At 67.1% G+C, this 107,499-nt stretch carries 120 protein-coding genes, 2 tRNA genes, 2 pseudogenes and 2 riboswitches (2 of these 126 running past the window's edge); of the genes and pseudogenes, 80 read left to right on the top strand and 44 right to left on the bottom strand.

The genetic code is table 11. The annotated features are described in order from the left end of the window. The 3 genes from AC10V3_RS19395 to AC10V3_RS19405 all read left to right on the top strand — a co-directional run. Positions 1 to 57, top strand: the final stretch of a protein-coding gene (locus AC10V3_RS19395; RefSeq protein ID WP_374063629.1) for an RNA-guided endonuclease InsQ/TnpB family protein. It extends 1,167 nt beyond the left edge of the window; only the last 57 of its 1,224 coding nucleotides appear in the window; its start codon lies off the left edge, out of view; it ends in the stop codon at positions 55 to 57. Further along, positions 45 to 1,385, top strand: a complete 1,341-nt coding sequence (locus AC10V3_RS19400) for an MFS transporter (RefSeq protein WP_022536910.1) — start codon at positions 45 to 47, stop codon at positions 1,383 to 1,385. The genes AC10V3_RS19395 and AC10V3_RS19400 overlap by 13 nt, the downstream gene beginning before the upstream one ends. A 100-nt stretch (positions 1,386 to 1,485) precedes the next feature. After that, complete coding sequence (locus AC10V3_RS19405; protein WP_349604454.1) at positions 1,486 to 2,685, top strand: MFS transporter; 1,200 nt, start codon at positions 1,486 to 1,488, stop codon at positions 2,683 to 2,685. 19 nt (positions 2,686 to 2,704) lie between these two features. On the opposite strand, the gene AC10V3_RS19410 is transcribed toward AC10V3_RS19405, so the two are convergent. After that, positions 2,705 to 3,592 carry a dioxygenase family protein gene (locus AC10V3_RS19410; RefSeq protein WP_349604453.1) on the bottom strand — a complete coding sequence of 296 codons (888 nt, stop codon included), beginning with the start codon at positions 3,590 to 3,592 and terminating at the stop codon, positions 2,705 to 2,707. A gap of 222 nt (positions 3,593 to 3,814) precedes the next feature. Between AC10V3_RS19410 and AC10V3_RS19415 the strand changes: the two genes are divergently transcribed. Both AC10V3_RS19415 and AC10V3_RS19420 read left to right on the top strand, forming a co-directional pair. Continuing rightward, the gene (locus tag AC10V3_RS19415) at positions 3,815 to 4,243 is read left to right on the top strand and encodes a hypothetical protein (RefSeq protein ID WP_374063630.1); all 429 of its coding nucleotides are present in this window, start codon (positions 3,815 to 3,817) and stop codon (positions 4,241 to 4,243) included. Between the two features lie 180 nt (positions 4,244 to 4,423). Next, positions 4,424 to 5,428 (top strand): hypothetical protein, encoded by a 1,005-nt coding sequence (locus AC10V3_RS19420; RefSeq protein WP_022536914.1) that lies wholly within the window; start codon positions 4,424 to 4,426, stop codon positions 5,426 to 5,428. 45 nt (positions 5,429 to 5,473) lie between these two features. Here AC10V3_RS19420 and AC10V3_RS19425 read toward each other — a convergent pair whose 3' ends face one another. Then, positions 5,474 to 5,830, bottom strand: coding sequence for a DUF2314 domain-containing protein (locus tag AC10V3_RS19425; RefSeq protein ID WP_022536915.1), 357 nt, complete (start codon positions 5,828 to 5,830; stop codon positions 5,474 to 5,476). Positions 5,831 to 5,934: 104 nt separating this feature from the next. On the opposite strand from AC10V3_RS19425, the gene AC10V3_RS19430 reads away from it, so the two are divergent. Further along, complete coding sequence (locus AC10V3_RS19430) at positions 5,935 to 6,561, top strand: DNA-3-methyladenine glycosylase I (RefSeq protein WP_454752508.1); 627 nt, start codon at positions 5,935 to 5,937, stop codon at positions 6,559 to 6,561. A 402-nt stretch (positions 6,562 to 6,963) separates the two neighbouring features. On the opposite strand, the gene AC10V3_RS19435 is transcribed toward AC10V3_RS19430, so the two are convergent. Beyond that, a complete protein-coding gene (locus AC10V3_RS19435) occupies positions 6,964 to 7,914 on the bottom strand; it encodes a cation diffusion facilitator family transporter (RefSeq protein WP_022536917.1) in 951 nt (316 codons plus the stop codon). A gap of 310 nt (positions 7,915 to 8,224) precedes the next feature. Here AC10V3_RS19435 and AC10V3_RS19440 point away from each other — a divergent pair, with 310 nt between their 5' ends. Then, complete coding sequence (locus tag AC10V3_RS19440; protein ID WP_022536918.1) at positions 8,225 to 8,476, top strand: hypothetical protein; 252 nt, start codon at positions 8,225 to 8,227, stop codon at positions 8,474 to 8,476. A gap of 97 nt (positions 8,477 to 8,573) precedes the next feature. On the opposite strand, the gene AC10V3_RS19445 is transcribed toward AC10V3_RS19440, so the two are convergent. The 18 genes and pseudogenes from AC10V3_RS19445 to AC10V3_RS19530 all read right to left on the bottom strand — a co-directional run bounded on the left by AC10V3_RS19445 (position 8,574) and on the right by AC10V3_RS19530 (position 22,413). After that, positions 8,574 to 8,649, bottom strand: a tRNA-Ala gene (locus tag AC10V3_RS19445). Positions 8,650 to 8,722: 73 nt separating this feature from the next. Further along, entirely contained in the window at positions 8,723 to 10,444 is a 1,722-nt protein-coding gene (soxB, locus tag AC10V3_RS19450; protein WP_022536919.1) for a thiosulfohydrolase SoxB, read from the bottom strand. A 56-nt stretch (positions 10,445 to 10,500) separates the two neighbouring features. Further along, entirely contained in the window at positions 10,501 to 10,995 is a 495-nt protein-coding gene (locus AC10V3_RS19455) for a TlpA disulfide reductase family protein (RefSeq protein ID WP_490922757.1), read from the bottom strand. A 5-nt stretch (positions 10,996 to 11,000) separates the two neighbouring features. Continuing rightward, a complete protein-coding gene (gene soxX / locus AC10V3_RS19460; RefSeq protein ID WP_022536921.1) occupies positions 11,001 to 11,666 on the bottom strand; it encodes a sulfur oxidation c-type cytochrome SoxX in 666 nt (221 codons plus the stop codon). 19 nt (positions 11,667 to 11,685) lie between these two features. After that, positions 11,686 to 12,513 carry a sulfur oxidation c-type cytochrome SoxA gene (soxA, locus tag AC10V3_RS19465; protein ID WP_022536922.1) on the bottom strand — a complete coding sequence of 276 codons (828 nt, stop codon included), beginning with the start codon at positions 12,511 to 12,513 and terminating at the stop codon, positions 11,686 to 11,688. A gap of 72 nt (positions 12,514 to 12,585) precedes the next feature. Continuing rightward, complete coding sequence (locus AC10V3_RS19470; protein ID WP_022536923.1) at positions 12,586 to 13,038, bottom strand: DsrE family protein; 453 nt, start codon at positions 13,036 to 13,038, stop codon at positions 12,586 to 12,588. Positions 13,039 to 13,171: 133 nt separating this feature from the next. Continuing rightward, a complete protein-coding gene (gene soxZ / locus AC10V3_RS19475) occupies positions 13,172 to 13,483 on the bottom strand; it encodes a thiosulfate oxidation carrier complex protein SoxZ (protein ID WP_022536924.1) in 312 nt (103 codons plus the stop codon). 58 nt (positions 13,484 to 13,541) lie between these two features. Then, complete coding sequence (gene soxY / locus AC10V3_RS19480; protein WP_013958319.1) at positions 13,542 to 13,997, bottom strand: thiosulfate oxidation carrier protein SoxY; 456 nt, start codon at positions 13,995 to 13,997, stop codon at positions 13,542 to 13,544. Between the two features lie 180 nt (positions 13,998 to 14,177). Beyond that, complete coding sequence (locus AC10V3_RS19485; protein ID WP_022536925.1) at positions 14,178 to 14,504, bottom strand: c-type cytochrome; 327 nt, start codon at positions 14,502 to 14,504, stop codon at positions 14,178 to 14,180. A gap of 122 nt (positions 14,505 to 14,626) precedes the next feature. Beyond that, positions 14,627 to 15,664, bottom strand: coding sequence for a c-type cytochrome (locus AC10V3_RS19490; RefSeq protein ID WP_022536926.1), 1,038 nt, complete (start codon positions 15,662 to 15,664; stop codon positions 14,627 to 14,629). Beyond that, the gene (gene soxC / locus AC10V3_RS19495; RefSeq protein WP_022536927.1) at positions 15,648 to 16,997 is read right to left on the bottom strand and encodes a sulfite dehydrogenase; all 1,350 of its coding nucleotides are present in this window, start codon (positions 16,995 to 16,997) and stop codon (positions 15,648 to 15,650) included. Before soxC ends, AC10V3_RS19490 begins: the two co-directional genes overlap by 17 nt. A gap of 112 nt (positions 16,998 to 17,109) precedes the next feature. Continuing rightward, positions 17,110 to 17,529 carry an ArsR/SmtB family transcription factor gene (locus tag AC10V3_RS19500; RefSeq protein ID WP_490922759.1) on the bottom strand — a complete coding sequence of 140 codons (420 nt, stop codon included), beginning with the start codon at positions 17,527 to 17,529 and terminating at the stop codon, positions 17,110 to 17,112. Positions 17,530 to 17,630: 101 nt separating this feature from the next. Then, a pseudogene (locus tag AC10V3_RS19505) lies at positions 17,631 to 18,512 on the bottom strand (EamA family transporter); the annotation flags it as partial. Positions 18,513 to 18,643: 131 nt separating this feature from the next. Continuing rightward, positions 18,644 to 19,918 carry an NAD(P)/FAD-dependent oxidoreductase gene (locus AC10V3_RS19510; RefSeq protein WP_022536930.1) on the bottom strand — a complete coding sequence of 425 codons (1,275 nt, stop codon included), beginning with the start codon at positions 19,916 to 19,918 and terminating at the stop codon, positions 18,644 to 18,646. A gap of 13 nt (positions 19,919 to 19,931) precedes the next feature. Then, a complete protein-coding gene (locus tag AC10V3_RS19515; RefSeq protein ID WP_022536931.1) occupies positions 19,932 to 20,288 on the bottom strand; it encodes a c-type cytochrome in 357 nt (118 codons plus the stop codon). A gap of 165 nt (positions 20,289 to 20,453) precedes the next feature. Then, a complete protein-coding gene (locus tag AC10V3_RS19520; protein ID WP_022536932.1) occupies positions 20,454 to 21,317 on the bottom strand; it encodes a BON domain-containing protein in 864 nt (287 codons plus the stop codon). Between the two features lie 55 nt (positions 21,318 to 21,372). Beyond that, on the bottom strand, positions 21,373 to 21,960 hold the full coding sequence (locus tag AC10V3_RS19525) for a phosphoheptose isomerase (protein WP_022536933.1): 588 nt from the start codon (positions 21,958 to 21,960) through the stop codon (positions 21,373 to 21,375). A gap of 72 nt (positions 21,961 to 22,032) precedes the next feature. Beyond that, positions 22,033 to 22,413: a YraN family protein gene (locus AC10V3_RS19530; RefSeq protein WP_041681172.1), complete on the bottom strand. Its 381-nt coding sequence runs from the start codon at positions 22,411 to 22,413 to the stop codon at positions 22,033 to 22,035. 15 nt (positions 22,414 to 22,428) lie between these two features. Between AC10V3_RS19530 and rsmI the strand changes: the two genes are divergently transcribed. After that, the gene (gene rsmI, locus AC10V3_RS19535) at positions 22,429 to 23,337 is read left to right on the top strand and encodes a 16S rRNA (cytidine(1402)-2'-O)-methyltransferase (protein WP_022536935.1); all 909 of its coding nucleotides are present in this window, start codon (positions 22,429 to 22,431) and stop codon (positions 23,335 to 23,337) included. A gap of 87 nt (positions 23,338 to 23,424) precedes the next feature. Here rsmI and AC10V3_RS19540 read toward each other — a convergent pair whose 3' ends face one another. Further along, a complete protein-coding gene (locus tag AC10V3_RS19540) occupies positions 23,425 to 24,183 on the bottom strand; it encodes a septal ring lytic transglycosylase RlpA family protein (protein ID WP_490922762.1) in 759 nt (252 codons plus the stop codon). Between the two features lie 282 nt (positions 24,184 to 24,465). Between AC10V3_RS19540 and AC10V3_RS19545 the strand changes: the two genes are divergently transcribed. From AC10V3_RS19545 to AC10V3_RS19555, 3 genes are all read left to right on the top strand, one after another. After that, complete coding sequence (locus AC10V3_RS19545) at positions 24,466 to 25,116, top strand: MBL fold metallo-hydrolase (RefSeq protein WP_022536937.1); 651 nt, start codon at positions 24,466 to 24,468, stop codon at positions 25,114 to 25,116. 5 nt (positions 25,117 to 25,121) lie between these two features. Then, entirely contained in the window at positions 25,122 to 25,772 is a 651-nt protein-coding gene (locus tag AC10V3_RS19550) for a 3'-5' exonuclease family protein (protein WP_022536938.1), read from the top strand. A gap of 214 nt (positions 25,773 to 25,986) precedes the next feature. Continuing rightward, positions 25,987 to 26,214: a hypothetical protein gene (locus AC10V3_RS19555; RefSeq protein WP_022536939.1), complete on the top strand. Its 228-nt coding sequence runs from the start codon at positions 25,987 to 25,989 to the stop codon at positions 26,212 to 26,214. 91 nt (positions 26,215 to 26,305) lie between these two features. Here the strand turns inward: AC10V3_RS19555 and arsC are convergent, their stop codons facing one another. Next, the gene (gene arsC, locus AC10V3_RS19560) at positions 26,306 to 26,665 is read right to left on the bottom strand and encodes an arsenate reductase (glutaredoxin) (RefSeq protein ID WP_022536940.1); all 360 of its coding nucleotides are present in this window, start codon (positions 26,663 to 26,665) and stop codon (positions 26,306 to 26,308) included. 194 nt (positions 26,666 to 26,859) lie between these two features. Between arsC and AC10V3_RS19565 the strand changes: the two genes are divergently transcribed. Further along, positions 26,860 to 27,444 (top strand): GNAT family N-acetyltransferase, encoded by a 585-nt coding sequence (locus AC10V3_RS19565; RefSeq protein ID WP_022536941.1) that lies wholly within the window; start codon positions 26,860 to 26,862, stop codon positions 27,442 to 27,444. Between the two features lie 289 nt (positions 27,445 to 27,733). On the opposite strand, the gene AC10V3_RS19570 is transcribed toward AC10V3_RS19565, so the two are convergent. Further along, positions 27,734 to 29,002 carry a M20/M25/M40 family metallo-hydrolase gene (locus AC10V3_RS19570; RefSeq protein ID WP_022536942.1) on the bottom strand — a complete coding sequence of 423 codons (1,269 nt, stop codon included), beginning with the start codon at positions 29,000 to 29,002 and terminating at the stop codon, positions 27,734 to 27,736. 55 nt (positions 29,003 to 29,057) lie between these two features. Further along, positions 29,058 to 30,317 (bottom strand): allantoate amidohydrolase, encoded by a 1,260-nt coding sequence (locus AC10V3_RS19575; RefSeq protein ID WP_454752511.1) that lies wholly within the window; start codon positions 30,315 to 30,317, stop codon positions 29,058 to 29,060. A 427-nt stretch (positions 30,318 to 30,744) separates the two neighbouring features. Here AC10V3_RS19575 and AC10V3_RS19580 point away from each other — a divergent pair, with 427 nt between their 5' ends. The 6 genes from AC10V3_RS19580 (at position 30,745) to AC10V3_RS19605 (ending at position 37,753) form a co-directional block, all read left to right on the top strand. Beyond that, complete coding sequence (locus AC10V3_RS19580) at positions 30,745 to 32,151, top strand: C4-dicarboxylate transporter DctA (protein WP_022536944.1); 1,407 nt, start codon at positions 30,745 to 30,747, stop codon at positions 32,149 to 32,151. 48 nt (positions 32,152 to 32,199) lie between these two features. After that, positions 32,200 to 32,892 (top strand): GntR family transcriptional regulator, encoded by a 693-nt coding sequence (locus tag AC10V3_RS19585; protein WP_022536945.1) that lies wholly within the window; start codon positions 32,200 to 32,202, stop codon positions 32,890 to 32,892. 607 nt (positions 32,893 to 33,499) lie between these two features. After that, positions 33,500 to 34,303: an SDR family oxidoreductase gene (locus AC10V3_RS19590; protein ID WP_022536946.1), complete on the top strand. Its 804-nt coding sequence runs from the start codon at positions 33,500 to 33,502 to the stop codon at positions 34,301 to 34,303. A 47-nt stretch (positions 34,304 to 34,350) separates the two neighbouring features. Beyond that, positions 34,351 to 35,136, top strand: a complete 786-nt coding sequence (locus AC10V3_RS19595) for an enoyl-CoA hydratase-related protein (RefSeq protein WP_022536947.1) — start codon at positions 34,351 to 34,353, stop codon at positions 35,134 to 35,136. An 80-nt stretch (positions 35,137 to 35,216) separates the two neighbouring features. Further along, positions 35,217 to 36,878, top strand: a complete 1,662-nt coding sequence (locus AC10V3_RS19600; protein WP_490922764.1) for a long-chain-fatty-acid--CoA ligase — start codon at positions 35,217 to 35,219, stop codon at positions 36,876 to 36,878. A 29-nt stretch (positions 36,879 to 36,907) separates the two neighbouring features. Next, a complete protein-coding gene (locus AC10V3_RS19605; protein WP_022536949.1) occupies positions 36,908 to 37,753 on the top strand; it encodes a crotonase/enoyl-CoA hydratase family protein in 846 nt (281 codons plus the stop codon). Between the two features lie 10 nt (positions 37,754 to 37,763). Here AC10V3_RS19605 and AC10V3_RS19610 read toward each other — a convergent pair whose 3' ends face one another. After that, the gene (locus AC10V3_RS19610; RefSeq protein ID WP_022536950.1) at positions 37,764 to 38,141 is read right to left on the bottom strand and encodes a DUF2784 domain-containing protein; all 378 of its coding nucleotides are present in this window, start codon (positions 38,139 to 38,141) and stop codon (positions 37,764 to 37,766) included. A 10-nt stretch (positions 38,142 to 38,151) separates the two neighbouring features. Continuing rightward, positions 38,152 to 39,072, bottom strand: coding sequence for a LysR family transcriptional regulator (locus tag AC10V3_RS19615; RefSeq protein WP_022536951.1), 921 nt, complete (start codon positions 39,070 to 39,072; stop codon positions 38,152 to 38,154). A gap of 197 nt (positions 39,073 to 39,269) precedes the next feature. Here AC10V3_RS19615 and AC10V3_RS19620 point away from each other — a divergent pair. After that, a pseudogene (locus AC10V3_RS19620) lies at positions 39,270 to 39,392 on the top strand (amidohydrolase); the annotation flags it as partial. On the opposite strand, the gene AC10V3_RS19625 reads toward AC10V3_RS19620, so the two are convergent. After that, on the bottom strand, positions 39,393 to 40,109 hold the full coding sequence (locus AC10V3_RS19625; protein WP_490922765.1) for a hypothetical protein: 717 nt from the start codon (positions 40,107 to 40,109) through the stop codon (positions 39,393 to 39,395). Positions 40,110 to 40,403: 294 nt separating this feature from the next. On the opposite strand from AC10V3_RS19625, the gene gcl reads away from it, so the two are divergent. From gcl to AC10V3_RS19665, 8 genes are all read left to right on the top strand, one after another. After that, the gene (gene gcl, locus AC10V3_RS19630; RefSeq protein ID WP_349604420.1) at positions 40,404 to 42,188 is read left to right on the top strand and encodes a glyoxylate carboligase; all 1,785 of its coding nucleotides are present in this window, start codon (positions 40,404 to 40,406) and stop codon (positions 42,186 to 42,188) included. Positions 42,189 to 42,299: 111 nt separating this feature from the next. Further along, positions 42,300 to 43,082: a hydroxypyruvate isomerase gene (gene hyi, locus AC10V3_RS19635; RefSeq protein ID WP_490922767.1), complete on the top strand. Its 783-nt coding sequence runs from the start codon at positions 42,300 to 42,302 to the stop codon at positions 43,080 to 43,082. Positions 43,083 to 43,163: 81 nt separating this feature from the next. Further along, a complete protein-coding gene (gene glxR / locus AC10V3_RS19640; protein WP_022536956.1) occupies positions 43,164 to 44,078 on the top strand; it encodes a 2-hydroxy-3-oxopropionate reductase in 915 nt (304 codons plus the stop codon). A gap of 66 nt (positions 44,079 to 44,144) precedes the next feature. Beyond that, a complete protein-coding gene (locus tag AC10V3_RS19645) occupies positions 44,145 to 45,467 on the top strand; it encodes a glycerate kinase type-2 family protein (protein ID WP_454752517.1) in 1,323 nt (440 codons plus the stop codon). Positions 45,468 to 45,574: 107 nt separating this feature from the next. After that, complete coding sequence (gene pyk / locus AC10V3_RS19650; RefSeq protein ID WP_490922769.1) at positions 45,575 to 47,038, top strand: pyruvate kinase; 1,464 nt, start codon at positions 45,575 to 45,577, stop codon at positions 47,036 to 47,038. Positions 47,039 to 47,329: 291 nt separating this feature from the next. Continuing rightward, complete coding sequence (ypfJ, locus tag AC10V3_RS19655; RefSeq protein WP_041681174.1) at positions 47,330 to 48,196, top strand: KPN_02809 family neutral zinc metallopeptidase; 867 nt, start codon at positions 47,330 to 47,332, stop codon at positions 48,194 to 48,196. Between the two features lie 75 nt (positions 48,197 to 48,271). Then, entirely contained in the window at positions 48,272 to 48,535 is a 264-nt protein-coding gene (locus tag AC10V3_RS19660) for an efflux RND transporter permease subunit (RefSeq protein WP_490922771.1), read from the top strand. Then, positions 48,505 to 49,107 carry an efflux RND transporter permease subunit gene (locus tag AC10V3_RS19665; protein WP_490922773.1) on the top strand — a complete coding sequence of 201 codons (603 nt, stop codon included), beginning with the start codon at positions 48,505 to 48,507 and terminating at the stop codon, positions 49,105 to 49,107. Before AC10V3_RS19660 ends, AC10V3_RS19665 begins: the two co-directional genes overlap by 31 nt. Here AC10V3_RS19665 and AC10V3_RS19670 read toward each other — a convergent pair. The 3 genes from AC10V3_RS19670 to AC10V3_RS19680 form a co-directional block, all read right to left on the bottom strand. Further along, a complete protein-coding gene (locus AC10V3_RS19670) occupies positions 49,031 to 49,444 on the bottom strand; it encodes a hypothetical protein (RefSeq protein WP_349604414.1) in 414 nt (137 codons plus the stop codon). The genes AC10V3_RS19665 and AC10V3_RS19670 overlap by 77 nt on opposite strands. Positions 49,445 to 49,704: 260 nt before the next feature. After that, entirely contained in the window at positions 49,705 to 50,130 is a 426-nt protein-coding gene (gene rnk, locus AC10V3_RS19675) for a nucleoside diphosphate kinase regulator (RefSeq protein ID WP_022536963.1), read from the bottom strand. 534 nt (positions 50,131 to 50,664) lie between these two features. Beyond that, positions 50,665 to 51,126 carry a Cd(II)/Pb(II)-responsive transcriptional regulator gene (locus AC10V3_RS19680; protein ID WP_022536964.1) on the bottom strand — a complete coding sequence of 154 codons (462 nt, stop codon included), beginning with the start codon at positions 51,124 to 51,126 and terminating at the stop codon, positions 50,665 to 50,667. Between the two features lie 237 nt (positions 51,127 to 51,363). Between AC10V3_RS19680 and AC10V3_RS19685 the strand changes: the two genes are divergently transcribed. The 3 genes from AC10V3_RS19685 to AC10V3_RS19695 all read left to right on the top strand — a co-directional run bounded on the left by AC10V3_RS19685 (position 51,364) and on the right by AC10V3_RS19695 (position 53,885). Further along, positions 51,364 to 51,720: a hypothetical protein gene (locus AC10V3_RS19685; protein WP_022536965.1), complete on the top strand. Its 357-nt coding sequence runs from the start codon at positions 51,364 to 51,366 to the stop codon at positions 51,718 to 51,720. A gap of 108 nt (positions 51,721 to 51,828) precedes the next feature. Next, positions 51,829 to 52,707 carry a protease HtpX gene (htpX, locus tag AC10V3_RS19690; protein WP_041681178.1) on the top strand — a complete coding sequence of 293 codons (879 nt, stop codon included), beginning with the start codon at positions 51,829 to 51,831 and terminating at the stop codon, positions 52,705 to 52,707. 71 nt (positions 52,708 to 52,778) lie between these two features. After that, positions 52,779 to 53,885, top strand: a complete 1,107-nt coding sequence (locus tag AC10V3_RS19695; RefSeq protein ID WP_490922776.1) for a GNAT family N-acetyltransferase — start codon at positions 52,779 to 52,781, stop codon at positions 53,883 to 53,885. Positions 53,886 to 53,927: 42 nt separating this feature from the next. On the opposite strand, the gene arfB is transcribed toward AC10V3_RS19695, so the two are convergent. Next, on the bottom strand, positions 53,928 to 54,332 hold the full coding sequence (gene arfB / locus AC10V3_RS19700; RefSeq protein ID WP_022536968.1) for an alternative ribosome rescue aminoacyl-tRNA hydrolase ArfB: 405 nt from the start codon (positions 54,330 to 54,332) through the stop codon (positions 53,928 to 53,930). 84 nt (positions 54,333 to 54,416) lie between these two features. Between arfB and AC10V3_RS19705 the strand changes: the two genes are divergently transcribed. Beyond that, entirely contained in the window at positions 54,417 to 54,992 is a 576-nt protein-coding gene (locus tag AC10V3_RS19705; protein WP_490922777.1) for a DUF1294 domain-containing protein, read from the top strand. A 294-nt stretch (positions 54,993 to 55,286) separates the two neighbouring features. On the opposite strand, the gene AC10V3_RS19710 is transcribed toward AC10V3_RS19705, so the two are convergent. Continuing rightward, positions 55,287 to 56,066: a hypothetical protein gene (locus AC10V3_RS19710; RefSeq protein ID WP_490922778.1), complete on the bottom strand. Its 780-nt coding sequence runs from the start codon at positions 56,064 to 56,066 to the stop codon at positions 55,287 to 55,289. 444 nt (positions 56,067 to 56,510) lie between these two features. Next, positions 56,511 to 56,798: a hypothetical protein gene (locus AC10V3_RS19715; RefSeq protein ID WP_490922779.1), complete on the bottom strand. Its 288-nt coding sequence runs from the start codon at positions 56,796 to 56,798 to the stop codon at positions 56,511 to 56,513. A gap of 851 nt (positions 56,799 to 57,649) precedes the next feature. Between AC10V3_RS19715 and AC10V3_RS19720 the strand changes: the two genes are divergently transcribed. From AC10V3_RS19720 to AC10V3_RS19730, 3 genes are read left to right on the top strand one after another with little or no spacing between them, the layout of a single operon-like run. Continuing rightward, positions 57,650 to 58,501: a DNA adenine methylase gene (locus tag AC10V3_RS19720; RefSeq protein ID WP_490922781.1), complete on the top strand. Its 852-nt coding sequence runs from the start codon at positions 57,650 to 57,652 to the stop codon at positions 58,499 to 58,501. Continuing rightward, positions 58,502 to 59,131, top strand: coding sequence for a hypothetical protein (locus tag AC10V3_RS19725; RefSeq protein WP_490922782.1), 630 nt, complete (start codon positions 58,502 to 58,504; stop codon positions 59,129 to 59,131). Beyond that, a complete protein-coding gene (locus tag AC10V3_RS19730; protein ID WP_490922783.1) occupies positions 59,118 to 60,278 on the top strand; it encodes a DGQHR domain-containing protein in 1,161 nt (386 codons plus the stop codon). The genes AC10V3_RS19725 and AC10V3_RS19730 overlap by 14 nt, the downstream gene beginning before the upstream one ends. Positions 60,279 to 60,320: 42 nt before the next feature. Here AC10V3_RS19730 and AC10V3_RS19735 read toward each other — a convergent pair whose 3' ends face one another. Then, the gene (locus tag AC10V3_RS19735; protein WP_490922784.1) at positions 60,321 to 61,358 is read right to left on the bottom strand and encodes a phage portal protein; all 1,038 of its coding nucleotides are present in this window, start codon (positions 61,356 to 61,358) and stop codon (positions 60,321 to 60,323) included. Beyond that, entirely contained in the window at positions 61,355 to 63,136 is a 1,782-nt protein-coding gene (locus AC10V3_RS19740; protein ID WP_490922785.1) for a terminase ATPase subunit family protein, read from the bottom strand. The genes AC10V3_RS19735 and AC10V3_RS19740 overlap by 4 nt, the downstream gene beginning before the upstream one ends. 144 nt (positions 63,137 to 63,280) lie before the next feature. Between AC10V3_RS19740 and AC10V3_RS19745 the strand changes: the two genes are divergently transcribed. The 25 genes from AC10V3_RS19745 (at position 63,281) to AC10V3_RS19865 (ending at position 83,164) form a co-directional block, all read left to right on the top strand. After that, a complete protein-coding gene (locus AC10V3_RS19745) occupies positions 63,281 to 64,114 on the top strand; it encodes a GPO family capsid scaffolding protein (RefSeq protein ID WP_490922786.1) in 834 nt (277 codons plus the stop codon). Between the two features lie 46 nt (positions 64,115 to 64,160). Further along, positions 64,161 to 65,186: a phage major capsid protein, P2 family gene (locus AC10V3_RS19750; RefSeq protein WP_490922788.1), complete on the top strand. Its 1,026-nt coding sequence runs from the start codon at positions 64,161 to 64,163 to the stop codon at positions 65,184 to 65,186. After that, entirely contained in the window at positions 65,183 to 65,905 is a 723-nt protein-coding gene (locus AC10V3_RS19755) for a phage terminase small subunit (RefSeq protein WP_490922790.1), read from the top strand. Before AC10V3_RS19750 ends, AC10V3_RS19755 begins: the two co-directional genes overlap by 4 nt. Before the next feature lie 114 nt (positions 65,906 to 66,019). Further along, a complete protein-coding gene (locus tag AC10V3_RS19760) occupies positions 66,020 to 66,487 on the top strand; it encodes a head completion/stabilization protein (protein WP_490922791.1) in 468 nt (155 codons plus the stop codon). Further along, complete coding sequence (locus AC10V3_RS19765) at positions 66,487 to 66,690, top strand: tail protein X (protein ID WP_115662681.1); 204 nt, start codon at positions 66,487 to 66,489, stop codon at positions 66,688 to 66,690. The genes AC10V3_RS19760 and AC10V3_RS19765 overlap by 1 nt, the downstream gene beginning before the upstream one ends. Before the next feature lie 14 nt (positions 66,691 to 66,704). Then, complete coding sequence (locus AC10V3_RS19770) at positions 66,705 to 67,094, top strand: putative holin (protein ID WP_490922793.1); 390 nt, start codon at positions 66,705 to 66,707, stop codon at positions 67,092 to 67,094. Then, positions 67,091 to 67,432: a phage holin family protein gene (locus AC10V3_RS19775; RefSeq protein ID WP_490922794.1), complete on the top strand. Its 342-nt coding sequence runs from the start codon at positions 67,091 to 67,093 to the stop codon at positions 67,430 to 67,432. Before AC10V3_RS19770 ends, AC10V3_RS19775 begins: the two co-directional genes overlap by 4 nt. Then, positions 67,410 to 68,216 carry an N-acetylmuramidase domain-containing protein gene (locus tag AC10V3_RS19780; RefSeq protein WP_490922796.1) on the top strand — a complete coding sequence of 269 codons (807 nt, stop codon included), beginning with the start codon at positions 67,410 to 67,412 and terminating at the stop codon, positions 68,214 to 68,216. Before AC10V3_RS19775 ends, AC10V3_RS19780 begins: the two co-directional genes overlap by 23 nt. Beyond that, the gene (locus AC10V3_RS19785) at positions 68,213 to 68,725 is read left to right on the top strand and encodes a hypothetical protein (RefSeq protein ID WP_490922797.1); all 513 of its coding nucleotides are present in this window, start codon (positions 68,213 to 68,215) and stop codon (positions 68,723 to 68,725) included. The genes AC10V3_RS19780 and AC10V3_RS19785 overlap by 4 nt, the downstream gene beginning before the upstream one ends. Continuing rightward, positions 68,722 to 69,162: a phage tail protein gene (locus AC10V3_RS19790; RefSeq protein ID WP_490922798.1), complete on the top strand. Its 441-nt coding sequence runs from the start codon at positions 68,722 to 68,724 to the stop codon at positions 69,160 to 69,162. The genes AC10V3_RS19785 and AC10V3_RS19790 overlap by 4 nt, the downstream gene beginning before the upstream one ends. Continuing rightward, positions 69,159 to 69,605 carry a phage virion morphogenesis protein gene (locus AC10V3_RS19795; protein ID WP_490922799.1) on the top strand — a complete coding sequence of 149 codons (447 nt, stop codon included), beginning with the start codon at positions 69,159 to 69,161 and terminating at the stop codon, positions 69,603 to 69,605. Before AC10V3_RS19790 ends, AC10V3_RS19795 begins: the two co-directional genes overlap by 4 nt. Before the next feature lie 74 nt (positions 69,606 to 69,679). After that, on the top strand, positions 69,680 to 70,300 hold the full coding sequence (locus tag AC10V3_RS19800; RefSeq protein ID WP_490922800.1) for a phage baseplate assembly protein V: 621 nt from the start codon (positions 69,680 to 69,682) through the stop codon (positions 70,298 to 70,300). A gap of 11 nt (positions 70,301 to 70,311) precedes the next feature. Next, positions 70,312 to 70,656 (top strand): GPW/gp25 family protein, encoded by a 345-nt coding sequence (locus AC10V3_RS19805; RefSeq protein ID WP_490922801.1) that lies wholly within the window; start codon positions 70,312 to 70,314, stop codon positions 70,654 to 70,656. After that, complete coding sequence (locus AC10V3_RS19810; protein ID WP_490922802.1) at positions 70,653 to 71,561, top strand: baseplate assembly protein; 909 nt, start codon at positions 70,653 to 70,655, stop codon at positions 71,559 to 71,561. Before AC10V3_RS19805 ends, AC10V3_RS19810 begins: the two co-directional genes overlap by 4 nt. Then, entirely contained in the window at positions 71,554 to 72,096 is a 543-nt protein-coding gene (locus AC10V3_RS19815; protein ID WP_490922803.1) for a phage tail protein I, read from the top strand. Before AC10V3_RS19810 ends, AC10V3_RS19815 begins: the two co-directional genes overlap by 8 nt. 1 nt (position 72,097) lies before the next feature. Then, entirely contained in the window at positions 72,098 to 74,848 is a 2,751-nt protein-coding gene (locus tag AC10V3_RS19820) for a hypothetical protein (RefSeq protein ID WP_490922804.1), read from the top strand. Positions 74,849 to 74,861: 13 nt separating this feature from the next. Beyond that, positions 74,862 to 75,419, top strand: a complete 558-nt coding sequence (locus AC10V3_RS19825; RefSeq protein ID WP_490922805.1) for a DUF4376 domain-containing protein — start codon at positions 74,862 to 74,864, stop codon at positions 75,417 to 75,419. Continuing rightward, complete coding sequence (locus tag AC10V3_RS19830; RefSeq protein WP_490922806.1) at positions 75,416 to 75,877, top strand: hypothetical protein; 462 nt, start codon at positions 75,416 to 75,418, stop codon at positions 75,875 to 75,877. The genes AC10V3_RS19825 and AC10V3_RS19830 overlap by 4 nt, the downstream gene beginning before the upstream one ends. A gap of 115 nt (positions 75,878 to 75,992) precedes the next feature. Then, positions 75,993 to 77,165, top strand: coding sequence for a phage tail sheath protein (locus AC10V3_RS19835; RefSeq protein ID WP_490922808.1), 1,173 nt, complete (start codon positions 75,993 to 75,995; stop codon positions 77,163 to 77,165). Positions 77,166 to 77,196: 31 nt separating this feature from the next. Further along, entirely contained in the window at positions 77,197 to 77,706 is a 510-nt protein-coding gene (locus AC10V3_RS19840; RefSeq protein ID WP_490922809.1) for a phage major tail tube protein, read from the top strand. A 60-nt stretch (positions 77,707 to 77,766) separates the two neighbouring features. Next, positions 77,767 to 78,087, top strand: coding sequence for a phage tail assembly protein (locus tag AC10V3_RS19845; RefSeq protein WP_490922810.1), 321 nt, complete (start codon positions 77,767 to 77,769; stop codon positions 78,085 to 78,087). Next, entirely contained in the window at positions 78,069 to 78,185 is a 117-nt protein-coding gene (locus tag AC10V3_RS19850) for a GpE family phage tail protein (RefSeq protein WP_490923687.1), read from the top strand. The genes AC10V3_RS19845 and AC10V3_RS19850 overlap by 19 nt, the downstream gene beginning before the upstream one ends. Beyond that, positions 78,182 to 81,589, top strand: a complete 3,408-nt coding sequence (locus tag AC10V3_RS19855) for a phage tail tape measure protein (RefSeq protein WP_490922812.1) — start codon at positions 78,182 to 78,184, stop codon at positions 81,587 to 81,589. The genes AC10V3_RS19850 and AC10V3_RS19855 overlap by 4 nt, the downstream gene beginning before the upstream one ends. A gap of 4 nt (positions 81,590 to 81,593) precedes the next feature. Next, complete coding sequence (locus AC10V3_RS19860; protein WP_116382335.1) at positions 81,594 to 82,019, top strand: phage tail protein; 426 nt, start codon at positions 81,594 to 81,596, stop codon at positions 82,017 to 82,019. After that, entirely contained in the window at positions 82,016 to 83,164 is a 1,149-nt protein-coding gene (locus tag AC10V3_RS19865; RefSeq protein ID WP_490922813.1) for a phage late control D family protein, read from the top strand. The genes AC10V3_RS19860 and AC10V3_RS19865 overlap by 4 nt, the downstream gene beginning before the upstream one ends. On the opposite strand, the gene AC10V3_RS19870 is transcribed toward AC10V3_RS19865, so the two are convergent. From AC10V3_RS19870 to AC10V3_RS19880, 3 genes are all read right to left on the bottom strand, one after another. Beyond that, complete coding sequence (locus tag AC10V3_RS19870; protein WP_490922815.1) at positions 83,151 to 83,594, bottom strand: hypothetical protein; 444 nt, start codon at positions 83,592 to 83,594, stop codon at positions 83,151 to 83,153. The two genes, AC10V3_RS19865 and AC10V3_RS19870, sit on opposite strands and share 14 nt — an antisense overlap. Before the next feature lie 34 nt (positions 83,595 to 83,628). Next, on the bottom strand, positions 83,629 to 84,315 hold the full coding sequence (locus AC10V3_RS19875) for a hypothetical protein (RefSeq protein WP_490922817.1): 687 nt from the start codon (positions 84,313 to 84,315) through the stop codon (positions 83,629 to 83,631). A 95-nt stretch (positions 84,316 to 84,410) separates the two neighbouring features. Beyond that, positions 84,411 to 84,833, bottom strand: coding sequence for a helix-turn-helix domain-containing protein (locus AC10V3_RS19880; RefSeq protein ID WP_490922818.1), 423 nt, complete (start codon positions 84,831 to 84,833; stop codon positions 84,411 to 84,413). Positions 84,834 to 84,907: 74 nt separating this feature from the next. Between AC10V3_RS19880 and AC10V3_RS19885 the strand changes: the two genes are divergently transcribed. The 14 genes from AC10V3_RS19885 (at position 84,908) to AC10V3_RS19950 (ending at position 93,832) form a co-directional block, all read left to right on the top strand. After that, positions 84,908 to 85,102, top strand: coding sequence for a hypothetical protein (locus tag AC10V3_RS19885; RefSeq protein WP_490922819.1), 195 nt, complete (start codon positions 84,908 to 84,910; stop codon positions 85,100 to 85,102). Positions 85,103 to 85,137: 35 nt separating this feature from the next. Then, positions 85,138 to 85,329, top strand: a complete 192-nt coding sequence (locus AC10V3_RS19890; protein ID WP_454711118.1) for a hypothetical protein — start codon at positions 85,138 to 85,140, stop codon at positions 85,327 to 85,329. Between the two features lie 28 nt (positions 85,330 to 85,357). Beyond that, complete coding sequence (locus AC10V3_RS19895; RefSeq protein ID WP_490922821.1) at positions 85,358 to 85,552, top strand: hypothetical protein; 195 nt, start codon at positions 85,358 to 85,360, stop codon at positions 85,550 to 85,552. Then, positions 85,549 to 85,797: an Ogr/Delta-like zinc finger protein gene (locus AC10V3_RS19900; RefSeq protein ID WP_029046559.1), complete on the top strand. Its 249-nt coding sequence runs from the start codon at positions 85,549 to 85,551 to the stop codon at positions 85,795 to 85,797. The genes AC10V3_RS19895 and AC10V3_RS19900 overlap by 4 nt, the downstream gene beginning before the upstream one ends. Positions 85,798 to 85,882: 85 nt before the next feature. Further along, complete coding sequence (locus AC10V3_RS19905) at positions 85,883 to 88,594, top strand: toprim domain-containing protein (protein ID WP_490922824.1); 2,712 nt, start codon at positions 85,883 to 85,885, stop codon at positions 88,592 to 88,594. A 2-nt stretch (positions 88,595 to 88,596) separates the two neighbouring features. After that, positions 88,597 to 88,899 carry a hypothetical protein gene (locus tag AC10V3_RS19910; RefSeq protein WP_490922825.1) on the top strand — a complete coding sequence of 101 codons (303 nt, stop codon included), beginning with the start codon at positions 88,597 to 88,599 and terminating at the stop codon, positions 88,897 to 88,899. After that, entirely contained in the window at positions 88,899 to 89,141 is a 243-nt protein-coding gene (locus AC10V3_RS19915; RefSeq protein WP_490922826.1) for a hypothetical protein, read from the top strand. The genes AC10V3_RS19910 and AC10V3_RS19915 overlap by 1 nt, the downstream gene beginning before the upstream one ends. After that, positions 89,134 to 89,349, top strand: coding sequence for a hypothetical protein (locus AC10V3_RS19920; protein WP_490922828.1), 216 nt, complete (start codon positions 89,134 to 89,136; stop codon positions 89,347 to 89,349). The genes AC10V3_RS19915 and AC10V3_RS19920 overlap by 8 nt, the downstream gene beginning before the upstream one ends. A gap of 18 nt (positions 89,350 to 89,367) precedes the next feature. Beyond that, the gene (locus AC10V3_RS19925; protein ID WP_490922829.1) at positions 89,368 to 89,853 is read left to right on the top strand and encodes a hypothetical protein; all 486 of its coding nucleotides are present in this window, start codon (positions 89,368 to 89,370) and stop codon (positions 89,851 to 89,853) included. Further along, complete coding sequence (locus tag AC10V3_RS19930; protein ID WP_490922831.1) at positions 89,850 to 90,371, top strand: hypothetical protein; 522 nt, start codon at positions 89,850 to 89,852, stop codon at positions 90,369 to 90,371. Before AC10V3_RS19925 ends, AC10V3_RS19930 begins: the two co-directional genes overlap by 4 nt. Further along, complete coding sequence (locus AC10V3_RS19935) at positions 90,368 to 92,176, top strand: DNA cytosine methyltransferase (protein ID WP_490922833.1); 1,809 nt, start codon at positions 90,368 to 90,370, stop codon at positions 92,174 to 92,176. The genes AC10V3_RS19930 and AC10V3_RS19935 overlap by 4 nt, the downstream gene beginning before the upstream one ends. A gap of 197 nt (positions 92,177 to 92,373) precedes the next feature. Next, entirely contained in the window at positions 92,374 to 92,544 is a 171-nt protein-coding gene (locus tag AC10V3_RS19940; RefSeq protein ID WP_490922834.1) for a hypothetical protein, read from the top strand. Positions 92,545 to 92,546: 2 nt separating this feature from the next. Next, positions 92,547 to 92,888 carry a helix-turn-helix domain-containing protein gene (locus AC10V3_RS19945; protein ID WP_490923688.1) on the top strand — a complete coding sequence of 114 codons (342 nt, stop codon included), beginning with the start codon at positions 92,547 to 92,549 and terminating at the stop codon, positions 92,886 to 92,888. Beyond that, positions 92,801 to 93,832, top strand: a complete 1,032-nt coding sequence (locus tag AC10V3_RS19950) for a tyrosine-type recombinase/integrase (protein ID WP_490923690.1) — start codon at positions 92,801 to 92,803, stop codon at positions 93,830 to 93,832. The genes AC10V3_RS19945 and AC10V3_RS19950 overlap by 88 nt, the downstream gene beginning before the upstream one ends. 54 nt (positions 93,833 to 93,886) lie before the next feature. On the opposite strand, the gene AC10V3_RS19955 is transcribed toward AC10V3_RS19950, so the two are convergent. After that, positions 93,887 to 93,962: transfer RNA gene (locus AC10V3_RS19955), tRNA-Arg, on the bottom strand. A gap of 465 nt (positions 93,963 to 94,427) precedes the next feature. On the opposite strand from AC10V3_RS19955, the gene AC10V3_RS19960 reads away from it, so the two are divergent. Then, entirely contained in the window at positions 94,428 to 95,312 is an 885-nt protein-coding gene (locus tag AC10V3_RS19960; RefSeq protein WP_454752518.1) for a c-type cytochrome, read from the top strand. Positions 95,313 to 95,383: 71 nt separating this feature from the next. Here AC10V3_RS19960 and hemN read toward each other — a convergent pair whose 3' ends face one another. After that, positions 95,384 to 96,862, bottom strand: a complete 1,479-nt coding sequence (hemN, locus tag AC10V3_RS19965) for an oxygen-independent coproporphyrinogen III oxidase (RefSeq protein WP_349604408.1) — start codon at positions 96,860 to 96,862, stop codon at positions 95,384 to 95,386. A 207-nt stretch (positions 96,863 to 97,069) separates the two neighbouring features. On the opposite strand from hemN, the gene AC10V3_RS19970 reads away from it, so the two are divergent. Then, complete coding sequence (locus tag AC10V3_RS19970; protein WP_022536972.1) at positions 97,070 to 98,203, top strand: ABC transporter substrate-binding protein; 1,134 nt, start codon at positions 97,070 to 97,072, stop codon at positions 98,201 to 98,203. On the opposite strand, the gene AC10V3_RS19975 is transcribed toward AC10V3_RS19970, so the two are convergent. Both AC10V3_RS19975 and AC10V3_RS19980 read right to left on the bottom strand, forming a co-directional pair. Continuing rightward, positions 98,189 to 99,346, bottom strand: a complete 1,158-nt coding sequence (locus AC10V3_RS19975) for a sensor histidine kinase (protein WP_349604405.1) — start codon at positions 99,344 to 99,346, stop codon at positions 98,189 to 98,191. The two genes, AC10V3_RS19970 and AC10V3_RS19975, sit on opposite strands and share 15 nt — an antisense overlap. After that, positions 99,343 to 100,080, bottom strand: coding sequence for a response regulator (locus tag AC10V3_RS19980; protein WP_022536974.1), 738 nt, complete (start codon positions 100,078 to 100,080; stop codon positions 99,343 to 99,345). The genes AC10V3_RS19975 and AC10V3_RS19980 overlap by 4 nt, the downstream gene beginning before the upstream one ends. A gap of 246 nt (positions 100,081 to 100,326) precedes the next feature. On the opposite strand from AC10V3_RS19980, the gene AC10V3_RS19985 reads away from it, so the two are divergent. After that, entirely contained in the window at positions 100,327 to 100,824 is a 498-nt protein-coding gene (locus AC10V3_RS19985; protein ID WP_490922837.1) for a Spy/CpxP family protein refolding chaperone, read from the top strand. 231 nt (positions 100,825 to 101,055) lie between these two features. Here AC10V3_RS19985 and AC10V3_RS19990 read toward each other — a convergent pair whose 3' ends face one another. After that, entirely contained in the window at positions 101,056 to 103,152 is a 2,097-nt protein-coding gene (locus AC10V3_RS19990; RefSeq protein WP_022536976.1) for a UvrD-helicase domain-containing protein, read from the bottom strand. Between the two features lie 271 nt (positions 103,153 to 103,423). Here AC10V3_RS19990 and AC10V3_RS19995 point away from each other — a divergent pair, with 271 nt between their 5' ends. The 4 genes from AC10V3_RS19995 to gcvP form a co-directional block, all read left to right on the top strand. Then, positions 103,424 to 103,651 carry a YMGG-like glycine zipper-containing protein gene (locus AC10V3_RS19995; RefSeq protein WP_013958366.1) on the top strand — a complete coding sequence of 76 codons (228 nt, stop codon included), beginning with the start codon at positions 103,424 to 103,426 and terminating at the stop codon, positions 103,649 to 103,651. A gap of 97 nt (positions 103,652 to 103,748) precedes the next feature. After that, positions 103,749 to 103,835: riboswitch (glycine riboswitch) on the top strand. Between the two features lie 21 nt (positions 103,836 to 103,856). Beyond that, a riboswitch (glycine riboswitch) is annotated at positions 103,857 to 103,980 on the top strand. A 100-nt stretch (positions 103,981 to 104,080) separates the two neighbouring features. After that, complete coding sequence (gcvT, locus tag AC10V3_RS20000; RefSeq protein WP_349604400.1) at positions 104,081 to 105,208, top strand: glycine cleavage system aminomethyltransferase GcvT; 1,128 nt, start codon at positions 104,081 to 104,083, stop codon at positions 105,206 to 105,208. Positions 105,209 to 105,307: 99 nt separating this feature from the next. Continuing rightward, entirely contained in the window at positions 105,308 to 105,688 is a 381-nt protein-coding gene (gcvH, locus tag AC10V3_RS20005) for a glycine cleavage system protein GcvH (protein ID WP_011299457.1), read from the top strand. Between the two features lie 98 nt (positions 105,689 to 105,786). Continuing rightward, positions 105,787 to 107,499, top strand: partial view of an aminomethyl-transferring glycine dehydrogenase gene (gene gcvP / locus AC10V3_RS20010; RefSeq protein WP_349604397.1) — the 5' portion only. It continues 1,218 nt past the right edge of the window; the window shows 1,713 of its 2,931 coding nt (coding positions 1–1,713); the start codon lies at positions 105,787 to 105,789; its stop codon lies off the right edge, out of view.

Genomic DNA, 107,499 nt, shown 5'->3' on the forward strand with positions numbered 1-107,499 from the left:
GCGTCAGCAGCAGGAACCCACCGAAGCGACTCAGGGGCGGCTCAATGCCGCGTCTGAGCGCCGTAGGAATCTCCGGCCTTCAGGTCGGGGAGGATGTCAAAACACTAGAAGCCAGCTCCGACGCGGACGCCGCCAACGCCAAAACTGACGCCAGCCCGGCACGCTCCGGACCCGCGCACCCCGCCACGCCGCCGCGCCGGCTGGTCTGGATCCTCGGCCTGACCGAGACCATCTCCTGGGGCACGCTGTTCTTCGCCTTCACCGTCTTTATCGACCCGATGATCCGCAGCCTGGGCTGGTCCAAGCCCTTCCTGGCGGGCGGCTATTCGCTCGGGCTGCTGGTGTGGGCGATGTGCTCGTTCGCGGTCGGACGGCTGCTGGACCGTGCGCCGGCGCGCAGGGTGATGGGCGCGGGCTCGGTGCTGGCGGGGCTGGGCCTGCTGCTGTGGGCGTGGACGCCCTCGCAAGCCATGTTCCTGCTGATGTGGGTGCCGATCGGGCTGGCCATGGCCACCACGCTGTACGAACCCGCCTTCGTGGTGCTGCGCCAGGCCTATGGCGACCAGTACCAGAAGCCCATCATGGTGGTCACGCTGATGGCCGGCTTCGCCAGCACGATCTTCGTGCCGCTGGCGCAATGGCTGGTGATTCATCTCGGCTGGCGCCCGACGCTGGTCGGCTTTGCCATGCTGAACCTGCTGGTCTGCGCGCCGCTGCACGCACGCATGCGCTACGCGCTGCACCCGACCTACACCGGCATGACCCCGTCCGACGGCGAGCCCAGCAGCGATGGCATCGCGCGCACCACGCTGCGCCAGCCGGTGTTCTGGGCGGTGGTGCTGGCCTTCACCGCCACCGCGGTGGTCGCTTCGCTGCTGGGCGCGCACCTGATCCCGATGCTGACCGAGAAGGGCCTGCCGGTGGCGCAGCAGCTGGTGGTGGCGGCGCTGATCGGCCCCGCGCAGGTGGTGGGCCGCATGCTGATGATGCGCGCTGCGGTGCGGCACCCGGTGCGGCTGTCGCTACCGGTCTATGTGCTGATGGTCGCCGGGCTGCTGTGCTTTGCCCTGGGGCAAGGTGCCTGGCTGATGGTGGCCGCGGTGCTCTACGGCTGCGCCAACGGCGTCAACACCATGCTGCGCGCGATGGCCATGCCCGAGCTGATCTCGCGCCATCACTACGCCACGCTCAATGGGCTGATGATGACGCCGGTGCTGCTGATGCAGGCGGCCGCGCCTTGGCTGGGCGCGCTGCTGTGGCGCGCCGCGAGCGGCTACTGGCTGATGCTGTGGGTGATGGTGGCGCTGGCGCTGGGCGCGCTGCTGGCCTTCGGCTATGCGCTGCACCGGCGCGGGCTGCTGCGAATGGATCGCGCCGCACGCTAGCGCCCCCGGGGCACGGTTACACCCGTTTCGCGCCGATGCGGGACAATGACGGCTTTTGCAGGCCCGGCGCGGCAGCGCCCGCCTGCCGCCGTGCCCCGCTATGGCTGATTTCCCTTCTCCTTCCGCCACCGCCGCCCTGGCCTCGCCAGGCACGGTGGCGCGCGCCACGCGCGGCACCATGGCGCTGTTCTTCGCCAACGGCGCCACCTTTGCCACCTGGGGCGTGCATATCCCGACCATCAAGGCGCGCTTCGGCCTGTCCGATGCCTGGCTGTCGCTGGCGATGCTGGCCGTGGCCGGCGGCGCCATCCTGGCGATGGGGCCGGTCGGGCGCTGGGTCGCACGCGCCGGCAGCGGGCGCGCGTCGATGGCCGGCGGGCTGTTGTTCGCGCTGTGCACCGTGGCGATCCTGGCGATGCCTACGTTCTGGCTGCTGCTGCCCGCGCTGGTTGCGTTCGGCATGGCCAATGCAGCCTTCGACGTCGCCATGAACGCGCAGGCCGCCACGGTCGAGGCCAGTCGCACGCGGCCCGTGATGTCGGCGCTGCACGGCATGTTCAGCCTCGGCGGGATGGCGGGGGCCGGGTTCGGCGGGCTGATGCTGTCGCTGGGGGTGGCGCCGCTGGCGCATGCGTCATTGATGGCGGGCGTGACGGCGCTGGTGGCGCTGCTCACCCTGCCCGGGTTGCTGCCCGACCATCCGGTGATGCCGTCGGCGGGCCACCATCGCGACCACGCCGTGCGCGCGCTGTGGCTGCTGGGGCTGCTGGCCTTCCTCGGGTTGATCGGTGAAGGGGCGATGTACGACTGGACCAGCGTCTATATGCGCGACGTGACGCAGGCGCCCGATGGCTGGATCAGCCTGGGCTATGCCGCGTTCTCGGGCGGCATGGCGTGCGGGCGCTTCGGCGGCGACCGCCTGCGTGCACGCCTGGGCGATGGCACGACGCTGACCGGCAGTGCCTGGCTGGGCTTCGCCGGCATCGCATTGGCGCTGCTGGTACCGCTGCCAGTAGCGGCGCTGGCCGGCTTCACGCTGATGGGACTGGGTGCGGCCAATATGGTGCCGATCTTCTTTGTCGCCGCCTCGCGGCTGCCGGGCGTGGCGCCGGCCGAGGCGATCTCGCGCGTGGCGCGCTTTGCCTACCTGGGCCTGCTGCTGGGGCCGGTGCTGATCGGCGGCGTGGCGCACCTGGCCAATTTGCGCATCGGGCTGGCGGTAGTGGCGCTGACGATGGGCTGGATCGCACTGGCGGGCGCCCGCGCGGCGCGGCGCTATCTGCCGCCGCGCGACCGGTAATCCACCCGGGCGCCGAGCCTCAGACAACGGCCTTCAGCGGCGCGCCCGCGCCCATCCCTTCAAACACGAAGCTGTCCATGGCGAGCACGCCATAGGTCACTTCATCGGCCACGCGCGCCACGCTGACTGGAGCGGGCGTACCCGCGCCTGCGCCCTGCGGCCCCAGCGCAGCGCCCAGCGCCACGTAGAACGGCAGCAGGTGCTCGTCGGTCGGGTGCGCGCGGCGCGCATACGGCGCCTGCTCACGGTAGTCGGCAATGCGGCTGGTATCGCCGGTGTCAAGCGCTTCGTCGAGCGCCTCGGTCATCCAGCTGCGGAAGGCTTCCACATACGGCTCGGCCTGCGGCCCATGCTGGTCGCGCCGGCTGCCGCTGCCGAACACCTCCTGCAGGTTGTGCGTGAAGCTGCCCGAGGCCAGCAGCAGGACGCCCTCCTCGCGCAGCGGCGCCAGCGCGCGGCCGATCGCGATCTGCGTGGCGGGCGGCAGGTAGGGATTGAACGCCAGTTGCACCACCGGCACGTCGGCATCCGGGAAGAAGTGCCGCATCGGCATCCAGGCGCCGTGGTCCAGCGGCCGTTCCTCGTCCTGGCAGACAAAGCCGGCGCCGGGGATGGCGGCAGCCTCGATCAGGGCCTTGGCCCGCAACGCCAGCGCCGGCGAGCCTGGGGCATCGTAGCGCAGCGCGTACAGCTCGCGCGGGAAGCCGCCGAAGTCATGCCAGGCTTCCTGCCGCTCGCGGTTGCTCACCACCAGCGTGCTGTAGATCCAGTGAGCCGAGACCACCAGCACCGCGCGCGGGCGCTGCGCGCGCAGCCGCTCGCCGAGCGCATCGAAGGCGGCGCCGGTCGGACCGGGATCGATCGCAAGCATCGGGGAGCCGTGTGAGATATAGAGTGCGGGTAGCATGGTAGTGACCACCTTCAAACGGTTTTATGTACTGCATCGAGTGTGGCAAAGAACCGTGGCCGGCACGGCAGCCATTTGCGGACACCTCATGCAAAAAAGTTGAAGGCCGCCACCTGGCGTGGCGCGCCCGCCGCCCTGCGTTGGGCGGCGCACACACCGCATTGCGCAACCGCGGCCGCGGTCGGGGCAATCGGCCTATGATGCAGACAGGAGCCGACTTGCATGCCGCGCCACTTCCGGCGCGCCTGCCGCCGGGCCAGCCCGCAACGCATGACGCCACCGGCACGCCCTCCCGCGTGCCGCGCGTGGCCGGAGACTTCGGTGGTACCGCGCATCCTGCGCCGCCCCGGGCGGCACGTTCCCTTCCTCTCCCACTGGTGGCAGCCCGGTGTCTACGGCAGTGTGCCCGCCGTCGCGCTGTGGATCCTCGCCAGGCTGCCCGACGGCCTGCTGGTGTCGCTGACCGGCACCGCGCAGGCATCGGCCTGGCTGAACCATGCAGGCGATACCGTGTTCGTCACCGGCTGGGCCGCCAGCGCCTTGCTGCTCTGGCTTGCGCGCCGGCGCCCGCCGCCTGAGCGCAGCGAGAGCCACGCCGTGCCGGCTGAAGCGGCGCCACGCCCGGCGCCCCGGCGCCGCCCTGCCGCCTGAAGCTGGCATCGAAGGATCGCGGCCGGCATCTCGCCATGGCAGCGATCCGATATAAAACACCAGCAAGCCGATCTGAAAACTTTCATGCAGCGCTCGCGCACCGGTCCGTCTCGCTAGAATTCGCGGGACGGTTGCCGCGTGCCGCAGCGCACCGCGGCACTGACAGCAAAGGGATCGCCCATGTCCGCTTGCCAGCCATCGCGCCGCGCCCGCTGCGCCCAGCTTGTGCGCACGCCCGCCGCTTTGTGCGGCCTTGCAGCGGGCCTGCTGCTGACGGCCGGCGCCGCCCAGGCGCAGGGAGCGCCGGGGCTCGGCCTGGTCGGTGTCAATGTGCAGAAGCACGCCAATGCCGTGCTGTCGCTGATGTCGTATTCAGTGGTGCCGGACCTGACCTCCAGCTCGGTATCGATCGACAGCGCCAGCACCGACAACCCCGGCATCGTCATGTCGCAGCTTGGCGGCGGCTTCACGATCAGCAAGTCGTTCCCGCTCTACCTGGAGGGCGCGATCGCCTACAGTCGCTATGACCCGACCTTCGTCGCCACCAACGGGGCCGAATCCCGTTCCATCCCGACGCGCTGGAACACCTTCTCGGGCACCATCGGCATCGGCTGGGACTTTCCGCTCACCGCCAACAAGGAGCTGGTGTTCCGGCCCATCTTCAACGCTTCGCTGGGCAATGTCTCCAGCGACCTGTCGATCGGCAAGTTCGCGCTCGAGCAGGTCACCGACCGCCAGATCGATTTCCTCGACGGCGGCAGCCTGAACGCCTATGGCCTGGGCGGCTCGGTGATGCTGGACTGGGAGCACTACCGCGAGAACTATGAAGTCGACGTCGAACTGCGCTACACCAATATCCACCTGCAGAGCTTCGGCGGCACGACCAGCTCGGTCACCGGCACGGCCACGGCCCAGACCGCCAACCTGTGGGCGCGCTGGCGTGCGCCGACGGGGCTGCGCGCGCTCGATCGGCCGGTTAGGTACGTGCTTGAATTGTCACATTCGCAATATCTCGGCAGCCAGGCTGGCATCCTTGGCTTCAACCACCTGACCACGCTCGGGACCGGGCTGGAACTGGATACCAGCGCCCATGAAGTGTTCGTCACGCGGATACGGGCGGTGGTGCGCTATGTGTTCGGCAACAATGTGTCCGGGGTATCGCTGGGCCTGGCGGCGAGCTTCTGAGCGCGTAGCAGCCAGTCTTTTTGTAGCGCGCCGGCGAACAGCTGCCTACGCCTCGTCCTCGCCTTCCCGAAAGATATTGATCACATGCCGCGCCTCGAAGCACAGCGGCATGCCAGGACTAATCTCGTCGGTGCAGTAGGGCTGGTTGTCGAGTTCGCCCGCATAGAGGCTACCCTCGCGCCCGATGACGTTCACCCACATCCGCTCGACATGAACCTCCTCGCGGCCCGTCTCGTCCGCGACCAGGATGCGGAAGATCAGCTTGGCCTGCTGGCCGGGGACCAACGCGTCGCGCTCCTCGCGGGGCGGCATCCAGAAGGTGTCGGGATGGGCGGCGGCAATGGGCTCGGCGTCGTCCAGTTCCCAGCCGTCTTCGTCCAGTGTTGCCAGTTGCATGTCCATTTTCAGCCTTCCGCAATCTCTCAGGTGCGGGCATGATCGCAGCAAATGCGCTGGTCCGCGAGAGGCTGGCCGGCGCTCGAAGTTCTCAACGGGGAAAGTAACGCATGACGAGCAAGAAGGAAGCGCCGGCCGCGCCAGTACGCTGCGGCTGGTGCGGCACGCTGGAAGACTACTGCCACTACCACGACCACGAGTGGGGCTTCCCGGTCGCTGACGACCGCCGGCTGTTCGAGAAGCTGTGCCTGGAGGGCTTCCAGGCGGGGCTGAGCTGGCTGACCATCCTGCGCAAGCGCGAGGCGTTCCGCAAGGCGTTCGCCAATTTCGATATCGACAAGGTCGCCCGCTTCGGCGAGCGCGATATCCAGCGCCTGCTGGGCGACGCCGGCATCGTGCGCCATCGCGGCAAGATCGAGGCGGCCATCAGCAATGCCCAGCGGGCGCGCGAACTGCTGGAAACGGAATCGTCGCTGGCCGCCTACTTCTGGCGCTTCGAGCCGGATCCCGCCAGCCGGCCGAAGGTGCTGACACCCGAGGTGCTGCGCACCATGGCGACCTCGCCGGAATCCGTGGCGCTGTCCAAGGACCTGAAGAAGCGCGGCTGGCGCTTTGTCGGCCCGACCACCATGTATGCGCTGATGCAGGCGATGGGGCTCGTCAACGACCACCAGGACGGCTGCACGACACGCGCGGAGGCGCTGCGGGCGCGGCAGGCGTTCAAGGTGCCGCGCTAGGCCGGTATACGCGGTGGCGCCGACGTATACCTTCGCTGCCTTAACGGAGGGAGCCGCCGGTATACGTCCTGAGGAAGATGGACCGTTGCTTGCAAACCCCGCGCGGAGCAACGGTCCTGGTTATGTCTTTTATATTGTTTACGTATGTATACATAGTAGTAGTAGGTAAACCGGGCCGCGGGCCGTGGATAAGTCACCTTTTCCCTTTTGGCTCAGGGACTTGCGAACAAGATAACCACCCCGTGATAACCCTGATTCGCCGGGATAGCTCGCGGGTGACGTATACCTGACCCGTGCGGGCCCCGGAGTTGTTCGTATACGTCCCACAACGTGCCCCCAGGCGGGGCACAGGTTGTCCGGACAGTTATCCCCAGCCGCGGGCGAAGATGTCCACAGGCGGGCTCAGGCCGCCGTGGGCTGGCCGCTGACGTATACGGGATCGACGTGAGTCATCACGTTGAGCACGTGATGGTGGTCGAGCGTGCGGCGCCGGGTTTCCACCGCGATCGCGTGACCCTGCGCCACCGTCAGCGTGGCGTCGATCTCCAGGTGCACGTCGACCAGGACCTGGTCGCCCATCTTGCGTGTGCGCAGGTCATGCAAACCCAGCACGCCGGGCGTGCCGAGCATGGTCTGGCGGATGGCCTCGACGGTTTCTTCATCGGCTGCGCGGTCCATCAGGTCGTTGAGCGCACCCCAGCCGAAGCGCAGGCCCATGCGCGCCACCATCAGCCCCACCACGATGGCCGCCACCGGGTCCAGCATGTGGTACCCAAGCAAATTGCCGCCGATGCCCATCGCCACCACCAGCGACGAGGCCGCGTCCGAGCGCGCATGCCAGGCATTGGCCACCAGCATGCCGGAACGCACGCGCTGCGCCACGGCCAGCATGTAGCGGAACAGCAGTTCCTTGGATACCAACGCGGCCAGCGCGACCCACAGCGCCAGCGGCTGCACCGGCTGCGCGCCCGCGGGATGCTGCAGCTTGCCCACCGCCGCCCACAGCATGCCCGCCCCGACCGCCAGCAGCAGCCCGCCCAGCGCCAGCGAGGCGGCGGTCTCGAAGCGCAGATGGCCGTACTGGTGGTCGGCGTCGGCATCCTTGCGGCCCTGCCAGGCGGCCAGCAGCACGACGAAGTCCGACAGCAGGTCTGACAGGGAATGGGCCGCATCGGCGATCAGTGCCTGCGAGCCGGAGATGACGCCCGCCACCGCCTGGGTGGCGGTCAGCCCGAGATTGACCGCCACGCTGACCAGCGTGCTGCGGCGGCCGGCGCGATGGCGTGCGTCGACATCGGCCGCGCTGCCGGCGGTGGTGGCATCGTCGGGCAAATCGGCGGGTTCAGGACGCATGGCGTGGTATTCCGATTCCATCGGCCGACTATAGCCCAGGACGGGGCGTGAGGATCACGCTGGGCCACACCCGGTGAGAGGTCCGGTTTGCAAGCTTTACCACCGAAAGCGTTTCTGCGATGCGACTTTTGCCAATCCGCGCGGCCGTCGCATGCCTCCGGCTGTGGAGGGCGACGGCCGAACTTCTGGCGGCAAACGCAAGCCATCCGGGGCGTCGTGGAGATTTCGTAACAGCGCTGGCGAAGTTCTTGCGACGCCTTTACCGTAGACGGGACGGGCACACCCGGTCACTGCAAGGAGGTCCCCAACGATGGCGATCCGGTCAATAGCCTCGCACAGCACATCCCAATTGCGCCGCCTGGTCGGACAGATGCAGGCGGAAGTCGACGCACTCGAACACCTCTCCACCCCCGACGCCGATGCGCAAAGCCGGCTGGGCTATGCCACCGCGCGCCTGCGCGACGGGATCGAGGCGGTAGAAGACGCGCTGCAGTCGCTGCGAGCGCTGCAACAGGTACGGCCCTCGGCGATGAAGGCCAGGCGGCCTACGCGGGTAGCTTAGCAGGGCAACCGCGGCGCACTCCGCTGACAAGACACAGCCCGGAAAGCACAAAAGCCTCGGAAGATTTCTCTTTCCGAGGCTTTTGCGACAGCGATTCTGGTGGACCGAAGGAGGATCGAACTCCCGACCTCTGCATTGCGAACGCAGCGCTCTCCCAGCTGAGCTATCGGCCCGTAGCGGACGATTGTAACGACTTCGCCGTCTGCCTTCAATCCTTCGCGGCCGGCATGAGGACGCTGCGCAACATCAGGCGGCGATGCCCGGATTGCCGTCCATGCCGCGCACCCGGGGCTGGTTCAGCGGCCGGGCGCTGACTTCCTTTGTGCTGCGCAGCCATTGCGCCATCACGTCCCAGATCGGGGCGCCGCCGGCCTGGCGGGCTTCCTCGGCCACCGGGGCCCAGCCGGCGACCTTGTAGGACTTGCCGGCCTCCAGGGGCTTGCCGGCCAGGCGCATGTCGGTGATGCGCTTGCCCATGCCCGCCTTGGGATCGACGGTGTACTGCAGCCCCCCCACGCGCACCATGTCGCCGCCCTGCTGGTAGTACGGGTCGGGGTTGAACAGGTTGTCGGCCACGTCCTCCAGGATGGTCTTGATGGTTTCGCCGCTCATCTGCGTCACCGTGGTGTACGGATAGGTGATCGCGGTCTGGTCCATCAGGTGTTCCATGGTGATGGCCTGGCCCGGCAGCAGCGTGGTGCCCCAGCGGAAGCCAGGCGAGAAGGCGATCTGGGCGCCCTGCACCTGCATCAGGCCGTCCAGGATCAGCTGGTCGAAGGTGCCATTGAAGTTGCCGCGGCGGTAGAGCAGGCCGCGGTTGACCGCCAGCACCTCGCCCAGCTTCTGTTCGTACGGGGCGCGGACCTTGCTGATCAACGCCTCCATGGCCGGGTCGGCCGGCAGGTAGTTGGCGAACACCGGCAGCAGCCGGTAGCGAAAGTCTGCGACCTTGCCGCCCTTCACATCGAAATCGAGCACGCCCAGGAACTTGCCGTTGGAGCCGGCATTGGTCACCAGCGTGGTGCCGCCGGCGTTCTTCACCGGCACCGGCGCCGGCACGCCGTCGTGGGTATGGCCGCCCAGGATGGCGTCGAGGCCGCGCACGCGCGAGGCCAGCTTCAGGTCGACGTCCATGCCGTTGTGCGAAAGAAGTACCACCGCCTGCGCGCCCTTGCCGCGGGCCTCGTCGATGACCTGCTGCAGGTTCTCTTCCTGGATGCCGAAGGTCCAGTCCGGCACGAAGTAGCGCGGGTTGGCGATCGGCGTGTACGGAAAAGCCTGGCCGATGATGGCAACCGGCACGCCATTGATCTCGCGGATCACGTAGGGCTCGAACACCGGGTCGCCGAAATCGTTGGTCTTGATGTTCTGCGCGAGGAAGGCGACCTTGCCCTTGAAGTCCTTGTCGACGATCTCCTTGACGCGGTCCGCGCCGAGGGTCATTTCCCAGTGCGGTGTCATCACATCGACGCCAAGCGCCAGCGCCGCATCGACCATGTCCTGGCCCTTGGTCCACAGCGCGGTGGCCGAGCCCTGCCAGGTGTCGCCGCCATCGAGCAGCAGCGCGCCTGGACGGTCGGCCTTCAGGCGTTTGACCAGCGTGGCCAGGTGCGCAAATCCGCCGACCTTGCCGTAGCGGCGCGCGGCGTCGTTGAAATCGAGGTAGGTGAACGCGTGCGCCTGTGGCGTGCCGGGGCGGATGCCGTAGTGGCGCAACAACGCGTCGCCGACCAGGTGCGGCGCCTTGCCGGCATAGTCGCCGATGCCAAGGTTGACGTTGGGTTCGCGGAAATACACCGGCCGCAGCTGCGCATGGCAGTCGGTGAAATGCAGCAGGTGGACATTGCCGAAGCGCGGCAGGTCGTACATCGCGTCGGCGGCCTGCGCGGCGTGCGCGTCTTGAAGGGGGAACGTCATGCCGCCGGCACTGGCGATGGCCAGCACCTGCAGGAACTCGCGTCGGTCCATGTCTCTTCCTGTGGATTGTGCGTACCGGTCGGCCCGTGGCGTCCGGCACCGCCTGGCTATGGCTTGGCGTACCGCTCCAGCGCCGCCACCTCGTCTTCAAGCATCTCGCCCACTTCCTTCTGCACCACGCGCCCGCGTGCATCGATCACGTACAGTTCGGGCAGCCGCTTGCGCTCGCCGAACACGGCCTGCAGCGCGGCGGAGTCCATCGTCGCCGGGAAGGTGTAGCCGCGCTTCTTCATGTACCCGGCGGCTTCACGCGGGTCTTTGTCGATGCTGATGGCGAGCACCTGCAGCGGTGTGCCGCGCGTGCGTTCATGGAGCTTCTGCAGGCGCGGGTTCTGCATCGCGCAGAACGGGCACCAGGAGGCCCAGTACTCGACCACCAGCGGCTTGCCGGCCAAAGCCGCGGCGCTGAGCGTGCGGCCGTCGAGCGTCCGCACGTCGGGCAGTCGCACGGTGTCGCCCACTTCCAGCGCGGCCGCACCGCCGGCCGCGCCGGCCAGGCTGAAGGCCAGCAGCCAGCGCAGCAGCAGGGCAGGCGCGCGCATCGGGCTTATTGGTTGACCGGCGAGGCCGGGTCCAGCAGCAGTGCCATCACGTCGCGGATCTGGGCTTCGGTCAGGATGCCCTTGTGGCCGAAGCGCGGCATGTTGGAGCAGGCGGCGTAGGCGCTGGAATCCCAGATCTTGCCCCAGGTGTACTTGATGACTTCCTGCGAGTTGCCGCGCAGCTTGCCGTACTGGTACAGCGACGGGCCGATATTGCCGAACGAGATCTCGGCCTTGGTCATCTGGTGGCAGGCGTAGCAGTTGCCGCCGTTGGTGCCACCGACCTGGTCGGTGAACTGCATGCCGCGACCGTTCTGGGCGATCTTCTCGCCCTCCTTCCAGTCGCCCAGCCAGTTGCTGTCGCCCGGGTATTTCACCTGCCTGAGCTCGGCGGCCTCGATCTTCTTGGCAACCTTCTCGGGCACCTTGGTGCGGTCCGGGTACTCGCTGCAAGCCTGCTGCATGCCGTCCTGGTTGAGCACGCCTTCGACCGTGACCGGCCCCCTGGACGAGAACGAGTCCTCGATCAGGTGCTTCATGTCGGCGCCGCTGACTGCGGCGGGCTTGCCCTTGGCAGGGCGCGCCTTGGTGGTGGTGTCCTGCGCATGGGCGCCCGTTGCCAGCAGGGTGGCCAGGGCCGCGATGGCCAGCGCCTTGTTCTGTCGTTGCATGTTGTCTCTCCCGTACCGGTCAGCGCTTCATTGCCGGGCCATCGTAGGTCCCGCCGTTGGCGTTCTTCGCCAGGAACATGGTCAGCGCGGTGATCACGTCCGAGCCATAGGCGGGTTCGGGAAAGCGCTGCTGGCGCAGGCAGTCGTACAGGCGATGCTGCATCGAGCGGACCTCGCCCTGCGAAACGCGGTAGGCGGGCCAGGTGGTGTAGGCCGCCTGCGCCCCCTTCTCAGTCAGCAGGTTGGGCAGGTCCTGCAGGCGGATGCGCTGGCCGTCCACCGCGTGGCAGGTGGCGCAGGCAAAGTCATAGGCGCCGCCGCGGTAGAAGAACATCTTCTGCCCGAGCGCGTAGGTGCGCTTCTCTTCCGGATGGTTGAGCTGCACGTTCATCTTCACGCCGCGCGACTCGCCGGTCAGGTAGGCCACCAGCCGCTCGATCTCGGACGGCTTGCCCGAGGCCGAAAACGGGTTCTTTGTCGCCTCTTCCTTAGTGAGCCCTTGCAGCGTCACGCGGCAGTACGCCAGCCGCTGCTCCAGGTCCATCACCTTGTTGGCATCCTTGAAGTAGCGCGGCAGCTCGGCATAGGCGCCCTTGGTCACGCCCGGACCCTTGCCCAGGTCGCACTGTTCGAGCGAGACGTTCTTCGGGCCGGCGGGCTTTTTCCACAGCTCTTCGCCGGCCGCTTCCCACAGCTCGGCGGGATTGCCTTCGGCCAGCATCTGGCGGTACTTGGCGATTTCGTCGGCGGTGCTGCCCTGCGCATGCACGGCGGCAGCACCGGCCACAGCGGCGGTGGCGGCCGCGGCCAGCGCGGCGCGCCGGCCCAGGCTTCGGATGGTGTTCATGGGGCTTCTCCTCGCGGCCTCGCCGTGGCGGGCCGTTTTCTCTTGTGTTGAGGTCAGCTGCGCCTGCCCGGCTCAGGGCTTGATATAGGCGTAGCCTTCCTCGGCCTGCAGGCGGGCGATTTCCACCACGCCGGCCTGTACCACCTTTGCTTCCATCAACAGGCTCGATTCAGCGATCTTGCGTGCGGTCAGCGTGTTGCGGCACACGCGGAACTCCACGCCGGCCGATGCCAGCGCGCCCACCGGGGCGTCAAACGTATTGCCGCGCGCATCCTTGGCGCCTTCGACCAGGAAATCGACGCCGTAGCCGAACGCGACCACCACGATCTTCGTCCCCGGCGCACCGTTCAGGTGGTTGCGCAGGTTGCCCATGGCGCGCACCGCCTGGTCGACGCCTTCCGACAGCTGGTACACCACCTTGATGCGCCCGCCCTTGCCTGCAGCCGGCGCAGCCTGGGCCGCGGCCTTAGCCGACAGGCCGATGGCGGCCAGCGCCGCCGATGCTCGAATAAATGCTCGCCGCATAGTGTTCCTTCCGGCCGGGTCCGTCCTGGCCGCAGCGCCCGTCGCGCGGCCCGTCCCGGCATCCGACCCGAACCTTAGCAGAGGACGGCGGGCGCTGCCGGGGCCGGCGCGATCGGCGCCTGGCCCGCGACGATCAGGCGATGGTCGCTTCGTCGGTACGCTTGTCGCCGCGGTTGTCGATCCAGGTCACGGTAACCTTGTCACCCTTGGCGCCGCCCTTGAACTTGAAGTTCAGGAACGGGTCCTTCGACACCGCCGGGCCGAACTGGGCGCGGAACACTTCCTTGCCCTTGCACTGGGCGGTCACGGTCTGGATATGCCAGGCCGGCACGAGCTTGCCGGACGCGTCCTTGCGCTGGCCGGTTTCCATGTCGTGCTTCATGAGGATCTTGACGTCTACCACGCCGCCGTTTTCGGTGGCGCGTACGCGCATCGGGTCTGCCATATGGTTCTCCTGTTGCAGTGTTGGCGGGAAATCTCGGGTCGGGATGGGTTCAGCGGCGTCAGCCGCCGCAGCCGCCCAGCGTGACCTTGATTTCCTTCGATGCCACGTACCACTTGCCGCCGGCCTTGACCGCGGCGTGCACGACCGAGGTCTGGCCCATCTTCACGCGCGTGGAGACGAACGGCTCGGTGCCGGCCGGGATGACGAAGTCGGCGGCCAGCGTGTTGGGGTTCTTCTCGACCAGGATCGCGATCTGCTCGGTATCCGGGATGGTGCTGGTCACGGCCACCGGCACCACGGCGCCGTTCTCGGCGATATCGGGGGCGGTGAAGGTGATGGCGGTGCTTTTCTCGGTGCCGCTGCCGCCGAGTGCCTTGATCACGTCGGCAACGCTCTTGCCGTCAAAGGCGTTCTTGTTCCACTCGGCCGCCTGCGCTTCGCTGATCAGGCCGGTGGCGGCCATCAGCGACAGGACAGCGGTGACCCGCAGCACTTCTCGTCGTTTTGAATTCATTGCATGCTCTCCGGCTACTCCGTTCCAGTCCGTCAATGACCGCTTCGGCTGTACTTCTGGTGTTCTTTCTGGTGTTCTTGCTTGCGGCCGGTACATTGCCGGCCGCTGGTCTGTACAGGTCGTGCGGCATTCACCGTCCGGCCTGCTGCATCGGCGGAACACCCGCCAGGGCGGTAAGGCTTACTTGGCGGGGGCGCCTGCCAGCACCCATTCGACCACCGTCTTCAGGTCGCCGTCGCTGATGGCGGCATTAGCCGGCATCGGCACCGGACCCCAGACGCCCGAGCCACCGCTCTTGACCTTCTTGGTCAGGGTCGCCAGGGCATTCTTGTCGCCCTTGTACTTGGTCGCCACTTCCTTGTAGGAAGGACCGACCAGCTTCTTGTCGACCTGGTGGCAACCCATGCAGGCGTTCTTGTTGGCGATCTCCTGTGCCTTGGCGGCATCGACCGCGTGGGCCGATGCGGCGGCGCCGAGCATCAGCGCTGCGATGACAAACTGCTTCATTGTTAAGCTCTCCAAGCTCTGTAAAGCCGTGGGGACGGCAAAGGCCGCCAGGCAAACACTGCAAAAAACTGCCTCGCGGCACACACTGGCCGCCGCCTGGGGGCACTGCGGCGGCCAGCCCGCTATTTTGCCTCAAGAATCCAGCCCACCATGGCCTGTACGTCCGAATCGGGGATCTGCGGCTGCGGCGGCATCGGCACGCTGCCCCAGGCGCCCTGCCCGCCCGCCTTGACCTTGCGCGCCAGCGCGGCATGGGCGTCCTGGCCCTTGTACTTGCCGGCGATGTCGGCGAATGACGGTCCCACCAGCTTCTTGTCCATCGCATGGCAGGCAACGCACTGGTATTGGCTGGCCAGGCGCGCGCCGGGCGCTGCCGGCGCCGATGCGTCGGACGCGCCACTTGCCGGCACCGCGACCCGCGCCGCCACGCCGCGCACCGGTCCGAAGATGCGCTGCTGCCGCGCCAGGTCGCCATGGGCATCGCGGGCGTAGTCCGGCATCGACGAGGCGATCGCCACCCGGTCCGCACAATGCTTCATGCAGGCGACGTTGCGCGTGTCCGGCCGCCCGCGCCCCGGCCACAGGCCGTGGTCGGTGGTCATGCCGTCGCGGTTGGGCATGCGCCGCTGAACCGCGGCGATATTGGCGTCCGACAGCGTGAAGTCCGCCGGCACGATCTCTCCCAGGTGCAGCAGGTAGGCGGTAACCGCGTAGACCTCGTCGGCGCCCAGGCTCTTGGGGGCGTTCCACGGCATGGCGCGGTGGATGTAGTCCCACAGCGTGCTGACGGTGCTGACCTTCATCAGCGTGGTGCGGTAGGGCTGGTTGCCGGTCATGGCCGCCACCCGGCCGCGCTTGATGTCCTCCGCGGTGGTGCCGCCCACCAGGGGCGTGAACACCTCGTTGGATTCGCCGAAGTCGCCGTGGCACGACGCGCACTTGCCGTCCCAGATCGTCTGCCCTTGTGCCACCGTGCCGCTACCCTTGGGCAGTCCCTTGAAATCCGGGCGCACGTCGATATCCCATGCGGTCACTTCGGCGGTGGTGGCAGTGCGGCCGAGTGCCGCACGGGCGTCAGCCGTTCCCGCCCACGCCGGGGCGGCAAGGGCAGCCGACAGCATCAGCGCGGCAAGGGTCCGGCGCTCAGCCCACATGGACATTGGACACCTCGCCGCCTGCCGCCACCTGCCAGCTCTGGATGGCATTGTTGTGATAGATCGAGCGGGTGCCGCGCACCGCGCGCAGTTGCGCCAGCCTGGGCTGCACGTAGCCGGTCTCGTCGATGGCACGGCTTTGCAGGATGGCCGGGGCGCCGTCCCAGACCCAGTCGAGGTTGAAGCGCGTCAGGCATTTGGACAACACCGGCGACTCCAGCCGCGCGGTGCGCCAGTTGCGCCCGCCGTCGGTCGAGACATCGACCCGCTTGATACTCCCGCGCCCGGACCACGCCAGCCCGCTGATGTTGTAGAAGCCCTTGCCTACCAGCTGCTGCCCCCCGGAGGGCGTGGTGATGACCGATTTGCACTCCTGGATCGAGGTGTACTGGCGCAGCCTGCCGTCCGGCATCATGTCCACGTAGTGGATGGTCTCGTCCTTGGCGTTCCACGGCTGGTCGCCCAGCTCCAGCCGACGCAGCCACTTGACCCACGACACGCCCTGCACGCCCGGCACCACCAGCCGCAGCGGGTAGCCGTTCTCGGGACGCAGCATCTCGCCGTTCATACCCCAGGCGACGATGATCTCGTCGGCCAGCGCCATCGGGATGGTGCGCGTCATCGACGAGCCATCGCCGCCTTCGGCCAGCAGGTAGCGCCCACGGCGCAAGTCGGCGCCGGCATCGTCCAACAGTACCCGCAGCGGCACGCCAGTGAACTCGCAGCACGACAGCATGCCGTGGGTGTACTGCACCGTCGGCACGGCCACGTTACCCCACTCCATGCCGGTATTGGCGCCGCATTCGATGAAATGCATCCGCGACACTGCCGGAAGGCGCATCAGGTCGTCCATGGTGTAGACGCGCGGCGCGCGCACCAGGCCGTTGATCATCAGGCGGTGGCGGGCGGGGTCGATATCGTGCCAGCCCTGGTGGTGGCGCTCGAAGTGCAGGCCGTTGGGGGTGATGATGCCGAAGAAGCCCTGCAGCGGCGCAAAGGCGACGGAGGCAGCGGAAACGCGTGTCAGGCCCGGCGACTCGCGCCGCACCAGGTTCTGCTCATGCACGGACGGCTGACCGTACGGCCGTGCCGCGACCGGCTGGCCGAGCGAGGTGGCCCACGGCTGCGGCTGCAGGATGGCGGGATCGCCATCGGCGGCCAGCGCGCGCCGTCCCGCGGCGGCGGCGGCAACACCGGCCGCCGCGCCGAGGAAGCTCTTGCGCAGGAAATCGCGCCGCGGCGCGTCCAGGCCGTGCCGGCCGATATCCTGCGCCAGCGATGCGCTGACGAAGTGCTGGGGCGCGGGCACGATGCGCCCGGGCCGGTTCCGTTCCTGCAATGCCGTCTCCTCCGGCTGGCTCGCCCTGGACCGTCGGCGGCCGCCTGTTATCGGTCAGCCGTGCCGTGGCGCAGCTGCCAGCGATTGGCCGGAAGAGCCGGAATGCGCGCGTTCAGCTTGCGGTGCGACGCCGGCGCGGCGACGGTTCGGGCGCGGGCTGCGCCATGAAACGGTCGACCGCGTTGGAGGGCAAGGCGTTGTCCTCCAGCCGGCTCGCCACCTGCACGCACACCGTGCGGCACAGCTCGATCACGCTTTCGTCCGCAATGGCGTAGAACACCAGGTTCGCCTCCTTGCGGCGCGACAGCACGCCCGAGCGGTACATCGCGTTGAGATGCCGCGACACGTTGGTCTGCGACGAACCCACCGTCTCGACCACCGTGCTGACCGGCTTCTCGCCATCGCACAAGGCGTGCAGGATCTTCAGCCGCGTCGGCTCCGCCAACAGGCTGAAGTAGCCCGATACCTTCTCGAATACGCGATCCAGCTCTTCCATGCCGTCCAATATATTCGTATATGCGCGAATGCGCATATAGTGTTTACCCAATGATGCAGAACAGCATGAGTGTGCCGGCGGCGGATCTTGCGCACCAACCATGGTTTGCCAGCGTTGCTGGTCCGGCTCAGCCGCACCAGCGCCCTGCCCGCCCACAGACGCTGGCCGAACACGTTGAGCAGCAGCCCCACCATGACCACCGCCGCCCCCGCCCATTGCGCACCGGACAGGTCCTCGCCCAGCAGCACGTGGGCCGACACCAGCCCCACCACCGGCACCAGCAGCGTCAGCGGCGCCACCTGGCTGGCCGGGTAGCGCGTCAGCAGCCGGCCCCACATGGTGTAGCCGAACACGGTCGCGGCAAAGGCCAGGTACAGCACCGCGAACACACCCATGCCGGACACATGGGTGACGCTCTGCACGATGCGCGCCGGCCCTTCCACCCACAGCGACAGCAGCGCGAACGGCACGATCGGGATCAGCGCGCCCCAGATCACCAGCCCCAGCAGGTCCACCGGCCCGATCTTCTTGCTGACGATATTGCCACTGGCCCAGCAGAACGCCGCGCACAGCGTCAGCACGAAGCCGGCCACGCTCATGCCGCCGGCACTGGCGGCGGCGCCGGAGCCGATCAGTGCCAGCCCGGCCGCCGCGACCGCCATGCCGGCGATGTTGTGCCAGCGCACCGGCTCGCCCAGCCACAGCGCGGCGATCGCCAGCGTGAAGAAGGCCTGCGATTGCAGCACGAGCGAGGCCAGCCCGGCCGGCATGCCAACCGCCATCGCGTAGAACAGGAAGGCGAACTGGCCCAGGCTGATGGTCACGCCGTAAGCGAGCAGGAGGCGCCAGGGCACGCGCGGACGCGGCACGAAGAAGATCGCGGGAAAGGCCACCAGAAGGAAGCGCAGCGCGCCCAGCAGCATCGGCGGCACGCCCGCCAGCCCGACCTTGATCACGACGAAGTTGACGCCCCAGACGCAGACGATGGCGAGGGCGAGGAGGCGGTCTCTGGCTTGCATGGGGGCGGCGCGGGGCTGGTCGCGGAATCGAACGAAGCCCGTAGGGTAGCAGCCGGGCGCGCCAGGCGCCTGGCAAGTTTTTGCGATCCTCCCGGCACGACTGGCGCTGCCGGACCGCCCCGACGGCGCCGCTAGCCCAGCATCTCCGCCCAGATGCTCCTGGCCCAGGCGAGCGCGTAGTCGCCTTCCAGGATGTTCGGCGCCTCCGACAGCCCGCCCGAGCCCGGCACCGTCAGCATGGTCTTCTGCGCGGCGTCGTAGCGGTGCACGCTGGCCACATGCACGGCCTCGCGATCCGAGGTGAAGCTGTAGCAGGTGTTGTTATAGAGCGGCTGCGGGTCCGGTGCGCGGCCTGACAGCAGTGCCACCATGGCGGCGGCGGCCACCTTGCCGTGCTGGTTGGCCATATGGCCGGACTTGGGCATCAGCGGCGCAATCTGGATGGCATCGCCGATCACGTGGATATTCGGCGCCGCGCGCGACTCGAAGCTGACGAAGTCCACCTCGCACCACTTGCCGTTGGCCGTCGCCAGCCCGGCCGACACTGCGATCGCGCCGGCGCGCTGCGGGGGCAGCACGTTGAGCACATCCGCCCGCTCGTCGTCCTGCACCTCGAACTTGAGCGTGCGCGTGGCGGGATCGACATCGACCGTGTTGTACTGCGGCCGGTATTCGACCATGCCCTTGTACTGTGAGGCCCAAACCTGCCGGAACAACCCCGCCTTGGAGGTGATGTCCGGGTTCGCGTCGAGGATCAGCACCTTGCTGCGCGGCTTGTGCTGCCTGAAATAATGCGCCACCTGGCAGGCGCGCTCGTACGGGCCCGGCGGGCAGCGGTACGGCGCCAGCGGGATGGTGATGGCGTAGGTGCCGCCGTCGGGCATGGCCTCGAGCTGGCGGCGCAGCGCCACGGTCTGCGGGCCGGCCTTCCAGGCGTGCAGCACCTGGTCGCCACCGGGCTGCTTCAGCCCGGGCAGCGCGTCGCTCATCATGTCGACGCCGGGCGACAGCAGCAGGCGGTCATACGGCAGCGTGGTGCCGCCCGCGAGCCGCACGGTACGCTTTGCCGGATCGATGGCGACGGCGGTGTCGCGCACCAGCTTCACGCCATGGCGGCGCACCAGCGCGTCGTACGGCAGCGTGAGGTCGGCCAGTTGGCGGCTGCCGCCGATCACCAGGTTCGACAGCGGGCAGGAAATAAAGGCCGGATTGGGTTCGACCAGCGTCACCTCGATGGCTTGGCCGCTCCACTCCCGCAGGTAGCGCGCCGCGGTCGCGCCGCCATAGCCGCCGCCGACCACGACCACCTTTGCCGGCGCCGCAGCCCGGGCCGCCTGGGCCGCCCCAATGCCGACCGAACCCAGTACTGCGGCGCCCGCGGCGCCCAGGAAGCTTCGTCTTTGCATTGCCGGTCCCCTTTCAGCGCACCGCGGCGAACCACGCCGCGATGGTGGCGATCTGCTCGTCGTCGTAACCCTTGGCGATCTGGTGCATCACCGTGGCCGGCCGCGTGCCGGCCCTGAACGCCTGCATCTGTGTCACCAGTTCGGCCGCCGGGCGGCCCGCCAGCGACGGGATCGGGCTGCCGGCCGGCGCGCGCCCGGCGGGGCCATGGCAGCTGGTGCAGGCGGCGGCCTGGTTGCGGGCGCGCAGCGCGGCTTCGGTGGATGGGACAGCTGCCGCAGCATCTGCGGCCAGCGCCGGCTGGGCGCCGCACAGCGCCGATGCCAGCAGCGCCAGCCGCACGAACACAGCGGGCCGGGGAATTGTTGTCATTGGTCTCGCTCCGTGTGGGGCCGGCGCGGGGATCCGCTTGGGGGCGGCCGGCGTGGCAACCGTATCACAACGGGCGGGAATGGTGTGCGGCGAAAACCGCAGAAGGACGAGCGGCGCCCGCATGAGCGGGCGCCGTCGAGACCGGGCCGGAACTGGCCCTGGTGCTCAGGGCAGGTTGCGCCCCGGGGGCAGCGTCACCGGCGAGGCCACCGGCGCGGTGACCGGGCTGGCCGTGGCCGCCGCGTCGGTGCCCGCCGGCGCGTCGATCGGACCGCCGACGCCCGGCACCGACTGCACTGGCGCCGGCGTGCCGATATTGCCGGCACTGCTGTCAGGCGACGGGTTCTGCGCGGTCGAGGCCGCGTCCAGGCGCGCGCGCTCAGTATCGTTGACGTAGTCGAAGGCCTTGACCACCTTGGTCACGCCCGAAGCGTTGCGCGCCACGTCGGTGGCACGATCGCCCTCGGCGGTGGTGACCACGCCCAGCAGGTAGACCACGCTCTTCTCGGTGGTGATCTTGATCGAGTTCGACGGCACGCCTTCCGCGGTCATCAGCAGCGTCTTGACCTTGCTGGTCAGGTAGGCGTCCTGGCTCTGGGTCATGAAGCCCGGCGAGCTGACGACCTCCAGCTCGTTGATCACCACGCGCGCATTGGGCAGGCCGCGCACATACTGCTCGACCTGCTGCCTGACGTTGTCGTTGCTGGCTTCGCCAGTCAGCAGCACTTTGCGGTTGAACACGGTCACGTTGACGCGTGCCTGGCCGCTGTAGCGCGAGTTGATGGTGTTCTCGGCCTCGAGCTGCAGGCCGCGGTCCACGGTCTGGGTGGCGGTGGGCCGGCGGTCGGTGGCCATGGCCACGCCGGTCCCCATGGCGCCGGCGATCACCGGGAAGCAGCCGGCGAGCTGCGTGGCCGAGACCAGTACGGCGGCCGCGGCCAGCGCGGCGCGCGCCAGGCGCGGGGTGCGGGCAGGATGGCGCGCGCCGGCGCCGTTCCGGGAGTCATGCGTAGTGGGCAGAGTCGTCATGCGGTCCTTGCTATGGCTGGATGTTGGGAATGGGCGGATGTGCGGATCAGCGGGATCAGGCTTCCCCGAGCAATGCCGCGTCGATGCCGTCGCACAGGCAGTGCAGGGTCAGCAGGTGCACTTCCTGGATGCGCGCGGTGCGCTCGCTGGGCACGCACAGGTGGATATCGAACTCGTCGAGCAGGCCGCCAATGACGCCGCCACCCTTGCCGGTCAGCGCGATGACGGCCATCTCGCGCTGGCGTGCGGCCTCGATGGCGGCGATCACGTTGGCCGAGTTGCCCGAGGTGGAGATCGCCAGCAGGATGTCGCCGGGCAGGCCGAGCGCCTCGACCTGCTTGGAAAACACCTTGCTGAAGTCATAGTCGTTGCCGATCGCGGTCAGGATCGAGCTGTCGGTGGTCAGCGCAAGCGCCGCCAGGCCCGGCCGTTCGCGTTCGAAGCGCCCGACCAGCTCGGCCGCGAAGTGCTGCGCGTCGGCCGCCGAGCCGCCGTTGCCGCAGGCCAGGATCTTGTTGCCGCTGGTCAGCGCGCCGACCATGCGTTCCACGGCGGCGTCGATATAGGGGGCCATCACCGCCGCGGCCTGTCGCTTGGTCTCGGCACTGTCTAGGAATTGTTGCTGGATACTGTCGATACTCATGGCTCTGTGGCCTTTTTCATTGCCGATGCGGCGCGGGGGCGCCCGCCTATCGTGCGGTCGCGATAGCGCGCATTATGAACCAGCCCCGGCGGCATCCAGGTCAAAGGCGTGCTGCAGCCAGTCCAGCCGGCCCGGTTCCAGCGCCACCACGTCGAAGCGGCACGGCGGCGCCTGCGCCAGCGTCGCCAGGTAGTGCGCCGCCGCCAGCAGCACGCGGCGCTGCTTGGCGGGCGTCACGCTGGCGGCCGCCCCGCCAAAGCCCCTGCCGCTGCGCTGGCGCACCTCCACGAACACCAGCGTGCCGTCCGGCGCGCGCATCACCAGGTCGATCTCGCCGCCTTTGCAGCGATAATTGCGAACCACGGGCTCCAGGCCCTGGCGCCGCAGGTGTGCCAGCGCCCGGTCTTCGGCCCGCGCCCCGCGCGCCTGCGTGGTGGATTTGAATGGTTGCATCAACGGAAGTTCTCAATGAGTGACTGGATCTCGCTGGCGGCCAGCCAGTCGTACCCGGGCGGCACGCTGTATGTCGTGGCCACGCCCATCGGCAACGTCGCGGACCTGTCGCTGCGGGCCCTGCACGTGCTCGGCCTGGCCGATGCCGTGGCCTGCGAAGACACCCGCAATACCGGCCAGCTGCTGTCGCGCGTCGGCCTGCAGCGGCCGCTGGTGGCCGTGCACGAGCACAACGAGCGCGAAGCCGCCGGCCGCATCGTGGCGCGGCTGGCCGCGGGCGAGCGCATCGCCTACGTCTCCGATGCGGGCACGCCCGGCATCTCCGATCCCGGCGCACGCCTGGTCGAGGCGGTGCGCGCCGCCGGCCACCTGGTGGTGCCCCTGCCCGGCCCCAGCGCCGCGGTCGCCGCGTTGTCGGTGGCCGGCGAGATGCTCGACGCCGGCGAGGGCCGCTTCACCTTCGTCGGCTTCCTGCCGAGCAAGCCCAAGGCACGCGCCGAAACCATCGCCCGGCTGGCGGCGCTGGACCACGCCTGGGTCTGCTACGAGGCACCGCACCGGATCGCCGACACACTGGCCGCGTTGGCCGCCGGCCTGCCGGGCGAGCGCCGCCTGCTGGTCGGGCGCGAGCTGACCAAGCTGTTCGAGGACATTGCCGTGCTGCCCGTGGCGCAGGCGCCGGCCTGGTTGGCGGCGGACCCGAACCGGGCCAAGGGGGAGTTCGTGCTGGTCGTGGAAGGCGCGGGCGCCGCCGCTGCCGCGGATGGACAGCCGGATGCCGAAGCGCAACGTGTGCTGGGGCTGCTGCTGGCTGAGTTGCCGGCCAAGCGCGCCGCCAAGCTGGCAGCGGCGATCACGGGCGCGGGCACCGATGCGCTCTACCAGCTGGCGCTGGCGCAACGCGCCGGCGACGCCGAGGATTGAAGCGGCCCGGGCATGATCCCGGGCTGGCAGAGAGGAAAGTAACGGAGAGGTGTCAGCGCGCGGTGGCATGCATCGGCGCTGGAGTCGTCAGCGGCGCTTGCGCTTGACCGTCTTGCCGCTGGCCTTGGTCGACTTGCTCGCCTTGGCGGGCGCCAGCGAGTTGGCCAGTTCCGGCACGGACACGTCGTCGTCGCCGCTGCCATCGCCGGATTCAGTGCCGCCGGCATCCACCTGCGGGCCCAGCGCGGCCACTTCGGTGCGCGTCAGGCGGCGGATTTCCACCTGGGTGGCGCCGCGCTCGACAAAGCCCAGCCGGCGCGCGGCGCCCATGGACACGTCCAGCACGCGGTTGCCGTGGTACGGCCCGCGGTCATTGATCCGCAGCACCGCCACCTTGTTGTTGCGCAGGTTGCGCACCAGCACCCAGCTGTCGAGCGGCAGCGACGGGTGGGCGGCGGTCATGGCGCGCATGTTGAAGCGCTCGCCGTTGGCGGTCTTGCGGCCGTGGAAGCCCTTGCCATACCACGACGCGACGCCGCGCTGCTCGAAGGTGCCGATGTCGGCACGCAGGCCGTCCAGCGAACTGCCGCTGCGGCTGTCGTCCGGGTCATAGCCGAACAGGTTCCAGCTGCCGTTGTCATTATTACGCGCAGACTTGCCGCCGTCGGGCTTGGCGGCGTTCTTTGCTGCCGCGCGCGTGGGCACCGCGCCGGAGGTGCCGGCGCTGGCCACGTCGTCGCCCTCGGGGGGCGTGGCACAAGCGGCCAGCACCAGGGCACATGCGGTGCATGTCCCGAGCTTGGCCAGCCGTTGCCAGCGCTTGGTGAGGGCGGAGATCCTTAGCATGGGCGCGAGTCTAACATCGACTATTGCGGACTATGGCTTTCATTTTGTTACGAAATCTGTACGATTTCGCACCAACGGGTGCTATCTGCCCGGAATCCCGCGTGTGGCAAGGGATTGCGGCCGATCACCTGTTCCGGCAGACGCGAAACTAATAAGTCACATTGGTGATAGCGCGGCGGTGTCTCGGCCGCCCGGCGCTACAATGCATGGCACTGGTCCGCCGTGCGCTCGGGCCAATCCGGCGCGCCCCTCAGAAGGCGCCAGGATCACAAAAACACATCCATGAAAGTCCTGCTTATCCCCGTCACGCCCTTCCAGCAAAACTGCTCGCTGCTAATTGATGAAAGCACCAATCGTGCCGCCGTCTGTGATCCCGGCGGCGACCTGGAACGCATCCGCGAGGCGGTCAGGGAACAAGGCGTCACGCTGGAAAAGATCTTCCTGACGCACGGGCATGTCGACCACTGCGCGGGCGCCGCGGCACTGTCGCGCGAGTTCGGCATCCCGATCGAAGGCCCGCAGCAGGACGAACGCTTCTGGATCGAGCAGCTGCCCGAGCAGACGCGTCGCTTCGGATTCGGCCAGGCCGAGGCCTTCGAGCCCGACCGCTGGCTGGAGAACGGCGACACCGTGCAGTTCGGCAACGAAACCCTGGAGGTCTACCACTGCCCCGGCCACACGCCCGGCCACGTGGTGTTCTTCTCGCGCGGCAACCGGCTGGCGGTGGTGGGCGACGTGCTGTTCGCCGGCTCGATCGGCCGCACCGACTTCCCGCGCGGCAACCACGCCGACCTGATCCGCTCGATCCGCACGCGGCTGTGGCCGCTGGGCGAGGACGTGACCTTCATCCCCGGCCACGGACCCGTCTCAACCTTTGGCGAAGAGCGCCGCAACAACCCGTTCGTAGCCGACCACCTGATCGACGTGGGCTGAGCGCCATGGCCAAGCGACAGGCGCCCGACACCCGCCCGGAGATCTACGTCAGCACCGACGTGGAGGCCGACGGCCCGATCCCGGGCCCGCATTCGATGCTGTCGTTCGCCTCGGCGGCGATGCTGGCGGACAAGACCGTGGTCGGCACCTTCTCGGCCAACCTGGAAACGCTGCCCGGCGCCGCCGGCCACCCGGTGCAGATGCAGTGGTGGCAAACCCAGCCCGAAGCCTGGAGCGCCTGCCGGCGCGACCTGCAGCGCCCCGAGGACGCCATGGTGCGCTACGTGGAATGGGTCGAGAGCCTGCCCGGCAAGCCGGTCTTCGTGGCCTTTCCGGCCGGTTTCGATTTCACCTGGATGTTCTGGTACATGATGCGTTTTGCCGGGCGTTCGCCCTTTGGCTGGGCGGCGCTGGATATCAAGACGCTGGGCTTCGCGCTGACCGGGCGGCCCTACCGCAGGACGGTCAAGGCAGCCTTCCCGGCCGGATGGCTGGACCCGCTGCCGCATACCCACGTGGCGCTGGACGATGCGCTGGAGCAAGGCGCGCTGTTCTGCAACATGCTGGCGACATTGCGCGAACGCGAGGCCGCGCTGGCGGCCCCGGGGCCCGGCAGTGCCGACGAGGCAAGCGAGCCGTCACCCCCGCCAGCGTAGTCCTGAACCTGCCGCTGCGCCGCAGCATGCATGGCGGCACGTCCTTTGCAGACTGCGCCTCGCATCCGACCTCATCCCGCCTATATTAGAAGTGGATATGGCGCACCGGGCGAAACGAGCCAACAGACTTTCCGGCGCAATCGCGCAACCCCGCCATATACCGTCTGACCCATGTTGCCCGGTCCGCGCGGCGCCTGCCGAGGAGGTGTCGATCATGCGTTTTCCTACCGACCTGCACTTGAGAGACCTGGCCGGCCGGATCCACTGGCCGCATGCCACGCGCGGCGCCACGCCCATTACCCATCGACACACCTCGGATGAGGACGCCGAAGTCGCCAAGGCAACGTTGTACGTCAGCACGGTGACGCTAGTGGTGCTGCTGGTCGTGCTGGCGGCCATCGCTTTCGGTCAGGAGGCCATGCACTGGCTGGGTGTTCATTAGACGACCCGCCTGAAGCAGTTTGTCTCGCAGACCGGCCGGCCCCCACAGTCCGTGGGGGCCGGTTCTATTCCGGGGCCGCGCTTGACAAGGGTCAGGCCAGCAGTTGGGTCACGTTCTCGGGCGGCCGGCCGATCGCGGCGCGGCGGTTGCGCACCACAACCGGGCGCTGCAGCAGGATCGGGTTGTCGGCCACGGCGGCCAGCAGTTCGGCGTCGGTCAGGCCGGGGTCGTCCAGGCCCAGTTCAGCGTACGGCGCCTCGTTGTCGCGCAGCATCTCGCGCACCGGCACGCCCAGCATGGTGTGGAGCTGGCGCAGCGTGGACAGCGACGGCGGGTGCTTCAGGTACTCCACGATTTCCACCGGTTCGCCCAGCCTTTCGGCGGCGGCTTCGACCAGGGCCAGCGTCTCGCGCGACTTGGAGCAGCGGGGGTTGTGGTAGATCGTGATCATGGCAGGTCCTTTCTTGTCCTTTCTGGTCATTATCGTGCCCCGGGCTGGGGCGTCGGCACTAATGCGGTGCAAATCAAACCGCACTATATACAAGACACCGGCGATCGCGCAGGGGTAGGTACGATCATGTGTCCGGCACGCATCCTGCGTTGCCCCAATTCCTTGCTTCCGGCCAGCCGAGCCTGCCTTTTCCGATGACCTCCGCCACCGCTTCCACCAGTCCCGCAGACCGCACCACCGCGCCCAAACCGTTCTCGCTGCGCGACGCTACCCCCGCCGACGTTCCTGCCATCCACGCCATCTACGCGCACCACGTACTGCACGGCCGCGCCTCGTTCGAAGAGGTGCCGCCCACGCTCGACGACATGCAGCGGCGCTTTGCCGAGGTGCAGTGCAAGGGACTGCCCTATCTGGTCGCCGAACGCGAGGGCGAGGTGCTGGGCTACGCCTATGCCTCGTCGTACCGCACTCGCAGCGCCTACCGTTTTGCCATCGAGGACTCGATCTATATTGACCACCGCCGCGTCGGCGAAGGCCTGGGCCAGGCGCTGCTCGCTGAACTGATCGCGCGGTGCGAGACCGGGCCGTGGCGCCAGATGGTCGCCGTGATCGCCTGCACCGCCGGCGGCGAGGGTGCCGGCTCGCTGGCCGTGCATGAACGGCTGGGTTTTCGCACCGTAGGCCGGCTGGAGGCGGCGGGTTTCAAGCATGGCCAGTGGATCGATACGGTGCTGATGCAGCGGGTGCTGGGGGCGGGGGCGAATACCCTGCCGGAGTAGGCAGAATCGGCCTCCGCGACTTCAGACGCATCTTATTGGCCCCGGGTGTCCTGGTATCGACAATGTCCATTCTTCGTCAATATCAGGACAACGGAACATGTGCTTTGGCAGAAGGCTGTACGGCCTCGCAGATCATTGCGGTGCTGATGCGCGAGTACCCGTCGGGCGCGAGGCGAGCGGAGCAGCATCACTGTCTGATCGACCATCCAACAAAAAGACGCCACGGACCCTCCGTGGCGTCTTTTCTTGCTTTTGCGCAACCGCCTGCCGGCGGCGCTCATCGAACTGCTTACTTCATCAAATCCGACAACGCCAGCGCCACCACCTTGGTCGCCCGGTTCAGGTCGTTCAACCGCAGGTTCTCATCCGAGTTGTGGCCGCGCGCCTCCATCAGCGTGCGCGGACCAGCGCCATACAGCACAGTCGGGATGCCGCGCTTGGTGTAGTGGCGTGCGTCCGTGTACAGCGGCACGCCTTGCACCGGGATCTCCACGCCGAACACCGACTCGGCACGGCTCTTCAGCGCGCCGATCAGCTTTTCCACGCCCGGCAGTTCCGACAGCGGCTCGGCCAGGATGATGCGCTCGACCTTGACTTCGATGCCCGGACGGTCCTTGGCGGCGTTCTCCACCACGGCGCGGATCTCGCCTTCGGCGTCGAAGCCGATTTCCTCGGGGATCATGCGGCGGTCGACGCGGAAGGTCACCAGGTCCGGCACCACGTTGGTGTTGATGCCGCCCTTGATCAGGCCGACGTTCAGCGTGGCGGTGTCGATGCCCGGCACCTTGGACTTGCGCGTGGCCAGCTCGGCACGCAGTCCGTAGATGGCCTGCAGGATGTGGGTCGCGGCTTCGATTGCATCCACGCCGGTGTGCGGCATGGCGGCGTGGCCCTGCTTGCCCTTGACGGTCACTTCCACGTGCAGGCAGCCGTTGTGCGACGAGGTGATGCCGTACGAGAAGCCGGCCGAGATCGCGTAGTCGGCCTTGCTCAGGTTGTTGTCGAGCAGGAACTTGGGACCGATATCGCCGCCGGTTTCCTCGTCATAGGTGAACTGCAACTCGACCGCGCCGTTGATCTTCGCGCCCTGCTTCTCGGCTTCCATCAGCGCCAGCACGGCATAGGTGTAGGTGGCGAAATCCGACTTGGACACCGCCACGCCGCGGCCGTACATGACCGGACCATGCTCGCTGTCGGCAACCTCGCCGCCGTAGGGGTCCTTGGTCCAGCCCAGGCCCGGGGGCACCACGTCGCCGTGGGCGTTCATGGCGATGGTCGGGCCGCCCGTGCCGAACTGCTTGCGCACGATCAGGTTGGTGGCGCTGATCATGCCGGCCGCCTTCACCTGCGCGTCGGGCACCTTGTGCGCTTCCACCGCAAAGCCCAGGCCCTCCAGCAGTTCCTTGGCGCGCTTGCCATGGGCGTCGCAGTCACCGGCCGGGTTGTCCGAGGGCACCTTGACCAGCTCCGCCAGGAAGGCTTCCTGCTCCGGGCGGTGCTGGTCGATGAACTGGGTCAGCGTGGTTTCGATGGGGTTCATATTGTCTCGTGCGGTCATGACTTGTTCTCGTAACTACTCAGGAGGGTTCGGGTGGGGTTCGGGGCGTGCGCGCTTACTGGGGCAGCCGGAAGCTTTCGACGAAATCGCTGAACACGCGCGCGGACACGGCTGCATCTTCGGCGGTCATGGTTTCGGTGGGATGGTGGCTGATGCCGCCGTTGCCGCAGCGCACGAACAGCATGGCGACGTCGGCGATGGCGGCAATAGCCATGGCGTCGTGGCCGGCGCCCGACGGCAGGTGGCGCACCGGCACGCCCTGGCGGGCAATGGCAGCGGCCCATTGCTCTTGCAGCCACGGGGCGCACGGCACGCTCTTCGCCTCGTGGGTCTTGCGCACTTGTGCGCGCACGTTGCGGCGCGCGCATACGCGCTCGATCTCGGCCAGCACGTCGTTGACGGCGGCCTCGCGCTCGGCGTCGATGCCCGAGCGGATGTCGATGGAGAACACCGCGTGGCCGGGCACCACGTTGGTGGCGCCGTTGGGCACGCTGAACTGGCCCACCGTGCCGACCAGGCCCGGCTTGCCGCCGCAGCGCTTCTCGATAAAGAGGCCGATCTCGGCACCGGCCATGGCCGCGTCGCGGCGCATGTCCATCGGCACCGTGCCGGCGTGGCCGGCCAGGCCTTCGAGCTCGACGATAAAGCGGGTGGCGCCGGAAATGGCCGTCACCACGCCTACCGGCAGGTTTTCGTTGAGCAGCACCGGGCCCTGCTCGATATGGACTTCGACGAAGGCCAGCACCTTGCTGGGATCGTGTTTCGCGGCCGGCAGCGCGGCGGCGTCGAAACCGGCCTCGTGCATCACTTCACGCATGGTCTTGCCGGAATCGTCGACGTTGTCGAGCACGTTGTTGTCGAAGGTGCCGGCGATGGCGCGGCTGCCGAGCAGCGTGGCCTTGAAGCGCACGCCCTCTTCCTCGGCAAAGCCCACCACCTCGATCGCGAACGGGAAGCGTTTGCCCTGGCGGTTCCATTCCGCCACGCAGGCGGTCGGCAGGATCACGCCGAGGTTGCCGTCATAGCGGCCGCCGTCGCGCACGGTGTCGAAGTGCGAACCGGTCAAGAGTGCGGGTGCGTCCGGCGAGGTGCCCTCGTAGCGGCCGATCACGTTGCCGGCAGCATCGCGCCGCACGGTCATGCCGGCCTGCTGCATCCATTCGGTCAGCTGCGCGGCGGCGCCGTGGTGGGCCTCGGTCAGGTAGGTACGGGTGAGCATGCCGGGCTGCTCGGTGTGGACGGCCAGGGCGTCGGCCCAGCCCATGATGCGCGTGCCTACCTCTGCGGGTGTGGACGGCGACGGATTTGCTGCCATGCGTTGTCTCCTGCTGGAAGTGCGTGATTGCCGCGGCGGGATGATCCGGCCGAACCTTCCGGCGTCTGCCGGGGCTAGCCGGCGCGGGCATGGCGCCCGTGCCGAAGCTCTATTCTGTGCGATTCATGTTAGCACAGTGAATTCAAAAATTGCATACAAAAATGATATGCACTATATTCGGTTCCACGTTCAGACAATTCGCTGCGGACAATCCGGTCCGGACAGTGGATTGCGTGGATACCGTCCCAACAGGGGGGCTGTCCGCGAGGTGGCGAGCTTCCGACCTGGAGGCCCCGCCCGGAACGTAAGGCCGGCAGCCCACCAGCCAGTAGAGCAGTACGGGGGCAGCCGGTGATTCCTGGATCAGATGGGCCAGCCTGCACAAGCCAATGGACAAGTGCAGGACCGGCCCGGCACGGAGACAACCATGCAGCATGCAGTTCCCTCGCAGCCCCGCCCGGGCACCCCTCGCCTGCACACCCGCTTTACCCGCTCGCTGTTCGGCCAGGTACTGATCGCACTTGTGATCGGCACCGCACTCGGCCTGGTTTTTCCTGAGTTCGCCGCCAAGCTCAAGCCGCTTGGCGACGCCTTTATCAAGCTGATCAAGATGCTGATCGGGCCCATCGTGTTCTGCGTGGTGGTGGCCGGTATCTGCGGCGCCGGCGAGCTGAAGAAGGTCGGCCGTGTCGGCATCAAGGCTGTGGTGTATTTCGAGATCGTCACCACCATTGCGCTGGCGCTGGGCATCTTGCTGGCCTATGTGTTCCAGCCCGGCGTCGGCATGAATGTCGACCCGCGTTCGCTCGATGCGTCGGCCATCGCCGGCTTCATCGACAACGCCACCAAGGTCAAGGACCAGGGCACGGTCGACTTCCTGCTCAAACTGATCCCCAATACCGTGTTCGGCGCGTTTGCCAATGGCGACGTGCTGCAGGTGCTGCTGGTATCGATCCTGTTCGGCTGCGCGCTGTCGCTGGTCGGTGAGCCGGGCCGGCCGCTGGTCAAGCTGATCGACACCTTCTCGCACACGCTGTTCAAGATGATGGGTTTCATCATCAAGCTGGCGCCGCTGGGCGTGCTGGGCGCGGTGGCCTTTACCGTGGGCAAGTACGGCATCGGCTCGCTCAAGCAGCTCGGTTTCCTGGTGTTCCTGTTCTACGGCGCGGTGATCATCTTCGTGCTGGTGGTGCTGGGCACCATCATGCGCGTGTGTGGCTTCTCGGTGATCAAGCTGATCCGCTACCTGCGCGCCGAGCTGCTGGTGGTGCTGGGCACCGCCTCGTCCGACAGCGTGCTGCCGCAGGTGATGAAGAAGCTGGAATTCATGGGCATCAAGAAGTCGGTGGTGGGCCTGGTGATTCCTACCGGCTACTCCTTCAACCTGGATGCGTTCTCGATCTACCTGACGCTGGCCGCGGTGTTTATCGCCCAGGCCACCAACACGCCGCTGGCAATGGCAGACCTGCTCGGCATCCTGGCGGTGGCGCTGGTCACCTCCAAGGGCGCGCACGGCATCCCGGGCTCGGCCATCGTGATCCTGGCGGCGACGCTGTCGGCACATCCGGCGATTCCGGCGATCGGGCTGGTGCTGGTGCTGTCGGTGGACTGGTTTATCGGCATCGCGCGCGCCCTCGGCAACCTGATCGGCAACTGCGTGGCAACCGTGGTGGTGGCGGCCTGGGAGAAGGATATCGACCGCGAACGGGCGCATGGGGTGCTCAACGGCACCATCGAGGCGACCGACCTGGATGCGGGCCTTGCCGCGATGGCGCAAGACGGCGCCGGTGCGGGTTCGCCCGCCGCCGTGCCCGGGACCGTCGTGGGGCGCTAGAATCACGGCATCTCCCCTACCGCGCAGCCTCTGCGCAAGTGCGCTGCCATGCCCGAGCATATCGATCCTGACATGACCGCCGAAGCGATCGCCGAAGACATTGTCGCGGCGATCGTCTCGCACCGCCTGCCGCCCGGCACCAAGCTGCGCGAGGAGGCCCTGGCCAGCGTCTATCGCGTCAGCCGCACCAAGGTGCGCGCGGCGCTGCTGATGCTGTCCAAGGACAAGGTCATCCAGATGGTGCCGGACAAGGGCGCCTTCGTCGCCAAGCCCAGTGCGGAAGAAGCGCGCGAAGTCTTCGCGGTGCGCCGTATCCTGGAAGCGGCGCTGGCGCGCGAGTTCGTCGCCAAGGCGACGCCTGCCGACTACAAGCGCATCGACAAGCACCTGGCGTCCGAACGCAAGGCGCTGGCTGGCAACGATGCGCAGGTGCGCACCCGGCTGCTGGGCGACTTCCATATCGTGCTGGCCGAGGTGGTCGGCAACGGCGTGCTGACCGAGATGATGCGCGAACTGTCGACGCGCAGCGCGGTGATCACCATGCTGTACCAGTCGCGCCGCGACGCGGCGTGCTCGTCGGACGAGCATCGCGAGTTCATCGAGGCCGCCCGTGCCGGCGATGTCGAGCGGGCCGTCGCGCTGATGGTGGAGCACCTCGGCCATGTCGAGGGCGCCCTGCATTTCGAGGAAACCCCGCCGGTGGCGCGGGGCAAGGACCTGGTGGCGGCACTGCTGGCCTGATCACTTCCGAGGCGCCTGACCCGCGCTTGACGTGAGTCAAAGCAGCAAGCGCCGCCCGCGCGCACACTTGCCCTCGCCATGAAGACGCGGGGGCGCACTTCATGAGCACTCCGCCTTCCGCGCCTTATCGCCGGAAGGCTGCCCGCACGCTGCAATGGTGTGCGGGCTTTCTTTTTTCTGAGGACTGGCTTTCGTGCCGCTGAACGGCGCACCGCCGGGGCCAGTGTTCTTCCCCTCCGGGGCATGCCGTTTTCCCTTTCCAGCCAGCGCTTTGCGGCGACTGCAGCCGCGTTGACGGTGCCGTCGCCGCGCTCGCACTATTGCGCCGGCGGCGGTCCGGCATTGCCGACGGCGCGCGTGAACGAACCCCGGCTTCGGGTTAGGATGCCGGAGGCCCGAGCCAGAGGCCAGCGCCGCCGGAGCATCCGCGCGGACGTAAATCAGAACGCAGAAATGGAGACCAGTCATGCGCTACTGCGCCACGCCCGCCCGGCGGCCACGCCGCCGGCGCTAGCACCCTCACTCGCTTCCCCGCCCCACCCCGCCACGATCTGCCCTGCCGGATCGCGGCAAGCATCGCCCTGACCATCGATCGAGAGGACTTTCCATGCCCAGTGCCTTCCGCGCAGACGCCTTCGCCGGCAAGACCGTATTCATCGCCGGCGCTTCTTCCGGCATCAACCTCGGCATCGCGCACGGCTTCGCGCGCGCCGGCGCGAAGCTCGCGCTGATCAGCCGCACCGCCGAACGCATCCAGGCCGCGGCCGATACCATCACCGCGGCCGGCGGCACCGCCATCGGCATGGCCGCCGACGTGCGCGACTACGCCGCCGTGGAAGCGGCCTTCGCCCGCACCCAGGACGAGCTGGGCCCGATCGACGTGGTGATCTCCGGCGCAGCGGGCAACTTCCTCGCGCCGGTGGTCGGCATGTCGGCCAATGCCTTCAAGACCGTGGTCGATATCGACCTGCTCGGCACCTTCAACGTATTCCGCGCCAGCTTCGACCACCTCAACAAGCCAGGCTCGTCGCTGATCGCCATCACCGCGCCGCAGGCGGTCAACGCGATGATGTTCCAGGCCCACGCCTGCGCGGCCAAGGCCGGCATCAACATGCTGATCAAGTGCCTGGCGATGGAATGGGGCCCGGCCGGCGTACGCGTGAACGGCATCTCGCCCGGCCCGATCGCCGATACCGAAGGCATGGCGCGGCTCGCGCCGACGCCCGAGGTCGAGGCCCGCTACAAGGCGCGCCTGGCACTGCGCGACTACGGCACCAAGGACGATATCGCCGACGCGGCGATGTACCTGAGCAGCGACAACGCGCGCTACGTGACCGGCACCATCCTCGACTGCGACGGCGGCAGCAAGCTGGGCGACGCCTCCGCCGACGCGCTGAAGAAGCCGCAGTAAGGCCATCGCCTTCTGAACAAATAACTATCTACATGGAGAACCGACCTATGACCGCTGCCGTGCTCTACCAATCCAGCGAAGGCGTGGCCACGCTCACGCTGAACCGCCCCGACGTGCTCAACGCGATGAACGCCGAGCTGATGGGCGCACTGCGCGAAGGCGTGGAACGTGCCGCCGCCGATGCCGAGGTGCGTGCCGTGCTGCTGACCGGCGCCGGCCGCGGCTTCTGCGCCGGCGCCGACCTGGCCGCGCGCCAGGGCGGCGGCAACGGCCTGTCCGATTCGGGCGCGCTGCTGCGCGAGCGCTACCACCCAATCATCATGGCGCTGCGCCAGATGCCCAAGCCGGTGATCACCGCGGTCAATGGCGTGGCCGCTGGCGCCGGCATGAGCCTGGCGCTGGCCGGCGACGTGGTGCTGGCGGGCCGCTCGGCCAGCTTCCTGCAGGCGTTCTCCAAGATCGGCCTGATTCCCGATGCCGGCAGCACCTATTTCCTGCCGCGCTACGCTGGCGAGATGCGCGCCCGCGCGCTGGCGATCCTGGCCGAGAAGATCGACGCAGAGCAAGCGCATCGCATCGGACTGGTGTGGAAGCTTCATGACGACGAAGCGCTGCAGGACGAGGCCAGCAAGCTGGCGCGCCACCTGGCCACCATGCCGACGATGGCCTACGGGCTGATCAAGGAAGCGCTCAACCAGAGCTTCGACAACGACCTGGCCGCGCAACTGGAGGTGGAAGCCACGCTGCAGTCGCGTGCCAGCCGCAGCGAAGACTGCCGCGAGGGCGTGGCCGCCTTCGTCGAGAAGCGCAAGCCCCAGTTCAAGGGCCGCTGAGCGCCAGCGCATTCGCCGTTTGCAGCACCCTCGGGGACAGCCGTCCCCGAGGCAAGGGAAACAGCATCTGGAGACGCATCATGCTTGGCCTCATGCAAGACCGTCCGTTGTTGATTTCTTCGCTGATCGAATACGCCGCGGCGTACCACCCGAGACAGGAGATCGTCTCGCGCACGGTGGAAGGCGACACCGTGCGCAGCAACTACGAGACCGTGCACCGGCGCGCGAAACGCGTTGCCAATGCACTGGCCGCGCTCGGCGTGCAGCCGGGCGACCGCGTCGGCACGCTGGCGTGGAACACGCACCGGCACCTGGAGCTGTACTTCGGCGTATCCGGTTCGGGCGCGGTACTGCACACCGTGAACCCGCGGCTGTTCCCGGAGCAGATTGCCTACATCATCAACCACGCGGAAGACCGCGTGCTGTGCTTCGATACTACCTTCTCGCCGCTGGTGGCGCAGCTTGCGCCGCATCTCACCAGCGTGCAGCACTATGTCGCGCTGACCGGCCGTGCACAGATGCCGGCGGTGGTGGCGGCCGGCATGCCCGATGCGCTGTGCTACGAAGACCTGCTCGATGCTGAGAGCGATACCTACGACTGGCCGCAGTTCGACGAACGCACCGCGTCCTCGCTTTGCTACACCTCAGGCACCACGGGCAATCCCAAGGGCGTGCTGTACTCGCACCGCTCCACCGTGCTGCACAGCCTGAAGGCGAGCGCGGCGGATACCTTCGGCGTCGGCCCCGACAGCAGCGTCCTGATGATCGTGCCGCTGTTCCACGCCAACGCCTGGGGGCTGCCCTACGCGTGCGCGATGAACGGCGCCAAGATGGTCCTGCCGGCGCAGCACCTCGACGGTGAAAGTGTTTACCGGCTGCTGCGCGACGAGCGTGTGACCTATTCCACCGCCGTGCCGACAGTATGGCTGATGCTGTTCCAGTACCTCGATGCGCATCCCGAGATCGATCCTTCGCAGCTCCCGCTCAAGGTTGCGGGCGTCGGCGGCTCGGCCGCGCCCGCGGCAATGATCGAGCGCTTTGACAGGCAATTCGGCGCACGGCTGATGCAAGGCTGGGGCATGACCGAGACCAGCCCGATCGGTGTCATCAACACCCTGCTGCCGCAGCACGCCGGACTGGACGATGCTGCGCGCCTGAAGGTGCAGCTCAAGCAGGGCCGCGCGCTATGGGGCGTGGACCTGCGCATCGAGGACGATGCCGGCAACGTGCTGCCGCACGACGGCAAGGCCTTCGGCCGGCTCAAGGTGCGCTGGCCGTGGATCGCGTCGGGCTATTTCAAGGCCGGACCGAGTGCGCTCGATGACAATGGCTGGTTCGACACCGGCGACGTTGCCAACATCGACCCTGACGGCTACGTGCAGCTGGTGGACCGCGCCAAGGACGTGATCAAGTCCGGTGGCGAATGGATTTCGTCGATCGACGTCGAGAACGCCACCATGGGCCACCCCGCCGTGGCCGAAGCGGCGGTGATCGGCGTGCCGCATCCCAAATGGCAGGAACGCCCGCTGCTGGTGGCAGTAAAGCGCGCCGGCGAGGACGTCAGCGCGGCCGAGCTGCTGGACTACCTCGCCGGCAAGATGGTGCGCTGGTGGGTGCCCGACGACGTGGTGTTCGTCGAGGCGCTGCCCCATACCGCCACCGGCAAGCTGCTGAAGGTGAAGCTGCGCGAGACCTATCGCGACTATGTACTGCCGACCGCCGACACTGCGCGCACGGCATAACCCCAAACCCGTATCCAAGGAGCCCGCGCATGAGCGCCAGCAGCAACGAACGAATTCTCGTGACGATCGACGATGGCGTCGCCGATGTCCGCCTGAATCGGCCCGACAAGATGAACGCGCTCGACCAGGCGATGTTCGATGCCCTGATCGAAACCGGCGAGCAGCTGGCCCGCATGCCGGACCTGCGTGCGGTGGTGCTGTCGGGCGAAGGCCGCGCCTTCTGCGCCGGTCTCGACATGGGCCGCATGGCGGGGATGCTGTCGGACGACGGCACGGGCGATGGCCAGGCGCACAACGACAGCATTGGCGCCGGCCGCCTTGGCAAGCGCACTCACGGCATTTCCAATCGCCCGCAATACGCCTGCATGGTGTGGCGCGAGTTGCCGGTCCCGGTGTTCGCCGCGGTGCACGGCGTTGCCTTCGGCGGCGGCTTGCAGGTGGCGCTGGGCGCGGATGTGCGCTACGTCGCGCCGGACACCAGGCTGTCGGTGATGGAGATGAAGTGGGGCCTGGTGCCCGACATGGCCGGCATGGTGCTGACGCGCGGCCTGGTCCGCCCCGACGTGCTGCGCGAGCTGATCTACAGTGCGCGGGTGCTGAGCGGCACCGAAGCGTGCGAGCTGGGCCTCGCCACCTACGTTGCGGACGACCCGCGCGCCGCCGCGCTGGAAGCCGCGCGCCAGGTCGCGCTGAAGAGCCCCGACGCGATCCGCGCCGCCAAGCGGCTGATGGCGGTGGTGGAGCGCGGGGGCGACGCTGAAATCCTGCAGGCCGAGTCCGATGAACAGGACAAACTGGTCGGCTCGCCCAACCAGCGCGAGGCGGTGCTGGCCAATATGGAAAAACGCGCGCCGCGCTTCGATCCGGCACGCTGAAGCGCAACGTTCAGTGGTGACGCCGCACGGCCCGCCGGCGGCGCCACCACAGCGCGTAGATCGCCACGTTGACCACCAGCACCACCACGCCCAGCCACAACTGCACCGCCGGCGTAAGCCCTGCCGGATAGATCAGCGGCAACAGGTAGCGCTCGATAAACCCGCCGCTGTAGCCAGCCTGCCCTGCGGCATGCCGCAGCGTATTTTCCAGCGGCGTCAGCGGGCAGATCCAGCCGAGCCATTCGATCAGCACGCCCCACACCGCCGCGGGCAGGTGCAGCCACGCCACGCGCGGCCAGCGCAACACCAGCAAGCCGCCCGCCACCACGAACAGGATAAACAGCCCGTGCGCCACGACGACGAGGTCGGCGAGCCAGGCTGTCATCATCGTCAGCCCCTCAGTCTCCGTTCCCGGCCGCCATCCAGTAGCCGGGCCGCGCGAACTGCGCCTTCAGGTGCTCGATAAAGAAACGGATCTTGGCCGGCACCGGACGCTGCTGCGGGTACACGGCCAGGATGTCGTAAGCGGGCAGTGCGTATTCGTCGAGCACGGTAATCAGTTCACCGCTCTCGAGCTGCGGCAGGATCTCCCAGGTCGAACGCCAGCCCAGCCCCAGGCCCTCGCCGGTCCAGCGGTGCAGCAGCTCACCATCGTTGCAGTCGAGGTTGCCGTTGACGCGCACCGTCACGGTCTTGCCGTTCTGGCTGAAGTACCAGCCGCGCTGCTGGCCGCCCTGCAGGTTGAACGCCAGGCAGTTGTGCTGCTCCAGGTCATCCAGCGTCTGCGGCACGCCGTACTTGGCGAAGTAGGCCGGCGTGCCGCACACCACGCGCTTGTTGGACGCGAGCTTGATCGCGACAAAGTTCGGATCGATCGCGCCGCCGATGCGGATGCCCACGTCATAGCCTTCGCGCACCAGGTCGACCACGCGGTCGGTCAGGTTGAAGGAGATCTGCACTTCCGGGTTCGCGGCGAGGAAGGCCGGCGCGTGCGGCGCCACGTGCTTGCGGCCGAACGCGGCCGGCGCCGACACGATCAGGTGGCCGGTGGCCTTGTGTCTGCCTTCGGCGATCAGCATCTCGGCGCGGTCCAGGTCGGCCAGCGCCTTCTTGCACTGCTCCATGAACACCGCGCCCTGCTCGGTCACGGCGATGCGGCGCGTGGACCGGTGCAGCAGCTTGACGCCGATGCGCGCTTCCAGCGCGTTGATGCGGCGGCCGATCATCACCGGCGTGACGTTCTGCGTCAGCGCGGCGGCCGCCATGCTGCCGTGCTCCACCACGGCGATAAAGGCTTCGATTTGCTTGAGTTTGTCCATCTGGTATTTGTCTCCCGGGCGCCATTGTGCGGCATCGGCGCCGCCGTGGCACCCCGGCGGCGCTTATGAAGCGGATCGGGCGCGGCGCATGGCGGGCAGTTTTTCAGGGCACTGGCGGGCACAATGCCGCACGTCGAGCCGCTGGTGGTGGTGGCCTCGCTGGTACTCAGCGTGCTGGCGGTGTACCCGATCGCCGCGGCAACGGCGAAGGCGAGTTCGGCAGCTGCATGGACAACCCCGGCTACGACTTCAACGACGCGGTGCTGCCGCTGGGTGCGGCGGCCTGGGTGCGACTGGTGCAGACCTATCTTGCGGCCTGATCACGTCTGCCGCGGCGTCGCGCCGGCGCGTTGCGCCCGGCGCGCGTCCAGCTCGGCATTCATCTGCGCAGCCTCGCCCAGCACGTAAGCCAGCCGCCGCAACGGCCGGCTGCATTGCACGTGCAGGTACAGGTAGCTGGCGCCGCCGGCGACCAGCATCACTCCATAGCCCCATAGCAGCATCGGCACCGTCTGCTCCGGACACGGCAGCGTGCGCCAGGCGCTGGCCAGCACCACGGCGGCAGGCGCCAGTGCCAGCAGCAGCCCCAAGGTGCGCGCCGCCCCCTCCCAGAGCCGCAGCTGCAAGGCCACGCGCCGCTGCCGCGCTTCCAGCTGCGCCGGCGGTACGCGCGCGAGCTGCCGCAGCAGCACGTCTTCGGCCGCGCGCTGGCGGTCCATCTCGGCCGCCTGCCAGCGCAGCGGGTTGCGCAGCCTGGCCAGCACCGTGCCGGTACGCGCCAGCCCCGTACCCACGTAGCAGGCGGCGGCCAGCGCCAGCAGCGCCTCGAAGGTGCGCAGCGACCACAGTGGCACCGGGTGCTTCAGCCACAGCCGCCAGACTGCAAGCGCACCGCCGCAGACCAGGGTCGCCACCAGCGCGGCGATAAAGCCGAACCACAGCGCGCGCGCGAAGCCGCCGGCCGGCGCGGGCGCCGCAGTGGTGCGCGCCTCAAGGGCTTCAAGCAGTTCGTACGACGGCGGGAGCCTGGAATACATGGTCGGGCCTGGCGAGGGAATACCGCCATTTTCGCCGCTTGCGCACGTGCCGGATAGACACCACGCCGCGCGGGACCGGGGCGTACCCACCGCTGCGCTGCGTGGCCGGCTCATCACACCACATATCCAATTGCATACGCCGGCGTGCCATCGGCGACCGTCTCATCGGGCTTCCATGGCCATATTCCATACACAGGGTATCGAATCAACTGATCGTCCTTCTGTTTATCCCGCCCCCGTTGCGGGACTAGGATCGACTCCAATGCGAATCCCACCACCATTGGAGACAAGATCATGGCAAAGATGAGAGCAATCGACGCGGCCATCGCGGTTCTGGAGAAGGAAGGCGTGACCACGGCGTTCGGCGTCCCGGGCGCGGCAATCAACCCGTTCTACTCGGCGATGCGCAAGTCGGGCAACATCAGCCACGTGCTGGCCCGCCACGTCGAAGGCGCCTCGCACATGGCCGAGGGCTACACCCGTGCCGAGCCGGGCAATATCGGCGTCTGCGTCGGTACCTCGGGCCCCGCCGGCACCGACATGATCACCGGCCTGTACTCGGCCTGGGCGGATTCGATCCCCATCCTCTGCATCACCGGCCAGGCCCCGCGCGCCCGCCTGTACAAGGAAGACTTCCAGGCCGTCGATATTGAATCGATCGCCAAGCCCGTGACCAAGTGGGCCGTGACCGTGCGCGAGCCGGCGCTGGTGCCGCAGGTGTTCCAGCAGGCCTTCCACCTCATGCGTTCGGGCCGTCCGGGCCCGGTGCTGATCGACCTGCCGTTCGACGTGCAGGTTGCCGAGATCGAATTCGATCCGGAGACCTACCAGCCGCTGCAGCCGTACAAGCCGGCCGCCTCGCGCGCCCAGATCGAGAAGGCCATCGCCATGCTCAATGCGGCCGAGCGCCCGCTGATCGTGTGTGGCGGCGGCGTGATCAACGCTGACGCGTCGGAACTGCTGGTCGAGTTTGCCGAACTGGTCAACGTGCCCGTGGTGCCGACGCTGATGGGCTGGGGCGTGCTGGCCGACGACCACCCGCTGCAAGCCGGCATGGTCGGCCTGCAGACCTCACACCGCTACGGCAATGCCACGCTGCTGGCCTCGGACTTCGTGATGGGCATCGGCAACCGCTGGGCCAACCGCCACACCGGCAGCGTCGATGTCTACACCAAGGGCCGCAAGTTCGTGCACGTCGACATCGAGCCGACCCAGATTGGCCGTGTGTTCGGTCCGGACTTGGGCATCGTGTCGGACGCCAGGGCCGCGCTTGAACTGTTCGTCGAAGTTGCCCGCGAAATGAAGATGGCCGGCCGCCTGCCGTGCCGCAAGTCGTGGGTCGCCGACGTGCAGAAGCGCCGCCGCACCCTGCAGCGCAAGAGCGACTTCGACAACGTGCCGGTCAAGCCGCAGCGCGTGTACCGCGAGATGAACCAGTACTTCCCGCGCGACGTGCGCTACGTCAGCACCATCGGCCTGTCGCAGATCGCCGCGGCGCAGTTTCTGTCGGTCAACCAGCCGCGCCACTGGATCAACTGCGGCCAGGCCGGCCCGCTGGGCTGGACCATCCCGGCCGCGATCGGCGTGAAGACCGCTTCGCCGGATTCGGATGTGGTGGCGATCTCGGGCGACTACGACTTCCAGTTCATGATCGAGGAACTGGCCGTGGCCGCGCAGTTCAAGGTGCCGTACATCCACGTGGTGGTGAACAACTCCTACCTCGGCCTGATTCGCCAGGCGCAGCGCAACTTCGAGATGGACTACTGCGTGCAGCTCGCCTTCGACAACGTCAATTCCCCTGAGCTGAACGGCTACGGCGTGGACCACGTCAAGGTGGTCGAAGGCCTGGGCTGCAAGGCGATCCGCGTGTTCAAGCCGGAAGACATCGCCCCGGCCTTTGCCGAAGCGCGCGACCTGATGGCCGAGTTCTCGGTGCCGGTGGTGGTCGAGGTGATCCTGGAGCGCGTGACCAATATCGCGATGGGCACCGAGATCGACAACATCAACGAGTTCGAGCCGATCGAGGATATCGAGGACGCTGACGAGGCGATCCTGACCGAAGAAGTGGAAACGGCGTAAGCAGCACGATTCCAACATGGAAGCGCGGGCTATGGCCCGCGCAAATCCAGCGCCCCTGCATCACCGGTTCTGCACCGGCAGAACGACAACACAACTAAACCGGAGAGACGTATGACCAAACTTGCGGCCAACCTGACCATGCTGTTCAACGAAGTGGGCTTTCTCGACCGCTTCGAAGCCGCCGCGCGCGCGGGCTTCCGCGGCGTGGAATTCCTGTTTCCGTATGCGTTCCACGCGGACCAGATCGCTGACCGCCTGAACCGCTTCCAGCTGGATCTGGTGCTGCACAACCTGCCCGCCGGCAAGTGGGAAGCGGGCGAGCGCGGCATTGCCTGCCATCCGGACCGCGTGGGCGAGTTCCAGGACGGCGTGGGCGAGGCCATCAAGTACGCCAAAGTGCTGGGCGTGCGCCAGTTGAACTGCCTGGTCGGCATCCTGCCGCAGAACGTCAAGCGCGAACAGGCGCAGGAAACGCTGGTGGAAAACCTGCGCTTCGCTGCCAGCGCCCTGGCCGCCGAGCATATCGACCTGCTGGTCGAGCCGATCAACACCTTCGACATCCCCGGCTTCTTCCTGTCGCGCACGCAGCAGGCTGTCGACCTGATCAACCAGGTCAACGCGCCCAACCTGTACGTGCAGTACGACATCTATCACATGCAGCGCATGGAAGGCGAAATTGCCAACACCATCAAGGCCAACCTGCCGAAGATCAAGCATGTGCAACTGGCCGACAACCCGGGCCGCAACGAGCCGGGCACGGGTGAGCTGAACTACCAGTACCTTTTCAAGTTCCTGGACGAGATTGGATACACCGGCTGGATCGGCTGCGAGTACAAGCCGAAGACCACCACCGAGGCCGGGCTGGGCTGGCGCGCCGCGCACGGCGTGCAGTGACCGCTGCGGTAACCCCTGCTGTAACCCGTTACCACCTACGCCAACCAAGACAGACTTAATCTCATACAAGGAGACATCAACATGGCAAACCAACGCAACGTCGGCTTCATCGGCCTGGGCATCATGGGCGCACCGATGGCGGGCCACCTGCGCGCCGCCGGCCACACGCTGTTCGTGCATGACGTCAACCCGGCCCCGCAAGCGCTGGTCGATGCAGGCGTGACCGTCTGCACCAGCGCCGAGGAAGTCGCCAAGCGTGCCGACATCATCGTCATCATGGTGCCGGATACCCCGCACGTGGAAGCCGTGCTGTTTGCCGACAAGGGCGTTGCCGCCGCGCTGAAGGCCGCCGGCAAGGAAGCCAGCTACAGCAAGATCGTGGTCGACATGAGCTCGATCTCGCCGATCGCGACCAAGGACTTCGCCGCACGCATCAACAAGCTGGGGGCCTCGTACCTGGACGCACCGGTGTCCGGTGGTGAGGTGGGCGCAAGGGCCGCTTCGCTGACCATCATGGTCGGGGGGCCGCAGGAAGCCTTCGACCAGGTCAAGCCGTTGTTCGACCTGATGGGCAAGAACGTCACGCTGGTGGGCGGCAACGGCGACGGCCAGACTACCAAGGTGGCAAACCAGATCATCGTCGCGCTGAACATCCAGGCTGTGTCTGAAGCGCTGCTGTTCGCCTCCAAGGCGGGTGCCGATCCGGCCAAGGTGCGCCAGGCGCTGATGGGCGGCTTCGCGGCCTCTCGCATCCTGGAAGTGCACGGCGAGCGCATGGTCAAGCGCACCTTCGACCCGGGCTTCCGCATCGAGTTGCACCAGAAGGACCTGAACCTGGCGCTGCAAGGTGCCAAGGCGCTGGGCGTGGCACTGCCCAACACCGCCACCGCGCAGGAGCTCTTCAACACGTGCTCGGCCAACGGCCTGGGCAAGCAAGACCACTCGGCACTGTGCCGCGCGATCGAAATCATGTCGAACCACCAGATCGCGAAGTAAGCAGCAACCACGTCGTCCCCGCCCTGCGGGGACGACACGCTTTTCCCGTCAGCACCAGGATTCTTCATGCTCGTCACCGAACCCCAAGCCGCCCTGCTGTCGCCCCAGCGCACGGCAGCCAATCCCGGACAGCTCAATCCCCGCGCGCTGTTGCGCGACCTGTTCGATACCGCGGTCGCCTCCGTCAGCGCCAGCCACTGCCTGCCCCCGCACCTGCCCGTGCCGCCCAAGGGCCGCACCGTGGTGATCGGCGCCGGCAAGGCCGCCGCCGCGATGGCGCAGGCGGTGGAGGCGAACTGGCAAGGCGAACTGTCGGGCCTGGTGGTGACGCGCTACGGCCATGGTGCCGACTGCAAGCGCATCGAAGTCGTGGAAGCCGCCCACCCCGTTCCCGACGAAGCCGGCGCGCGTGCCGCGCAACGGATGGTAGAACTGGTGCAGGGCCTGACGGCCGACGACCTGGTGCTGTGCCTGATCTCAGGTGGTGGCTCGGCGCTGCTGGCCGCGCCCGCCCCCGGCCTGACGCTGGCCGACAAGCAGGCCGTCAACAAGGCACTGCTCAGGAGCGGCGCGAGCATCGGCGAGATGAACTGCGTGCGCAAGCACCTGTCCGCGCTCAAGGGCGGCCGCCTGGCGCTGCACTGCGCGCCGGCACGCGTCGAGACGCTGCTGATTTCCGATATCCCCGGCGATGATCCCACGCTGATCGCGAGCGGCCCGACGCTGCCCGACGCGACCACCTGCGCCGATGCGCTGGCCGTCATCGCCAAGTACGGCATCGAAGTGCCGGCCAATGTGCACGCGCACCTGGAAAGCGGCGCGGGCGAAACGCCCAAGCCCGGCGACGCGCGTTTCGAAGGTCACCGCAGCGCGACGCTGGCCACCGCGCAGCAATCGCTCGAAGCCGCCGCCGCGCGTGCGCGCGAACTCGGCTACGAAGCCCACATCCTGTCCGACTGCATCGAAGGCGAAGCGCGTGAGGTGGCCGAAGTGCATGCCGCCATCGCGCGCCAGATCGCACAGCGCGGCCAACCCTTCAGCAAGCCGTGCGTGCTGCTGTCCGGCGGCGAGACCACGGTGACCGTGCGCGGCAAGGGCCGCGGCGGGCGCAACGCGGAGTTCCTGCTGTCGCTTGCCGTCGCACTCGATGGCCTGGCCGGCGTGCATGCGATCGCCTGCGATACCGATGGCATCGACGGCTCCGAGGACAACGCCGGCGCGCTGCTGTCGCCCGACACGCTGACCCGCGCCACCGCGCGCGGCCTGTCGGCGCGCGCACACCTGGACAACAACGACGGCTACGGCTTCTTTGCCGGCGTGGACGACCTGATCGTCACCGGCCCGACCCGTACCAACGTGAACGACTTCCGCGCCATCCTGATCGTGTAAGCCGTCCGCAGCATCGCAGCAAAGCCGTACCGAACCAGTAGTTCACCTGAACAGCATCATCCGGCGCGCCATGTGGCGCGCCACTCGAGAATGGAAGAGGAGACATCATGAGACGCCAGCGCAAAGCGAAGATCGTGGCCACGCTCGGCCCCGCCAGCACCGACATCGCGGTGATCCGCGCGCTGTTCGAGGCTGGCGCGGACGTGTTCCGGCTCAACTTCAGCCACGGCACGCACGAGGACCACCGCGCGCGCTACGACGCCGTGCGCCAGGTCGAGGCCGAGACCGGCCGCCCCATCGGCGTGCTGGCCGACCTGCAGGGCCCCAAGCTGCGCATCGGCACCTTCGCCGCCGGCAAGGTCGCGGTGCGCGCGGGCGATGTGTTCGTGCTCGACAGCGATCCCACGCCGGGCGACGGCACCCGCGTCTACCTGCCGCATCCCGAGTTGTTCGAGGCCGCGCAACCCGGCCAGTCGCTGCTGATCGACGACGGCAAGGTGCGCCTGTCGGTCGAGTCTGTGTCCACCGGCAGCATCACCACGCGCGTGGTCAACAATGGCACGCTGTCCGACCGCAAGGGCGTGAACGTGCCCGACGCCGTGATCCCCATCCCCGCGCTGACCGAGAAGGACCGCAAGGACCTGGACTTCGCGCTGTCGCTGGGCGCGGACTGGATCGGGCTGTCGTTCGTGCAGCGCCCGTCCGATATCGTCGAAGCGCGCGAGATCGTCGGCACCCGTGCCGGCATCCTGTCCAAGATCGAGAAGCCGGCCGCGCTGCAGCAACTCGAAGAGATCGTGCGCGTGTCCGATTCCGTGATGGTGGCCCGCGGCGACCTTGGCGTGGAGCTGCCGCCGGAGCGCGTGCCGGGCGTGCAGAAGCGCATCCTGCGTGTGTGCCGCCAGCTCGGCAAACCCGTGGTGATCGCCACGCAGATGCTGGAATCGATGATCGAGTCGCCGGTGCCCACGCGCGCCGAGGCGTCAGACGTGGCCAGCGCCATCTATGAAGGCGCCGACGCGGTGATGCTGTCGGCCGAGTCGGCCAACGGCCGCTACCCGGTGCCGGCGGTGTCGATGATGAACCGCATCGTCACCGAGGTGGAACGCGACCCGCTGTACCGCAACCTGCTCGACGCCCAGCACGAGACCCCGCTGAACACGCGCCAGGATGCGATCTGCGCGGCGCTGCGCGAAGTCACGCAGATCATCGGCGCGGCCGCGACGGTGACCTACACCTCGTCTGGCGCCACGGCGCTGCGTGCGGCGCGCGAGCGGCCGTGCGCGCCCATCGTCAGCATTACGCCGAACCTGGAGATCGCGCGCCGCCTGGCGATTGCCTGGGGCATCCACTCGACCGTGAGCCCGGACGTGCAGAGCGTCGATGAAATGGTCGACGCCGCCACGCGCGCGGCGCTGGTGGAAGGCTACGCCGCGCCGGGTGACCAGATCACCATCGCCGCGGGCATGCCGTTCGGGCAGGGCGGGACCACCAACCTGCTGCGCGTGGCGGAGGTCGGCGCCAGCGCCGCAGCCACCACGCCTGCCACGCGCGAGGCTGCCCTGGCCTGAGCGAACCGATAGCGGTCCCGGCCCGGGACCTTCAGGCATTGACGGAACCGGGCGCGAGCCCGGTTCTTTGTTTTGCCGCACACCACTTGCGTTGCCCGACTCCAGGGCGAGCAGGTGGTGTTTTTTTGTGCGCTGCCGCCATGGCGGCGCAGAAAGCGAAAGTGCGCTAACGAAGACCGGCCCGCCGCTGTCCGGAATGCAACGGTCGCGCTCAGCGGCATCCGGTACCCCCGATTGCTATACTGGTTGCCACCTGCACCTCGCCAGAAACCCTACTCTCCCGGAGCCCCCATGCGCCTAGATGACGAAGCCGAAAGCCAGCACGTTGAAGACCGCCGCGGCGGATTCGGCGGTGTCGGCGGGAAGACGATCGGCATCGGCACCGTCATCGTTGCACTGGCCGCGTCGTACTTCTTTGGCATCGATCCGACGCTGATCATGCAGGGCGCGTCGGTGCTGCAGGGATCCGGCCCGCCGCAGCAACAACAGGTCAACCGCCCGCCGGCGACGGACCAGATGACGGTCTTCACGCGCAAGGTGCTGGGCAATACCGAGCGCACCTGGCAACACATCTTCGAGACCGAGCTGAACCGCCGCTACGCGCCGCCGACGCTGGTGCTGTTCTCCGGCGCGACGCCGACCGCGTGCGGCACGGGCCAGTCGGCAATGGGCCCGTTCTACTGCCCCGGCGACCAGAAGGTCTATATCGACCTGGCGTTCTATGACGAGCTGCGCCAGCGCTTCGGCGCTAGCGGCGACTTTGCCCAGGCGTATGTGATCGCGCACGAGATCGGCCACCATGTGCAGAACCTGCTGGGTGTTTCGGACAAGGTCGATACCGCGCGCCGCCGCATGGGCGAGGCGCAGGCCAACCAGCTGTCAGTGCGCATGGAGCTGCAGGCCGACTGCCTGGCGGGCGTGTGGGCGGCCACCGCACAGCGCGCCAACCAGCAACTGCTGGAGCCGGGCGATATCGAGGAAGGCCTGAAGGCCGCCGCCGCCATCGGCGACGACCGGCTGCAGCGCCGGTCGCAGGGCTATGTCGTGCCGGAGGCCTTCACCCACGGTTCCAGCGAGCAGCGCGTGCGCTGGCTGCGCCGCGGTATCGAGTCAGGCGACATCCGCAAGTGCGATACCTTCGCCTCGCGCGATCTCTGAGTTCCGGCCCCACCCCCGACGCCGGAGGTACCGGCAATGTGACGGTCGCGTTGTCCGGGCCGCCTCGAGTACGACGTGCGCTGGACCGGCCGCGCCTTCGAGCAGCAGCAGACCGGTACGCAGGCGCCGTGGCTGTTTGCGCTGTCGCTGCTGTTTATCTTCCTGTGCCTGGTGGCGCTGTATGAAAGCTGGACGCTGCCGCTGGCGGTGATCGCCATCGTGCCGACCGGGCTGATGGGCGCTGCCGCGGCGATCTTCCTGCGCGGCATGCCCAGATGTCTACTTCAAGGTGGGCGTGGTGGTGATCCTTGGGGCTGGCCGCCAAGAACGCGATCCTGATCGTCGAGTACGCCGAACAGCTGCGCCGTGGCAGTGCGGGCGCTATGGGCACGGTTGAAGCCGCCACGCGTGCCGCGCGCCAGCGGTTGCGGCCGGTGGTGATGACCTCGCTGGCGTTCGTGCTCGGCGTGGTGCCGCTGGCGATCAGCACCGGCCCGGGCGCACGCGCGCAGCAGGCAGTCGGTACCGGCGTGCTCGGCGGCATGCTGGGTGCGACGGTGCTGGGGACACTGGCGGTGCCGCTGCTCTACGCGGCGATCGCGCGCAGGTCGCCACGCTTGCACAAACGACGGCGGCGGAGGATGGCAGCGAGGCAACGCAAACGCCATCGACAAGACGCTCAGGCGCGCACGGCAAGTGCCGGGGATCGGTCAGGAAGGAAAAATCGCCTGCCAGGCGAAGAGAGAAGGAGGAGGAGGTCGGCCGGGCAGGCGGGAGAGAAAACTTGCGGCCACCGCAGTGGCCGCCCGGGGTCCTGGAGAAGACCCGTGAAGATCAGACGCGATAGCCGTACAGCGAACCGTCACCGCTGCGCGAGTTGTCCAGCGCGCGGTCGGCGATATCGCCGCTGAAGGTGTGCGTACCTTCACTGAAGGTATCGAACTTGCCTTGCTTCGAGATCTCGCCGCTGAAGGTATGCGTGCCTTCGCTGAAGGTGTCGAACTTGCCACCACTGCGCGAGCCTTCCGAGAACGAGTCGAAGCGGCCGGTACGGGCGCCATCGGTGTACGTATCGAACTTGCCTTGCTTGGCGCCGTCCGTGTACACGTCGTACTTGCCTACGCGCAGCGCGTCGGCATACACATCAAATTTGCCAACCTTGCTGGCAGCGGGGGCAGCCAACGCCGCAGCGGACGCGGCGACAGCCGCGAACACGAGCGCGCCGCCAAGGATACGTCTGGCGATCATTTTGGGACTCCTTCAACTGATTTCGGCTTTTCTTGGTATGTGACCGGTTAAAACTCCGGCCGCTCTGCAATCTACGTTGTGATGCGAGCACGGATTGAAGGTTAGTCACAGTCCCCGCAAGCAGAAATACCGCTGCGACGAATGGTGCGTTGCGAGTCGTGAAACGACAGGCTTGCGGATGAATGGTGTCCACGGATCGCCAACGGTGCGCACCCCCGACGGCCGGCACGTGGCGCCGGCGGCACGCACGGGGAGCGGGCTCAGAGGGTGTACTGGCCGCTCGCTTCGGGCTGGAACGCGATTTCGTCGATCGTGACGTGCTGCTCCCGGCCGTCCGGCAGTTGGTAGCTGACGGTCTGCCCGGCACGTGCGCCCAGCAATGCGTGGCCCACCGGCGACAGCACCGAGAGCCGGCCGGCATCGAAGTCCGCGGCGTCCGGATACACCAGCGTCCAGTTGCGCGGCGAATGCTCCCCCGGCAGCGTGCACACCAGGCGCGAGTTCATGGTGACCACGTCGGTCGGGATCTCGTCCGGCGCGACGATGGTGGCGCGTGCCAGCAGGTCGTCCAGTAATTCTTCGAGCTGCGCCGAGCCGGCGCGGCTGGCGATGCGCTCCAGGCGGGTGATGTCGAGTTCGGTCAGGTAAAGCGTCGGATTGGTCGGGGTGGCTTGGTTGGCCGTCATGGCAGGTTCCTCCGGCAGTCAGGGTAGGCGCGGCCCGGTGGCCTGCGTTCAGGCGGGGGGCGCAGTCAGGTCTTGGCTTTGCGCAGTAGCGCAGACATCAACGGATCCGGCGCTGGCCCGTGGGCGCGCGCCGGCAACAACGGAAACGCTGGCTCGGGCCCGGTTCGGCCCGGGTGCCCCGCAGTGGGGGACGAATCAGGCTGGGAACCGGGCGGAATCAGGCGGTGCGCTGATCCGGCGGGGAGACATCGCGCGCGGCGCGCGCTCAGGCAGGGCGGCGGCCATGGCGATCGCGGCCGCGCGCGAGCGGCCCGTCCGCGGCAAGCGGGCAGGCACGTCGTTCAGCGGCATCAGGCGATCAGGCACGGTCACGCGAGAAATCATCAGGGGTTGGGATCGACGGCAGAGTCTGTTGCTGGGTCTGGCATGCTTCGTAAGTCATTGCTTACTGCGTGCACTGCCGTCGTGGTACGTGCACCGCTGTGGTGCGGTCACGGGTATAGCCATCGTAGCACAGTGACGCGCGCGCTTGCCTCACCCATTGGCGGCATGGCCCTGGTCGTGCACGTCCGGATGACATTCGCACGCGGCGCCGGCGGCGGCCTGCTGCAGGTTCTGCAGGATGCCGCACTCGCTGGCGGGCTGGTGATGTTGGTGGTGGCAGGTCTCGCGCAGTGCGCGCAACTGCCCTTCCAGTGCCTCCAGCGCCACACGTTGGGCATGAATCTGCGCGATCTGGCGATCCAGCAGCGTGTTGATGTCATCGCAGTCCTGCGAGGGGTTGCGCTCGAACTCGCGCAGCCGGCGCACGTCCGACAGGCTCATGCCGAGCGAGCGGCAATGGCGGACGAAGTTGAGCTGGACCAGGTGGCCGTCGTCATACCGGCGGTAGCCGTTGGCCTCGCGCCGGGGCGCGTCGAGCAGCCCTTCGCGTTCGTAGTAGCGGATGGTCTCGACATCGCAGCCGCTGGTACGGGAGAGTTCGCCAATGCGCATATTGTTTCCCCTCTGGCCGGACAATCCCTGTAACTACTACAGGGTAGGCCATAGTGTAGGCCAGTCCGGGCTAGCGTGCAGAGGCGGCGGATGCGCCGCCTTGCGCGCGATTCCCGGTCCGGGTTGAGCCGCCCCGGGCAACTGGTTGCGCATGGTGTGGTATCCCTCATGCTTGCCGCATGCGCCATGGCGCATCCTGTAGAATTCGCTGAACACTTACTGACAAGCCGTCCTCGCGTGCGCTCCATTCGGCTTCTCCTTCTGATCGTGATGCTGGCCTGCCTGCCGTTCCAGGGCTGGGCGGACACGCTCGCGCACGCCGTAGCGTCCCCTGCCGAGATGGCGGGTGCATCGGCCCCCACCACTGGCAGCGCCGACCTCGACGACGCTGCCGCCACGGGTGGCCAGCCGTCACCCTTCTCCGAAATCTCCGAGCCGCAACTGCAGCCCGGTGCCGACCTCGCCGAGCAACTACTGCCGGCACCTCCCTTGCACCTTGCGGCCTGGTCCGGCCGCGCGGGGCCGCCGCACTATGCCGGCGCTCCGCTGCCTGACCCCGACCTGCCGCTGCTGCCGCGTCCGCCGCGCGCCTGAATCCCACCGGCGCGGCCTGACCGCGCCCGCCCGTTCCTGCGTGCCGCGCCCAGGCACGCGTCCGCGGCTCGTCCGCACCTTTCCGCCGTACTGCTCCACTCCATACACATGAAACGCGTATTGCTTTTCCTGGCGACCAACCTCGCCGTCATGCTCGTCCTCAGCATCACCGCCAGCGTGCTGGGGGTGAACCGCTACCTGACCGCCAACGGCCTGAACCTGGGCACCCTGCTCGCATTCGCACTGCTGATGGGCTTCGGTGGCGCCTTTATCTCGCTGCTGATGTCCAAGACCATCGCCAAGTGGTCGACCGGCGCGCAGGTCATCACCCACCCCAGCACCAGCACTGAGCTGTGGCTGGTGCAAACTGTCGAGAAGCTGGCCCAGCGCTCTGGCCTGCCCATGCCTGAAGTGGCTATCTACGACGGCGAACCCAACGCCTTTGCCACCGGCGCGACCAAGAAGAGCTCGTTGGTGGCGGTGTCTACCGGCCTGCTGCAGTCGATGTCGCACGACGAAGTCGAGGCGGTGCTGGCGCACGAAGTGGCGCACGTGGCCAATGGCGACATGGTCACGCTGACGCTGATCCAGGGCGTGGTCAACACGTTCGTGATCTTCCTGGCGCGCGTGGTCGGCTACTTCGTCGACTCGATGCTGCGCAAGAATGACGAGGAATCGCGCGGGCCGGGCATCGGCTACATGGTCACGGTGGTTGTCTGCGAAATCGTGTTCGGCGTCCTGGCCAGCATCATCGTGGCCTGGTTCTCGCGCCACCGCGAATTCCGCGCCGACGCAGGCGCCGCCGGCCTGATGGGTTCGCCCACGCCGATGGTGTCGGCACTGCGCCGCCTGGGCGGCCTGGATCCGGACGGACTGCCGCAGAACATGCAGGCGATGGGCATCGCCGGCGGCAAGTCGTGGCTGGCGCTGTTCTCGAGCCATCCGCCCATCGAGCAGCGCATTGCCGCGCTGCAATCCGCGCGCTGAAACCTGGCGCACCTAAGGCACTGGCGCCGCGGCTATCGCGCGCGGCGCCGGTCATTTGAGGGGGGGCCGCGATGCAATCGAGCCTGCTGGAACCGGGAAGCCCGGCGTGGCGCGACACGCTGACGCGCTGTCGCCACGACTGCCACCACACGCCTGGGTGGTACACCGCCGCCGAGCGCAGCGACCACGGCAGCGCCGCCGCAGTGCGGGTGACCGACGGCACCCACGAGTTGCTGGTGCCGCTGGTGCGCCGCCCCCTCGACTGCGGCAGCTGGGATGCCACCTCGGCCTATGGCTATGGTGGCCCGGTGCTGAGCAGCGATGCTCCTGCCCGCTTTGCCGACGACGCACTGGGCGCGGCGATCGCGCTGCTGCGCGAGCACGGCTGCGTGTCGTGGTTTATCCGCCTGCACCCGCTGCTCAATGCCGGCTGGGACAGCCGTCTCGGGCTGGTGGTCGAGCAGGGCGAGACGGTGTCGATGGACCTGACCAAGAGCCCCGAGCGGCAGTGGCAGGAGACGCAGTCGCGCCACAAACTGGGCATCAACCGCGCCCGGCGCGCCGGCGTGACGGTACGGCTGGACCGTGAGTTCGCCACGCTGCCGCGCTTTGTCGAGCTGTACAACGAGACCATGACGCGCCTGGAGGCGTCGCCCTATTACTTCTTCGATGCGCAGTACTACCGCACGCTGGAGCGCGCGCTCGGAGACGACCTGCTGCTGTTCGTGGCCGAGGAAGCGGGCTGCGTGATTGGCTCGGCACTGTTCACCGTGGCCCATGGCAGCGGCATCATGCAATACCACCTGTCGGCCTGGGACTGGGAATACCGCCATCGCCAGCCGACCAAGACCGTGATCCACGCCGCGCGCGAATGGGGCCGCACCAATGGATTGCACTACCTGCACCTTGGCGGCGGGCTGGGCTCGGCCAACGATTCGCTGTTCGAGTTCAAGCGCGGCTTTTCGCCCGACACCCATGTGTACCGGACCCAGCGCCTGGTAGTCGACCCCGACCGCTACGTGGCACTGTCCGGCGGCGACTACACCACGCTGGAAGACCTGAACGGCTTCTTTCCCGCCTACCGGCGCCCCGGCGCACGCGTCGGCCCGCCGCAGGCCGATGCCGGCGACGACCTGGCCGCGCCTCCGGCGCCCGCGACGGTCAAAAGCGAGATCTGACGCAGGACTGCGGCAGAGGACTGAAGCCGTACTGAAGCGGTACTAGTCGAGCACCCGGCCGCGCAGCGCCTTGACCTGGCTGCGCTGGCTCTTGGATTCCAGCCGGCGCTGGCGCGATGCCCGCGTGGGCCGCGTGGCCCGGCGCGCGCGCGGGGGTGTGGCCACGCTGCGCACCAGCTCGTGCAGCCGCCGCACCGCTTCGTCGCGGTTCAGGTCGAGGCTGCGGAACTGCTGGGCCTTGATCACCACCACGCCGTCGCGCGTGATGCGGTGGTCGTGCAGCGCCAGCAGGCGCTCCTTGTGGTCGGGCGCCAGCGAGGAGGCACGCACGTCGTAGCGCAGGTGCACGGCATTGGACACCTTGTTGATGTTCTGGCCGCCCGCCCCTTGCGCGCGGATCGCCGTGATCAGGTACTCGTGGTGGGGAATGACGGGGTCGTCGGTCATGGCGGCATCATAGCAAGCGCCTACTGGCGCCAGCCAGCCGGTGTTCGCCTACACTTGATGCCTCGTACAGCACACGTCAAGAACATGAGAAAAGCGGGCCGGATCAAGTCGTGGCATGCCCCGAAGGGCTTTGGCTTCATCGAGGTCCACGCGGACTCAAAGGATGTCTTCTTCCATGTCACGGCGCTGCAGGCGCGCGCCGTGACGCCCAAGCCGGGCGACCGCGTCAGCTTCGAACTCGCCCGAGGCAAGGATGGCCGGATGCAGGCGCTTGACGTTGCCATCGCGGGCGCGCCCAGCCAAAACGCGGAGGCAAGCTTGCTGCCAGCCCTGCTCGGCCTGGCAGCCCTGGTCGTCATCGTCGGATGCGGCCTCACGGGTTATCTCCCGCGGCAAGCCGGTATCGTAAGCGTCCTCGCCAGCGTCCTCGCGTTTCTCGCCTACGCGGCGGACAAGGCGCGCGCGGCTCGCAACGCATGGCGCATCCCTGAGGCCAAGCTGCACCTGCTGGCGCTGTGCGGCGGCTGGCCGGGCGCGCTTGCCGCCCAGCACCTGCTTCGGCACAAGAACAGGAAGCCGGCGTTTCAGGCGAACTTCTGGGGGACGGTGGTCCTGAACATCGCGGCGATGGCGCTATGGAAGACGGGTGTCGGCGGGTAGTCCGGAGCGCCGCCTGAACGGGCGGTCACCGATGGCGAGGGCCATCACATCACGTATCGGAAGGAAATCTTGGCGCGCCCGGCTGGGATCGAACCAGCAACCCCTGCCTTCGGAGTTTTAGGGACGCACTGCAGCCCCTTATAAATCAAAAACCTTACGCAACTCGCAAATTGCAAAATCAAGGCTACTCAAGGTCAACCAAGGCCATTCCGGCTGGTCATAGGTGAAATCCAGCTACAGTCCCTAACAGGGGCTTTCCAGCATGCTGAGGGACCGCCGCTCGAACCCTACCGCCTACTCGGCCGCCTGCTGCTGCCTTGCAGCGCGAAAGCTGGCAGTCTGCGCCTGCTTATCTTTGTATGCTTTGATGGGCGGATCCAGCGGAGGGAACAGTTCGTGAAAGCCGGCATGGATGTTCCGCGCCATCTTGACTAGAAGCCCAAGCAGAGCGTGGGCGTCAGCCTGTGACTCACGGATGCGCTGCTTCAAGCGCACAGTTGTGTCGCCGCTTTCGTCAATGTACTTCTGATCGACTTCCCCACCGTTGTGCTCGTAGAGGTGCCGACGATGGAACATGCGTTCTGCAAATATCTGGTCCGCATCCTTCATGCCTCGACAGGTGTCGATGCCAAACCAGTTCTCAAACACCCCTTGCAATTCCCTAAGATTGTGAAAGCGCTGCTTGGTAAGCCGGTTCCTTCTGTAGGAGATCATTGGAACGCCTGCCGCGAGTTCACGCGCAAATTGAGCGACATACGCATCAAATGACGATACAGCGTCTCGGACGCAATCTTCTGGCGGGTGACCATTGTTGATCCGATCGCGGATCGCCAAGATAGTGTTCCCTTCGAAGTCAGCCAAGTCAGTGCGCGTCCCACAGAGTGAACAGTACCCATAGCGCCCAAGGATGTCGTTGAACTCGCCGCACGCCGTGCACGTGAACTTGTGTTGCTGGCTTTCTTCAGACACATAGAACGGGGGCTTTTCCTCGTCCTTCCCAGCAGCGTCAGCCACGGCGTCCATGTCAATAACGAATTCACCGTCCTTCCCCGACTGCAGGGCATCAATGAGCATTGCGCAGTAGCGCCCCAGGTATCGCATTTGAGCCGCGGATAGAAGATTGTGGCTTGGCGACCCGATGCCGCAGTACGGGCACAAATTCGGCCACGGGCCGCTTCGCCAGTACCCCGAACACTCTGGACAGGTATGGCCAAACTTACCCTCACTGTCGGATGAGATCAACACGGGCAAGCACTCGGGAAATGGGGGTGGATTCCAAGCCTGCCCAATTCCGCCCAAGTGGATGGGTGCGACAGGAATCCCTTGAGGTAGTGCGTAGACGGCGATCATTACCATCGGCACGGGCCGACTTCCTCGAAAGCCGACCTGAAACCCACGCTGACCGTCGGCGCTTGTTGTCAGGGTGAAACTGACCTGCCCCCCCGAGTGAGCGATCTCTTCGAACTCGTTTGCCATAAAGTCTCCCGGAAATAAGCCTCCCGACTAGGCGGCCCCTGCTCATCTGCGGCGCCGGCGTGCACCGCGCCCAATGGCGGTATCGACGTTATCAAAAATCTCTTCCCCCATCCGATCGGACCCGCCTTGGGCGTCAGCATGCAGGCACGGCTCCTCTGCCAGCTCGCGCCGCAATGCGGCCAGGATGATGTGGCCGGCCGAGCTGTTCACCTTGCTGTCGTAGAGCGGAAAACATGCCGCGAACTGGGCCGCCCACCGCACCGTGCGCTGCAGCCGCGCAATCTCCCACAGCAGCGCTCGGACCTCCGGGGTGCGGTTGCGCTGGTACATAGCGCGCAACTCCGACGCCGTCAGCGGCGGCCGGAAGTGGTGGCCAGCCTTGCGCCGCCGTCGCGGATCTGCCTGGTCGCCGTCGACCAAGTTCTGCGCCCAGGAATGCTGTTGTGAGCTTCGGGATGTCATTTGTCCGTCAGGGCCAACCACTGTATAAAAACACAGTATACCCAAAGGGCGCCGCCAAAATTCGTGGGGGATCGGGAAAAAGGTAACCTTGGTAACCTCGACATGAAAATCACCGGTAAAGCCTTGTCAGATAAGGGATTCCGGGTCTCAGCAAAAAGGTAACATTGGGGTAACTTTAGGGTAACCAGATTACCTTTTCCGAAGGTAACCTCGATAGAAATCGAAACCCAATAAAATCAATAACTTAGCGAGAGGTTACCTTTTTGGTTACCTCAGATTACCTTTCCAAGGTAACCACATTGGGCCTTATAAATCAAAGGGTTAGCGCTGCTTCTCGTGGGTGGTTACCGAGGTTACCTTTTTCCCGACCCCTCCCCGGTTCTTAACTTGCCAATGGCGCAAAAAGCGGTGAAGCGCTCTCGGACGCGCGCTAGGTGGAGGGACGGCGCATGGACGCCAGCCGCTACATAGTCAAGGCGCATGAATCCGCGTAAGTCGACGCACCGTGTCGACCACTCGCGAGGCCAGCACTGGCGCGGCGCGCGGCCCTGACGCAGGCGCATAAAAACCACTCGATGAAGCGGGCGGGTGAGGCGGGGTCTCCACCGCGCGCCGGCGGGTAGCCTAGGATAGGCGCCTGCCCCCTGAAAGCGGCGTTGACGGGGCTCCGGGTTGGCCCCAGACTCTCGGCTGACCAGGGTCAATAGATGTGAATAAAAATGCTCACAGCAGTATCTAGAAGCGCCGCAAAGGGGCCTGAGAACAAGACGCAGGCGGCAATCCTCCCGTTCCTAAAGTGGGCCGGTGGCAAGCGCTGGCTGGCTAAGGAGCTGAAAGAGCTCATAGGAGAGACGAAAGGTCGATATTTCGAGCCATTCGCAGGTGGGGGGGCGGTATTCTTTGCACTCAGGCCGGAAAATGCATTTCTCTCGGACTCGAATGCTGAACTCATTAATGCCTACGCGGCTATTAAGTTCGATTGGCGACGCCTTTACGCTCTGCTAGTAGAGCATCAGTCCCTGCATAGCGAAGAACACTACTATGCGGTCCGAGCAAATATTCCGCGTGGTCGCTATGAAAGGGCAGCCAGATTCATCTACCTGAATCGCACTTGCTGGAATGGGCTCTATCGAGTCAATCGACGAGGGGAGTTCAATGTTCCCAAGGGAACAAAAACGGCGGTATTACAGGATACCGACGATTTCAAGGCAACCTCGGATGCGCTAAAAAATACCGAGCTAACCACCACCGACTTTGAATCTCAAATACAGAAGGCATCGTCGGGAGACACGGTTTTTGCCGATCCGCCATATACCGTAAAGCACAAGTTCAATGGATTTGTAAAATATAACGAGCACATTTTCGCATGGAAAGATCAGGTCCGACTAGCTGAGGCACTAATCTCCGCGAAAAAGCGAGGTGTGAAAGTGTTCTCGACGAATGCCGATCACGAAAGCATTAGAAATCTATACGATCAACATTTTGAAATTATCGAGGTAAGTCGATTTAGCTCAATTGCCGGAGCCGGCAACGCACGTGGGCAGTATCCCGAACTTATCATTACCGGTTGAATGATGAGCGCACTAACTACAAGGCCCAGGCTACGGCGCATTGGTGAATTCATCAAGCGTTGCATTCGACTCATCCCAATTTTCGGGAATCTCGTTGATTGCTCGAGAAAACAGCATGCGGATGCGATAAAGGATTTTGTATTTGGCGTGGTCTTCTCAACCTCGACCTTCTGGCTTTCCGCTATAATACTTTTGAGCCTTCAGAGAAATAATGAAGCAACATACCTAGCTATGCTGCGGTCCACCGTGAACTCGGGGGAGCTATTTATTTTTTCGGTAGGCTTCATGGGGCCGATCGTCTTGACCGCGATGGAAGATCCGGGCAACGCGAGACCCTTCCCGGGGCGAGCGTGGCACGCCATCTGCTTGGTGATTCTTAGTGTTGTGGCAGTGGCATTCTTTGCCCTCATCAAGGTTGCGGCTACAGAGCAACTCGTGCCTCTCTTCAACTACAAGTTCTTAGTTTCAGCCTCTATGTGGCTTGCCGCACTGGCAATGGTTCTTCGTTACCTGACAATCGTCTACAGAAAGCAAACGCTCGCAAATCCAGAAAAACAAATGAAAGCACCCGAGCTAGATTTCGCAGCACAGTTCGTGGCTCAACACGGAGGCGAACGTGAACACCACTAGCATGCTGGATTTGGATGTGCCAATTGAGGTGCCTTGCATTAAGGTGCAACAACCTATTGGGACGTTCTTTATTGCTGCGATGAATTCCGCTGATCTGTGTGAAATCACATATTCAGATGTCCGCAGACTGGAGGGCGAGCGAGAAGTTGAGACATACCTGGGGATACAGCGCCCGTTAAGCCGCAAGCGGGTAGACGAGTTGCGCGAGTACGTTACTACGGTCGATGCCTGCTTTCCAACTGGCGTGATCTTGGCGATCGATGGGCGATGTGCAGAATATTCCGAAGAACGTAAAACCCTTACGCTTCGAGCTTATTCGGATAAGGATAATCCGTCCAGTTCCGTCAACCGCATCGAAATCGCTAAAGTCCTAGACGGACAACACCGTATCGAAGGGTTGCGCGGATATAAGGGATCGCGGTTCGAATTGAATGTCAGTATCTTTATTGACATGGATATTGAGAACCAGGCATACGTATTCTCAACGGTCAACTTAGCCCAAACCAAGGTCAACAAGAGTCTTGTGTATGATCTTTATGAGTACTCGCGAGCGCGCAGCCCTCAGAAAACATGCCACAACATAGCAGTGGCCTTGGATAAGCTCGAAACGAGCCCGTTCCATGAGCGCATAAAACGGCTCGGCAGTGCAACTCGGGGGCGCTCAGCAGAGACTATTACTCAAGCTACTTTTGTTGAGGCGCTTCTGCCATATTTGACGTCGAACAAGATTGCCGATCGAGATCTCTACTTGAGAGGAAAACGCCCTCGACAGGTTAATGCTGAGGAGTCACGCAAGCTCATCTTTAGGAATATGTTCATTGAGGAGCAAGATATTGCCATTGCCGACATAGTCTTGAACTTCTTCTCGGCAGTTCGCGATCGGTGGCCAGAAGCCTGGAACCAGGGCGGCGACGGACAGATGTTGAACAAGACAAACGGTTTCCGTGCGTTGGTACGCTTGCTTCGCCACGCCTATCTACATTTGGCTACACCTGGCGCGGTTGTCAGCGAAGGACAGTTTGCGACGCTCTTGAGGAAGTCGACGCTGGCGGATGAGGACTTCACGACCGAGCGCTTCTTGCCTGGCACCAGCGGGGAGACAAGCTTGTTCCTTACGCTCTGTGATCAACTCGGGATCCGAGTGTAGTGAGAGGGCCCGTTCTCGTATGAGAACGGGCTACGCTGTGATCTATAGGGAATACTCGCTAAAGCGAACCACCTCCTGCCCAAGCCATGCATTCACTTCTTGGAGGCGGTCCTGCAGCGGTTTGACCTCATTCCGTGCAAAGACCATGGCGGCCTTCTCGGCGTCACCGAACCCGCCGGTGTTGTTCGGGATGATGCCCATCAATTGTGGTGGCACACGGTGCGCGGCCAACTGGTCGTCGCGGGTCACGTTCTTGATGTTCCAGAATTCGTCTTTGGCCGCAACCTCCGACACCGGTAGCAGCTGAACTCCATCCTTCTTTCCGTTGGGCGCGTACATGAACAGGTTCCGGAAATTCCCCGGCCCCTTGCTGTTCTTGAGTGCCTGGCGCAGGGCGTCGACGTCCTCCTGTTTTTGCGCGGCGTCGGTCATGTACAGGATGAAGCCGGCGTGGCTGCCGTTCTTGTAGTAGCGCCGCCGGAACAGCGTGGCGGCCTCGTTGAGCCAGGTGGCGTTGAGCGCCGACAGGTACTCGGGTAGCCCGTACACCTCCTGGTTGATGTCGGGCTCGAGCAGATGGAAGATGCTGTCGGGCTTGAACGTGTGCTTGTCCTGCCAGTTCTGGACGAAATGGTAGGTCTCCAGATCCACGCCGCGGCGCACGTACTTGGCCATAGCCGGCTCGAGGGCCAGCGGCCGGCCCAGCACGTTGTCACGCCGCTCCAGATAGCCGTTGCCGAACACCAGGAAGTCCTGCACCCAGCGGGCGAACGCCGAGCGCGACAGCAGCTTGTGCGGGATGAAGGTCGAGACCAGGATGTTGCGCTTCACGTAGATCGGCGAGCTGTTATGCACGGCGGCGCGGAAGCTGCGCGCCAGCCCGTCCCAAGGCAGCGGCGGCTCATACCAGTCGCCCAGGCGCATGCACTCGACGTAGTCGAGCAGCTCGCGGCGGTCAAGCACCGCAACGGGCTCGCCAAAGCTGAAAGCCTCGGCCGAGGTCGCGGCAGGCGCCGGCGCGGGGCGCTGATCGGCATGGTTGGCCACAGCCACATCGCGGCGGGTCTTCTTGCGGGTCATGAGAACTCCAATATGCTGGTGTTGGTGGTGGTCACGCCCTCGATCGGCTCATGGGCCAGAGCGTGCATGCAGGCCCAGGCGAGATCAGCGTGGCTGGTCTCTTCGGATCGGCCGGCTTGGTAGGTGACCCGGCCGCCCGCGGCGGTGGTGGTCTTGCGAATCGACATGAACGACGCGGCGAAGTCGGTCCAGCCGGCGTCGAACTCCAGGCGCCCCTTGCTGATGACGTCGGTAGCCTTGAGCACCAGGCCGGTCTTCACGTCGACCGAATAGGTGAAGCCCTGGGCGTCGGGACGCGACTTGAGCACGACCTTGTAGACGGCATCGCCGACGCCGGTGCGGTCGATGCCGATATAGGTCACGTTGTAGCGCTCACAGACCTTGAGGATGGCCGCGGCCTGTTCCTCGTAGTCGATGCCGCGGAACTGGTGTTTCTCCAGCACCCGGAACTTGCCGCTGGGCACCAGTGGCGGCGCGACCACCACCAGCGCGGCGCTGTCACCGCCGCCACCGTTGGGGTCATAGCCAACCCATACTTCGCGGTTGCCCAGCGGCCGCGGCGACCAGTGCCGGAAGTCCTCCCAAACTTCCCAGCTGTCGACCATGCAGCGCATCAGCATCGACAACGGGAAGACGGACGCCGTGTCGTCAATGAAGCCGCACATCAGCAGGTTCTCGAAGTCGGCATCGCTGTACTCGCGGCGAAGCTGCTCCAGGTCGAACAGGTTGCAGCCGCCGCGCACCGCGTCCTCGACCGTCACCACCTGGCGCCACTGGCCGTCGGCACAGTGCCGGCCCGTCTGCAGGTTGGCGTGGCTCACATCCACCTGGACGTGCTGGTCCTTCCTGCGGCCGCGGTTGAACAGGGCGCCGGACCAGAACGGATACGCTTCGTGCGCAAGGCTCGAGGGTGTCGAGAAATACGTCTGCCGCCACTTTGCATGGATCGCCATGCCCGAGGCCACCTTTCGCAGCTCTTGGAAGCGTTGGATCCAGAAGTACTCGTCCAGGTAGAGGTTGCCATGGTAGCTCTGGGCCGTGCGCGCGTTGGTGCCGAGGAAGTACAGCGTGGCGCCGTTGGGCAGCACCATCGGATCGCCCTTCAGCTCCACGCCGGCCGCGTCCTTGGCGAACTGGATGATGTAGTGCTTGAAGACATGGGCCTGCGACTTGCTGGCTGACAGGAAGATCTGGTTGCGACCGGTGGTCAGCGCATCAATGAAGGCTTCGCGCGCGAAGTACCAGGTGGCGCCGATCTGCCGGCTCTTCAGGATGTTGCGGATACGCTCGACCAGCCCGGCCTCATACCAGACGCGCTGGTAGTCAAACATCGAATCCATGAACGCGTCGACCAGCTGCTCCTGCTCTTCGTCGCTGATCGCATTGCGCTCCGGCTTCTTGCGCGGGCTCTTGTTGCGATTGGCCACCTTGGGATTGAGATCCGCCTCGTTGCCGCTGTCCTCGTAGCGACGCACGCGCGCCAGACGCTCGATCTGCCGGCCCAGCAGGTCGATCTCCTTGTAGTCCTTTCCCTCCTTCAATTCCTTCGCCACCAGCTGCGCCATGCGCACCTCGATGCTGGTGCCGATGCGCTCGACGGCATCGGCCTTGTCCCATTGCTCGCGGTTCTTCCAGCTGTGCACCGTTGGAGGCTTCACGCCGAGCATCTCGGCGATGCGCGCGACGCGATAGCCCTGCCAGTAGAGCGCGCGCGCGATGCGTCGCGGCTCCATCTCCGGATCGAAAGAGAGGCGGGAAAGAGGGGGAAGCGTAGTCATGCCGCAACGCTACCGTCCGCGCGCGCGCGTGCCACGTTGCCCGTGTTGTGCCGCGGATCGCCACAACAGCCCAGCGTTGCCCGCGCGTGACACGACGCAGAAGATGGCAACACCAACACCGAACCACGCCAACACGAGGACACCATGGCCGGTAAGAACCCGAAGTTTTTCCGCATTGCGACCGAAGGCGCCACCAGCGACGGCCGCGTGATCGACCGCGAAATGCTGGTGCAGATGGCGGGCAGCTATGACCCCAGCACCTACGGGGCACGCATCAACCTGGAACACATCCGCGGCATCGTGCCGGACGGCCCGTTCAAGGCGTACGGCGACGTGCTGGCGCTGAAGACCGAAGAGGAAGGCGGCAAGATGCGCCTGTATGCGCAGCTCGATCCGACCGCCGAGCTGATCGCCTTCAACAAGGCACGGCAGAAGGTCTTCTGCTCGATGGAGGTCAATCCCGATTTCGCCGACACCGGCGAAGCGTACCTGGTGGGCCTCGCCGTCACCGACAACCCGGCAAGCCTGGGCTGCGAAATGCTCCAGTTCAGCGCCAAGGCGAAGACCAATCCGCTGGCCGAGCGCAAGCAGGACCCGAGCAACCTGTTCTCCGAAGCGGTGCCGGTCGAGCTGGATTTCTCGGCCGAGACGGCCGTCACGGTACCCGGCGCCGGCTTTGCCGCCAGCATCAAGAAGCTCTTCGCGCGTCAAGACACGTCCGAGGCCGGCAACGATGCGCGCCACGCCGACACCCAGGAAGCCGTCCAGACCATCGCCAAGGAAGTGCAGTCGCTGGGAGAGACCTTTGCCAAGGCCATCGACGGCGTGACCCAGCGCCTCGACGCGCTGCAGGCAGACCAGGCCAAGGACAAGGAAGCGTTCAGCACGCTCAAGGGCGCGCTGGAGAAGAAGGAAGACTTCAGCCGCCGCCCGCCCGCCACCGGTGGCGACGGCAGCGTGGTCGAGACCGACTGCTGAGCCGGCCCCCGGACAGCGACACCCCAACCAACCCGGAGCCAACTCAATGCGCAACGATACCCGCCGGCTGTACGCGGCATACGAAGCCAAAATCGCCGAGATCAACGGCGTCGAGCGCGTGGACCGCAAGTTCAGCGTGCAGCCCAGCGTTCAGCAGAAACTGGAAACCAAGGTGCAGGAATCCAGCGAATTCCTGGGGCGGATCAACGTCTACGGCGTGACCGAGCAGGAAGGCGAGAAGATCGGCCTCGGCGTGTCGGGGCCGGTGGCCAGCACCACCGACACCGCGGCGCAGGATCGCCAGACCAGCGACATCGCCGCCCTGGATGACCGCCGCTACCGCTGTGAGCAGACCAACTCGGACACCCACATCACCTACCGCATGCTGGATGCCTGGGCCAAGTTTCCCGACTTCCAGACCCGTATCCGCGACGCCATCCTGCGCCGCCAGGCACTGGACCGCATCCTGATCGGCTTCAACGGCGTTGCTCGCGCCGCCACGTCGAATCGCGTCACCAACCCGATGCTGCAGGACGTCAACAAGGGCTGGCTGCAGCACCTGCGCGAGGAAGCGCCGGAGCGCGTGATGGACTCGGGCAAGGCGGTCGACAAAATCGTCGTCGGCGGCCCGGACTCGAATGCCGCGCGCGACTACGCCAGCCTGGACGCGCTGGTGTTCGACCTGTGCAGCCACCTGATCGCACCCTGGTATGCCGAGGATCCCGACCTGGTGGTGGTGTGCGGCCGCCAGCTGCTGGCCGACAAGTACTTCCCGCTGCTGAACAAGGACCGCGACCCGACGCAGAAGCTGGCCACCGACATCATCATGAGCCAGAAGCGCATCGGCAACCTGCCCGCCGTGCGCGTGCCGTACTTCCCGCCGGATGCCCTGCTGGTGACGCGGCTGGACAACCTGTCGATCTACTACCAGGAAGGCTCGCGCCGCCGCACGATCGTCGACAACGCCAAGCGCGATCGCATCGAGAACTACGAGTCCAGCAACGACGCGTATGTGATCGAGGATCTGGCCTGCGCCGCGATGGCCGAGAAGATCGAGGTGGCCGCCGAATGACGAGTCCCGCCCGCAACCACTTCCTACGCGTGAGCGCCCAGCGGGCGGCCGCCTCGGCCGAGGCGGAGAACCCGCTGCGCCACGCATCGGGCCATGAGCTGATGCTGGCGCAGCTGGCCGACCACAAGCGCCAGCTCAAGCAGATCCAGTCGATCGAGCGCAAGGCCGATGCCAAGCGCGCCATGCTGCCGGCGTATGCGGCGTGGATGCAGGGCGTGCTGGAGGCCGATGCCGGCGTCCAGGACGAGGTCTTCATGTCGGTGATGGTGTGGCACATCGACGTGGGCGACTTCGCCGGCGCGCTGCCCCTGGCGCGCTACGCGATCCGGCACGGCCTGGTGATGCCCGACCAGTACCAGCGCACCACCGCCTGCCTGATCGCGGAGGAGTACTCCGCCATGACCCTGAAGGCAGTCGAGGCCGGGCAACCGGTCGACGTCGACGCATTGGCCGAGATTGGCATGCTGGTGATCGACCAGGACATGCCGGACGAAGTGCGCGCCAAGCTCCACAAGGCGGTCGGATATGCCCACGCTGCCCTGGTCGAGAGCACATCCCCGGACCGGCAGCAGGAGCGGCGCGAGTTCGCGCTGCGCAACCTGCGCCGCGCGCTGGAGCTGCACGACAAGGTCGGCGTCAAGAAGGACATCGAGCGCCTCGAGCGCGAGATCAAGAACGCAGCTCCTGCCGGCGCCAAGGAGGGCGACGGCCGCGGCTGACACCGAGCGTGACCCCGCGCATCAGGCGGCACGGGGCAACCCTAGGGCGCACCGGCCGCCGGCCGGCCAACCCGAACGGCTGCCCCGTCCACCGCCTCCACCACCAGCTCACCCATGTCTTCCTTCATCGCCGCAGCACCGGCCACCGCTGGCCAGAACCTGATTGCCAACGACGGCTTCTTCCCGGACGTCGACGTAGATCATGCGCTGGCCGCCATGCGCCAGGACGGCACGGTAACGCCGGAACGGCTGCGCGCCGCGCTGGTGGAGGCCGCGCTGTCGGTCAATGCCGAGCTGGCCGGCTGGAAGGCCGACCAGGTGGCGGCAGGCCACGCGGCCCTCGAGGCCGTGCCGGCGCTGCAGCTGGACGGTAAGTCTGCCCAGCTGCACCGCTACCTTCGCGCACTGCACTGCCAGGCGCGCGCCAGCCTGATCGAGCGGTACCGCGACTACGACGCGACGGCCGCCGGTGACAAGACCGCCGAGGCACTGCTGCAGGCGGTGGAGGATCTGCGCCGCGACGCGCGCTGGGCCATCAGCGACATCCTGGGCATCACCCGGACCACGGTGGAGTTGATCTGATGCGCGTGCGCACCCGTCAGGGCGACACCGTCGATGCGGTCTGCCAGCGCGTCTACGGCCGCACCGCTGGCGTCACCGAAGCGGTGCTCGAAGCCAACCCGGGCCTGGCCGATCTTGGCCCGGTCCTTCCCCACGGTACGGTCATAGACCTGCCTGACACCTCCCCCCAGCCTGCCGTCCAGCGCGTGCAGCTGTGGGACTGACCCAAGGAAATGACATGGCTGAACCCATCGCCACCAGCTCCACCGCCGCAATCGCGGTGACCAGCGTCGGCGCCATCACTCTGCTGCCGGGCGTGGACGCAGCCACCGTGCTCGGTGCCTTCGCCGGCGCCGCGGTGTTCGTTCTCAACTCCGACGACATGTCGACCCCCAAGAAGCTCGCCTTCCTGGTCCTGTCCATCGTCGCCGGCTGCCTGGCGGCGCCGCTGGCCGCCGCCCTGATCTCCAAGGCCCTGCCAACCGACGCCGAGGTCAGCCACGGGGTGGGCGCCCTGGTCGCCTCATCGGTGCTGGTCAAGCTGCTGCTGGCCCTGATCCGGCTGGCCGGCAACGGGGACCGGTTGGTGGGGCTGATCCGCGGCAACGAACAGGGGGGTGGCAAATGACATCGCTCTTTCTGGTCCAGGCAGGCCTGTGCGCGCTGCTCGCCGCCCGCCTGCTGCTGTTCCGCCGCAGCGGTGCCGCCCACCGGCCCCGGGCCGCCTGGCTGGCCTACGTGCTGGTGGTGCTGTCCGGTGCCGTGACCATCAGTGTGCTGTTCGGCCGCTACGAATGGGCGATGTTGGCGCAGAACGGCATCACCGCGGTGCTGTGCCTGGCGGTGTTTGCCGTGCGCGGCAATGTGGTGGAGCTGTTTCGCACGGCCGGCGCGGCCGACAGCGGCTGCGCCTGGTTTGTTCGTTTCCTGCGGGGAGCCTGCCATGAAGATTCTGCGTCGCGGTGACGTGGGCGCCGAGGTGCGCGAGCTGCAGCGGCTGCTGCGCGAGCGCGGCGCCATCCTGGAACTGAGCGCCGAGTTCGATGCGGCCACGCTGGCCGCCGTCCAGGAGGCACAGGAGCGCTACGGCCTGGTGGTGGACGGCATCGCCGGCCCGAAAACGCTGCTCGCGCTGCAGCAGGGCCAGAAGCGGACCGAGCACCTCACCGCGGCTGATCTGAAGCGGGCTGCCGACCAGCTGGCGGTGCCGGTGGCAGTGGTGCGCGCCGTCAACGAGGTGGAGAGCCGCGGCACGGGCTTCCTGCCGGATGGCCGCCCGGTGATCCTGTTCGAGCGGCACATCATGTACCGCCAGCTGCGGGCAGCGGGTCACGACGCCGATGCCCTGGCGCGCCAGTACCCGAACGTGGTCAACCCGCAGCGCGGCGGCTATGCCGGCGGCGCCGGCGAGTACATGCGCATGGCGGCCGCGTTCCAGATCGACGCCGATTGCGCGCGCGCTTCCGCGAGCTGGGGTCTGTTCCAGATCATGGGCTATCACTGGCAGGCGCTGGGTTTCGCCAGCGTGCAGGAGTTCGCTGACGCCATGCGCGCCGGCGAAGGACTGCAGCTCGACGCCTTCGTGCGCTTCGTCCAGGCCGATGCCGCGCTGTGGCGTGCGTTGCGCGCCAAACAGTGGGGCACCTTCGCACGGCTCTACAACGGGCCCGACTACAAGGCGAACCTGTACGACGTGAAGCTGGCGCGCGCCTTCGCACGCTACGACGCCGAGGAACAGGTGACGGCATGAACAGGACCCTTGCCCTCGCCTTGACCACCCTCGCCGTGCTGGCGACTGCCGCCATCTTGGGCGCCTGGTTCACCAAGCGCTACGCCGACACGCAGGAGCGTGCCGAGAACGCGGAGACCACCGTGGCCAGCCTGCGTGCGCAGCTCGACAGCACCGAAGCCAGCATCGTCACCGTCACCCGCTATGTCGACCGCATCCGGACCGTTCAGGTCAAGGGCGACACCATCATCAAGGAGATCCCGCGCTATGTCCCCGCTCATGCTGATGCCGCCTGCACTGTGCCTGTCGGCTTTGTGCGCCTGCACGACGCCGCCGCCACCGGTACCGTGCTCCACCCGGGTCCCGGAGATACTGATGCGGGCCCCTCTGGCCTTGCACTCTCTGCCGTCACCGGCACCGTTGCCGACAATTACACGGCCTGCCACCGCAACGCCGAGCAACTGAGCGCCCTGCAGGCCACGCTGCGCGACCAGGGCGTCACCGTCATCGGGGAGGCGCCCGCGCCATGATGAAGCCTGCCAGCCTGCGCCAGGCCATCACCGCGGCCGTGCCCCACCTCGCGCGCAACCCTGAGAAGCTGCACCTGTTCGTGGACGAAGGTCGCGTGGTGGCCACCGGCGCCCGAACGCTGTCGTTCGAATACCAGTACACGCTGACGCTGATCGTTACCGACTTCGCAGCGGGTGCCGACGAGATCATGGTGCCGGTGCTGGCCTGGCTGCGCGCCAACCAGTCCGAGCTGTTCTTCAATCCGGACCAGCGCGAGCGCAGCGTCCAGTTCGAAGCGGACATCCTCAATCACACCACGGTGGATCTGGCGCTTAAGCTGCCGCTCATCGAACGCGTTGTCGTGCGCGTCGCGGGCGCTGGCTACCAGGTCGAGCATCCGCCCGAGCCGGTGAACGACAACGATGATCCTTCGGGGTGGCGGCCGGAGCCCGCATGAACGACGTCGACGCGCTGCAGGGCTGGCTTGGCGGCCTGCTGGTTAATCTGGCCCCGCCGGCGCGGCGTGCCCTTGCGCGCGCGGTCGCAGCCGAGATCCGGCGGCGCCAATCCGCACGCATCGCCGACCAGCGCAATCCCGATGGCTCGCCCTACGAGGCGCGCAAGCCCCAGCTGCGGGCCAGACCAGGGCGGGTCAAGCGAGCGATGTTCGCGCGCCTTCGCACCGCCCGCTTCCTCAAGGCGCAGTCCAGCCCCGACGCCGCCGTCGTGTCCTTTGTTGGGCGCACCCAGCGCATTGCCGCCGTCCACCAGTTCGGCCTGCGCGACCGCGTGAATCGGGGCGGGCTCGAAGTGACCTACCCACAGCGCGAGCTGCTCGGCTTTGACGATGGCGACGTCGGCCGCATCGCCGATCTGGTGCTGTCACACCTCGCCGCCTGAGCCGCTTGTTGTGGCGGCGTGCGGCACAACAGCGTGCGCGTGACCCCCTCGCGCGCGCACGGCACTCTGGCGGCATGGACTCCGCCACCGAACTCGCCCGCCTGATCGAAAACCTCATCCGCCTCGGCACGATTGCCACGGTGGACACCGGCTCGCCGCCGCGCGTGCGCGTGAAGACAGGCGGCATCACGACCGACTGGCTGCCCTGGCTGGAGCGCCGTGCCGGCACCACTCGCACCTGGAACCCGCCGACCCTCGGCGAGCAGGTCGTGCTGCTGTGCCCCAGCGGTGACCTGCGCAATGGGGTGATCCTGACCGGGGTGCCGACCGACGCCAACGACGTGCCCAGCCACAGCGCCGACGAGACGGTGACGCACTACCCGGACGGCGCCGTGACCCGCTACAACCATGCAGCCGGCGCGCTCTTTGTGGGCGGCGTCAAGACGGTCGTGCTGGAGGCTGCCACCAGTGTGCTGGTGAAGTGCCCGAGCACAACATTCGACGGCGACGTAACCGTCAAGGGGCTCTTCTCGTATCAGAACGGCATTGCAGGCCAGGGTGGCGCCAACGGCAACGCCATCAAGGGGGACTTCACGCATCAGGACGGTGCCCTGTCCTCCAACGGCGTGGTGCTCGACAGCCACGACCACGGCGGCGTCCAACGCGGTGGCGAACGCACGGACGGTCCCCGATGAGTTACCGCGGCATGAACAGCGCCAACGGGCGCACGCTCACCGACCGCGATCACATCGCGCAATCGGTGCAGGACATCCTGACCACCCCGATCGGCACGCGCGTCATGCGCCGTGACTACGGCTCGCTGCTGCCGGAACTGATCGACCAGCCCCAGCACCAGACCACGCGCCTGCGCGCCATGTCGGCCACCGTCAGCGCCCTGCTGCGCTGGGAACCCCGCCTTCGCATCAGCCGGGTCGCATTCGAAACAACCGCAGACGGCCGGCTGTTCATTGACATCGAGCAACAGCGCGTGGACGGACCGCGCGCCGACCTGCAACAACTTCGCGTGCCGCTGGGCACTGGATCCGTATGACCACCACGCCGATCGACCTCTCGCGCCTGCCGCCGCCCAACGTGGTGGAGCCGCTGGACTTCGAAACGATCTTCGCCGAGCGCAAGGGCGAGTTCATTGCGCTGCATCCCGCTGACGAGCAGGCCGATGTTGCCGCCACGCTGGCGCTGGAATCGGAGCCGATCACCAAGTCGCTGCAGGCCAGCGCCTACCGCGAGCTCGGGCTGCGACAGCGGATCAACGAGGCCGCGCGCGCGGTGATGCTCGCGTACGCCGCCGGCAGCGACCTCGACCAGCTCGGTGCCCTCTTCGGCGTGTGGCGGCTGACGATCTCGCCGGCGGACCCCGAGAACGACATCCCGGCCGTTATGGAGAGCGATGCGGACCTGCGCAAGCGGATCCAGCTGGCCCCGCAGAGCTTCTCGGTGGCCGGTCCCGAAGGGGCCTACCGCTCCCACGCGCTGGGCGCCGATGGGCGTGTACTGGACGCGTCGGCAACCAGTCCGGCGCCGTGCGAGGTGCTCATTACGGTGCTGTCCCGCGAAGGCAGCGGGGTGGCATCCGAAGAGATCCTGACGGCGGTACGCAATGCCCTGGCCGCGGATGACGTCCGGCCCCTGACCGACCTGGTCACCGTGCAATCCGCCGAAATCGTCAACTGGACACTGCGCGCCAAGCTGTACACCTTCCCCGGGCCCGACTCCAGCGTCGTGCTGGTCGAGGCCGGCAAGCGCCTGGCGGCCTACAAGGAGGAAACGCACCGCCTCGGGCGGGAGGTGACCTTGTCCGGGCTGTACTCCGCGCTGCACGTCGAAGGCGTCGAGCGAGTGGAGCTGCTGGAGCCGCTGGCCAACGTGGCCATCAGCCGGGTGCAGGCGCCCTACTGTGTGTCCTCCACCATCGAGCACGGTGGCGTCTATGGCTAGCCTGCTGCCACCGAACGCTTCGCCGCTGGAGCGCCGGCTGGACCGAACGGATGCCGCATTGGCGGACGTGCCGGTGCCGCTGCGGTCGCTGGTCAAGCCAGACGAGATCGCCGCGTCCACGCTGCCCTGGCTTGCATGGCACCTCGGGGTCGACGCCTGGAAGGAATACTGGCCCGAACAGATCAAACGGGCACGCGTCAAGACCGCCATTCCGATCGCCCGGAAGAACGGCACGGCCGCCGCTGTCCAGGAAGTGGTCGCCGCGTTTGGCGGCAGCATCGCCCTGCGCGAGTGGTGGCAGAAGACCCCTCGTGGCACCCCGGGCACCTTCGACTTGGTGCTGACCCTGAGCGGTCGGGACGGCGAATCCGCCACGGCCGACTTCGTCGCCGACGTGATTGCCGAGATCGAGCGGACCAAGCCCGTCCGCGCCCACTACACCTTCACCCAGGGCTTCCAGCTGCAAAGCGCCATCGGCGTCGCCGCCGCGATTCGCCCCACCGTCTACAACCGCCTCTCCCTCACCGACATCTGACATGGCTGGCACTCTCATCAACTTGACCGACGCGGGCCGCGCGGCCCTGGTAGGCCCCGGCGGCACCGGCACCGTCCGCCGCGAGGTCGTCGCGGTCGGCATTGCCTCCGCGCCGTTCGTTCACGATAACGGCCTGACCGCGCTGCCCAACGAGGTGAAGCGGGTCGCCACCATCGCCGGCGAGAACATCGCGCCGGACACGATTCACGTCACCATCCGCGACGACTCGGCCGACCAGTACGTGGTGTATGGCCTCGGCCTCTACCTGGACAACGGGGTGCTGCTGGGCACGTATTGCCAGGCCACCCCGATCGTGGAGAAGTCGCCGGTGGCGATCTTCCTGCAGGCCGTCGACGCGCAGTTCAAGACCATCGACGCCGCGCTGCTGCAGTTCGGCGATACGACCTTCACCAACCCGCCGGCGACGGACACGCGGCAGGGCGTGGTCGAGCTGGCCACCAACGCGGAGACCCAGACCGGCACCGATGCGTCGCGTGCGGTGACGCCCGCGGCACTGGCGTCGCGCACCGCGACCGAGACGCGCACCGGCATCGCGGAAATCGCCACCCAGGCCGAAACCGACGCCGGCACCGACGACGCGCGCATGGTCACCCCCAAGAAGCTGGCAGCGCGGACGGCAAGCGAAACGCGCACCGGCATCGCCGAGCTGGCCACCCAGGCCGAGACCGACGCCGGGACCGACGACGCGCGCATCATCACGCCGAAGAAGCTTGCGACCCGGATCGCGGCGCTGGTGGGCAACGCGCCGCCAGCGCTGGACACGCTTGGCGAGCTGGCCAGCGCCATCGGCAACGATCCGGACTTCGTTGGCACCGTAAGCGCTGCCCTGCTGCTCAAGGCGCCCCTGGCGTCTCCGGCATTCTCGGGCAACCCGACGGCGCCCACCGCGCCCGCTGGCGACAGCACCACGAAGCTCGCCACCACCGCCTTCGTGCAACAGGAAATCTCGGGCGGGCTGGCCACGGCCGCCCCGCCGATGGATGGCGTGGCGGCGGTCGGCGCCGCCACCAAGAGCGCCCGCGAGGATCACCGGCATCCGACGGATTCGACCCGCGCCCCGCTGGCCTCGCCGGCGTTGACGGGAACGCCCACGGCCCCGACCGCCCAGACCGGCACCAACACCACACAGCTCGCCACCACCGCCTTCGTCCAGGCAGCCGCCAACGGCATGCTGTCCAAATCCGTCGCAGGCGGCGCCACTGTCACGCTGACCGCGGCCGAGGCCGGGTATGCAAGCCTCAAGTTCACCGGTGCCCTGACCGCCAACATCGATGTGATCGTCCCTGCCACGCAATCGCGCTGGACCATCTGGAATGCCACCACGGGGGCCTACACGCTACGGGTGAAGACGGCGGCGGGATCTGGCGTGTACGTGACCCAGGGCACCACCTGGCAGCTGCTGTGCGACGGCACCAACGTGGTCGACGCCAACAGCGACTTCAAGGACATCGCCTTGACCGGTGTGCCGACGGCGCCAACGGCAGCCGCGGGCACCAACTCGACCCAGATCTCCACCACGGCATTCGTCCAGGCGGCCATCGCGGCGCTGGTGAATTCGTCCCCGGCCGCGCTCGACACGCTGAACGAGCTGGCGGTGGCCCTCGGCAATGACCCGAACTTCGCCACCACCATGGCCAATGCCCTGGCCCTCAAGGCGCCGCTCGCCTCCCCAGCCCTGACCGGCGCGCCGACTGCACCCACCGCGGCGGCGGGCACCAGCACGACGCAACTGGCGACGACGGCCTTTGTGCAGCAGGAGATCGCCGGCGACCTTGCCACGGCGGCGCCGCTGATGAATGGGGTGGCAGCGGTCGGCACCAGCACTAGGCTGGCGCGGGAGAACCACGTCCACCCCACGGATACCTCGCGCGCCCCGCTGACATCGCCGGCGCTGACCGGCATCCCGACCGCGCCGACCGCCGCACCTGGCACCAACACCACGCAGATTTCCACGACGGCCTTCGTTCAGGCGGCCATCGCGGCCCTGGTGAACTCGTCGCCAGCGGCGCTCGACACGCTCAACGAGCTGGCCACCGCATTGGGGAACGACCCCAATTTCGCCACGACCATGACCGACGCGCTGGCGGCACGGGCGCTGCTCGCCGGCAACGCCGGCCAGGTCTTCAGCGTGGCCAACGCAACCGCCAACGCCCACGCCGTCAGCCGCGGCTATGGCGACGCGCGCTATCTGATGCTGAGCGGCGGCACCGTCAGCGGAGCGCTGGTCTTCAGCAATGGCGCCTACGCGCTCAACAACGTTGGCTACAAGGTCCGCACTACCGGCGGCGTAGACCACTCGGTCATGTACGCCGACGCCTTGAACAACGTGGTTTTCGGCAGTGCGGGACTGCCGACGCTTATCACGGGCTCGACCGTTCAGACCGCCGGACCCGTTTCGCTGGGCGGGCAGGCGTCCTCGGCCGCCCAGGCCGTGCGCTATGACCAGACGTACGGGCTCGGCCAGACCCTGCAGAACCTGACGGCGTCGCGAGCCCTGGGCGTGACCTACACCAACACCAGCGGCAAGCCCATCACCATCCACGTCACCGCCAGCGCGGCCGCCGCGGGATCGTCGCTCGGGTTCTTCACCGGCGGCTTCGAGGGTTGCATCTCGACCGCGACGGCGGCCGGCAACGGCATCGGGATTTCCGCAGTGGTCCTGCCGGGCGGCAGCTATGCCGTGATTCAGTCCGGCGGCGCCACGCTGCAGTCGTGGATAGAAATTCGATAACTTGGGGAAACACATGCAGCACTTCATCGACACCGTTACGCAACGGATCTGGGCCTTCGAGGAAAACGTTGTCGCCACCCTGGCCGACGGCGTCTACACCTTCGCCTATCCGAGCGACCCAGGCGACGGCTCCGCGGCGATGATCCCGATCGACGCGCCTGCGACGCTGCAGCCGGTGGAGATCCGCACGCCCACGGCCGAAGAGCTTGCGCAGGAGCAGCTCGCCAGCGCTAAGGCGCTGGTCAAGGCCGAGATCCGCAAGAAGCGCGACGCCCTGCTGCTGCTGACGCCGTTTCACGGCGAGCTGTTCCAGACCGACCTGGCAAGCAAGATCCAGATCATGAACGTGGTCGACGCCGGGGCCATGCCGGCGTATGCCCGGTACTGGCGCACTGCCGACAACAGCTACATGGAAATGACCCTCGAGCTGTTTGTCGAGCTGAAGGCGGCCATCATGGCCCGCGAAGGCGCGGCGTTCGGGGCATCGGCTCAACACCAGGACGCCGTCGACGCCCTCGCCACGTTCGCCGACGTGCAGACCTACGACTACAGCGCGGGGTGGCCGGCATGACGTCCGTGCGCCTGCTGTTCTCGACCACGCGCTGGCCGCTCTCGGTTGCGATCCGCGCCGTCACCTGGTCGCGCTGGTCGCATGTGGCCCTGGTCGACGGCGACAGCGTCATCGAAGCCGTGGCACTGCATGGCGTGCGTCGCGCGGCGCTGCCGGCCGCGATCGCGCGCGCCGCCGACCATGCCTTTGTCGACCTGCCGGCCCGCAACCCGGATGCGGTGCTGGCTGCCGCCGCGGCGCAGATCCGCAAGCCATACGACTACACCGCGCTGCTCGGGCTGGCTTTGCGCCGCGACTGGCAGGCAGCCGATGCGTGGTTCTGTTCGGAGTTGGTGGCCTGGTCATTCGAAGCCGCTGGCGAGCCGCTGCTGCGTTCCGAAGTCGTGCGCCGCGTCACGCCTCAGCACCTGTGGATGCTGCCGCCGGTGCGCGACATACCGGATCTCGCTCCCGCCTAGCGGCCTGCTTGTTGTCGCATCCAGTGGCACAACACGCGCAGCGCGACAGCCCTCGCGCGTGCGCGGCATCCTTCCGGCACGACCCCAACTCGTATGCCCATTCCCGGAGGACTGCATGCCAACCGAATACCACCACGGCGTCCGTATCATCGAAATCAACGAAGGCACCCGCCCCATCCGCACCATCGCCACAGCCGTGGCCGGCATCGTCTGCACCGCGTCGGACGCGGACGCCACCGCCTTCCCGCTCGACACGCCCGTACTGCTGACCAACCCGCAGCAGGCGCTCGGCAAGGCAGGAGACCTGGGCACGCTCGCGCCGGCGCTGGACGCCATCACCGACCAGGCCAACGCCCTCACCGTCGTGATCCGGGTCGCTGAGGGCGCGACGCCGGAAGAGACCACCAGCAACCTGATCGGCACGACCAACGCGCAGGGCCGCTTCACCGGCATGAAGGCGCTGCAATCGGCCAAGAACCGGCTCGGCGTCACGCCGCGGATCCTGGCCGTGCCGGGCCTGGACAAGCTGCCCGTGGCCACCGAACTGGCGGCGATCGCGCAGAAGCTGCGCGCCTTCGCCTATGTGTCCGCATTCGGCTGCAACACGAAGGAAGAAGCAGTCACCTACCGCGAGAACTTCGGGCAGCGCGAAGTGATGACCATCTGGCCGGATTTCACCGGCTGGGACACCACCGCCAATGCCGAGCGCACGCTGTTCGCGACGGCGCGCGCGGTGGGTCTGCGCGCCAAGCTCGATGAGGAAGTGGGCTGGCACAAGACGCTGTCCAACGTCGCCGTCAACGGCGTCACCGGCCTGTCCAGGGACGTGTTCTGGGACCTGCAGGACCCCGCCACCGATGCCGGCTACCTGAACAGTAACGAGGTCACCACGCTGGTCAACTTCCAGGGCTTTCGCTTCTGGGGCTCGCGCACGTGCTCGGCCGATCCGCTGTTCGCGTTCGAGAACTACACCCGCACCGCACAGGTCCTCGCCGACACCATGGCCGAGGCGCATTTCTGGGCGGTGGACATGACCATGACGCCGTCCATGGTGCGCGACATCCTCGAGGGCCTGAACCGCAAGTTCCGCGCTCTGGTGCGGGCGGGCTACCTGCTGGGCGGCAGCGCCTGGTTCGATCCGGACGTCAACACCGTTGACTCGCTGAAGGCGGGCCAGCTGTACATCGACTACGACTACACCCCTGTGCCGCCGCTGGAAAACCTGCAGCTGCGCCAGCGCATCACCGACCGCTACCTGATGGAGTTCGCCAACTCCGTGAAGGTCTGACCGCGAACCGCCAACCAGACAAGGAATCACTATGGCACTGCCACGCAAGCTCAAGAACTTCAATGTCTTTGCCGACGGCGTCAGCCACGTGGGCGAAGTGGAAGAGATCACCATCCCGAAGCTGGTCCGCAAGGTCGAGGAATACCGCGGCGGGGGCATGAACGGCCCCGTCGACATCGACCTGGGCAGCGAGAAGCTGGAGCTGGAAACCACCTACGGCGGCTTCATGCGCGAACCGCTGAAGCAGTACGCCGTCACGGGCATTGATGCGGCCCTCGTCCGCTTCGCGGGCGCCTATCAGCGCGACGATACGGGCGCCGTGGATGCTGTCGAGGTCGTGGTGCGCGGCCGCCACACCGAACTGGATTTCGGCAATGCCAAGGCCGGCGAGAACAGCCAGTTCAAGGTCAAGTCCTCGCTCAGCTACTTCAAGCTCACCGTGAACAGCGAGGTCTGGATCGAGATCGACCACGTCAACTTCATCGAGGTCGTGTTCGGCGTCGACCGGCTCGCCGAGCAGCGGCGCGCGATGGGCCTCTAACCGCAGGGGCCGGCGCGCGCCGGCCCGGCACCTCTTCCGACCTTCCTTCCGATACCGACCATGAACCAGACCACCATCACCCTGGACGAACCCATCAAGCGCGGCGAGACCACCATCACCACCGTGGAAGTCCGCAAGCCCGAAGCCGGCGCACTGCGCGGCTGCAGCCTGATCGACCTGATGCGCATGGAAGTCAGCGCGCTGCATACCGTGCTGCCGCGCATCACCACCCCGACCCTCACGCAGCACGAAGTCAGCCGGCTGGACCCGGCCGACCTCACCCAATTCGGCGCCGCGGTGAGCAATTTTTTGCTGCCGAAGTCCGCGAAGGGCGAGGACTTCCCGACCGAGTCGAAGACGCCATCGCAGACGTTGCAGTGATCTTTCACTGGCCACCGGCCCATCTGTACGCGATGGAGGTGGCCGAACTGATGGAGTGGCGCGAGCGCGCCCGTGAACGCAGCGGAATCGACGAATGAGCACAGCCCGCAACCTGAAACTGGAAGTCCTGCTGCAGGCAGTGGACAAGGTCACGCGCCCGTTCCGCGCCATCACGGGCACCAGCGGCGAGCTGGCGCGGTCGGTCCGGGCCGCCCGCGACCAGCTCAAGGACCTCAACCGCGCGCAGGTCAATATCGACAGTTTCCGCAAGCTGTCCAAGGACGCCGCCATTGCCGAGAACCAGCTGCGCGCAGCCCAGGCGCGCGTCAAGGCACTGGCGCAGGAGATCGACGCGGCCGAGAAGCCCACGGCGGCAATGAATCGGGCGTTCCAGTCGGCCGTGCGGGAGGCCCAGGCCCTGAAGCAACGCGGCGCTGAGCTGCAGCACAGCCTGCAGGGCGTGCGGGGCCGGCTCGAGGCCGCCGGCATCAGCACGTCAGCGCTGGGCCAGGCGCAGCGGGATCTGCGCGGGCAGATCGCCACCGCCAGCCAGGCACTGGCGCAACAGGAAGCGCGCCTGCGGGCAGTCGGGGAGCGCCAGCGGCAGCTCGCTGCGGCCCAGGCCCAGTACCAGAAGGGCATGTCGGGCCGCAACGCCCTGTTGGGCGCAGGCGTCACGACCATGGCGGCCGGTGGAGCCACGCTGACGCCCATCGCCAAGGCGGTCAAGGACTTCGTCAGCTACGAGGATGCGATGCTGGGCATCGCGCGCCAGATCCCGGGCGCGCGCAATGACGCCGGCCAGCTCACGCAGCTGTACTACGAGATCGGCCGCGCGGCGAAAAGGCTGGGCGAGGAACTGCCGATCCCGACCAACCAGGTGATCGAGATGACCACCGCGGCCGCCCGCATGGAGGTGGGGACCGAGCTGCTGCAGCAGGCCGAGGACGCCGAAAAGGTGGGCAACCGCATCGAGGCTGCGCGCAAGCGCGCGCTGGGGATCCAGGAGCTGCTGGAGTTCAACAGGACGGTGGCCATGATGGCCACGGCCTTCGATGCGGTGCCTGACCAGATCGCGGAGAGCATGGGTAAGGTGGCCAAGAACTTCAAGATCCCGGTGACCCAGATCCGCAGCCTGGCCGACACCATCAACTACCTGGACGACAACGCCATCAGCAAGGGCGGCGACATCATCGACGTGCTGAACCGCATTTCCGGCGTGGTCTCGACCGTCAAGATGTCGTCGGCCGACGCGGCGGCCCTCGCCTCCACCCTGCTGACGCTGGGCGAGCGCACCGAGACAGCGGGCACGGCCATCAATGCCATCACGCAGAAGTTCGCTGCGGCCGAGAAGGGCACGAAGAAGTTCCATGCCGCCGTGGCCGAAATCGGACTGACCACCCAGGAGATCCAGAAGGGCATGGCGGAAGACGCAACCGGCACGATCTTCAAGGTGGTCGAGGCCGTGCGGAAGCTGCCGAAGGACAAGCGCATCGGCGTCATGGTAGAACTGGTCGGCATGGAGCATTCGGACACGCTGGCCAAGCTGGTCGACAAGCCCGAGGAACTGCAGCGGCAGATCCAGCTGGCGAACGGCAAGGGCGCGGTCGGCTCGATGGAGCGCGAGTTCGCCGCGCGCCAGCAGACCATTTCCGCCGCTTGGGCACGCCTGCAGAACAAGCTGTTCAACGCCAGCGCCGAGGGCGGAGAGATCCTGCGGCCAACGCTGGTGAGCCTGATGGAGACCGTCGGCAACCTGGTGGACCGATTCAATGCGTTCGCGCAGGCCAACCCGGCCGTGGTCGGCTGGCTGGTGAAGGGCGCGGCTGCGGCCGGCGCCCTGCTCGCCGTCACTGGCGCTCTGACCCTGGCGCTGGCGGCACTGCTTGGGCCGCTTGTGATCGCCCGCTACGGGCTGCAGCTGATGCGCCTGCCGCTGGCAGCACTCGCGCCGCAGCTGCCCCGGGCCGCTGGGGGCTTCGGCCTGCTGGCTGGTGCCGCGGCCAAGCTGTCGGGTTCCGCCACCAAGGTCCAGGCCTTCGGGCGTGCAGCCGGGAAGGCCTTGGCTGGCGCCTGGCAGGCTTCCACCCCGGCGGCGGCGTGGCCGGCGCTCAAAGGCTATGTGGCCACGCTCGGGACGCAGGTCCCGGCTGCCTGCCGCGCGGCGCTCGCGGCCAGCAGGCGCTGGGGTGCTCAGGCCGGCGCGACCTTCCGGACGGGGACCGCCGCCGTGCGCGCCTACACCGCACAACTCTGGCGCGCGGTCGCCGCCCAGCTGGCCGCAGCGCGTGCTGCTGCAGCCAGTCGCATCGCCGGCGCCGGCCAGTACGTTGCCCGGCGAGGCATTGCCGGCGTCGCCGCCGATGCCGGCCGGGGCGGCGTCAGCCTGGTCAAGGCCGGCGCTGCAGCCATGGTGCATGGCGCGAGCGCTGCGCTGCTGCGCCTTGGCCAGGTCCTGCTGTTCGTCGGCCGCCTTGCACTGGCCAACCCCATCGGCCTGGCCATTACGGCGGTCGCAGCGGGTGCGCTGCTGGTGATCCGATATTGGGAGCCGATCAAGGCATTCTTTGCCGGCATGTGGACAGGGCTGTCCACTGGGCTGGCACCGCTGGCCGCCATGTTCGACCAGGTGTTCGCCGCCGCTGGCGCTGCCTTGGCGCCGCTGCGCCCGGTCTTCGACTGGCTGCTCGGAGCGATCCAGGGCGCCTGGCAGTGGATCACCAACCTGCTGGCGCCGGTCGACGCGAGCCGGGCGAGCCTGGATGCCGCTGCGCGCAGCGGCGAAGGTTTCGGGCGCTGGCTGGCCAGCATCATCGTCGTTGCCGCGCAGTTGGTGACGCAGTTCGCCTCGCTGCCCCTGCGCTTCGTGGAAATCGGCGCGCAGATCATGCAGGGCCTGGTCAACGGCATCACCAGCGGCGTGGGCGCCGTGAAGGATGCCATCACGGGCGCAGGCTCGGCCGTGATCGGGTACTTCAAGGAGAAGCTGGGGATCCACTCGCCCAGCCGCGTCTTTGCCGAGCTGGGCGGCTTCACCATGGCCGGCCTGACGCAGGGGATCGAGCGCGGGCACGATGGGCCGCTGCAGGCGGTGTCGGGGCTCGCCGGCGGTCTGGTCGGCGCAGGCACTGCCGGCCTCAAGGGTGCTGGCGCGGCGGTCCTCAGCACGACCGGCCGCGTCCTCCGGTACCTGTCCGGTGCTGGCGCGGCGTTGGCGATCGCTTCGGGCCCGGCAGCCGCCGATCCGCCTATGGCCGGCGCGCCGTCCCCGGTCGCTAAGGCGCTGAGCAATCCGGTCCCGATCGACCGACGGCCGCCGCTCGCCGCCGGCGTCATGGCGGCGCCGGTAGCGGCGGCGGCGCCAGCGCCTATCACCATCAACATTTATCCGCCCGCCGGCGCGGACGAGCGGGAAATCGCCCGCCTGGTGGAAGAGAAACTGCGACAGATCGAGGCCCAGCGCGGCGCGCGGCAACGATCGAGCCTGACCGACAGGGACTGACGCGATGATGATGGCACTCGGGCAATTCGTGTTCGGCCTGGACACGGCGCCCTATCAGGATTTCCAGCAACAGATCGGCTGGCGTCACCCTTCCAACAACCGGACCGGCCTGCGCCCCGCCCGCCAGTACACCGGCCCCGACGACGAGACCATCACGCTGGCGGGTGTCCTGCTGCCCGAGCTGACCGGCGGGGACGTTTCCATCGAGCGCCTGCGGGAAATGGGCGACACGGGGGCGGCCTATGTGCTTATCGAGGGCACCGGCCGCTACTTCGGCCTGTTCGTGATCGAGTCGCTGAGCGTGACGCGCACCCTCTTCTTCTCGGATGGCAAGGCACGCCGCATCGAGTTTTCCCTGAAGCTGGTGCGTGTCGATGACGACGCGGAGGCCATCATCGGCCGCACCATGCTGGAGGATGGCTTCCTATGACTACCATGGCCCGGAACGCGGAGCCCCGCGAAGTCGCAGGCCGCCACCCGCGGCCGATCTACCAGCTGATGCACCAGGGGCGGAACATCACCAGCCGCTTCCAGGGACGGCTTATGTCGCTCACCCTGACGGATAACCGCGGCTTTGAGGCCGACCAGCTCGACATTGAGCTTGACGACCACGACGGTCTGCTGGACCTGCCTGAGAAAGGCGCCCGCCTGTCGGTGGCGCTGGGCTGGGCGGACAGCGGCGTGGTCGACAAGGGAACGTTCAAGGTCGATGAGATCGAGCATAGCGGGCCTCCCGACCGCCTGACCATTCGCGCCCGCAGTGCCGACCTGGGAAGCGACCTGACCACGCGAAAGGAGCGCAGCTTCCGGGACAAGACCATCGGCGCCCTGGTGCGCGCGATCGCCAGCCGCAATCAACTCGCCGCGGTGATCGCGCAGCATCTGGCTGACCAGGTGATCGAGCACTTGGATCAGACCGGCGAATCCGACGCCAACCTGCTCACCCGGGTGGCCAAGGACTTCGACGCCATTGCTACAGTCAAGCAGGGCAAACTGCTGTTCATCCGGGCCGGCGAGGCGCTCAGCGCCTCCGGCATCCCGTTGCCGACGGTGCTGGTCACGCGTGCCAGCGGCGACACGCACAACTTCATGGTCGCGGACCGCGAGAACTACAACGGGGTCAAGGCGCACTACCAGGACACGCGCGTGGCGAAGAAGGGCGAAGTCGTTATCGACGCGTCGAACGCCGTCCAGGTGAAGGAAGCGCCAGCAGTTGGCAAGGGAAGGAAGAAGCCCAAGGAAACGGTCACCACGTATCCCAACCCTGACAACGTGAAGGTGCTGCGGCACACCTACGCGACCAAGGCGAACGCGGAACGCGCCGCACGCGCCGAGTGGGCACGCATGCAGCGCGGCGTGGCCACGTTCAGCATCACGCTGGCGCGCGGCCGACCGGATCTGTTTCCGGAACTGCCCGCAGCGGTGTCAGGGTGGAAGCCGCAGATCGACAACACTCGATGGACGATCACCAAGGTCACGCACCACCTGACGGAACGCGGTTACACCACGGCGCTGGAGCTGGAGATCAAACCAGGGGAAATAGACGAGGCGCCGGCTTCAGCTACGACGGAATGACCAACTTCATACCGGCTGATAGCACCTCGCGTAGGGTCGCCTTGAGGACTTCTTTGCCGCCACTCTTGGCCGCGTCAACCAAACGCTCACCCAGAGGCGCCGACGCGGTAAGGCTTGCGGGCACAGCGTTCAGTGTTTGCAAGCCCTTTTCGCTCAGCACGACGCCTGTAATTTCTGAATTGAAACGTTTGTCGAAAGTCAGGAAGCCGGCCGTCGCAAGCCATTCGACCGCCGACACAAAGAACGTTCCGTCGGTTGTCAGATCTTCGAAGTATGGCGAAATCACGCCAGGTATGGGCTTGGCTGGCACGGTGGCATTGTCTACAAATTCGCCAGCCTCGATGTCCTGAGGTACCGGGAAATGCTCGTAAAGATGAGCTAGCAACAAACCGGTTACTTCGTTGAACCGTTCGATGTTAGGTGTGGTCATTTTTGTTGTCTCCGCTGGCGCTTACGATGAGAACTCACCGACGCTTGCCAGCGCTGCCCAGGTTACGTGCAGGCACCCATTTCGGCGCCGGCTCGCCTGCTACGGACTGGCATTCATAGACACCAACTGGCGCCATTGCGGTCACGCTACCAACCGAATAGGGTCGCCCTTCGAACTGGCAAACGTCCACCGGTACGTTTGCTTCTGCAGCTACCCTGTCCCACACCATGACGCCGCCCATGCCAATGGCCAAGAGGGTCAATATCCAGTGGAGAGCAGTAAGGCCGGCACTCCTGGTGGTCGGCACAAACGATGACTCATGCTCAATGATCGATGGTGAAGGTGTATCGCCCGGAGATGAAACCGCGTCGTTTGCGGCGCCGGCGCGGCTCTTCGCTTCGCTGAGCGCTACCGCGAGATCGTCCATGATGGCGCGGAAGCGATCCGCCGGCATGACCTTCATGTTTTGCGCGTCATGGTCGCTGAGTAGAGTCTTATAGATCGCCAGACGCACGACGCCCTCAGCCTGCGCGACCTCGTCGACCTTGGCGGAGATCACCTGACGCTGACGCCAAGACAGGTATTTCGGCTCTTGGGGGACCGACTGAAGGTTGTATGTGACGGTGTTGTTCTGTTGCTGCACCGTGGCCGGTGCTTCATGGACGACGTTGCCAGTGACGAGCTGGCTTACATCGCCGCTGACTGCGACTTTGCGCTGCATTGTGCTACTTGACCCCTACAAAAACAGGCCGCTTACCCTGTTCTTGCGCGGCTGGCCAAGCGGCCCGACGCCAGCCCCGCCGTATTGTTTACGGCCTACTTGCGGCTCTTTTTATTGATTGTGAAGTTCATGGGCGTCGTGACTTTCATGCCGCCATGAACAACCTGTGAGACGTCGCCCTTGATCTGAACATCGGTCGACGTGGCAGGCTGCATGCCGCCGATCAATGCCAGCACGCCCGCTCGGCCTCGTTCGTCCAGCTTGCGGTAGCCCGCGAGCACCGCTTGTTCTTCGATTCCGAGGCCAGGACTCGGGGCGCCAGTCAGGATGTAAAGGACATCAAATCCAGCGCCCGCAACGGCTGCCAGATAGTTGGCGTCGGGGACGCGCTCAGCCTTCTCGTAGAGAACTTGCGTCTTGACGGAGACCCCGCCAATGGCCGCGAACGCAGCCTGATTCAAGCCCTTGCGCTTCCTTTCTTCGGCCAGCCGATCTCCAATGCTTACCGGTTGGTTCATTTTGATATTGTCAAATACACCGTTCGGTGCATATAATTCGTTGTGCAACGCTAACTCACACAAGTATATCCGCCATGACCACAGCCAAAACGCCCCGGACCCGCTCCCCGCGTGGGGTGCTCAGCGACAAGCCGGTGTGCGTCCGTCTGCTCCCTGCAGAGCGGCAGAAGCTGGAGCGGCTCGCATTGCAGGAGAACCGTTCCGTGTCGAGCCTGGCCCGTCTGGTGCTGCTTGAGGGCTTGGCGGTGTATGAAAGCCGCTCTTTCTGAGCGTCGTGATCCTTTCCGTTCCAACCGAGACTGGCATGTATCCCGACCCGAAACGTGTTCGTGACAACCGCGTAGTCCTGCGCTTCAACGACTACGAGTTCGACCTGATCACTGCCCTGGCCAATTACCAGGGCGAGCAGCCCGCCACTCTGCTGCGCCAGATCATCTTCCGCGAGGCCGAGCAGGTGCTCGCTCTCGGATCCACTGTAGAGACGCAGAGCGCCTAAACGAAGTCACTTTTGAGCTGCCGAGAAGATGCCGGACGTCGAAATTCAACTGACCGAGCAAGACATGGCAGTGCTGGAGCGGGTGCGTCAGGAGCAAGGCTTGACGACGCTACAACAGGCCGCCGAATGGCTGGCCAAGTCCGGGATTCGGCGCACAGCCGAACGCATGACCGGCAAACGACGCGCCTTTAAATTGGTAGTAACCCCGGGGAAAACGCTGTGAAACTGACCTGCCCGCATTGCGAATCGCGCATGAAGATCCGCACCAGCCGCGTGGTATCGCTGCTCTCGAAAGAGAGCTACTGGCAATGCCCCAACATCGAGTGCGCCTACACCTGCAAGGCCATCACCTCGGTGATCTCCACCATCGCGCCGAGCATGCGCCCCAACCCCAAGGCCTACCTGCCGGTCGGCAAGGTGCGTCCGGGGCTGATGGACGAGCGGCAGATGGACCTGCTGCCGACCTGACCCCGGCCTAGCCCCTCTCTCCCTGTTGATTGTTTGCTTCATGCCCCTGTCCGGGGCGTGAGGGACTCTTTTTGCCTGAAGATTCATGAACCCATCCCTGCACAGCGAAGTCACCAGCCGCCTGCTGCGCGACTACGCCTTCAAGTCGAAGCGCGGCGGCGAGAAGCTGGAGGACGGCAAATGCCCGGCCTGCGGCAAGAAAACGCTGTGGGCGTTCGGCAATGCACCCTGGGTCGTGCGCTGCAACCGGCTGAACCATTGCGGCGCCGAGCTGCACATCAAGGATCTCTACCCAGAACTGTTCGAGAGCTGGAGCGACCGCTTCCAGTCGACGCCGGAGAACCCCAAGGCCGCTGCCGACGCCTACATGCGCGACAGCCGCGGCTTCGACCTGGACAAGGTGCGTGACTGGTACACCCAGGAGAGCTACTACAGCCACGAACTGAAGATCGGTAGCGCCACCGTGCGCTTCGCGCTGGGCGCCGGCATCTACTGGGAACGCATCATCGACCAGGCGCACCGCTTCGGCGCGCGCAAGGCCACCTTCCAGGGCAGCTACGGCGGCATGTGGTGGCAGCCGCCGGTGCTGCAGACGTCCGGCGCCGCCGAACTGTGGATCGTGGAAGGAATCTTCGATGCGATCGCGTTGTGGCACCACGAAGTGCCGGCCGTGGCGGCGCTGTCGTGCACTAACTACCCTGGCAAGGCGCTGGCCGCACTGGCCGAGCAGTGCGCCGCCAACGGTCGTTCCCGCCCGAAGCTGGTGTGGGCGCTGGATGCGGACCGCGCCGGCACCCGCTATGCCAAGGACTGGCTCAAGCGCAGCCGGGACCATGGCTGGGACGCCTCGATCGCCGTGCCCAAGCAGATCGGCGCGAAAAAACGCGACTGGAACGACCTGCACCAGCTTGGCAAGCTCTCCGCGCCAGACCTGGACGAGTATCGCTACCTTGGCGCCCTGATGGCGGCACCCACGGCGGCCGAGAAGGCGCGGCTGATCTATGGCCGCACCAGCATGAGCCAGTTCGCGTTCGACTACGACAGCAAGCTGTACTGGTTCAAGGTCGATCTGGAAGCGCTCAATCGCGAAATGGACGCCGTGCGCCAGGCGCACCCGGACATGTCCGAGGAGGACATCCGCGACGAAGCCATGCTGAAGGCGGGCACGGTAACCAATATCGCCACCTGCCTGCCGACCGTCCTGTACTACCAGGCCAACGCCGCCACCGACGAGGCCTGGTACTACTTCCGCGTCGCCTTCCCCCACGAATCGGAGCCGGCCAAGAACACCTTCACCAGCTCGCAGATCGCCTCGGCGCCCGAGTTCAAGAAGCGGCTGCTGGCCGTGGCGCCGGGCGCCTTCTACACCGGCACCGGCGGGCAGCTGGACGCCTACCTCAAGGAGCAGATGCACCGCATCAAGAGCGTGCAGACCATCGACTTCGTGGGGTACAGCAAGGAGCACGGCTGCTATGTGTACGCGGATGTCGCGGTCAAGGACGGCAAGCTCTACACGCTCAACGACGAGGATTTCTTCGATGTGGGGCGACTGTCGATCAAGACCATCGGCGGCTCCGCCGGACTCTCGCTGAACACGGACCTGAAGGCATTCCGTCATGACTGGCTGGAGCTGATCTGGCGCGCCTTCGGTGCCAAGGCAATCGTCGCGCTGGCGTTCTGGCTGGGCAGCCTGTTCGCCGAGCAGATCCGCGAGGGCGAGGGGGTTAAGCAGAAGAGCTTCCCGTTCCTCGAGGTGGTGGGCGAGCCGGGCGCCGGCAAGTCCACGCTGATCGAGTTCCTGTGGAAGCTGTGCGGCCGCCGCGACTACGAAGGCTTCGACCCGTCCAAGTCCTCGCTGGCGGCGCGCGCGCGCAATTTCGCGCAGGTGTCCAACCTGCCAGTGGTCCTGATCGAGGGCGACCGGGGCGAGGACGGTGCCAAGGTCAAGGGCTTCGACTGGAACGAGCTGAAGACCGCCTACAACGGCCGCAGCACGCGGGCGCGCGGCGTCAAGAACGCCGGCAACGAGACCTACGAGCCGCCCTTCCGTGGCGCGGTGGTCATCAGCCAGAACGCCGAGGTCAACGCCAGCGAGGCCGTGCTGCAGCGGATCGTCCACCTGTACTTCGACCGGTCCGGCCAGAACGCCGACACCTTCGCCGCGGCGCGGGCGCTGGAGCAGATGCCGGTGGAAGACGTCTCCGGTTTCCTGCTGACCGCGATCCTCAAGGAGCGCGAGATCCTCGCCTCTTACGTCGAGCGCATGCCGGTTTACCAGGACCACCTGGTCAAGCACCCCGACGTCAAGCACCAGCGCCTGGTCAAGAACCACGCCCAGGTGATGGCGCTGGTCGACTGCCTCGGCCACGTGGTGCCGCTGCCCAAGGAATACCGCGATGCGGCGATCAAGCAGCTGGTGACCATGGCCGTGGAGCGCCAGCAGGCCATCGGCGCCGACCACCCGCTGGTGCAGGAATTCTGGGAGCTGTACGACCACATCGAATCGGCGGAGGAAGACCACGCCGTGCTCAACCACGCCCGGGGGGATGGCGGAACCATCGCCATCAGCCTGCGGCACTTCGAACAGGTGGCGAACGACCGCCGCCTCAACCTCCCCCCGCTCACGGAACTGAAGCGGGTGCTGCGCACTTCGCGGCACCGCAAGTTCATGGAGCTGAGGGTCGTCAACAGCGCGATCAACGCGCGTCACAACAACGACTACCCCGCCGCGCCAAAGCGCCCCACCACGGTCAAGTGCTGGGTCTTCGAGGATCGGTCGGGCAACAAAGGAGCGTGAGCATGAGCAATATTTCCATCCAAACAGCCTTCTGTGCCGCGACCAAGCTTGTCGTGAAGCCCATCCGATTCCAGGTGATCACACCTGTCGACGGAAGTAGGCCCTACTGGCACGCCACGCAGAAGCTGGAAGTGACGCTGCACGACGGCAACGCGTTCCTCGTCTTCGTCGTGTCGCACAGCGGCGTGCGCATGCAGTTCACCGCGATCGCCCGCAGCCGCCTCGATGCGCAGCTCGGTGCCCTGGATTACCTCACGGAGCCGCCCCGCTTCTGCTGCGCGCGCGCCATTGGGAGGGCTGCCTGATGCTCGCGCTGCTCAACCTCTGGATGATCGCCACCGCGGTCGGCTCGATCTATCTGCTCAACGCGGGCGCCGGGCGCGCCCGCTGGGGCTCCCTGGTGGGGCTGCTGGGCCAGCCGGCCTGGCTGTACCTGACGGCGGCGACAGGCGAGCCCGGCATGTTCTGGGTGAGCCTGTTCTTCACCGTTTGCTACGGCCGCGGCGTGTGGGATGGCTTCGTTTGCCGCGGAGCCCGCCATGGCTAAGCCCGCCATCACCGATGCCGACCTGCGCCGCGCCCATCACGCCATGCGGATCGCGACCCCCTTTGAGGCCATGTCCGACCTGCTCCGCACCGCCCTGGCTGCGGCGGCTCGGGCCATGGCCAGCCGCGAGCAGCAACGCGCGGCACGCCGCCCCGCAGTGCGCATTCCCGACCTGAAGCGCCGCGCCGCCGGCGACTTCGACGACTGACCCCGCACTGGAGAAACCATGCCAGCCAGCAAACATCGCAAGTCCCGCCGGCCGCGCCCCGCGCGCACCTGCGGCCTGCCCGTAATGTTCCGCTTCAGCCGCAACGCCGAAGTGGACCTGCAGCTCATCCCGCATGTCGAGCTGAGCAAGATCCTCGACGGGACCGCCACCGAGGCCGCGTGGCACACCCTCGCATTCCGCATCAATGTCGGGCAGGTGGTGGCCACCCTCTATTACGCCGACAACCAGGCGCTGCGCGACGCCATGGACGCTGCCGTAATCGCGGTGGCCGACGTGGGCAAACGGTTTGCGAACCGTGGCGCGCTGGGCGTCACCGGCGACGAGTTCCGCGCGATCGGCCAGGGCCTGAACCTGACCGACGACATGCAGCGCGCCTGCACCCGCCGCCAGCTGCTGGCGGCGACGCTGCAGGCCGAGCGCCGCGCAACCGCCCAGGGCCCGGTAGCAGCCGGCCAGATCGTTCACCTCGCAGAAGCAGCATGACCGACATCACGACGTCCCCCCAACCTGTGCCCTATGTCCAGCGCGTGGCGCAGCTTATCTGCACCGGCCTGTACCCCGAGGCCGACGCCGCCGGCAAGACGCTGGCCGATTTCCCGAAATCGACGCGCGAAAACCTGCTGACCATCGCCGAGGCGATCCTGCTGGAAACCACCACGGAAGCGCAGTCCGCGCAGCGCTACGCCTGGTGGGTGACGGCGCGGGGCGAGCTGGATGGCCTGGCGCCCGCGCAGCTGCTCATCGGCGGCGCGCTGGACACGGCCGACGGCACGCCGCTGGCGGTGGACGCACACCAGCGCGGGCATTTGCTGAAGCCGTGGCGGGAGCGCCTGGCCATGCTGCTGCAGCTGCTGGCCCTGCCCGGATCCGAGGTCGGCGGCCTTGCCGCGCTGGAATTCCGGCGCGCCTTCTCGAGCGCAGAGTTGAGCGCGGCCATGTGCTTCACGTCCCCGCCGTGCGCCGGGGTGGCACGGCCGCGGGATGGCAAGGAGCAGGCATGATCCGGCGCAGCTACAACAGCTTCGGCTTCTGCGCTGGCCTGGGCGGGGGCGCCAAGGGCTTCAAGAAAGCGCTGTCTCGCGTCGGCAACATGGAGGCCGCCTGGGACTGCCTGGGCGGTATCGACGTGGATCCGGCCGCCGCGCGGGATTTCGAGCGGCTGGTGGGCGTGCCGTGCACGGTGATGGACCTGTTCACCCGCACGCAGTACACCGCCTTTCACGGCGCCGAGCCACCCGCCGGCTGGCGCGAGGCCACGGCCGCGGACGTCCGGCGCGCCGCCGGCAACCAGCACCCGCACTGCGTCTTCATTTCCTCGCCGTGCAAGGGCGCCTCGGGCCTGCTGTCCGAGACGCTGAGCCGCACGCCGAAGTACCAGGCGCTCAACGAGCTGACGCTGCGCTGCGTTTGGCTGATGTGCGAGGCCTGGAAGGACGACCCGGTCGAGCTGATCGTGTTCGAGAACGTGCCGCGGCTGGCCACGCGCGGCCGGCACCTGCTGGACCAGATCAAGCAGCTGCTGGCCCACTATGGCTACGCCGTCAGCGAGACCACCCACGACTGTGGCGTGATCGGCGGCCTCGCGCAGAGCCGCAAGCGCTTCCTGCTGGTGGCGCGCCACACCGCCAAGGTGCCGGCGTTCCTGTACGAGCCGCCGGTCAGGCGCCTGCAGGGCGTCGGCACGGTGCTGGGACGCATGCCGCTGCCCGGCGCCGCGGCCGCCGGCCCGATGCACCGCGTGCCGTCGCTGCAGTGGAAGACGTGGGTACGCCTGGCCTTCGTCGAGGCCGGCAGCGACTGGCGCAGCCTGAACCGGCTGGCCGTCGCCGACGGCCACCTGCGCGACTACCTGATCGTGCCCGAACACCGCGACGGCTACATGGGTGTGAACCGCTGGGAACAGCCCGCCGGCACCATCGCCGGGCGCAGCGGGCCGACCAACGGCGCCTTCTCGATCGCCGACCCCCGCTTCGCACAGAGCGCGAAATGGAACGACGGCCAGGCCTACGGCGTCCTGCCCTGGGCGCAGCCTGCCGGGACCATTGCCGGCCAGCAGAACCCCGGCCAGGGCTACTACACCGTCGAGGATCCGCGCCACGCCGGGCCGGCCAAGCACAACAACGAGTTCCGCATCGTGCGCTGGGCCGGCGCGGCGGGCGCAGTGACCAGCGCCCACGGCACCGGCCAGTGCGTGCAGGATCCGCGCGCCGTGTCCGGCTTCCAGGGCGCCGGCAAGTACCGGGTCACCGGTTACGGCGAGACCGCCGGCACCGTGATCGCCCGCAGCGACAGCGGCCAGGGCGCCTTCGCCGTGGCCGACCCCCGCCCAGGCATGCAGCGCCAGCCTGGCGACGCCTACCTGACCGGAGGGCACTACGGGGTGGTCGGCTGGCACCAGTCCAGCGGCGCGGTGTCGGCCGCGGCCGGGCACGACAACGGCCGCTGGTCGGTGGCCGACCCGCGGGTGCCGGCCGCGAACGACAAGCTGGTGGCCATCATCCGCGCACTGGACGGCACTTGGCACCGGCCCTTCACCACGCTGGAGCTGGCCGCGCTGCAGTCGCTGATCGAACCCGAGGAATACCTGGAGCTGGACGGCTTGAGCGACCAGGCCTGGCGCGAGCGCATCGGCAACGCGGTGCCGCCGGACGCGGCCCAAGCCATTGCCGAGGTGATGGGCACCACGCTGCTGCTCGCAGAGTCCGGCGAAACCTTCCAGCTGTCGGCCACGCCGGTGTGGGTTCGGCCGGTAGCCGTCGCCCTGTCCGTGGCCCAGCAGGGGGAGGCAGCATGTCACCGCGACTGAGGCACCGGTGCCGAAAGCAGGGTCTCTATCTCCCGGCGCGCCAGCTGGGTCGCCTCCTCGAGCGCAGTGGCCCTGTTCGGGCACCACTCGCCCCCAGACCGCATTGGCTGCCCGCTGACCTTGTACTGGAAGGCCCAGCGCGCCCTGGAAATTTGAGACAGGAAGACCGTGAATTCGACGGAGTGATGGAAATCGGTATGAACCATTTTGGTGATTTTGGCGTGTGCGGCGACGACCGCCGCAACGCCGAGGCTAACGTCACGACTTCGTCTGGCGCGCACTTCCGCTGGCTGTGGGTCCGCCTCGCTGGCGCCTGGGCGGCAACGCGGCGGGGGGGCGAGTTCCGACGGGTCGACGGTGCGGCATGACGATGCTTGGCACGACGATCGACCTGGGCGCCGCGGCCCAGCTGCTCGGCGCCCACCCAGAAACGGTGCGGCTGAAGGCCAAGGCCGGAGCGCTGCCCGGCCGCAAGGTCGGCAAGCGCTGGATGTTCTCGAAGATTGCCCTCGAGCGCTACCTCGCCGGAGAATGGATCCCGCGAGTTGTGCAAGGCGATCAGGCAAAGGAAGGTGAGCCATGTCGCTCTTCAAACGCAAAGGCAGTACCAAGTGGTATTACAAGCTGTACCCCCCTGGAGGCGGCACGCCGCTACAGGGAAGCACTGGCACCAGCGACGCCCGGCAGGCGCAGGAGTTCCACGACCGGCTGAAGGTCGACCTATGGAACCAGGCGCGGCTGGGCCTGCGCCCGCGCTACACCTGGAACGACGCGGTGGTGCGCTACGTGACCGACCGGGCCGGCCTGGCCAGCCTGGAAACGTCGAAGATCCACCTGCGCTGGCTCGACCAGCACCTGGGCGGCGTGGAGCTTGCGGCGATCGACCGCGACCGGCTCGACGCGATCGCGCAGGCGAAGCGGACCGAGCGGCGCACGGTGCGCACCCGCCAGGGCGTCAAGGAGTTGCCCGGCACCGTCAGCGCCGGCACGGTGCGGCGCGTGGTCGGCGTGCTGACCGCGGTGCTCAACGCCGCGGTGGAATGGGGGTGGCTCGACAGCGCGCCCAAGCGCAAGCGCACCAAGGTCGTCAGCAAGCGAATCCGCTGGTTGACCGCGGCGCAGGCGCAGCGGCTGCTGGCCGAGCTGCCCGAGCACCTGGCCGACATGGCGCAGTTCAGCCTGGAGACCGGGCTGCGCCGGGCCAACGTGACCGGGCTGCGGTGGTCGCAGGTGGACCTGGTGCGGCGCGTCGCCTGGATCCACCCGGACCAGGCCAAGGCGCGCAAGGCGATCACCGTGCCGCTGTCGGACACGGCGATCACGGTGCTGCGCCGGCAGCTGCCGAAGAAGCGGGATCCGGACCAAGTCGAGGCGGTCTTCGTCTACCGCGGCAAGCCGGTCTACCAGACCAGCACCGCGGGCTGGCGCAAGGCGCTCGCGCGGGCCGGCATCCGCGACTTCCGCTGGCACGACCTGCGCCACACCTGGGCCAGCTGGCATGTGCAGCGCGGCACGCCGCTGCAGGTGCTCAAGGAGCTGGGCGGGTGGGAAACAATGGAGATGGTGCAGCGCTATGCGCACCTGTCGGCGGATCACCTGACGCAGTGGGTGGCGCCGCTGACCGCGGTGCCGGCGCCGAAGCTGGCTGCAGTTTAGCTACAGTCGCCCTTCGCGGCGGTGGTGGGAAATGCGGGAAACCCTTGTGGGGATTGGCGCGCCCGGCTGGGATCGAACCAGCAACCCCTGCCTTCGGAGGGCAGTACTCTATCCATTGAGCTACGGGCGCACAGGACGGTTTTGCAACCGGTTTTGCGGGTACAGCGGTTGCGGCCAGCGAATGCCGCCGCAGGAAAGTCGCATAGGATACCGCTTTTGCCCGATGCCGTCCATGCGGGCCCGCCAGGGGCGTCGTGCGACGTCTCGGAACCGTCGCTTTTGGGCACTGGCAAGGGGGCTTTGGCGCTATAATCGCCAACTATTTGCGTCAAATCGTGCCCGCTGTGCAATCCATGACGCCAGTCGATCAAGGTCAAGGTTGCGCGGCCCGTTGTCGGTGACAATCGGGGCCCGGTCCGGGAGACAGTCCGAAGCACGCAAATAGCAACAGACCCAAGTCAGGCAAAGGCCGCAGGGCAGCACGGGCGGTCCGGATGGGGCCAGGTAGTGGTCATGCAAATGGCCGGGATCGGGCCAGAAAAAGCAAGCCGAGCGTGAGCGGCCAGAAGGTTTCCTGCAAAACTGAGAGTTCTGTATGAGCGACGTCCACAACGAACACCCCGAACACGAGTCTCCCATCAAGACGCCGAAGCAGCTGATCGCAGTTGTGATCGCGGCTTTCCTGGTGCCGATCATCGTGATCATCCTGCTGGTCAACTTTGTCGGACACGGCTCGACCGAAAGTGCCGGTGCGGGCACCACAGCAGAAGCCATCAACGACCGCATCAAGCCGGTCGCATCGCTGGAAATCAAGGATCCGAACGCGCCGCGCGTGTTCAAGACCGGTGAACAGGTCTACAAGGAAATCTGCGCCGCTTGCCACGCCACGGGGGCGGCGGGTGCGCCCAAGTACGGGACCGCTGCGGACTGGAGCGCACGCATCGGCCAGGGCTTTGACGGCCTGATGAAGTCGATGCTCAACGGCAAGGGCGCGATGCCGCCGCGCGCCGGCAGCACCCCGGACGACTATACCGATTACGAGCTGGCCCGCGCCGTGGTCTACATGGCCGATGCCGGCGGCGCCAAGTTCCCTGAGCCGCCCGCCCCGGCAGCTGCCGCCCCGACGACGGCCGCGGCCCCCGAGGCAGTTGCCGCGCCGGCTGCCGCCGCTGCGCCGGCGGCTCTGGCCGCGCCTGCCGCCGTGGCACCGGCTGCCGCTGCCGCCCCGGCCGCCGCTTCGGCGGAAGTCGGCAAGAAGGTCTACGAGCAAGTCTGCGCCGCGTGCCACGCTGCCGGCGTGGCGGGTGCGCCGAAGTTCGGCGACAAGGCCGCTTGGGCGCCGCGCCTGAAGGAAGGCATGGATGCGGTCCACAACTTTGCGCTCAAGGGCAAGGGCGTGATGCCGCCCAAGGGCGGCTATGCCGGCCCGGACGCCGACGTGATCGCCGCCTCGGACTACATGGCCAACGCCGCCAAGTAAGCCCGCCAGCCGCAAACAGAAATGCCCGCGTCCGCGGGCATTTTTTTCGTCCGGAGCATCGGTGCGGCGCGCTACACGACGCGCGAGTAGCGAGCCCGCGGCACGAAGCGGATCGGCTGCGAGCCGTCATTTGCGGCTTCGACACTGGCCTCGGGCGCGCGCGCGGCGTCCTCGCGCAGGTAGCGGTCAAACACCATCGCCACGCGCCGCACCAGCAGCCGGCCCAGCGGCGTCACGGTGATGCGCCCGGGTTCGCACTGCACCAGCCCGTCGGCAGCCAGGCCGCCGAGTTCGGCGAGCTCAGGCGCAAATGCCGCACTGAAATCGATGCCGTGCCGGGCTTCCAGCGCCGGCAGGTCGAGCACGCCGTTGCACATCAGGTCGCCGATGATCTCGCGCCGCAGATGGTCGTCCGCGCTCATCGCCACGCCGCGCGCCAGCGGCAGACGCCCTGCATCGAGCGCGCCGTAGTAATCGTCCAGCGTGCGCGCGTTCTGCACATAGCGCCCCGCGATCGCGCCGATCGCCGAGATGCCGAGCCCGACCTGGTCATAGCCGGCGTGGGTCGAATAGCCCTGGAAGTTGCGCTGCAGGCGGCCTTCGCGCTGGGCGATGGCAAGGTCGTCGTCGGGCAGCGCAAAGTGGTCCATGCCGATATAGACGTAGCCCGCCGCGGTCAGCCGTTCGATGGTCGAGACCAAGATGTCGAGCTTCTCGCCGGCGGGCGGCAAGGCGTTCTCGTCGATGCGGCGCTGCGGCTTGAACACATGCGGTAGGTGGGCGTAGCTGTAGACCGAAAGCCGGTCGGGGCGCAGCGCCAGCACCTGTTCGATGGTGCGGCCAAAGCGCGCCGCGGTCTGGTGCGGCAGGCCGTAGATCAGGTCCAGGCTGACCGAGCGGAAGCCGAGGGCGCGCGCGGCGTCGACCACGGCGCGCGTCTCTTCGAACGGCTGGATGCGGTGGATGGCCTGCTGCACCTCGGGGTCGAAATCCTGCACGCCCAGGCTGACGCGGTTGAAGCCAAGCTCCGCCAGCAGCGCCATGCGCGCGTAGTCGACGCGGCGCGGGTCGATCTCGATGGAATGCTCGCCGTCGGCGGGCAGTTCGAAATACTTGTGCAGCAGCGCCATCACGCGGCGCATTTCGTCGGGATCGAGGAAGGTCGGCGTGCCGCCGCCCCAGTGCGACTGGAGCACTTGGCGGCGCGCACCGAGCTTGTCCGCCACCAGCGCCATCTCGCGGCCAAGGTAGTTGACGTAGCGCGCGCTGCGGCCATGATCGCGCGTGATGATCTTGTTGCAGCCGCAGTAGTAGCAGATGTTCTCGCAGAACGGGATATGCAGGTACAGCGACAGCGGTGCCGGCGCACTGGCGCGGCAGGCGTCCAGCGCGTCGTGGTACAGCGACAGGTCGGGGCCGTTGCGGAAGCGGTCCGCGGTCGGGTACGAGGTGTAGCGCGGGCCGTTGCCATCGATGCGGCCGGCCAGCGCGCGGAAGTCGGACAGCGCGCGACGGTCGAGCGCAGGGGAAGTCATGGCAGACGGTTTCATGGGGGCGCGGGGGATCGGGTGTGTGACGGCCCATCGTAGGGCCGCGGCGCGGCCGGCGCGTTGACCGTCGTCAAAGCGCGGCGGAACCCATGCGCGACGAGCCCCTCGCTGGTGGGGGGCGGGCGTCACATCTGTGTCATGCGTGCCGGATACGCTGCGCGCGGCCTGCGAATACCGCCCCCCTCACCCATCTCCGCTCCCCGTACCATGCCTATTCCCCTGTCGCCTCGCCTGCGGCGCGGCCACGCGCATCCACCCTCCGCAGCCAAACGCCGCCTGCTGCTTGCCACCGCGGCCGGGCTGGCGCTGCCTGCCCTTGTCCAGGCCCAGGCGCCCGCGCGCCACACAGTGGTGGTCGGCCACCTGCTCGACCGCACTGGCGCGCAGGCCGACCTGGCGCGGGACTACCTGGCCGGGGCCAAGGTGATGTTTGATGCACTCAATGCCGGCAACGGACCGGTGCGCGTCGTCCATGTGGTCCGAGATGCCGATGCCGACCCGCGTCGCGCACTGGCACAGGCGGTGGCCCTTGCCGATGGCGAGCGCGCGGAACTGCTGTTCGGCCCCGGCGACCGGCTGCTGCCGGCGCTGGCCTCCTCAGCCGAACTCAACCGGCGCGGCGTGCAGATCGTGGCGCCACTGTCGGGACTGGCGCTGGCGGCGGAGAACGTCTGGTTCACCCGCGCCGACTACCAGGCCGAGCTGGACGCGGCGGTGAAGCAGCTGCGCAGCTATGGCCTGACCAGCATCGCGCTGGCGGTGTCGGGGGAATTTGCGGCGGGCGGCACGTCGGGCGCGCAGTGGCTGGGCCGGCTGGAGGCGCAGACCGGCACGCGCGCGGTGCCGCTGGACGGCAATCCCGACGCCGCCGCGCGGCGCATCGCCGCGACCCGTCCGGGCGCGGTGATCGTGGCTGGCGATACGCTGGCCTATGCCGGCCTTGGCCGCGCATTGGCCGCGCAAGGCTGGTATGGCTTTCTGGTCGGACTGTCGTCGGTCAGCGCCACCGCGGCGCGCGAGATCCTGGGTAGCGGCTACACCGGTGGCATGGTGCTGACGCAGATTGCGCCGGGCCCGCAGCAGGCCACGCTGCGCGTGGTGAAGGAGCACGTGGCGCGCATGAAGCAGTACCTGGACGAGCCGCCGTCGGCGGCGACGCTGGCGGGCTATATCGGCGCGGCGTGGCTGGCGCGGGCGCTCGCCGGGCTGCGCGGCAGCGGCGCCGCCGAGATGCGGCGGGCGCTGCAGGGGCGTGTCGACGTGGGCGACTTTGCGCTGGACTTCACCCGCGGCCAGCGCGGCTCGCAGTACGTCACGCTGGCGGCGTCAGGCGCGCGGTAGCGACAGGCGCGCGCGCAGGCCGCCTTCCGGGCGGTTGGTCAGGGTGAGCTCGCCGCCATGGCGCGCGGCGATGTCCGCGGCGATCGACAGACCCATGCCGACCCCGCCGGTGGCGCGGCTGCGCGAGGACTCGATGCGGTAGAACGGCTCCATCACGCGCTGCAGTTCGTCAGGCGGGATGCCGGGGCCGTCGTCGCAGATATCGATCAGCACCCGTTCCGCGCTATCGGTCAGCACGATGCTGGCCGCGCCGCCGTAGCGCCGCGCATTCTCCACCAGGTTCACCACCGCGCGCCGCAGGTCGGACGGGCTCGCCAGCAGCGGCTGCGCCTGCCCGCTGAGCGCGACCTCGTGGCCGGTCTCGGCGGCGTCGTCGACCACCGCCTGCAACAGCGCCAGCACGTCCACGCGCTGGCGCGGGCCGCTGGCTTCATCGCGGTCGCGCAGGTAGTACAGCGTGGCGTCGATCAGGCCGTTCATCTCGGCCAGGTCCTGGCGCAGGCGGTAGCGCACTTCGCCGGCCTGCTTGCTGTCGATCCCCTCGCTCCCATCCATGCGTTCGATGCGCAGGCTCATGCGCGTCAGCGGCGTGCGCAGGTCGTGCGATACCGCCGCCAGGAAGCGCGACTGCTGCGCCAGCTGGTTGCGGATGCGCTGCTGCATATGGTTCAGCGCCTGCGCCGCGGCGCGCGCCTCGGCCGGGCCGGCGCTTTCGTCGAGCGGCGCCGCATGGACGTCCTGCGCGAGCCGGCCGGCGCCGCTGGCGAGTTGCTGCACCGGGCGCGCCAGCAGCCGCGCGCCGGCCCACGAGGCCGCCACGATCGCGGCCACCTGGAACAGCAGGCCGATGTGCGGCGGCCACGGCCAGCGCGGCGGTGGTGGCCGGTGCGGCGCGCCGGCGTCGGCGCCTTCAGGCGGCGGACCTGGACGCCATTCGCCCGGAGGCGGCGGGCCCGGACGCCACTCGCCCGGCGGCGGCCCGCCCGGTCCGTCGCGCAACGCGCGCTCCAGCCCCGGCCGCGGGAACAGGTTTTCGATCACGGTCATGCCAAGCAGGTGCACGGCCAGCATGATCGCGGCCATCACCACGAACAGCCGCACGAACATCGAGTCATAGCGCGCCAGGCGCCCGGTCTTGCTCATGCTTCCAGCGTCGCGGTAAAGACATAGCCCTCGCCGCGCACGGTGCGGATCAGCGTGGGGTCGCGCGGGTCGTCGCGCAGCTTCTGGCGCAGCCGCGACACCAGCAGGTCGATGCTGCGGTCGAACACGTCGAGCCCGCGCCCGCGCGCCTGGTTGATCAGCAACTCGCGGTCGAGCACGCGGTTGGGCTGCTCGACAAAGGCCAGCAGCAGGCGGAATTCGGCATTGGACAGCGGCACCACCACGTCGTCGCGATCGACCAGCTGGCGCAGCGTGGTATTCAGGCGCCAGTCGCCGAAGCGCAGCTCGTGCCCGGACGGCGCGGCGGCACGGCGTGCTTCGGCGCCATTGCCGCGGCTGCGGCGCAGCACGGTGTGGATGCGCGCTACCAGCTCGCGCATCTCGAAGGGCTTGGTGACGTAGTCGTCGGCGCCCACTTCCAGCCCGACCACGCGGTCGGCCAGCTCGGCGCGCGCGGTCAGCATGATCACGGCGACATCGGTCTGCGCGCACAGCTCGCGGCACAGTGCCAGGCCGTTCTCGCCGGGCAACGACAGGTCGAGGATCACCAGGTCATACGGCGTGGCGGCCATCGCCTGGCGCATCTCCACGCCGCCTTCGACGCCATCGGCCTGCATGCCGAAGGTGGACAGGTATTCGGCCAGCATGGAGCGGATCTGGGGATCGTCGTCGACGATCAGCAGGCGGATGGGAAGCGTGGGGGTGAATTCCATAAGCGAAGGGATCGGCATATGCCGGCGGCAGGCGCCGGCGCCGAGGGGCATGCGGTGCCCCACTTTACCAGCCCGCGATGACCCCACTGTGCCCGCTTTGTATCAACGCTGATACGCAGCCTGGCCGGGGCACCTGGCTTGTACGCGAATGCAATACGGGCCTGACCAAGTGCTCAAGCAATGCGGCGCGCCCTTCCCTAGCATGGACCGGCATTCCAACAAGCTACCCAACCACAGGAGAAGTCCATGCCCGCCCTACCCGCCCTGAATGCCCGGCTGCGCGCCGGCCTGTCCGTGCTGACGCTGTGCGCCGCCTGCCTGGTCGCCTTGCCGGCCAGCGCGCTGCAAGCCGGCCCGCTGCCCGGCGCCATGCCGCCATCTGCGCCGGCAACCGCCGAGTCGCTCGGCCTCAATCCCGCGCAGGCGCGCCTGTGGCAGGCGGCCCGCAGTGCCACGCGCGAAGCCGAGGCGCACGCGCTCGAACTGCGTGCCCGCTTCGTGCGCGAGACCGCGGACGAGTCGCCAGACAACCCGCTGCGCCCGCGCGTGCAGGCCATGGAGCGCCTGCATGAAGCGTTCGACCAGGACCGCCGCGCGGTGCGTGAATGCTGGCTGGCGCTGGACGACAGCCTCGACCCCGCGCAACGCAGGCGCCTGCGCGGCTTGCCCGAGGCGGCGCACTGGCTGGGCCTGCCGCCGCACGCGGCGATGATGGCGCCGCCGCCGGGCGGACTGCAGCGGTAGGTACGCGCCCGCCGCCACGAAAAAATGCCCCCGCACGCTTGCGCGCCGGGGGCCGGAGAACAGGGAAATTCCGAACGCGAGGTCCGGTACGGCAGGAAAGCCGGGCAAGCCCGCCGCAGCACGCCTGCGCAAGCGCAGGCAGCACAGTCGCTATGCTAGGGAGCACGGCGCGCGCCGTCTTGTCAGGCTGGTAGGGATTTGTATCGGGACTGTAGTGCGGATTAATGGAATTCAGCCCGCGGCAGTCTTGCCGGGCGTGCCCAGCAGCGCCTTGAGCGCGCCGAGCCGGTCCTTGGGGCTCATCGCCGGGGTTTCGTCCTTGGGCGCGGGCGCTTCCTCCAGCTTCATCTCGCCGATAAAGCGCGACGCCTGGCAGGAATAGGTCTCTCGCGCGCGCTTGCGCTTCTTGCACCAGCTGATCTGCAGGCTGCGCTGCGCACGGGTGATGCCGACGTACATCAGCCGGCGCTCTTCCTCGATCTTCTCGTCGGTCATGTCCTCGTCTTCGCGGCAGTGGGGCAGGATGCCCTCTTCCACGCCGACCAGGAACACATGCGGATATTCCAGCCCCTTGGAGGCGTGCAGCGTCGACAGCCGCACCGCGTCAGGATCTTCCTCGCGCCCTTCGAGCATGCTCATCAGCGCCACGGTCTGGGTCAGTTCCAGCAGGTTCTTGCCTTCGTCGCCAAAGCCGTCGGCGTTGTCGAAGCCGGTGGCCTCTTCGCCCTCGGCGGCTTCCGGCTTGGTGCCCTTGCGCTTGAGCCAGTCGAGGAATTCGAGCGTATTGGTCCAGCGCGACTGGGCCTGGCGTTCGTCGAAGGCGTCGTACAGGTAGGCCTCGTAGTGGATGCCTTCCATCAGGTCGTCGAGCACCACGGTCGCCGGGTCCTTGGCCGCGCGATCGGCCAGCCGCACCATCGATTCGCAGAACACGCGCAGCGGTTCCAGCTGGCGCGGCTGCAGCTTGCCTTCGATGCCGCCCATCATCGCGGCCTCGAACAGCGACACCTTGGCCTGCCCGGCAAAGGTGCCCAGCACTTCCAGCGTGGTAGTGCCCACCCCGCGCCGCGGCGTGGTGATGGCACGGATAAAGGCGGGATCGTCGTCCGGATTGGCGATCAGACGCAGGTAGGCGCAGATGTCCTTGATCTCGGCCTTGTCGAAGAAGCTCTGGCCGCCCGACAGCACGTAGGGAATGCGCTCGCGGCGCAGGATCTGCTCGAAGAGCCGCGCCTGGTGGTTGCCGCGATAGAGGATGGCGTAGTCGCGGAACTGCGCGCGGCGCTCGAACTTGTGCGCGGACAGGCGGAACACCACCGACTCGGCCTCGTGCTCCTCGTCGTTCATCGGGTGAATGGCGATGGGATCGCCCATGCCGTGCTCGCTCCACAGCTTCTTGTCGAACAGCTTGGGATTGTTGGCAATGACCGCGTTGGCCGCTTCCAGGATGCGCACGGTGGAGCGGTAGTTCTGCTCCAGCTTGACCACCTTCAGGGCCGGGAAATCGGTCTGCAGCAGGCGCAGGTTGTCCAGCGTGGCGCCGCGCCAGCCGTAGATGGCCTGGTCGTCGTCGCCCACCGCGGTAAAGGCCGGCGCGCGCAGGTGCGAGCCGCCCGCCAGCAGCTTGAGCAGCTGGTACTGGCACGCGTTGGTGTCCTGGTATTCGTCGACCAGGAAGTAGCGCAGGCGGTTCTGCCACTTGAGCTGTACCGTTTCATTGCGCGCGAACAGTTCGGCGGGCAAGCGGATCAGGTCGTCGAAGTCCACCGCCTGGTAGGCGTGCAGCGTGGCTACGTAGTTGCGGTAGACCAGCGCGGCCTGGTGCTCGTCGGCATTGGCCGCCTGCGCGATCGCGGCCTCGGGGTCGACCATGCCGTTCTTCCACAGCGAGATCGTGCTTTGCACGCCGCGGATCAGCTTCTTGTCGGTGGTGCCGAGCTGCTCCTGGATCAGGCCGAAGCAGTCGTCCGAATCCATGATCGAGAACTGCGGCTTCAGGCCCACATGCTCGGCCTCCATGCGCAGGATCTGCACGCCGAGCGAGTGGAAGGTACAGACCGTCAGCTGCTTCAGAGGAATGCGCTTGCCCTCGCGCGTGGTCTTGCCTTCCATCAGCTTGCCGATGCGCTCCTGCATCTCCTTGGCCGCCTTGTTGGTAAAGGTGACGGCGGCGATATGGCGCGGCTCGAAGCCCTTGTCCTCGATCAGGTGCGCGATCTTCTGCGTGATCACGCGGGTCTTGCCCGAGCCTGCCCCGGCCAGCACCAGGCAGGGCCCGTCCAGGTAGCGGACGGCTTCGGATTGGGCGGGGTTCAGGCCGTGGGTCATGCGAGGGGCGCGGTTGGAGACGGAAGGGGAATCGGCAAGAGAGGCGGGACGCGCCAGCTCGCGCGAAAGGTAGCGGCGGCAAAGCTGCTGATGTTAACACGCTGGCCGCCCCCGGTCAGTCAGCGCAAATCGCATTGACAGCTCCCGTTGTGTCACTGGCGTAACACTTCGTAAAGGCCGGAGCCGATCGCATAGGGCGCCGATCTAACTAATGTGTCCCCCAGCCTGCGCGGCCGTTCGGACATGCATTAATCATCACACGGAGCCAACAATGAAAACCCTGCAAACTTTGACCAAGGTGACCCTGATCGGCGCAACGGTCGCGGCCTTTGCCGGTTGCGCAGACATGACCCCGAAGCAACGCAACACCGCCATCGGCGCGGGCGCGGGTGCCGTGGGCGGCGCCATCCTCACCGAAGGCAGTGCACTGGGTACGCTGGGTGGCGCGGCCGTGGGCGGCGTGATCGGTAACGTCGTCACCGACGACAAGAAGAAGTAAATTCGCCGCCCCTGGCGGCGGGGCGCAGGAACGGGTACAGCCGCCGGGCGGCTTCCGGCCCGCGTTTGACAAAGGCCGGGGCCTCCCGTACATTGCGCGCATCCGACCGGGAGAGCGCGCATCTCTGCGCCGCCGAAGGGGTATCACCCGAAAACTCTCAGGCACCACGGACCGATCGGATCGGCATGCAACATGCACACAATGCATGCCGCACTCTGGAGAGCGGCACCCGCCATTCATGGCGAGCGTGCCCACCGAAGGGGCGCACGAGGATGGGGTCTACGGATCCGCCTTGTAATCTCTCAGGTATCGAGGACAGAGGGGTCATCCGCCGCAGCGGATTGCTACGCCATATTGTTGGCGCGGCGAGCGTTGCGGCGGATGACCCTTTTTTCGTTTTCGCAACCCGAGACTGCCCCCGAGGATTCCATGACGCTCCAGGCCACGCCCCTCAACGCCATCCACCGCGCCCTCGGCGCCCGCATGGTCGACTTCGGCGGCTGGGACATGCCGGTCAACTACGGCTCCCAGATCGAAGAACACAACGCCGTGCGCAGCGATGCCGGCATGTTCGACGTGTCGCACATGTGCGTGGTGGACCTCAGCGGCGCCAATAGCCGCGCCTTCCTGCGCGGCCTGCTGGCCAACAATGTCGACAAGCTGCAGACGCCGGGCAAGGCGCTCTACTCCTGCATGCTGGACGAGAAAGGCGGCGTGATCGACGACCTGATCGTCTACTTCTTTGCCGAGGACCGCTTCCGCCTGGTGGTCAATGCCAGCACCGCGCTGGGCGATATCGACTGGATCCGCTCGCGTAATGCCGCCACCGGCAGCGGCGTGACCATCACCCCGCGCCGTGAAGACGTCGCCCCCGAGGGCGTGCAGCCGCTGGCCATCGTCGCCGTGCAGGGCCCGAACGCCCGCGCCAAGGTGTGGAGCACGTTCCCGTCGACCCAGCCCTCCGACGCCCTCAAGCCCTTCAACGCCGTCGTGGTCCAGGACCCGGCCATCGGCGAAATCATGGCCGCCCGCACCGGCTACACCGGCGAAGACGGCTTCGAACTGGTGGTGCCCGCCGCGAGCGTCGCCGCCGTGTGGGAAAAGCTGAACGCCGCGGGCGTGCGCCCGGCCGGCCTGGGCGCGCGCGACACGCTGCGCCTGGAAGCCGGCATGAACCTGTACGGCCAGGACATGGATATCAACACCTCGCCGCTGGACGCGGGCCTGGCCTGGACCGTCGACCTGCAGAGCGAACGCGACTTCACCGGCAAGGCGGCACTGGCCGCGGCTGGTTCGCGCCAGCAATTCCTCGGCCTGATCCTGCGTGACAAGGGCGGCGTGCTGCGCTCGCACCAGAAGGTGATCACCGCGGCCGGTGACGGCGAGATCACCAGCGGCACCTTCAGCCCGTCGCTGTCGCAGTCGATCGCCTTTGCGCGCCTGCCGCAGGGCGTCAATGTCGGCGACACGGTGCAGGTAGAGATCCGCGACCGCAAACTCAGTGCGACTGTGGTTAAACTGCCGTTTGTGCGCAATGGCAAGGCACTCGTGAGCTAAGGGGAAAACCCGCTCACCCAACGGTCGCCCTCGCCTGCCGGCAGCTTCGCCGGGCAGGCATCACCCAACAAGAAACAGATCTGTATCCGGAGAACCTCCATGAATTTCCCCGCTGACCTCAAGTACACCGAGTCGCATGAGTGGGTACGCGTCGAAGCCGACGGCACGCTCACCATCGGCATCACCGACCACGCGCAGGACGCGCTGGGCGACATCGTCTTCCTGGAACTGCCCGAAGTGGGCAAGTCGGTCGGTGCCGGCGATGCGCTGGCAGTGGTGGAATCGGTGAAGGCCGCTTCCGACATCTACGCTCCGGTGGCCGGCGAAGTGATCGCCGTCAACGAGGCCGCCACGGCCGCGCCGGAAAGCGTCAATGCCGATGCCTTCGACGCCTGGCTGTTCAAGCTCAAGCCGGCCAACGCCGACGACGTCAATGGCCTGATGTCGGCCGACGCGTACAAGGCCAGCGTCGGCGCCTGACGCCGGCCACGCCGGTCCCGCGCGGACCGGCCACTGCAGACAGACGCGCGCCGGCGGGCTGACCACCTGCCGACGCGCCCCCCACGAGGTTCTTGCCAATGAACGCCCCGCTTCCCATGAACGCCGCCCAAGGTAACCGGCCCACGCTGGCCGAACTGGAGGCGCGCGACGCCTTCGCCGCCCGCCATATCGGCCCCGATACCCCCGAACAGCAGCACATGCTGAAGGTGCTCGGCTATGACAGCCGCGCCGCGCTGATCGACGCCGTCATCCCCGCCGCCATCCGCCGCCGCGACGGCATGCCGATGGGCGAGTTCACCGAGCCGCTCAGCGAAGAAGCGGCGCTCGAGAAGCTGCGCGGCCTCGCGCGCAAGAACAAGGTACTGAAGAGCTTTATCGGCCAGGGCTACTACAACACGGTCACGCCGGCGGTCATCCTGCGCAATATCTTCGAGAACCCGGCCTGGTACACCGCCTACACGCCCTACCAGCCGGAAATCTCGCAGGGCCGCCTGGAAGCGATGCTGAACTTCCAGCAGATGGTCACCGACCTGACCGGGCTGGATATCGCCAATGCGTCGATGCTGGATGAAAGCACCGCCGCCGCCGAGGCGATGACGCTGCTGCAGCGCGTGAACAAGCACGATTCGAACATCTTCTTCGTCGCGGACGACGTGCTGCCGCAGACGCTGGAAGTGGTACGCACGCGCGCGCTGCCGCTGGGCATCGAAGTCAAGGTCGGCCCCGCTGCCGACGCCGCCGCGGCCGGCGCCTTCGGCGTGCTGCTGCAATACCCGGGCGTGAACGGCGACGTCAACGACTATCGTGCCATCGCTGACGCCGTGCACGCTGCCGGCGGCCTGGTGGTGGCCGCCGCCGACCTGCTGGCGCTGACGCTGGTGGTCGCGCCGGGCGAATGGGGTGCCGACGTGGCCGTGGGCAACTCGCAGCGCTTTGGCGTGCCGCTGGGCTTCGGCGGCCCGCACGCCGGCTATATGGCGGTGAAGGATGCGTTCAAGCGCTCGATGCCGGGCCGCCTGGTCGGCGTGACCATCGACGCGCAGGGCAACAAGGCCTACCGCCTGGCGCTGCAGACGCGCGAGCAGCATATCCGCCGCGAGAAGGCTACCTCCAACATCTGTACCGCGCAGGTGCTGCTGGCCGTGATGGCATCGATGTACGCCGTCTACCACGGCCCGCAGGGCCTGAAGCGCATCGCCCAGCGCGTGCATCGCCTGACCGCGACGCTGGCCGCCGGTCTGGAAAAGCTCGGCTTCGCGCGCACCAACGCCACCTTCTTCGACACGCTGACACTGGAAACCGGCTTCAATACCGAGGCCATCCACGCCGCCGCCACCGCGCGCGGCCTCAACCTGCGCCATGTCAGCGCCACGCGCGTCGGCGTCTCGCTGGACGAGACTGCCACCCGCGCCGACGTGGTCGCGCTGTGGGAAGTCTTCACGCAAGGCAAGCCGCTGCCCACGGGCCTGGACTTCGACAAGCTCGAAGCCGCCACGCAGGACGCGTTCCCCGCAGCGCTGGCACGCACCACCGAATACCTGACGCACCCGGTCTTCAACACGCACCACGCCGAGCACGAGATGCTGCGCTACCTGCGCATGCTGGCAGACAAGGACCTGGCGCTGGACCGCACTATGATCCCGCTGGGCTCGTGCACGATGAAGCTGAACGCCACCAGCGAGATGATCCCGGTGACGTGGCCTGAGTTCAGCCAGATCCACCCGTTCGCGCCGCTGGACCAGACCGTGGGCTACCGCGAGATGATCGACCAGCTCGAAGCCATGCTGTGC

It is taken from the genome of Cupriavidus sp. PB-02, assembly GCF_058252315.1.

What these genes read in the sequence shown, in the direction of transcription:
- AC10V3_RS19400 (WP_022536910.1), top strand. Translation starts at nt 45, where the DNA reads ATGCCGCGTCTGAGCGCCGTAGGAATCTCCGGCCTTCAGGTCGGGGAG.
- AC10V3_RS19405 (WP_349604454.1), top strand. Translation starts at nt 1,486, where the DNA reads ATGGCTGATTTCCCTTCTCCTTCCGCCACCGCCGCCCTGGCCTCGCCA.
- AC10V3_RS19410 (WP_349604453.1), bottom strand. Translation starts at nt 3,592, where the DNA reads ATGCTACCCGCACTCTATATCTCACACGGCTCCCCGATGCTTGCGATC.
- AC10V3_RS19415 (WP_374063630.1), top strand. Translation starts at nt 3,815, where the DNA reads ATGCCGCGCCACTTCCGGCGCGCCTGCCGCCGGGCCAGCCCGCAACGC.
- AC10V3_RS19420 (WP_022536914.1), top strand. Translation starts at nt 4,424, where the DNA reads ATGTCCGCTTGCCAGCCATCGCGCCGCGCCCGCTGCGCCCAGCTTGTG.
- AC10V3_RS19425 (WP_022536915.1), bottom strand. Translation starts at nt 5,830, where the DNA reads ATGGACATGCAACTGGCAACACTGGACGAAGACGGCTGGGAACTGGAC.
- AC10V3_RS19430 (WP_454752508.1), top strand. Translation starts at nt 5,935, where the DNA reads ATGACGAGCAAGAAGGAAGCGCCGGCCGCGCCAGTACGCTGCGGCTGG.
- AC10V3_RS19435 (WP_022536917.1), bottom strand. Translation starts at nt 7,914, where the DNA reads ATGCGTCCTGAACCCGCCGATTTGCCCGACGATGCCACCACCGCCGGC.
- AC10V3_RS19440 (WP_022536918.1), top strand. Translation starts at nt 8,225, where the DNA reads ATGGCGATCCGGTCAATAGCCTCGCACAGCACATCCCAATTGCGCCGC.
- soxB (WP_022536919.1), bottom strand. Translation starts at nt 10,444, where the DNA reads ATGGACCGACGCGAGTTCCTGCAGGTGCTGGCCATCGCCAGTGCCGGC.
- AC10V3_RS19455 (WP_490922757.1), bottom strand. Translation starts at nt 10,995, where the DNA reads ATGCGCGCGCCTGCCCTGCTGCTGCGCTGGCTGCTGGCCTTCAGCCTG.
- soxX (WP_022536921.1), bottom strand. Translation starts at nt 11,666, where the DNA reads ATGCAACGACAGAACAAGGCGCTGGCCATCGCGGCCCTGGCCACCCTG.
- soxA (WP_022536922.1), bottom strand. Translation starts at nt 12,513, where the DNA reads ATGAACACCATCCGAAGCCTGGGCCGGCGCGCCGCGCTGGCCGCGGCC.
- AC10V3_RS19470 (WP_022536923.1), bottom strand. Translation starts at nt 13,038, where the DNA reads ATGCGGCGAGCATTTATTCGAGCATCGGCGGCGCTGGCCGCCATCGGC.
- soxZ (WP_022536924.1), bottom strand. Translation starts at nt 13,483, where the DNA reads ATGGCAGACCCGATGCGCGTACGCGCCACCGAAAACGGCGGCGTGGTA.
- soxY (WP_013958319.1), bottom strand. Translation starts at nt 13,997, where the DNA reads ATGAATTCAAAACGACGAGAAGTGCTGCGGGTCACCGCTGTCCTGTCG.
- AC10V3_RS19485 (WP_022536925.1), bottom strand. Translation starts at nt 14,504, where the DNA reads ATGAAGCAGTTTGTCATCGCAGCGCTGATGCTCGGCGCCGCCGCATCG.
- AC10V3_RS19490 (WP_022536926.1), bottom strand. Translation starts at nt 15,664, where the DNA reads ATGTCCATGTGGGCTGAGCGCCGGACCCTTGCCGCGCTGATGCTGTCG.
- AC10V3_RS19500 (WP_490922759.1), bottom strand. Translation starts at nt 17,529, where the DNA reads ATGCGCATTCGCGCATATACGAATATATTGGACGGCATGGAAGAGCTG.
- AC10V3_RS19510 (WP_022536930.1), bottom strand. Translation starts at nt 19,918, where the DNA reads ATGCAAAGACGAAGCTTCCTGGGCGCCGCGGGCGCCGCAGTACTGGGT.
- AC10V3_RS19515 (WP_022536931.1), bottom strand. Translation starts at nt 20,288, where the DNA reads ATGACAACAATTCCCCGGCCCGCTGTGTTCGTGCGGCTGGCGCTGCTG.
- AC10V3_RS19520 (WP_022536932.1), bottom strand. Translation starts at nt 21,317, where the DNA reads ATGACGACTCTGCCCACTACGCATGACTCCCGGAACGGCGCCGGCGCG.
- AC10V3_RS19525 (WP_022536933.1), bottom strand. Translation starts at nt 21,960, where the DNA reads ATGAGTATCGACAGTATCCAGCAACAATTCCTAGACAGTGCCGAGACC.
- AC10V3_RS19530 (WP_041681172.1), bottom strand. Translation starts at nt 22,413, where the DNA reads ATGCAACCATTCAAATCCACCACGCAGGCGCGCGGGGCGCGGGCCGAA.
- rsmI (WP_022536935.1), top strand. Translation starts at nt 22,429, where the DNA reads ATGAGTGACTGGATCTCGCTGGCGGCCAGCCAGTCGTACCCGGGCGGC.
- AC10V3_RS19540 (WP_490922762.1), bottom strand. Translation starts at nt 24,183, where the DNA reads ATGCTAAGGATCTCCGCCCTCACCAAGCGCTGGCAACGGCTGGCCAAG.
- AC10V3_RS19545 (WP_022536937.1), top strand. Translation starts at nt 24,466, where the DNA reads ATGAAAGTCCTGCTTATCCCCGTCACGCCCTTCCAGCAAAACTGCTCG.
- AC10V3_RS19550 (WP_022536938.1), top strand. Translation starts at nt 25,122, where the DNA reads ATGGCCAAGCGACAGGCGCCCGACACCCGCCCGGAGATCTACGTCAGC.
- AC10V3_RS19555 (WP_022536939.1), top strand. Translation starts at nt 25,987, where the DNA reads ATGCGTTTTCCTACCGACCTGCACTTGAGAGACCTGGCCGGCCGGATC.
- arsC (WP_022536940.1), bottom strand. Translation starts at nt 26,665, where the DNA reads ATGATCACGATCTACCACAACCCCCGCTGCTCCAAGTCGCGCGAGACG.
- AC10V3_RS19565 (WP_022536941.1), top strand. Translation starts at nt 26,860, where the DNA reads ATGACCTCCGCCACCGCTTCCACCAGTCCCGCAGACCGCACCACCGCG.
- AC10V3_RS19570 (WP_022536942.1), bottom strand. Translation starts at nt 29,002, where the DNA reads ATGACCGCACGAGACAATATGAACCCCATCGAAACCACGCTGACCCAG.
- AC10V3_RS19575 (WP_454752511.1), bottom strand. Translation starts at nt 30,317, where the DNA reads ATGGCAGCAAATCCGTCGCCGTCCACACCCGCAGAGGTAGGCACGCGC.
- AC10V3_RS19580 (WP_022536944.1), top strand. Translation starts at nt 30,745, where the DNA reads ATGCAGCATGCAGTTCCCTCGCAGCCCCGCCCGGGCACCCCTCGCCTG.
- AC10V3_RS19585 (WP_022536945.1), top strand. Translation starts at nt 32,200, where the DNA reads ATGCCCGAGCATATCGATCCTGACATGACCGCCGAAGCGATCGCCGAA.
- AC10V3_RS19590 (WP_022536946.1), top strand. Translation starts at nt 33,500, where the DNA reads ATGCCCAGTGCCTTCCGCGCAGACGCCTTCGCCGGCAAGACCGTATTC.
- AC10V3_RS19595 (WP_022536947.1), top strand. Translation starts at nt 34,351, where the DNA reads ATGACCGCTGCCGTGCTCTACCAATCCAGCGAAGGCGTGGCCACGCTC.
- AC10V3_RS19600 (WP_490922764.1), top strand. Translation starts at nt 35,217, where the DNA reads ATGCTTGGCCTCATGCAAGACCGTCCGTTGTTGATTTCTTCGCTGATC.
- AC10V3_RS19605 (WP_022536949.1), top strand. Translation starts at nt 36,908, where the DNA reads ATGAGCGCCAGCAGCAACGAACGAATTCTCGTGACGATCGACGATGGC.
- AC10V3_RS19610 (WP_022536950.1), bottom strand. Translation starts at nt 38,141, where the DNA reads ATGATGACAGCCTGGCTCGCCGACCTCGTCGTCGTGGCGCACGGGCTG.
- AC10V3_RS19615 (WP_022536951.1), bottom strand. Translation starts at nt 39,072, where the DNA reads ATGGACAAACTCAAGCAAATCGAAGCCTTTATCGCCGTGGTGGAGCAC.
- AC10V3_RS19625 (WP_490922765.1), bottom strand. Translation starts at nt 40,109, where the DNA reads ATGTATTCCAGGCTCCCGCCGTCGTACGAACTGCTTGAAGCCCTTGAG.
- gcl (WP_349604420.1), top strand. Translation starts at nt 40,404, where the DNA reads ATGGCAAAGATGAGAGCAATCGACGCGGCCATCGCGGTTCTGGAGAAG.
- hyi (WP_490922767.1), top strand. Translation starts at nt 42,300, where the DNA reads ATGACCAAACTTGCGGCCAACCTGACCATGCTGTTCAACGAAGTGGGC.
- glxR (WP_022536956.1), top strand. Translation starts at nt 43,164, where the DNA reads ATGGCAAACCAACGCAACGTCGGCTTCATCGGCCTGGGCATCATGGGC.
- AC10V3_RS19645 (WP_454752517.1), top strand. Translation starts at nt 44,145, where the DNA reads ATGCTCGTCACCGAACCCCAAGCCGCCCTGCTGTCGCCCCAGCGCACG.
- pyk (WP_490922769.1), top strand. Translation starts at nt 45,575, where the DNA reads ATGAGACGCCAGCGCAAAGCGAAGATCGTGGCCACGCTCGGCCCCGCC.
- ypfJ (WP_041681174.1), top strand. Translation starts at nt 47,330, where the DNA reads ATGCGCCTAGATGACGAAGCCGAAAGCCAGCACGTTGAAGACCGCCGC.
- AC10V3_RS19670 (WP_349604414.1), bottom strand. Translation starts at nt 49,444, where the DNA reads ATGATCGCCAGACGTATCCTTGGCGGCGCGCTCGTGTTCGCGGCTGTC.
- rnk (WP_022536963.1), bottom strand. Translation starts at nt 50,130, where the DNA reads ATGACGGCCAACCAAGCCACCCCGACCAATCCGACGCTTTACCTGACC.
- AC10V3_RS19680 (WP_022536964.1), bottom strand. Translation starts at nt 51,126, where the DNA reads ATGCGCATTGGCGAACTCTCCCGTACCAGCGGCTGCGATGTCGAGACC.
- htpX (WP_041681178.1), top strand. Translation starts at nt 51,829, where the DNA reads ATGAAACGCGTATTGCTTTTCCTGGCGACCAACCTCGCCGTCATGCTC.
- AC10V3_RS19695 (WP_490922776.1), top strand. Translation starts at nt 52,779, where the DNA reads ATGCAATCGAGCCTGCTGGAACCGGGAAGCCCGGCGTGGCGCGACACG.
- arfB (WP_022536968.1), bottom strand. Translation starts at nt 54,332, where the DNA reads ATGACCGACGACCCCGTCATTCCCCACCACGAGTACCTGATCACGGCG.
- AC10V3_RS19705 (WP_490922777.1), top strand. Translation starts at nt 54,417, where the DNA reads ATGAGAAAAGCGGGCCGGATCAAGTCGTGGCATGCCCCGAAGGGCTTT.
- AC10V3_RS19710 (WP_490922778.1), bottom strand. Translation starts at nt 56,066, where the DNA reads ATGCTCATTGATGCCCTGCAGTCGGGGAAGGACGGTGAATTCGTTATT.
- AC10V3_RS19715 (WP_490922779.1), bottom strand. Translation starts at nt 56,798, where the DNA reads ATGTACCAGCGCAACCGCACCCCGGAGGTCCGAGCGCTGCTGTGGGAG.
- AC10V3_RS19720 (WP_490922781.1), top strand. Translation starts at nt 57,650, where the DNA reads ATGCTCACAGCAGTATCTAGAAGCGCCGCAAAGGGGCCTGAGAACAAG.
- AC10V3_RS19725 (WP_490922782.1), top strand. Translation starts at nt 58,502, where the DNA reads ATGATGAGCGCACTAACTACAAGGCCCAGGCTACGGCGCATTGGTGAA.
- AC10V3_RS19735 (WP_490922784.1), bottom strand. Translation starts at nt 61,358, where the DNA reads ATGACCCGCAAGAAGACCCGCCGCGATGTGGCTGTGGCCAACCATGCC.
- AC10V3_RS19740 (WP_490922785.1), bottom strand. Translation starts at nt 63,136, where the DNA reads ATGACTACGCTTCCCCCTCTTTCCCGCCTCTCTTTCGATCCGGAGATG.
- AC10V3_RS19745 (WP_490922786.1), top strand. Translation starts at nt 63,281, where the DNA reads ATGGCCGGTAAGAACCCGAAGTTTTTCCGCATTGCGACCGAAGGCGCC.
- AC10V3_RS19750 (WP_490922788.1), top strand. Translation starts at nt 64,161, where the DNA reads ATGCGCAACGATACCCGCCGGCTGTACGCGGCATACGAAGCCAAAATC.
- AC10V3_RS19755 (WP_490922790.1), top strand. Translation starts at nt 65,183, where the DNA reads ATGACGAGTCCCGCCCGCAACCACTTCCTACGCGTGAGCGCCCAGCGG.
- AC10V3_RS19760 (WP_490922791.1), top strand. Translation starts at nt 66,020, where the DNA reads ATGTCTTCCTTCATCGCCGCAGCACCGGCCACCGCTGGCCAGAACCTG.
- AC10V3_RS19765 (WP_115662681.1), top strand. Translation starts at nt 66,487, where the DNA reads ATGCGCGTGCGCACCCGTCAGGGCGACACCGTCGATGCGGTCTGCCAG.
- AC10V3_RS19770 (WP_490922793.1), top strand. Translation starts at nt 66,705, where the DNA reads ATGGCTGAACCCATCGCCACCAGCTCCACCGCCGCAATCGCGGTGACC.
- AC10V3_RS19775 (WP_490922794.1), top strand. Translation starts at nt 67,091, where the DNA reads ATGACATCGCTCTTTCTGGTCCAGGCAGGCCTGTGCGCGCTGCTCGCC.
- AC10V3_RS19780 (WP_490922796.1), top strand. Translation starts at nt 67,410, where the DNA reads ATGAAGATTCTGCGTCGCGGTGACGTGGGCGCCGAGGTGCGCGAGCTG.
- AC10V3_RS19785 (WP_490922797.1), top strand. Translation starts at nt 68,213, where the DNA reads ATGAACAGGACCCTTGCCCTCGCCTTGACCACCCTCGCCGTGCTGGCG.
- AC10V3_RS19790 (WP_490922798.1), top strand. Translation starts at nt 68,722, where the DNA reads ATGATGAAGCCTGCCAGCCTGCGCCAGGCCATCACCGCGGCCGTGCCC.
- AC10V3_RS19795 (WP_490922799.1), top strand. Translation starts at nt 69,159, where the DNA reads ATGAACGACGTCGACGCGCTGCAGGGCTGGCTTGGCGGCCTGCTGGTT.
- AC10V3_RS19800 (WP_490922800.1), top strand. Translation starts at nt 69,680, where the DNA reads ATGGACTCCGCCACCGAACTCGCCCGCCTGATCGAAAACCTCATCCGC.
- AC10V3_RS19805 (WP_490922801.1), top strand. Translation starts at nt 70,312, where the DNA reads ATGAACAGCGCCAACGGGCGCACGCTCACCGACCGCGATCACATCGCG.
- AC10V3_RS19810 (WP_490922802.1), top strand. Translation starts at nt 70,653, where the DNA reads ATGACCACCACGCCGATCGACCTCTCGCGCCTGCCGCCGCCCAACGTG.
- AC10V3_RS19815 (WP_490922803.1), top strand. Translation starts at nt 71,554, where the DNA reads ATGGCTAGCCTGCTGCCACCGAACGCTTCGCCGCTGGAGCGCCGGCTG.
- AC10V3_RS19820 (WP_490922804.1), top strand. Translation starts at nt 72,098, where the DNA reads ATGGCTGGCACTCTCATCAACTTGACCGACGCGGGCCGCGCGGCCCTG.
- AC10V3_RS19825 (WP_490922805.1), top strand. Translation starts at nt 74,862, where the DNA reads ATGCAGCACTTCATCGACACCGTTACGCAACGGATCTGGGCCTTCGAG.
- AC10V3_RS19830 (WP_490922806.1), top strand. Translation starts at nt 75,416, where the DNA reads ATGACGTCCGTGCGCCTGCTGTTCTCGACCACGCGCTGGCCGCTCTCG.
- AC10V3_RS19835 (WP_490922808.1), top strand. Translation starts at nt 75,993, where the DNA reads ATGCCAACCGAATACCACCACGGCGTCCGTATCATCGAAATCAACGAA.
- AC10V3_RS19840 (WP_490922809.1), top strand. Translation starts at nt 77,197, where the DNA reads ATGGCACTGCCACGCAAGCTCAAGAACTTCAATGTCTTTGCCGACGGC.
- AC10V3_RS19845 (WP_490922810.1), top strand. Translation starts at nt 77,767, where the DNA reads ATGAACCAGACCACCATCACCCTGGACGAACCCATCAAGCGCGGCGAG.
- AC10V3_RS19855 (WP_490922812.1), top strand. Translation starts at nt 78,182, where the DNA reads ATGAGCACAGCCCGCAACCTGAAACTGGAAGTCCTGCTGCAGGCAGTG.
- AC10V3_RS19860 (WP_116382335.1), top strand. Translation starts at nt 81,594, where the DNA reads ATGATGATGGCACTCGGGCAATTCGTGTTCGGCCTGGACACGGCGCCC.
- AC10V3_RS19865 (WP_490922813.1), top strand. Translation starts at nt 82,016, where the DNA reads ATGACTACCATGGCCCGGAACGCGGAGCCCCGCGAAGTCGCAGGCCGC.
- AC10V3_RS19870 (WP_490922815.1), bottom strand. Translation starts at nt 83,594, where the DNA reads ATGACCACACCTAACATCGAACGGTTCAACGAAGTAACCGGTTTGTTG.
- AC10V3_RS19875 (WP_490922817.1), bottom strand. Translation starts at nt 84,315, where the DNA reads ATGCAGCGCAAAGTCGCAGTCAGCGGCGATGTAAGCCAGCTCGTCACT.
- AC10V3_RS19880 (WP_490922818.1), bottom strand. Translation starts at nt 84,833, where the DNA reads ATGAACCAACCGGTAAGCATTGGAGATCGGCTGGCCGAAGAAAGGAAG.
- AC10V3_RS19885 (WP_490922819.1), top strand. Translation starts at nt 84,908, where the DNA reads ATGACCACAGCCAAAACGCCCCGGACCCGCTCCCCGCGTGGGGTGCTC.
- AC10V3_RS19890 (WP_454711118.1), top strand. Translation starts at nt 85,138, where the DNA reads ATGTATCCCGACCCGAAACGTGTTCGTGACAACCGCGTAGTCCTGCGC.
- AC10V3_RS19895 (WP_490922821.1), top strand. Translation starts at nt 85,358, where the DNA reads ATGCCGGACGTCGAAATTCAACTGACCGAGCAAGACATGGCAGTGCTG.
- AC10V3_RS19905 (WP_490922824.1), top strand. Translation starts at nt 85,883, where the DNA reads ATGAACCCATCCCTGCACAGCGAAGTCACCAGCCGCCTGCTGCGCGAC.
- AC10V3_RS19910 (WP_490922825.1), top strand. Translation starts at nt 88,597, where the DNA reads ATGAGCAATATTTCCATCCAAACAGCCTTCTGTGCCGCGACCAAGCTT.
- AC10V3_RS19915 (WP_490922826.1), top strand. Translation starts at nt 88,899, where the DNA reads ATGCTCGCGCTGCTCAACCTCTGGATGATCGCCACCGCGGTCGGCTCG.
- AC10V3_RS19920 (WP_490922828.1), top strand. Translation starts at nt 89,134, where the DNA reads ATGGCTAAGCCCGCCATCACCGATGCCGACCTGCGCCGCGCCCATCAC.
- AC10V3_RS19925 (WP_490922829.1), top strand. Translation starts at nt 89,368, where the DNA reads ATGCCAGCCAGCAAACATCGCAAGTCCCGCCGGCCGCGCCCCGCGCGC.
- AC10V3_RS19930 (WP_490922831.1), top strand. Translation starts at nt 89,850, where the DNA reads ATGACCGACATCACGACGTCCCCCCAACCTGTGCCCTATGTCCAGCGC.
- AC10V3_RS19935 (WP_490922833.1), top strand. Translation starts at nt 90,368, where the DNA reads ATGATCCGGCGCAGCTACAACAGCTTCGGCTTCTGCGCTGGCCTGGGC.
- AC10V3_RS19940 (WP_490922834.1), top strand. Translation starts at nt 92,374, where the DNA reads ATGAACCATTTTGGTGATTTTGGCGTGTGCGGCGACGACCGCCGCAAC.
- AC10V3_RS19945 (WP_490923688.1), top strand. Translation starts at nt 92,547, where the DNA reads ATGCTTGGCACGACGATCGACCTGGGCGCCGCGGCCCAGCTGCTCGGC.
- AC10V3_RS19960 (WP_454752518.1), top strand. Translation starts at nt 94,428, where the DNA reads ATGAGCGACGTCCACAACGAACACCCCGAACACGAGTCTCCCATCAAG.
- hemN (WP_349604408.1), bottom strand. Translation starts at nt 96,862, where the DNA reads ATGAAACCGTCTGCCATGACTTCCCCTGCGCTCGACCGTCGCGCGCTG.
- AC10V3_RS19970 (WP_022536972.1), top strand. Translation starts at nt 97,070, where the DNA reads ATGCCTATTCCCCTGTCGCCTCGCCTGCGGCGCGGCCACGCGCATCCA.
- AC10V3_RS19975 (WP_349604405.1), bottom strand. Translation starts at nt 99,346, where the DNA reads ATGAGCAAGACCGGGCGCCTGGCGCGCTATGACTCGATGTTCGTGCGG.
- AC10V3_RS19980 (WP_022536974.1), bottom strand. Translation starts at nt 100,080, where the DNA reads ATGGAATTCACCCCCACGCTTCCCATCCGCCTGCTGATCGTCGACGAC.
- AC10V3_RS19985 (WP_490922837.1), top strand. Translation starts at nt 100,327, where the DNA reads ATGCCCGCCCTACCCGCCCTGAATGCCCGGCTGCGCGCCGGCCTGTCC.
- AC10V3_RS19990 (WP_022536976.1), bottom strand. Translation starts at nt 103,152, where the DNA reads ATGACCCACGGCCTGAACCCCGCCCAATCCGAAGCCGTCCGCTACCTG.
- AC10V3_RS19995 (WP_013958366.1), top strand. Translation starts at nt 103,424, where the DNA reads ATGAAAACCCTGCAAACTTTGACCAAGGTGACCCTGATCGGCGCAACG.
- gcvT (WP_349604400.1), top strand. Translation starts at nt 104,081, where the DNA reads ATGACGCTCCAGGCCACGCCCCTCAACGCCATCCACCGCGCCCTCGGC.
- gcvH (WP_011299457.1), top strand. Translation starts at nt 105,308, where the DNA reads ATGAATTTCCCCGCTGACCTCAAGTACACCGAGTCGCATGAGTGGGTA.